The following is a 115,343-nucleotide window of genomic DNA, read 5'->3' as shown; positions in this document are numbered from 1 at the left end:
ATATCCGGATGCTCCTTTGGCCAGTGCCTCTATAATGAAATCCTCTTCGGTGAACGTCGTGAGGATCAGCACGATCGTATCCGGATTAGACTGCTTAATCTGGTGCGTTGCCGCAATTCCGTTCATAACCGGCATTTCGATGTCCATTAACACAAGCTGAGGACGCAGCTGCTCCACCAGCTCGCAAGCGGTCTGCCCATTGTCCGTCGTAGCAACGACCTCCATTTCGGGCTCCATATTGATAATGGTCTCTAGGCCTTCACGGACAATGGTTTGATCCTCTGCAATGAGTATGCTTATGCTTGACATTTCTGATCACTCCTTAAGCGCGGAACGGGGCATGGTGAGTAATAACACACAGCCTGCTCCATCCTTCGTGCTGACCTGGAAGGTGCCGCCCCTTCGCCGGGTCGTTTGTCGCATCATGGTCAATCCGAATCCAAGCCGTTCGGACGTAAAGGGCAGTCCGTTATTTTCGAGCGTAAACTGGATAGCGTCTTCTGTCTCGATCAACTCAAACCGGAAGAACGTGCATTGGCCGTGACGAATACCGTTCGTGATTCCCTCCTGCAAGGCATGGCGGATCAACTTCTCGGCCTCCGGCTCAAGACTTCCGTCGGAGACTTCAATCTTATGCTCCACGCTGACTTCCGCATATTGCTGGGAGTCGTTAATGATTTGCAGCAAGGAGTCCCGGAACGTTGCTGAAGCAGCCGCTTCCTCGGCAAGCATATGCACGGATTTCCGCATTTCATGAAGCCCTTTGCGGAGCAGGTCGGACGCATGCTTCAATTTCTCCGTCGATTCCGGTGCGTTCTGCGAAGACATTTTCAGACCGAGCTCTAACTGAACGACGCTGGCTGTTAGAATATGTCCTACGTGATCGTGAATATCGCCGGCAATTCGGTTCCGCTCGGCGAGCACGGATATCTCCGACAATGCTCTGGCCCGTTCTTCCAAAGAATGCTCAAGCTCAATGGTCCTCGCCTCCACTTCGCGTTCCAGCGTTGCATTCCAGCGTGCCAGTTGGAGATGCAGTTCAAGGCGTGCCAACAGCTCCTGCTTGTCGACGGGTTTCGCAAGATAATCATTACCGCCGTGTTCAAAACCGGCAACCAAATCCGTCATTTGACTTTTTGCGCTGAGGAAGATGACAGGCAATTCGCCAGAATTGTAATGCCTGCGTATTTCTTCACCTAATTGGAGTCCGGATACGTACGGCATCATGACATCGAGAAGCGCAATGTCCGGTTTGTATCCATTCTGGATCCATTCCAGGGCCTCTTGTCCGCTGCATGTCGACCTGAGTGAATATTTTCCCGCCAGGAACTGCAAGAGTACCTGGACGTTAATCGGATCGTCATCCACGATGAGCACCGAAGGCAGTTGTTTATTGGAGTGGGCTGCCTCCCGCTCAGGATCAACGATCTCCCAATGTGGGAATGACTCTGCCGGAATGTAATCTGCGACGGGCAGAGGAGGGCTCTTCGGCTTTCCTTCGCCAACCATGGGGAGCGTAAAGCTGAACGTTGAGCCTTCTCCAACACCGGAGGTTACTCCAATCCTTCCGCCATGCAGTTCGACTAGTTTCTTAGTAATCGAGAGCCCGATCCCCGTACCGCCTTGTTGAGATCGATCCAGAGGATTAATTTGCTCGAATGATTCAAAAATACGGTCCAGATCAGCTTCTGCGATGCCGATTCCGCTATCGGTTATCTGAACCGAAACTTGTCCTTGCAGCCTCTTTGCCGTGACGGTAACCGTCCCGGTTTCCGTGTAAGCGATCGCATTTCCTATTAAATTATGCAATATTTGCTGCAACCGATTCTCGTCGGCCATCACGTACATATCGTCCGGCAATTGATGGGATAGTCGAAGCCCTTTCTTCTCGGCTAATGGGTTGAGCACTTGAAGGGTCAGCTCGACGGCCAGACGCAAGTTAACCGTCACGAGGACCAAACCGATTTCCTGGTGCTTGAGCTTTGAGAAATCCAATATATCGTTGACCAAATGGGCAAGCCGCTGGCCGCTGACCTTCATGAGCCGCAAAAGATCGATGACAGGCGATGGCAGTTTGCCGGAACTTCCGTCAATCAATGCATCGGCCAGACCGATAATGCCATGGAGCGGAGTACGCAGCTCATGCGAAGTTTTCGCCAAAAATTCATCCTTCAGTTTATCTAATGTCAACAAACGCTCCGACAAACGCTCCACTTGGGAAAATGCCCGTGAGAATTTCATGGACAGCAATAATGCCTGCAATAATACAAACCCCAGCACACCGTACTGCAGCAACGCTGGCGTTGTAAAGACTCCATTACGGTTTAAGGTATCATTGACCGCCGTCAGGAAAATCAGGGTAAATCCGAGTATGAGGAGGATAGCTCCTTCTTGTCGTTGCCTTGCTACCCGAATGGATGCATAAACGGCATAGAGAACAAGCCCTATGGAATAGACCTGAAATGGGATCAGGGAATAATCGTACACCCGGATATCTGTTGTAAGCACCAGTAAGGTCAAGAATATCGTGAAAAACTGCGTCAACCGACATACCTTGCGGGATAGAAATTGAGGAAACAAGTGATATATATATGAGATCAAAAATAATTCGCCGACGTAAATCGTTAAATACGATACTTTTGCAAACCAAACCCATGAGAACGCTGGGAATATTTCCAGTATAAATCTCGAACCCACCAGCATCGTTCGAACTGCCATGCACATACAGAATAATCCGAAATACAGCGGAGTAACGTCGTTGCGCCTGAGCACGTACAAGATGACATGATACACAGCGATCACCAGCAATGAACCGATGACGAGACTGTCTCTTACAAGCTCTACCGACTTCTCCTGCTGCAGCTGCTTGGCGTCTCCAAGCTCAAAGGCGTTATTAATCCCGCCCTTGGGATACGTAAAATTGGCGACCTGAACCAGAAGCATCAATCGTCCGTCCGAGTCCGGCTTAACGGGTACGACTACAGACGGACCGTACTTCGGAATGGATGCCTCGTGCGTAGATTCTGGTTTACCGGCCGATGCCGCCAGAGTATCGTTGACCCATAGGGCGTATGACGAATAGATGTTACGCAGCTTGAGTGCAATCGGCTCTTCAGAATCAAGCCCGCTAATCGTCAAACGATACGTTGCATATCCGTCGGCTGGAAGCTTCCTGCCGTTCAACGAATAATTCGTCCAATACTCGGGCATATCGACGTATGCACTTACGGCAGGAAAGCTCCCTTGTTTCAGATCGTCCGGATCCAGCAGTTGGTTCCAATAAAATGCCCACTTTCCGTTCAACGCAATGGAGCCGTCTGTGCCGAAATCCCATCCTTCCAGCTGAAGCTCACCGTTCTGCACGCTCACGGACGACTTCGCAGTTGCAATATCCGAATGGCCGGCTAAAGATAGGATCAGGTAAAAAAAAACAGGGCAGCCGCGTGTTTACGCCATCTCATGCGAGAATGGACGCAACATCGATATAAATTTCATCGCCTAACCGGGCATTCCCCAGCAGGCGAAGATGTCGCTTGGATGTAAAATCTTTGGGTTCGTAACTGTTGGGTGCTTTAGCGGGGGACAACAGCTTTAGTTGGATATAGGTTTCCGCTACAAGTTTGCTGCAGAAGAAGTCGCGGAACGAAGTAGTGATGCCGAACTTGCCCTCGATGATCTCCCAATACATCTGTTTTTTATCCGGAAACACGGCATCATGCACCTGCTCGATAAAATGATCCAGCAGCTCGTACATTTCCGGTGTTCGATCGGCATGCAAATGACGAATCGCAAACATCGTATCGTAATGGTTGCTGACATCGGTTGACAATCGATCGCGTAACTTCACGAGCTGAGGACCTGATTTCTTGATATGTAACCACGTATCCTCCAGATTATCGAGCGACGTGGATTCCCATAACAGCACTTCATCGTTCGGAGCGCGTACGACCATCGCAACATGTGACCACGGACAATGTTCCAGCGCTTCAATTCGAAGACTTCCCTTGGCTACCCCATGAGCGAGTAGAAGATCTCCGGTCTGCAGCTTAGGTTCAATCTCGTTATAAGGAACGGTGGTTTGGTTCATATTATCCCCCTTGGCTGGTGAAATTCACCATGAATTTTGGTCCTTCAGTTTAATACTAAACGCAACCCATAAATTGTCAATCACTGAAATTGGGCTTTGGCATCGTCTTTGTCCCTTCCCGAATCCATTTTTAGTAGATATAGGTGATTATCGGTTCGTACAGAGCTGTTTTCGGTTATCGATTTGCGCAAACAGGCCTGCCCGGATTTGCTCCAAGGCAGGCCTGTGTATTTTAATGGTTTTCGTTTACATATTCTGGCGCTTCTCCTGTCACGCTTCCTCCCATAACCGCTTCAGATTGTCCAAACCCAATCGGGTTCCTTCCCTGCACTCCTCCATGCCCTCGAATTCCAGCGTAATATCCCCGTCATAACCGGATTCTTTAATGAGTCGAAGGATTCGCCGCACATCCAGATCCCCCTGCCCGAAGATGGAGCCTCGTAGGTAATTGCCATGGGAGGTTCTGAACCACTTCCCCCCGCCCGGATCCTGATCAAACGGACGATAATAGAAGTCTTTCACGTGGACGAGCGAGGCCAGCGGCAAATTGCGTTTCACGCCGACCAGCGGCTGCTCATCAACGCATAGAAAGTTGCCGATATCCAAGGTCGTCTTGAAGTTCGGACGGTCGACTGCCTGCAGCACGCGCTGTACCCGGTCGCTTGCCTGCACGCTCACGCCATGGTTCTCGATTGTGGTCGTGATGCCGTAGCGGGCTGCGTAATCCGCGATTTGACGGCAGCCTTCCACGATCATGTCCAAATGGGTTTCCACGTAATCGATGCCCATCTTCTCCGGCGGCAGCGTGAACGCCGTTACGTCATGCCGCATATGCTTCATTCCCAGCCGGTTGACCGTATCCACGTGGCGCTTGATCCGTTCGACCTCCGCATCGAAGTCGTCCCTGCTCTCCTGGACGAAATTAGCGGGCATGGAATAATTGGATAATGCGATGCCGGCTTCGGCCGCCCGCTCACGCACCGCGTCGGCAAGTCCGGGATTGTCCTCCAGCGTAAATCCATAGGGCACGATCTCCATGTGCTGTCCGCCGTTCTCCGCGATCCAATCCACCACATCCAGCACCGTCATCTCGCCTGCACGGATAGCCGGCAGCAAGCTGTAGGTGCTCACACCAACCCTCATTGCATGATTCCTCCTTTATTTGCTTCTTCCATCGTAAGCTTCCTGATAGATTTCCAGGTAGCGGGCTACATTCATGGCCTCCAGCTGCTTCACGTAGCCGTCCCAGTCTTTATCCAGATCGGCATCGCCAATCACGAAGCGTGCCATCATTTCATCCACGTAATCGTTGATCGTTTTGGACAGATCCGCTACCTCGGACGCCTGCTCGTTTGTTAAAAACAGCGGCGGAACGGTGCTGACATCGGTTGGTTTGTAAGGTTCGTATTTATTTTTCGTCTCGTTGTACAATACGACTTCCAGATCGTCGTCTCCTTTGGCAACGGCGCTCAGGCGGAAATCATTTGTCCGCAAACTCGGGCCGGTTTGTATCCAGGCAATATTTTGCACCGTACCGTATGATTTTAGCTCAGACCAGACCGCAGGCTCCCCGTTGATACCGACCTCTCCGTCCTTCGCTTCCCTCCATTCCTGGTCCGGACGGCCATAGACGCTGCGCAGCGTATGCTCCCGTTCGTACAGGCCATCTGCCCAGCGCAGGGCAAGCTCAGGATGCTTGGCCTTTTTCGTGATGACGAATGCACCCGGGTTCAATCCGGTGGAATCGAGAGCCGCATAGCGAACGCCGTTCGGTCCTTTGAGCGGCGGCACCGTCTTATATTCCAACCATCTGCCGCTTTCGCCGAGGAGTTGGGTAAATATACCCTGGTGGCCGCCGGTTGAAGCACCCAGAATGACCGTATCGGGATTCTCCCCGATCTGGATCAGCTGATTGTCATCCTGCGTGAATGACTCCGGAGCGAGCAGTCCCTCGGCATACAGCTTGTTCATATACCGCAACCCTTCCCTCCACTCCGGTTTGTTGAAGGCGACGTCGAGCTTGTCGTCTTTTATGAATATATGCTTGTAACTTGAGCCGTAAACCGGATTATAAATGAAAGAATTCAACAGGAACGCATCGATGGAGGAGCTCCAGGATTTCGGTGAGATCGACAGCGGAATCTCATCCTGGATTCCGTTTCCGTTCGGGTCCTGTTCTTTGAAGGCCTTCAGCACCTCGTACAGCTCATCGGTGGTTTCCGGCATCTTCAGATTGAGTTTCTTCAGCCAAGGCTCATAAATCCACATTTTCTGGCTCATGGAGCAGTGATAGCATTCATTCACTTCCGGAAGCGCATAGATATTGCCGTCCAGCGCGGTAATCGTGGATTGGATTTCCGGATTATCCTGGAACAATTTCTTGGTGTTCGGCCCCTGCTTTTCGATCAAATCATTCAACGGGAGAAAGGCGCCCTGCGAGCCGTAAATCATCTGCTGCGCCGGCGATATGTTCAATCCCAGGATGACATCGGGATAGTCCTCGCTGGCAAGAACGAGATTCAGCTTCTCCTGCATGCTCTGCTCCGGAACGACCTCCCACTCGATGTGCACATTCGTTTTCTCTTCGTACCATTTGGTGAAATCGTTCGTTTCGAAATTCTCGACCAGCGGATTTCCCCGCACCATCACCTTCAAAGTGGTTTTCTCTTGAACCAGCGGATAGGTTCCCGGTTCGGATAATGCGATTGCCTCGGTACCCGTATTTTGTGCTTCATCCGCGCCTTTCGGGCCCTGTGACCCGGTACAGCCTGCAAGAAGGATACTGAATGCGGTGATAGCACCCATGATAACCCGCGTTCTTTTTCTCATAACGTCCCGCCCTCCTGAAATAATGGATGTATTATCCTTTTAACGAACCGATCATGACCCCTTTAACAAAAAACTTCTGCAGGAACGGATAAACGATCAGCAGTGGAACCGATGTCACCACGATCAGCGAATATTTCAGCAGCTCCCGCAGCCCTTGCCGGGCCGCCGCGGTTTTGGCGTCTCCGAGCATTTCGATATTGACCTCGTTCTGCACCAGAATATCGCGGAGCACCAGCTGCAGCGGGTACAAATCCGCGCTTTTTAAATAGATCATGGCGTTGAAATATTGGTTCCAGTGGCCGACGGCATAGAATAAAGCGATGACGGCCAAGATGGGACCCGAAAGCGGCAGCACGATGCGCCATAGGAACCGGAAATCCGTACATCCGTCCAGCTGTGATGCCTCCAGCAATTCTGTAGGGATCGTCGTCTGGAAGTAGGTCCGCATGATGATGACGTTCCACACCGACAGCGCGCCGGGAATGAGCATCGACCATACCGTGTCAATCATGCCGAGATCCTTCACCAGCAGATAGGTCGGTATCAGTCCCCCATTAAACAGCATCGTGAACACAAACAGCAGCATGAACAGGCCGCGCCCCCGAAAATCTTTGCGTGATAGCGGGTAAGCCGCCATAATGGACAGAATGAGATTAATCGAGGTGCCTGCCAGCGTATAGAACAGCGTGTTCATGAAGCCTTTGGCAACCATCGTGTTTTTGAACACCGCACGGTACCCCTCGAGCGTCGGTTCGACGGGCCACAGCCATACCTTTCCCGATAAAACCGCGCTGCTGGAACTGAACGAAGCACTGACTACATAAATCAACGGATATAACACAACGATTAAGAAAACGGATAAAATGACGTAGTTCACCACCGTAAAAACGCGGTCCGAGCCGGATTCCTTCATGGCAGGTGATTGCATTACATATCCTCCTTTCCTTACCAAAGACTTTCCTGCTTCAGCTTTTTGGCCGTCTGATTCACGATCAGCAGCAGCACGAAGCCGATGATCGCTTTAAACAAGCCAATCGCCGTGGCATAAGAGAAATTCATCGCTTGGGATACCAGTCCAACCTTGTACACATACGTGTCGATGACCTCGGAAGATCGCAAATTCAGCGCATTCTGCATTAACAGGATTTTCTCGAAGCCGGTCTCCAGCATTTGACCCGTATTCAGAATGAGCAGAATGATGGCGATGGGCATAATGCCCGGCAGGTCAATATGGCGCATCCGCTGCATCTTCGAAGCGCCGTCGATGACGGCTGCTTCATGGAGTGCCGGATCAATGCCTGAAAGCGTTGCCAAAAAGATGATGCAGGAAAACCCGACGTTCTGCCAAATATGGGACCACACGTAGATCGACTGAAACCAGGAGGCCTCGGCCATGAAATGATAGGGACCTGCGCCAAACCAGCCGAGCATCGTGTTGATGAGCCCCGTTCTCGGGTCCATAAACTGCAGCATCAAGCCCACCAATACGACCAGTGAGATGAAATAAGGCGCGTATGTAACCATCTGGACGGTGTTCTTGAAACGCCGGTTTCTTACATAATTCAAACCGAGCGCGAGCAGAATGGGAAACGGAAAACTGGCTATCAGCGTGTACAAGCTGATGGAGAACGTATTCTTAAGCAAACGCCAAAATTCATGCGATTGGAAGAAACGTTCGAACTGGGCAAATCCGACCCATGGACTGCCACTGATTCCTTTTGTGACGTTGAACTCTTTAAACGCAATCTGCGCGCCGTACATCGGCACATACTTGAATATGATGATGTACAATAACGGGAGCAAAAAAAGCGCGTACAATTGCCAGCTGCGGATGATACTCTTCCAGCCACTCAGCAGTTACCACTCCAATCTTCAATGGGATTCGTCCCGATCCGGTCCGTGATTGGAGTATATACAGCCGGCTTGTTCCGCGTAAATCTTCATGTTCCTGTCGACTATTCAGAATTTTAGAATGGGCTGTTATTCATCAATCCGGCAGTACGCATCTCTTTAGATTAAGCATAATCTCCGGCCCGGTGAAGGCGTCTGTACTCGGTGGCGCTTATCCCGTTTACGCGTTTAAACGCCCGGCTGAAGGTGTTGAGTGACAAATAGCCGCAAGCTGCAGCGATGTCGCTGACCGGCTTGTCGCTCGTCGCCAACTCCCGCTTTGCCTCATCCATGCGGAGCTTCTCAAGATACTCCGAGAAATTCAAGCCCGTCTGCTCCTTGAAGAAGTACGATACATAAGCTTCGGAAGTGTGGGTTTCCCGGGCGAGCGCGGATAAACTCAGTTCGCTTTCCCCATGGTGCTTCTCGATATAGCTCAGCAGCCGGTTCGTTAAATGAGCATTATGGCTCTTCTTCCTCTCCTCGTTCTTCTGACAGAGGCCAACGAAAGCGGCATAAAGAATATTCATGCCTTCAGCAGGGGATAACTCGGGATTTAACGCTCGGATGACGGCATCCGTTTCCTCCGTTCGGTGGCTTCCATCATTCCCTGTCTGTTCGTTGCACTTCATCAGGGTACCGCTAAGCTCCTGGACAAGGAGCTTCTCGACGGCCATCGGCATTTGCCGATCCGACCTGTTCTTCTCCTTGATCTGCCGAAGAAGCTGCCTAGTCTCATCCAGATTGCCGGCCTTCACGAGCTGGATTAACCGCATCTCTTCGTCTGCCGGGTAATAATAGGAAAAGGCCGGCATTTCCATCTCGGCATGAAAGAAGACAGGAGACTTCTCGCTCCATCCCGCATGATGCAGGACAAACTTGGCCTCCCCGTAGGAACGATACAGCTCGGCAATATTGGACCGGAACTCGCCTACAGCCATGTACAGGCCCGTGCCGGAAATTCCAATCAAATGCTCATGGATCGACTGTAGATGTGCACGCATTTGTTTCGTGAATTCCTCTTTGTCCGCTGCCGTTCCCGACAAGACCAGAACCAATTGATTTTCTCCAAAGTCATGCAGCAGCGCCCCTTCTCCGCATAATGATTGAATCCGGTCGCGGATGTTGATTTTGACTATATCGAGCTCCATCAGCATTTCTTCCATGAATGGCTCGTGGTATCCTCGAATATGAAGAAGCGCCACCGCATGGTGAGATCCCCGGAGCTGAACCTGCGCGTGTTCCATGGCAGCCTCCAGCTCCTGCATCGACGTGAAGCTCCCTTTCAGAAGACGGTCAACCAGAACGTTTCGCAGCATCGGAATCTGCTCTTCCAACCGCTCCTTCAGCGAATCATGGCTTTCAACCAGCTCGGAAACGGAATGGCCGATATAATCAACGGCGTTACGCGAAGCAGTATGAGCTGCTTCCGATCGGGTTGAAGGCAGCAGCTGAAGGATTTTGAGGAGCGGCCTGCTGCTTCGATATGCCAAATAACCGGCTACGCCTAACCCCAGCAGCAGAGCTGTAATGAAGATGGTTAACGTCAACTGCTTGATATAATATACCTTTTGGAGCACCACGGATTTAGGCTGGGCGGATACATAGCTCCAGCCGTTGTATTCGGATGTGGATTGAGTCACAAGCATCTCCTGTTCATCCCATCGGATATGGGTATCGCCACTTTTTATGGGAAGCGCTTTCATAAAATCCTGTTCTTTCAATCCTATGTAGCTGATCAAGTTTCCGTTAGCATCCGCTATATAGGCAAAGCCCTCTTGTTCCGGATCGACTTTGCGGAGCATGTCCTGGATCTGCCTATTGTTAATCAGGACCGTAACGACCCCGCTGCTGCTTTTGTTCCCGAAGGATTGCATATAACTCACGACGGAGTATGGTTTGCCTTCATAAACAACCGAATGTCCCGGCGTATACGTTTTATAATGATACTGCCCGAACAATGCTTGCCTCCATTCGCTTAACGATTGGCCTTCATAACGCAGCAGCAAACGATAATACTGGTCAGACGTATACACCTTGCGGGGAGAGATGACCATGCTGCTGTTCTTGTACGCAATGTAATAATCCACGATGAAATGATTAAACAGTTTGTAGTTAAACAAGCTCTTTTCCAAATCCCACAAACGGTATGGGCCTGTGCCGGCAAATGGTTCTTTCTCGAATTGAAAAGATTGGATCTTGGATTCGCTCGACATCTGCCGTGCGATATTCTCGATTTCGGCAAATCGCTGATCCAGCGCTTCCTGAATTTGCTGCAGTGCCGCAGAGGTGCTCTTTACCGTCTCGTTTTCAATCAGCTCCGAGGTTTTCCCATAAGCAAACCATCCAACCAATAGGGAGCCTACCAGAATGACGGCATACGGTATAAAAAATCGAAACAACAGCCCCGCCTTCTCTCCCGAAACGGATTTCACCGGCATTTCCCCCCTTTCTTCCCTTTAGATATGATCCAATATATCAAAGATTGATGCACGTAGTCAGTAGACCAAAAGGCACTGATTTCCCCCCCATTAAGCGTCCGTAAACGCAAAAAGACCCGCACGTTCAGATCCGATTCCACCATTCGGTTTTACCCCGTACTTCCTAGCTTCGTCATATCCTATACCCGGCATAACCACATGGAAAGAGCATCCCGCTGCCGCAGGTATACATGATCTGTTCATGGGCAGCATGCACTGCTCCAGCGGACCGATAAATGGATTGAAGGAACTGGGGACTGTCGTCAATTCCTCCGTAAATTGGTTATCCATATTGCTATCCCTTATACTGGATATGAAAACTATCATTTTCGAGAGGAGACCATACCAATGAATGTGAACGAATCTCTGAAAAATGCGTTGTTTACCAAGGAATTTACCCATAACCCTTATCCTGTGTACGAGAAATTGAGGCAAAGCGATCCCATTATGAAGCTGCAATTTCCGGATGGTCGTCATGGGTGGCTGATCAGCAGTTATGCTGAAGCCGTCGAAGCGCTCAAGGATGGCCGGTTCAGCAAGGACGTCGCGAAGGCAATGGGCGCGGAACAGACCAGCGTGTTCAGCACGAATATGCTGTTCTCCGATCCGCCGGATCACAAACGGCTCCGCGGATTGGTCCAGAAGGGTTTCACGCCGCAGAGAATCGCGGATATGCGCAGCCATATTCAAGAGATCGCGGATAACCTGTTGGATGCCGTCTCCTCCCAAGACACCATGAATCTTATTGACGAATATGCCTTTAAGCTTCCCATTATAGTAATCAGCGAGATTCTCGGCGTACCCGCCGAGGATCAGGACAAGTTCCGGGTATGGTCCAATTCCATCATCGGCGCTTCCAATCAGGAAATGAACGAGCAGGTCGTCCAGCATATGAACGAATTCATCGCTTATTTGAGGGACTGGTTCGCCAAGGTTCGCGAACAGCCCGGCGACGATATGATCAGTCAGCTGGTCATTGCCGAGAACCAAGGTGACCGCTTATCCGAACAGGAGTTATACGGCGTCGTTACCCTGATGATCATAGCCGGTCATGAAACGACGGTGAACCTGATCGGCAATGGCGTGCTTGCATTATTGGAGCATCCGGAGCAGCGGAAGCTTCTGCAGGAACAGCCGGAACGGATTCATGGCGCCATTGAGGAAATGCTTCGCTACAACGGTCCCGTTGAATTCAGCACTTCACGATGGGCCGCGGAGGACTTGGAATTTCACGGTGTCCATATGAAAAAAGGCGACTTGGTTGTCATCGCCCTAAATTCCGCTAATCGCGATTCCACCCAATTCGAGGATCCCGATCTGTTCGATATCACCCGTGAGAAGAGCCACCACTTAGCCTTCGGCAAGGGAATACACCTCTGCCTCGGAGCACCGCTCGCCAGGCTGGAAGGTGAAATCGCGATTAACACGCTCCTTCGCCGCTTTCCCGATTTCGAGCTTCAGGGCAATATCGACGAGCTGGAATGGAGGCCGGGTATGATCGTGCGCGGCGTGAAGGAGATCCCCATTTCACTTCGTTCTTAATATCCAGCAGAATAATATATTTACACCTAGTAAAAAGGCGAGCCCTAAAAGTGGTTCGCCTTTTGTTTGTGGATATGTTCAATTCAGTTAACATATATAACATTATGTAAACTATTAATCTAATGAACAACGAGCTTTAGTCCTTTACCGAAGCGAATAATATATATCACTCGTTTTATCCACCCGGTGTTTAAGTTATTGATATGGTAATAATGGGTAAACTTAGAAAGTATCACTTTGTAAAACGATGGACTTCAGAATTTTATAACGGAAGAGGATGAGACGAATGAAGTCTTCTAAAACCCATGAAAATCAAACACAGCGCTCAAACTACGCCGAACGCAACCTATGGGCCGGCATCTTGTTCGGGTTAGGGCTGGTCGGATTTATCGATGAGGTAGTATTTCACCAATTGCTGCATTGGCATCATTTCTACGATAAGTCTACAAGCGATATCGGCCTTGTCTCTGATGGTCTGTTTCATGCGTTCAGCTGGTTTGCTACCATCGGCTCCTCGTTTCTGATTGCCGATCTGCACCGAAGGAACGCGTTTTGGGCTAAACGATGGATTGGAGGCATTCTGTTAGGCGGTGGCTCTTTCCAGCTGTACGACGGCATCATCCAGCACAAGTGGATGCGACTGCATCAGATTCGTTATTACGTCGATATAAGACCCTACGACTGGGTCTGGAATCTGATTGCTGCCGGCATGATCATCGCTGGCATCATACTCATTGCACGAACTCGAAACCGCGTCCCTTCCCGGAAGGCCGCATCCTAAGATGAGTAGCCATTCGTTTCATCATCATGGTGCCGGAATGTTCGAAGGCGCTGCTGTATGGCACCCTTGGGAATGGATTTTGAGTTTCTTCCTCGCTGGCCTAATTCTGCTCTATTGGACAGCTGCTGCGGTTTCCAACCGACGCCACCGCATATGGCCTGCCCATCGCTATGTTTGCTGGATTGCGGGATTGACCTGCATAGGTTTATCGCTGGCTGGCCCGTTGGCCCGGCTTGCCCCTGCGAATTTCCCGGTGCATATGCTTGGGCATCTGCTGCTCGGCATGCTCGGGCCGCTGCTGATTGCGTTTTCAGCTCCAATGACGCTTCTGCTTCGGTCAATCAACGTGCTGTTCGCTAGAAAGATAAGCCGATTGCTTAAGAGCAAGCTCGTCCACTGTATCTCACATCCATTGGTGGCCGCTTTGTTGAATATCGGCGGCTTATGGATCCTCTACACCACCGGGTTGTTCACGGCCATGCATTCTAGCCTAATTCTTCATATAGCCGTTCATTTTCATGTGTTTGCAGCCGGATATCTATTTACGGTTTCTTTGATCTACGTGGATGTGGTTCCCTACCGCCGAAGCTTTCGGCTTCGTGCGTTCATCCTGATCATTGCCATGGCGGGACACGGGATACTCTCCAAATACTTATATGCCCATCCGCCCGACGGCGTTCCTTTCGAGCAGGCAAAGCTTGGTGGAATGCTGATGTATTACGGCGGCGATGCCGTGGATCTCGTTCTCGTGTTGTGGATGTGCATGCAATGGTATAGGTCGTCCCGTCCGCGACCGGCATCGTTTCATCCAATCCCGGATTAATCGCCGCTTACCGGATTATGCTTGGTGTCGCTGGTCTCCTCCGGCAGGCTGTTGGATATGCTCGGTACATTGCGCGGCTTATATTCAATGAGTTCCGAAGAGTATATAGCTACGGTCATTCTTCCCCCGTTCCCGAATGCCCGAATGAGGATGGGTTGATTATAGGCGTTCTCAAAGACAAAATCCGGGCCTCCCCAGCTAACCGTAGCGTCTCGACCAGGCAGCACGTAAGGGACGTTCCGGCTGTGGGAGTAGCGCTTCACAATCTGCAAACCTGCACGGTCAATCGCATTATACAGCGTCGAAGAAACCTGACAGATTCCGCCCCCCACTCCTTCGGACAATTCGCCTCTTACGATCACGCCGGCACGTTTGTACCCCCTGTCCACCGTTCTCATGCCGACGACCTCATTGAACGAGAACGTTTCCCCGGGGAATACGACTGCGCTGTCAATCGCTTGAGCAGCCAACGCGATGTTATGGGAACGATTTTTGTTATTGGAATTAAAATAGGTTACATAGTAGCCGATCGGCTTGACGCGAATGGAAGCCAGAAGCTCGGTGTCCACTTTCGGATATATCGGATACCTCGGCGCTTCGATGGAAGAAGCCCCGGTGCCGTACCAATATGAGTAGTATTGTTCCAATAGCTTGCGTCGGTCCAGACGATGGCCGTTCTGACCCGGAACGATCTGGCCGCTGCTGCCTATCTTGGCATTTCGGGCTTCCATATAGGTCTTGCGATCAAGTTTATCCACCCATTGATCGTATTTGTCCATATCCAGCAGCGGGAACACATCAAGCGCATGTTCGCTTCGATTCACGCTTTCCATGACTTTGCCTTCCTGGGTAATCGTTAAATTGTCGTTCTCCGGTTCAGTCCCTTGCAGGAGCATGAACAGTAGGCTAATGACCGACATCCATTTCAAGTGGGTTCACCTGCTTTATCTTTGTGTTTTCCTCGTCTTCGTGCGTTTTTCCTGCTATGCCCGTTTACACATCTCTTTGGTATTATGATTGCATTCTAGGTAATTCATTCAGAATTGTTTCCTTAACCACAATAAGAAACCCGCACATTCATCGTGCGGGCTTCTTTGCAAAAGTACGATTTTATAAAGAGACTTGTGTCTCTTTCCTGCGGCTAATAGGCATGACGAGAAACAGAAACGAACTGACGGCCAGTAATTCCGCGATCCCGATGACGGTGCCCATAGGAGCTGCCGTCGTTCCGTCTCCAAGCCCGACAAGAGGGCTTGCGGCGGCGCCTAAGAGCAAAGGCAGCAAGCCTAGCAATGCAGATGCACTGCCTGAAGTATGGGCTTCCTGCTTCTGCATCGCCAGGGATGTAGTCGTTGCGCTAACCATCCCTACGGCAGAGACGATCAGGAACAGCATCGGCGCAATGAGAAACAGTCCGCCGCCAAGCCATGTAATGGCAAGCAGCGATGTGCCGCCAAAGGCTGCAATAACAAGTCCCGTCGTCAGAAGTTTGGTTTCTCCTGTGCGGGAAGCCAACCTCCCGGTAATTTGGGGGAGAATAGTACGATACCAACCCCGTTAACGGCAAAGAATAGGCTGTACGTTTGAGGAGACACCCCGAAGATATCCTGCAGCACGAAGGGCGATCCCGAGATATACGCGAACATCGCGGCCGATACGAACGCTTGGGAGAGCGCATATCCGATAAACACGCGATCCCGAACCAGCGTACCGAAGGTTTGAAAGGTTTGCCTGATCCCGCCGCTGGCTCTATACTCCTTGTTCAACGTTTCCGGAAGACCAAACCATACGGCAAGCAGCATCAGCAATCCAATCAAAAACAGGACGACGAATACGCCACGCCAAGATACAAAATTCAGAATAAAGGCACCGAATACAGGAGCGATAATTGGAGCCAATCCGTTGATCAGCATCAGTAAAGTGAAAAATTTGGTCAGCTCCGAGCCGGTGTATAAATCCCGCACGACCGCCCTGGATATGACGATGCCGGCTGCTCCGCTGGCTCCCTGCACGAAGCGGAGCGCAACCAGAACCCAAATCGTCGGTGCAAATGCGCACAGTAAGGAGGTGACCGAATAAATAATCAGGGATATGATCAGCGGTGCTTTTCTCCCCCGTATATCGCTGAGCGGCCCGGCTACGAGCTGTCCAAGCGCCAGGCCCAGCAAAAATGCCGTCAAGCTTAATTGGGCTAACGATGCCGGTGACCCTAAACTTTCCGAAAGTTTAGGCAGTGCAGGCAAATACATGTCAACGGAGAGCGGTCCAAATGCCGATAGGGATCCGAGAATCAAGGCAAACTGCAGCCTCTTTCCGCGAGTCAGGACCATGGCTGAACCGGTTTCTTTGATGGAAATCGACATACTGACAGATACTTCCTTTCTCTTGCAACACATTGATGCATGGGTGATATGCTGCTGGCAATCCATCTTGATTTGCTAAGCAACTATCCTATCATAGGTTATTTTTTTGGATATTACCAACCATTTTTACTAGGACAGGGGCATGCGCAAAGTAAACGTTGTGCCAATGCCCAGTTCGCTATGTACCGTAATTCTCCCGCCATGATCTTCTACAATTTTCTGACAAAGGGACAACCCGAGCCCCGTCCCTTCTTCCTTGGTCGTATAGAACGGATCGAAAATTTTGGCAAGATTTTCATCAGCGATCCCTTTGCCGGTATCCTCGATCTGAACAACGGCCATCCCCTCTTCTGCTTTAAGCGAGATTCGAACGGAACCGGTGTTTTCCATCGCCTGGAAGGAATTACGAATCAGATTGATCAGTACCTGGATGATCTTGTCCCGGTCCATCACGATTTGGATCGGCTCATCGCTTAAGTCGAGCAGAAACACATGTCCGTGCGAGGCCGCTTCGGATTCACATAAGGAGTAAACGCGCGTCATGCAATCCGATAGGGACTCAACCCTCATATTGCTGGCATGCGGCTTTGAAAAATGTAAAAATTCAGCCGTCAGCTCCCCTACCCGCGTGATTTCCCCCATGATAACCTCATACCAGGGCTGTATATTATAACTTTGATTTTTGGAAAGCTGTATAAAGCCTTTAATCGAAGTCAGCGGATTGCGTATCTCGTGGGCCATTCCGGCAGCGAGCTCCCCCACCATCTTCATTTTTTCCGTACGGATCATCTCCTCCTGGCTTCTCATCCAGGAATTGCGGCGCATTTGAAAAATCCGGTCCTCCGCCGTGCTGATGATCTCCTGATACGTTAATGCTTCGTGCGGGTAGCAAGTAATGCTATACGTCACCTGTACGCCGATATGCTCAAAATTGAACATGGTGCTGTCGATGTTGACATGCTCCGGTAGCAGTACGGCAAAGCGGTCTCCCGCATAGCGCGAGGCGGCCAGCATGTCGTTCAGGAACAATCTCCGCAGAGCACGCGAGAATCTGATCAGTATCTCATTTGCGGTGGAAATGTCCTTTGCATTTAACGATTTAAAGTTGTTGATATCGAGCAGCACCAGTTGAAACGGCTTGTTCACCTCAATGAGCTGCTGGACTTTATGCAAATACCCGTCATAATTCAGAAGACCGGTTAATGCATCATGGTACGTTAAGTAATCGTTCTGCTTATATAATTTCTTTTTCTCCGATTCCAGAAAGTTAACAAAATGAAATGAAATCACAATCACAAAGGAAGCCAAACAATCAAACACGGAGACCAGAACATTGTATTTCGTTAACGGCACGTAAGTCAGACGGATTAAGGAATACTGAAGAATGATCAGGAAGCACAGCGGCATCGTTTCCTTAAATCGTTCTTTGTTATGAATGGTATTAATGATCAGTATGTAATACAGGAGGATACACCAGTTTAATTGACTTACATAGTGAAACGCCCCAAGAAACAGAAAATGAACATAACGAAGCCATTCGTACTTTCGATCAAAAACAACGGATACGTACAACAAAGTTGCCGTGAGCAGCATCAAAGGAATGGACGTGTGATAACCGAGATAGACCGACGATACCATGATAAAAATCGATATCAAGGGAACAAATAGGAGCTTAAGGACTAAAAACGACAAAGCGAATCACTCCTAAATCGCTATTACTGGCGCATATTGTAGAAATCAACGAGGCAAGTTCCACCAAATATGGTACACCATATACATGCGTCTGAACAGCAGGAAAACACCACTTTCAACAAAGCCGCCCTTTATTTTTTCCTGAAAATGGCGTGATTCCTGCCGTCAATTGCTATTTTCAGCTAAATTTCCTCATAACGTATCGATAGAATCTGATCGGTTACCGGATGATACGAAACCGTGACATACACGCCGAATTCAACGTTCCCTTTCTTAAGCCACAGTTTGAACTTCTCCTCCGCCAAAACACTGGATATCTTGGTTCTGCCCATATACAAATAATCCACGACGTCCATATTATATTTCCGCTTGGTTTCGGTGACGGCTAAGGTTCCCCACTTGGCATAAGCAGGCTCTCTTCTGTTCACGGCATGAATCAAAGACTGCGCAATTTCGGTCAGTTCACGCTGTCCGATCTCTGTGGAAGCTCGATTTGCTGTAGTTATGAGATATTGCCAATCCGCCTTTTCAAATACCAACAGCTGCAGCGTATTGAGCGGACCCTTGTAGAATTTAGCGGTTGTCTGCTCCGTCAATTCTAATGCTTGAAACGATAGGTGTTCCAGCTGCTGTCTATTCTCAACGGGATATAACTCGATCCTGTAGTCGTTCTCGGGTTTAAATTCGTTTCGATAATGGATCTCCAAATGCTCGTCAAGTCCGGCATGCGTGCCATAACAACGGCCATATTGATGCGTAAAAGCTACGGCAGGCACTTGCGGCGGGAGCTGGATTTCTCTGCCGAAACGCTTCTCGCAAGCCCTTATCGCCTCCTCTGCCAGCCCGGCACCGCTTTCAAAAATAGCCTGCTGAAACGAAAACTCCGAAGATTCCATAGTCGCCTGATCATTAACGGGTGTGACCCCGAGCGACAAAATGCTAGCGAATAAAAGGGTCCCCAGCATGTTATTCCTCCTCCTAGAGATTGGCAGACTTTGCCTGATCCTAAGATTCCCGCGGACGCTCTTCTTATTCCTGACTTGGGATTCGTTGGATAATTCTTTTGAAAAATACACACACTGTGACGGACTATGTTTGAATCCGAGGTGAGTACGCGTGGGGATGAAACAGAGATTAAAATCTATTTTTTTGGTCACTCATGAGCATTCTGAATCCAGCACATCTCTATATAATCAACAGGATCCCAACCCCCAGGAAGAGGTTTCGCTGACGCTGAAGCATGTCGCGGATCAGTTTGACGATTCGGCCGACTTTGTCCATAAGATCTATCTTCACGGGCGCCTTCATGTTATGTATTTCAGCCATTTGGTCAATGAGGATCGGCTGGAGCGGGATCTGCTTCCTCCCATTTTGAATTCCGAAAACCCGCTCGATTTGTTGACGGAGCAATCACAATATGAGCATATAACGGATTCGAAAACCTATGTGGAAGGTATTCTAAGCGGTATGGCCGCGTTTTATTATGAAGATCAAGCTTTCATGATCGATGTTATTTTCCCGACATCCCGGACGGTGGCTGAATCCGAAACGGAATCCATCATTATCGGACCGCATGAAGCGTTTACCGAACAAGCCTATACGAATCTGTCTTTGATCCGCAAGAGAGTGCAAAGTTCTCATCTCAAGGTCATCAAACTTTCCGTCGGCGAAGTTACGAAATCGGATATCTATGTTCTGTATATCCAGGACATCGCGAATGAGAAATACGTCAAAGAAGTAATAAAGCGGGTCGAAGCTATAGAGATTGATGCCATTCACGATACAAACATGCTGATCCAGTGCATTGACGATGATCCGTACTCGATTTTTGCGCAATTTTTGACCTCAGAGCGGCCGGATACCATTGCCTCCAAGCTGGTTTCGGGACGAGTCGTTGGAATTATGGACGGAAGTCCCACTGCTTTTACCGCGCCCGCCAACTTTTTTGAATTTTTCTCGTCTTCCGACGATTATTACCATAGGTGGAGCATTGGTACGGCGACCTTGTTCCTAAGGTTTGCAGCCCTTTTGATAACGGTGACGTTGACGGCCCTATATGTCTCGGTTACCTCGTTTCACTATGAAATGATTCCCGAGAATCTGATCCTTACGCTGACGGAGTCCAGAAGCAAAGTGCCGTTTCCTCCCATTTTCGAAGCGCTGCTCATGGAAACGACGATCGAGCTGCTGCGGGAGGCCGGGGCCAGGCTGCCTACCAAGATTGGACAGACGATCGGTATCGTAGGCGGTATCGTCATCGGCCAGGCGGCAGTGCAAGCCGGATTAACCAGTAATATTCTGATCATCTCCGTCGCCTCTTCGGCCATCGCTTCCTTTGTCATCCCGAACTATGTGATGAGCGCATCTTTTCGCTTGTTCCGTTTCGGGCTTATCGTATTGGCCGGTTTGTGGGGGAATATGGGACTAGCGCTTGGCTTGGCCTATATGGTCATTCACTTAAGCGGCTTGACGAGTGTCGGCTCCTCCTATCTAACACCCATCGCACCATTCGAGCCGTATGACTGGAAAGACGTATTTCTAAGACTTCCCTTTTCCACATTGGCCAAGCGGCCTACCCAAGTCAAAGCCAAAAACAAGGTCAAATTAAAAATGAAAAGGTGAGGCAACTTGAAGGAAAAACTATCCCAATTTCACACTGCGATCCTCATCTACATGATTCAAACGGGGGTCTACGTATTCAGCATTACGCAGGTAGAGGCCCAATATTTTGGCACAAACGGATGGCTCATTACGATCCCGGCATCCATCCTGGTCTGTCTGAACATTTATCAGATGTACTGGGTGTATCGGCTGGGCGAAGGACAGTCGATATTCGTCATTCTGGAGAAAAGCATTCCCAAGTTCATACTGGCCCCCTTCTATCTGGCGATCAGTACGGTATGGGCTTTGATCGGCTGCCTCGTCGCCAAGCAGTACGTGCTGATCTTTCAGATGTTTGCGTTCCCGACAACCAACCCGATGGTATTCAAGATAGCAATCGATGTCCTCGCTTTCATGCTGCTGACCAAGGGATTGTACAATATCTCCAAAGCTTCCACGGTCTTTTTTTGGTGTACCATTTGGATGAGTTTGCTGCTGCTGTATTATGCAGGGGAATTTCGTATTGAAAGATTAACCCCCTATATATTTAAAGACAGTTCCAACATGTTGGAAGGAATGTTTCTAATCTATTTGGCATACTTGGGTTATGAGTTATGCTTACTGTTGTTTCCCTATACCGATAAGAAAACCAAATTGTTCAGGGCCGTCATCTACGGAAATTTGATACGTTCGGTATCCTATACCCTCCTCGGCTTTGTTTCGTTTGGCGTCGTTGGCAGCGATATGCTGAAGGTCATGCTGTTCCCGTTACTGGATTTGCTGGCGTATATCAAACTTCCGTTTATCGAGCGAATCGAGAATCTTTTTTACGGCTTCTTCCTGTTCACGACCCTCATTACGCTAGTGCTTTATTTCTGGGCAGCGGGCGAAAGCACCCAACGTGTCTTTCCAAAAATCAAGATGAATGTGCAGTATTTCTTTATCATTCTTGCAGCACTGCTGATATCCTACATACCCTCCGTATTGAACCGAATCCGGGAGTGGCTTCTGATTCTGGGTTACATCCAAATCGGGTTTGCTTACATCATGCCGTTGATACTAATTATGCTGTTGCTGTGGCAGCGCAGAAAAAGGCAGCGTGATGCGCAATGTTAAAAAAATATGCATGCTTGTTCCTACTCTTATGCATCCTTCCTCTAGCAGGCTGCGGCGATCAACGCATCCTGGAAGATCTGGGGTTCATCCAGACGACCAGTTATGACTTGCTGCCGGATGGCAATTTATCGATATCGGTCTCCATTCCGCAAGCGGACCCGGAAACTACCTCTAAGCGGGAAGTGCTGACGGCAACGGCCAAGAGCAGCAAAGAAGCGAAGATGATTATGTCCAGACAAACCGGCATGCTGCTGGTAAGCGGGCAATTGAGGAACGTCCTGTTCGGACTTTCGATGGCGGAACAGGGGCTGCACGGACATCTGGATACCTTGTACAGGGATCCTTCCATATCATCTCAAGTAAAAATAAGCGTGGTTGAAGGAAATGCCGGCGAACTGTTAATAGACGATTACAAGCAGCATCCGCGAACAGGGCGGTATATCGACATGCTGCTTGAAAAGGAGGCGCTCGGTCAGACCATTCCCAAGGTAACGCTGTTCAACTTTGCCAGGGATTATTTCGATCAGGGCGTAGATCCGGTTGCTCCAATAATTAAGAAGCATGACAAGAACTACATTACGACGAACGGAATTGCTTTATTTAAAGATGATCGCTATGTTGCTAAGATCGAGCCGCAGGATGCATTGATTTTCTCCTTTCTGAAGGGCAAGTTCAGAGAAGGTCAACTTAACATTGATCTATCGGAGGATCCTAAAGACAAGAAAGAAGTCGTCATGTTCAGTTCATTGATCAGCTCACGAAAAGTCAAGGTCGTGCACGGAGACCAGGGCATTGACAAAGTGATGTTTTACGTCAAGGTTTCCGGGTCCGTACTGGAATACATCGGCGATGCCAGGTTAAGCAATGACCGCGAACGGCATGAGCTGGAGCAGCGAATCAGCCAATATATCACGAAAAAAGGAAATGCCATGATCTCGATCATGAAACAACATCAGATAGACAGCCTCGGAATCGGCAGGTACGTCCGTAACCGGATTGGCTATGAGCAATGGAAAAAGATGGACTGGCGGCAAGAATTGCAAAAGCTGCAGGTCGAATGCGTGATTGACGTTCATATCAAAGATTACGGGAAATTTAGATAAAACTTGGAAAGACCCCAACCGGGGTCTTTTTTATTGCCTAAAGAAATCGATTCCATATGAGGTTTCGTTAAAACTCGTGAGCTATATGTTATGTATTATAACATTAATATTGACTATTTCTTTGTCTAATGCTACATTTATCCAAAATAAACACCTTTGCACAGCAGGTCAATCGATGTCAAACCTTATTTATGTTATGAATATTAACACATCTGAATGCAAAAGGAGTGGCTAAGATGCATTTAACTTACCAGGAGAGAGACAAATTAATGCTTTTTCTGGCAATGGAATTAGCGCAAAAACGACTAGCCCGCGGGTTGAAATTAAACTACCCGGAAGCGGCCGCACTCATTTCAGGTTTTGTTGTTGAAGGTGCTCGTGATGGTAAGTCCGTAGCCGAATTAATGGAGGAAGCCCGTCATGTGCTGTCAGCGGATCAAGTGATGGACGGCGTCGCCCATCTCCTCAGGGAAGTTCAAGTCGAAGCTACCTTTGTGGATGGCACCAAGCTGGTCAGCGTTCATGACCCGATTCAAGACGCTACGGCCCCGTCAGGCATTGTTGCAGGTGAATACGACCTGAGAGACGAGCCGATTCAGCTGGTGCCGGACCGGCCCCGCATTACGCGTGAGGTTACAAATAGCGGCGACCGTCCGATTCAAGTAGGATCGCACTTCCATTTTTACGAATGCAATCCCGCCTTGTTATTCGACCGGAACGGAACGCAAGGATACAGGCTCGATATCGCCTCCGGCTTGTCGGCAAGATTCGAACCCGGGGAAATCACGAAGGTGACGCTTGTTCAAATTGGCGGGAGCCAGGAAATTCATGGTTTTGCAGGTCTGACGAACGGAAAAACCAATGGGATGGTGAGCTTATGACAACAATCGACCGCGCGACCTATGCCAGCATGTATGGACCTACGACAGGGGATCGGGTAAGGCTTGCCGACACCTCCCTCTGGCTTGAGATAGAGAAGGATTATACCGTTTATGGGGATGAATGCGTCTTCGGCGGCGGTAAAGTGATACGTGACGGCATGGGACAACATCCGCTCGCGACCCGCGCGGAAGGGGCACTGGATCTGGTCATTACGAATGCCATCATTGTGGATACCTGGGGAATCGTGAAAGCGGACATCGGGATTAAGGACGGGTACATCAGCGGCATCGGAAAAGCAGGTAATCCGCTTATGATGGATGGTGTCACCGACGGCATGATCATCGGCGTGGGCACGGAAGTCATCTCCGGAGAGAACTTGATCGTAACGGCCGGCGGCGTGGATTCGCATGTGCATTTCATCAGTCCGCAGCAAGTCGAAATCGCGCTCCAGAGCGGAATCACTACATTCGTTGGCGGAGGAACCGGTCCCGCAACGGGCACATTGGCAACCAATTGTACGTCGGGGGTATGGAATCTACAGCGAATGCTGCAAGCGACCGATGCACTGCCGATCAATATGGTACTTCTGGGACGAGGAAACAGCAGTCGTCCGGAAGCGCTGGCCGAACAAGTCCATGCCGGGGCGGCTGGACTCAAAATCCACGAAGATTGGGGCAGCACGCCCTACGTCATCGACAAGTGCCTGAGCGTTGCCGAAGAACTGGATGTGCAGGTCAATATCCACACCGACACGTTGAACGAAGCCGGTTATGTTGAAGACAGCCTGCGCTCCTTTAACGACCGGGCGATTCATACCTACCATACCGAAGGTGCGGGAGGCGGTCATGCACCGGATCTGCTGCGGGTTGCCTCCATGCCGAATGTACTCCCCTCCTCGACCAGTCCAACCATGCCATATACAGTGAATACGGTTGACGAGCATCTGGATATGCTGATGATCTGCCATCATCTGGATCCGCGTATTCCCGAGGATGTTGCCTTCGCCGCGTCACGGATTCGTGCGGAAACGATCGGGGCGGAAGATATTTTGCATGACATCGGGGCGATCAGCATGACCAGTTCCGATTCGCAGGCAATGGGACGGGTTGGTGAGGTCGCTATCCGTACATGGCAAACGGCCGACAAAATGAAACAGCAGCGCGGTCCGCTCGGGCCGGATTCCAAATCGGACAATTTCCGCATCAAGCGATATATCGCCAAATATACCATTAACCCGGCCATGACGCATGGGATATCCGATTATGTCGGTTCCGTCGAGGTAGGAAAAATGGCCGATCTCGTACTTTGGAAACCCGCCTTCTTCGGAGCTAAACCGGAGATCGTGCTGAAGAGCGGCATGATTGTCCATGCCGTCATGGGAGATCCCAACGCTTCCATCGCTACACCGCAGCCGTATATGTATCGGCCGATGTTCGGCAGCTATGGCGGCGCTCAGGCAGCGCTAAGCGCCACCTTTGTTTCCCAAGCCTCCCTGCAATTAGGGACGCTGGATCCATTAAGATTGCGTAAGCAGCTCCTGCCTGTAAGGAACTGCCGAACCGTGAGAAAGGCGGATCTTGTCCACAATGGGGAGACACCGGAAATCATGGTCGATCCGGCGAACTACGCCGTAACCGTTAACGGCGAGAAGCTGACAAGCGCCCCATCGTCTCATCTGCCGTTATCCCAACGCTATTTCCTTGTATAATGGCCACAGATCCATGCAAGCGTAATTAAGTATACCTGCGATAATCCACATATAAACGAACAACCATGAGCAGCTCGGCTTGCCGCTCATGGTTGTTCGTTTTATTCATAGCTTCTCAGCAGTGCATGCGAGCATGCCGTCTGAAGATCCCTCCAGCAGCGATTGATTTCGGAATCTTCCATGGCAGCAGATAAACCGAACAGCGGAAACAGCTGCTGGCCGCAGCATAACGCTGCTTGGGCTGTTTCGATGCTTTGGGCCGTTACATGTGCCTCCGTGGCATCCGATATGGCACCGTTAGCCATCAACTCTGCCCATGACGCTTCTACCCACTTATAAAAATCAGCGATCGATAGATGCAGTGCCGCTTTATTCTCATTCAGCTTGCCGATCACATGGGAGGAACTCCCCCGCTTGACCGCAAGCGATTCCGCCGTTTCAAGGAAATGCTCCGCGATCCCGACTGCAACACCGGCAAAGGATACTTGAGCAAACGGAAGGAATGGATAGCGATATATCGGCTCGTCCCCATACCCTTTCGTTTCCGTAAGCGAGAACGTCATCTCATCCGGAACGAATGCCTCTACAGCGGATATGGTGTGGCTCCCTGTTGCCCGAAGGCCAAAGGCATTCCAATCCTGCTGGATTTCGATCTGGTCAGGATTCATGATAAAGGACCGGATCTCGGGTTCGCCCTGATCTGCAGTCGGCTCGCCAGGGGCATCTTGTAGCGTGGATCCCTTTTCAACAACTGCGTTGGCCGTAAAGGTCGTGGCATAAGTAGAACCGCTGCAATACTTCCAGCTGCCAGTCACGATATAACCGCCGTCCACCTGTCTGGCGGTACCTGTCGGCATGCCGCTGCCCGCAATCACCGCTTCACGGCGCGCAAATACCCGGCGGCTGATATCCGAGCTCATCAGCGCGGCAAAGAATCCTCCGCCTGCTCCTATCGTAACCAGCCATCCCAGGTTGCCGTCGATGCGGGCACTTTCTTGGAAGATACGCGTTGCATCCGGCAGAGGGGTCATCCTTCCTTCCAGCTCGTCGGGAACAAACAGGTGAAACAAACGATGATCATATATGGTTTTCAGCACGTCGGGAGTTACTTGTCTATGCTTGTCCATCCCAAGCGCTTGTTCTCTTATGGTTTGAATCTCTTGCTGCGTAAATACCATGTCTCCACCGCTTTCCGTGATCATTTCTCTTTCAGAATGATCGTCTGCTCTTTATGAAATCATAATCTATGAATTTATTAATCTATTCTTTAGGAGCCGTTTCCTCGATCTGGATTAACGCCTTTTCAAGGGAGCGCATCAAAGACACTCGTTGTATCCTATGATCCTCATAAGTGCTCAACAGTTGATCGATTTCAGTTTGCATGCTGCCCTTTACGGCATCCGAACCGGACAATTCAGATAATCCTAGGCTTTCTGCATCTAACTGCCGCAATTCCTCCATGAAGCCTGTCTCCGTAAGATTCATTTCCATCATTTCACTTAACAGCGACTTCAGCTTCGCAGCCTTAGCCAGTCGTTGTTCATGACTCCACTGCTCCTTTGGACTCGATGCATCCACAAGCGAGACGCTGTAGTGCCGCATGGCATCCAGCTCGCCGGAGTAAGCTAAAGCACCTGTCTGAATCAGATGACGTATGCGGTACTCGATGAAAAAGTCGGAAACGGTTAATTCCCCCTGTCCGATGACCTCGCCAATGACCCGAGCGGATTTCTTGAAGAATCCATGCCTGGCTTCAAGGCGGTATACGGTTTTCAGAATTTCTTCATCGTAGTACGACTCTGGAACGGTGCACAGCATATCACCTTGAAGCACCCGAAGGAACCCGCCTTCGCTCAAAAGGCGCTCCCAGTCTGTGCGATAACCAGCCTGCTCTTGCAGCGACAATGGGACCGGCTCGGCTTCGTCCAGAACATGCTGAAGCTGATTCGCGTTCATTTCAAATGTTCCTTTGAACCATTGATTTGGATTTTGCTGATGAAGCACGCTTGTCGCATTCACCAATCTCATCTCAGAATGGTCCGGCATTAAGGTCAACAATCTTCGCAGGCCCAGCTGTTCCGCCGCGGAATCGCCGGCCCAGATCAGGCATGGCATTTCTTTCATCTGCTGAGGCCAGGTCAGCCACGCGAACGCTGCCTGCAGCATCGTTAATTTCCTGTCTTCCGCATGCGCGGTGCTATAACGTTCCTCAAACCACTGCTTTCGGACGGAGAACGAACGGGCGAAAGCAAGATCGTTCGGAAGCGGTCCGGCCATGAGATTATCGCCTAATGTCACTACGATTTCACCGGGTTTCGACAGCAGCATGATCCTGAGCGATCCTGCCGTCGACTCATCAAAGGCAATATGGATTCGCGATACGTTCCCTCGATGAATCGGTGATTCCCGCAGGTAGGCTTCATTCCCCATCGCCCATTCTTTATCGAACGCCTCAAGGAAGAGCTCCAGACTTTGATGCTTACCATCTGCAAGCAGCTTGGCCGATTCGGTATTCATCCGGTCCTTCAGCTTCAAGAGCTTTTCAGAGAAATGGTTAATGGCCGTGCTCTTTCCCTTTCGATATTCCTTCAGGGTCATATGCTCGCGGAGTGGAACAGACGGATCGTACATACTCTGTCCTTTCCATCCGGAATATGCGAAAGTACGAGCGATTCCGATAACCCCCATCGCATCAAGCCGATCCGCATCTTGGACAATTTGGCCTTCCAACGTTTGCATAGCACTCCCTGTTCCGCCTGAGAATGACATCGTACCGATGATCCCCAGCACACGCTCCTGATCAGATGCTTCTACGCCGGCTTGCTCCAACCAATGGCGAACCCGCTCGTATCCTGCTTCTTTCGATTCGTTCAATTTCTCGTCGGCTACGTCGTGGAGGACTGCCGATAACTCACATATGTATACGTTGGCGTCTTCAAGATGAGCCAGTATCCGGGCGATGCGGGTGACACGCTGAACGTGCCACCAGTCGTGGCCGCTTGCATCCCCTTCGTGTACGGCGCGAGCAAAGTCTTGGGCTTGCCGAATGATATGACTCTGAGTCGATTTCATTTGATTCTATCTCTCCTATCAACGGGTTCCGGTCTATAAGCTCTATTATTCCCGATTTACCTAAACGCCGCAACATGGAGTAAGTTATCGGCATTTGTATCCCCCATGCCAATGGGGGCATATGATAAACAGAACTGTGTTGATGACCCATTACAACCGTATAGAGTCACCTTCGGTTAGGATACAGAAAGGAACATGACGGCCATGCTGGTGTTTATTCTACCTGGATTATATCCTCATTTAAGCGAGAACACCGTATCCACGGTTATGCGTGTTTTTTCAAATGCCCGTCCTATCGTGATTCAAAACGAACGGGAGTCCGCAGCAATAATGAACGAAGCGCTGTCCGATAACCTGAATACGCCATGGTTCATGACACTCTGTGCCGGAGATACTGTACAGCCTATGGCGAAGAAAGAAATCGAACGATGGCTGCAAACTTGCGCTGACGGCTCCGCTGGCTTTATACTGACTTCCGCAACCAAAACAGACCAGCCAATAGCATTACACAAAAGACCTGTTCCAAACTTCCATACTCCCCGCGGCCCCCTGTTATGGCGTACGAGCATCGTGATGAATGGACAGACACCGGGTTTTTCGAGCACTGATCAGCTGCCGTTCCAGAAATACGTGTTGATCGATAAGCAGGTCCAGCTAACCAGCCACTATGAATGGAAGGAAGTAGATTCGGACGGGATCTTATACCATCATCGCGCTGCCCCTCCCTGGATGAAGGAAGCAGAGGAATGGAACGCAATCTCTCCGCTTCTTCATGCTCCATCCCGCGTTCAGACTATCAATGAAAAACAAATCACTCCTATAGTTACCATTGCGCTGTGCACATGTAACGATGGTGAATACTTGCCGTGGGCTATTCGCTCCGTATTGTCACAGACGATCACAGATTGGGAGCTGATCATAGTTGATGATCATTCAAGTGATGATACTCCAAGCATCCTGGCGGGATTACCGATAGATAAGCGTATAAATAAAGTGAGACTACATCAAAATCTGGGTAAGGCTCATGCCCTGAACTTAGCGCTACACATGGCAAGGGGGGCCTGGTTTCTTGAGCTGGATGCCGATGATTGGCTGTCACCAGATATTCTGGAAGTTCTTCTACATGAAGCAAACAGGGAACCGAATGTTGGTGTATTGTATGCGAATCATTTTGAATGGGTCGAGCGTTTGAATAAACAGCTCCTTTACCAGGGGGTTCGAACTGGACCTTCCCGATTGTCCGCGGAGCAACTCCTCGTAGAAGCTATGGCAGTAGCCCCAAGAATGTTCAATATCTCTGTAATCAAGCAGCTAGGAGGATGGAACACCTCAGTCCCGTTCGAAGGGCGTCTATACGAAGATATCGAGATGTTATCCAAGGTTTCAAGCTTCCATCCGGTTTACATTCCTCAACCGCTGTATCATAGAAGAATTAGGAGCTCAAGCATGACGCATCGGCATCTTAAGCACTATGAGAAATGGAAGATCTCGATGAGCGATATTTTGAAATAGTTATTGCAAAGTTCCCCCTTCTCAAGTGAAGACTAAGGAAGTATGCGAACTAATGAAATATTATCATTGATGATGGTGACCTGCCTTGATGCTGGCAAATAGTTTGAGCTTACAACCTGAACTGTGATCAACCCGCCTGCTGCCGATAATAACTGTCCTTGAAGGAACTGATTGGCCTGGATAACCTCCACTGTCCTGCCAAGGAAAGTTGCCAGTATTTCCGAAAAATCCATCCACTCTTCCCTCCCTGTCCATCATTATTCAATAGATAAAACACTGCTCAACGGTATTATGGCAATACTTCCGTTAGGCTCCGAGATTTGAATATAATTGTCTCCAATAGACACCAATGAACCGAAAATCGAACCAGCCGGAGTTTCGATGGTTATTCGAGTATTCAGACGCGATCTTAAATAAGCAATGACATTATTCCAATCCGCATAGCCATAATCCTCCACTTGTTTCTGAAGAGCGTTTACCCGTATGGTAAGTCGTCTGAGCTGTAATTTGATTTGAGATATGCTATGAATCAATCTTCGACGCAACCGGTTTAGCTTGCTCAGAACCGTTATCGGCTTTTTAGCACGCTTATGTTTTCTCTTGCCAACAATGAATTTGCAATCTTTTTGATGGCTTCGGTTCCAATATCTCCTCACACTAGCTGCCTCCCTCCATATAGTCACTGGTACAATATGTATAAATCCAGCCAATGGAAACCTGAATAGCCAAAGATAAGAAAAGGGCCTACAACTATAGATCCGTATAAATTGTTGCAAGATTTTTCAATGCGGGAATCATACATACCCATTTTGATAAAACCAATGCCGGATGGTGTTCTACCCATACAGATACATGGGGTGATACATACTTTGTTAAAGAGACAATCACACACGAGAGAGGAGGCTACTCTTGAATAAAATCACAAACAACCGGCGCAGATCTTCCACGAATCGCACGAGTCCCCGTCAGATTAAGCTTCGTAAATCAAACTATAAATTGTACAAAAAGAAACGGTCAGTTCAGCCGGTACCTCCGATTTTCCTATCACATACAACTCATCAACAATCCGTCACCCCTTTTGAATACGAGGCTGCCCCTGTCCCTGCTGGGCCCCGGGTAACGGAGATTTTTGCACCCGGGATAGCGCCGTTATACGACATTATTCGTTTTCCCGTCATTGATTGGCAATTCAGATGGCAGCGGCCGCAGCAATTATCCGAACAGTTCGCTCAACAGGGACATCGTGTTTTCTATGTAACCACGGAGATCATCGGTTTGCGCAAGGAAGAGGCTTCCAAAGAAGAGGTAGGACGTTTTGTCTCGATTAAGAACATCGATCGAAACGTATGGCTCGTTACTTTGTGCGCGCATAAACCTCTAAATCTATATAAAGATGAGATGAGCAGCTGGGATATCCAGTACCTAAAATGGTCTATAGAGCATGTACGAGACAAATTCGGGATATCCCAAATGGTATCGATTGTCGATTTACCGTTCTGGACTCCTCTTGTCACGGCCATGGAGCAGCATCATATCGTGTATGATTGCATGGATCATCATGCGGGTTTCTCGACCAATGATCCTGCCATGCTCCATCAGGAGGAACGCCTGCTTCGGGTGGCCGGGCTTGTCGTAACGTCCTCACAGCATTTGTACGATTGGGCTATTGAACATAATCCATCCACGGTCCTTATCCGCAATGCCGCTGATATCTCTCATTTTTTAAAACCGCCTGAACCATCGTTGACGGAGCTGAAGTCCATAAAGCAGCCGATTATCGGTTATTACGGGGCGATATCCGACTGGTTCGATATACGCCTGATCGAAACAGTGGCCAGAAACAGACCCGAATGGACATTCGTTCTGATTGGACACACCTTTGGTTGTGATACCACTGACGTCGAGAAGCTGGACAACGTCGTACTTTTGGGCGAGAAGCCCTATCATGAGCTGCCAATCTATTTACATCGATTCCAAGTTGCATTAATTCCTTTCATGAAGAATATGCTCACCAAGGCTACTAATCCTGTCAAACTGTACGAATATCTTGCGGCTGGAAAACCAGTCGTATCTACTGACCTGCCAGAGGTTGAAGCCGTTGCTTCCGATATGGTCTCCATTGCAGATACGCCGGATAAATTCGAACAGGCGATTCATGAAGCACTTCAGGAATCCGGTACCGAGCAGATCAAACGAAGGCAAGAATTCGCCCGTCATAATAACTGGGTTCAAAGATACCAGGTTCTAAACGACTACATTACACAGCATCTGTTTCCTAAGGTTAGCGTCATTATTGTCGTTCACAATAAATGGTCTTACACCGAGCAATGTCTCCGCAGTTTGCTGCAAAAGGGACATTATCCAAATCTGGAAGTTGTTATCGTCGATAATGCCTCGACGGATCAAACTTCTTTTCACCTTAAAGCTCTTAACAACCCGCTGGTTAAAGTTATTTCGTCTCCGGAAAATCTTGGTTTTTCCGCAGGGAACACACTCGGATGCCTGGAATCAACAGGTGAGTATATGATTTTGCTTAACAACGATACGCTAGTACCTGATGGCAGCTGGATTACCCGATTGCTCCGGCCATTTCACGAAGACCCGCAAATCGGAATGACGGGCCCGATGTCCAATTATGTGGGTAATGATCAAGCGTTGGATCATTTCATCGGCGACGCGGTATACGGTGCCGATGTTCGTTGGTTGCATGATTTATATGAGCTGTACCATGAGAAAATCAGATATACCGATTTGCTTGGATTCTTCTGTGTTGCCATGAAGCGTAGTGTATGGGATAAGGTTGGTTCCCTTGATCCGGCCTATGGAATTGGCATGTTCGAGGATGATGATTACTGTGAACGGGTGCGCAATGCAGGTTACCGTCTGGCTATCGTCGAAGATGCTTTTGTATATCATTACGGCAGTGCCACCATTAAAGAGCTGAAGCCCCAAGCATACGATTCGTTGTGGGAAAAGAACAAGGCATACTACGAGCAGAAATGGAACAAAACCTGGAGATTGCCGAAAGGTCCTCACAGCCTGTTTCATTTGGCGGATCATCCGCAGGAAATCGCCAATCGGATTCATGTGACAGGGAAGAAGTTCGCTTTGGTTCTGGGTGATAAAGTATGGGATGCCCACTCCAAACGCTGGCAGAAAATCGTCATGGGATTGACGGAGGATGAGGACTTGTATGTCATCGTATATGCGCATGAATACCACGGCAAACCGATAATCGGAACTCGCAAGGTGGGTCCAAGACTGTATTTCACTAACCGGATCGATTTATTCTCTCAAGTCACATTTGATCATGTAATATACTGCGGTTCAACCGATGTTTACCCCTACCTGCGTTCCGACCATTTTGTAGCGGATTCGCTTTGTTATCATGATCATCGGCTCAAAGCTCTTCAATCCAACTTGCCCGATATCAAGGTGTTTGGGGATGCTCTTGTGACTCATACCGTACGTAATGTCATGTCTCTTACAAGGGATATATCGACCGTATAGCATAAAACGGAACTCCCTAAATAACTGGAGAATAAAAGCCCATCCATGCTTCTGAAGTTCGTTCAGAAGCATGGTCAGGGCGTTTAATTTGAATGAGGCTCTTCTTCTATTTTCTTTAAGTAACGCCGAATGACTTCTGGATGACGACCTTGAAAGGGAGTTGTGGTTATCTCGTATTCCGAATGCTTAAAACTCCAATCTGGCACGCCTTCGTTTTCCAGTAAATTAACGTCTTTTCTCCGGTTGTCATTAAATTTGATCTTACGTCCCAAAGCATAATGATAATGGTATATATTCACATCGCTTCGCCCTCTTGGAATACTCCATATGCTCTGCCCTTCTGCCGCCTCAAGCGTGCAATGATGCTTCTCATCACGATAACGAATCCCTTTATTCGCCCTCCACATTCTCGTTATATCATTGGACCATCGCTCATCCCCTGGGCTATTCACTCGAATGGTCAACGGATCTCCCCAAAAGTTGACGAACGGGAACTGGTATATATCCACGTCCGCGTTGGCCATAAGCTCCGGCAGTGCTTGTTGAAAACGATCATCCATCAATTCATCGATATCCAGATTCATAATCCAGTCTCCCTGAGCTTGATCGATCAGGAAATTACGTACTTGGGATTCATTCCAATCATCGGTGTAAGGCATTCCATTCTGCTGCAAACGAAACAACCGGATTGGATAACGATCCTGCAGGCGCTCAATATGCTTCAAAGTGCCATCTGTGCTTCCTCCATCGACCATAATGATTTCATGAGCAAAACGGCTCACGCTTTCTGATATATAAAGGGACGAACGTTTCTTCATTCAAAACCGGTACAATGACCGACAGCTTCATGGAATATCCTCTCCTTCCTGTTCTGGCCCTTAGGCTTAACCTCTGCCGATCAGTTTGCGCATAGACTGAACATCCCCCCTTGCCTCCTTGTATTGTTTGTACAAGGCATAGTTGGTTTCATAATGGGGATTGCCTTCAGGTCCAACAAACGGGTGCCAGAAGTGCACCATTTCTCCGTCCAATCGAACGTGGGTACCGATAAGGGTGTCCATTGCGTATACACCCATTCTCTTCATCGGCATCCTCCAGGGCAATCCAGGCTCCGATTAGTGTGTCGGGATGGGTCTTGATGTAATATGCATCCTGATGCCAACCTTGCCCCCCTTTTCCAGGCGGGTTAAAGAACATCATCGATTGCAGAGCATAGACATCGGGCCCGATAAGCGCCTCAAGCACATCCAAAATCCGGGGATGAAGCATCAACTGCTCTCCTTCCGGATGGACGCGGGAGATCATATGAACCCTCGTTTTCTCGGCAAACTCCGATTTGAGAGGATCCTTATCTTCCGTAGATGCCTCTTCACGTTTCCCCTCATGTTCAATCCGCAATCTCTCTGCCCAAGCTGCATAATGCTCTATTTCTTTCGGATCCAACAGTCCTTCAACAATAAGGAAACCATCTCTGTGATAGTGCTTGTATTGCTCTACCGTTACATAATAACGGCCTTCTCTTAGTTTGGCCTTAGGTATATAAGTCTGCCCCATGCTGATCCCTCCACATGAATTGGTTACCTTAAGTGTGAAGGATTCCGAAAGCGTTCTCAATGGAGAGGACACGGAAAACGGTGGACATATTTGATATCCGTTATCATGTCCGTTCCTGATTCAGAGCGACAAAATGCCGGTTCAAGGGATAAGCGGACTCCTCTTCTTCGGTCATGGCCAAATGACGAAATAACGGATCCGCAAAACGATCGCGGAATTCCACGGCAGTGATACCGCGTGTCCGTTTGAACATGCGGGAGAAATAGTGCTCATCGGCAAACCCGACATCGTAAGCGATTTGTTTGATCGTTCGCTCCGCTTGGATTAATAGCTGTTCTGCTCTCCGTAGACGGCGTTCCAGCAAAGCCTTCTGGGGAGGGATCCCAATCCAGCGGACAAACATTCGGGTAAAGTGCTCATGAGTCCAGCCGGAACTGCCCGCAATCTCTTCAATGGTAATTTGGTGATGAAGATGTTGTTCCATATAATCCAATGCCTTGATAATCGGGGCAGGCAGGTTCATGGAAGAGAGTGAATCGTCTTCATCGATCGCCTGCCATTCCTCCAGAACGCTCAGTAGCAAAATGGCTCCTCTTCTCTGCCAGCCGCGGTGTTTTACATGCACAATTTTGAGCATTTGTTTCAACAGGGAGGGAACAAGACTTCCCCCGGCAATCACCGACCAGTCCTGGCATTCCCCTCGGCTATCGTCTTGTCTGCAGAAGGTTTCCCGGAATGCTGCATGTTCGAAATGGACATATAGATGCCTGGTGGGAACGAGCGGATCAAACCGGTACCTATGCGGCTCTCCGGGACAGGTGAATACAATGCCGGGCCGATCCAGCAGAAATTCGCCCCGGTCGTTTTCGTAAACGGTTTGGGACCCCGTCGGAAAGAATACCAATTCGAAATCATCAATCGTTCGCACCCCCAGAACGGATCCCTTGTTAACGGTGATATCCCCCATGACATGAAGTGCGGGCAGCGTTAGCGACAACGTATAACCTCCCATTCCTTCCGTTTGTTCTAAATAATATGACGCAGGGCACAAGTTATAAGTTCCATTTAAAACGGTTTCAATTATATGCTACACCACTTAACTCGTATGAGTAAGGAAATAACTGCCGAAAATCATATGGACGATCTTTTTGCCAGTATGACGACGGGAATCAAGAAGGGACAAAAAGCGAAAGGAACTAGCATAGGCCAGCTCCCTTATATACGTCTAACAAATAAAGCCGACTATCGTTCGAATTTCAAAGTCATCATATTCCTGTCCTCTGATTTACTCTTCGCCAAAACTGTTTATAGTTCCGCATCCCGGGATGGCTATTTGTGCATGAAACTTCAATTACTGTTTCCATCCCGATATCCCACTTTTACTTTGTTTTATCCGTAATCTTTTTTATGGCCTTGCTTTGGTCAAATGATTCTTGATAGATATCAGCGTAAGTTTTTGAATCTTTGATAAGATCGTCGCAGAAAGCCGCTACGTCACTGCCCGTTACTTCGAGTACGCCTTTTCCCACGGCCGCGCCCTCTTCAAAAAGATCGATAATCCCCGAGAGCAAACCCGTCCCGTCGGTTAGTTCAACAGGGCCGACCTTAAAGAGATATTTTTGAATCTCTTTATAAACAATCTGATAATCTTTCGGGAGTGCTTTGACACGCGCCACATGCGCTCGCCACTCTTTTTTGCCTTCGATGATATCTTGTATTCTCATGTTATCCTCCTATTTACCTAATTTTTTAGCGATATTATTGTTGAGCTGCTCGCGCCACTTGTCACGAAAAGACTTTGCTCCTTCTTCGCCGGCCAGCGCTGAACAGAAACCTTTGATATCGTTACCCAAAACCTCTTGGACATTCTGACCTTCCGTCGCCGATTCTTCGAGCAAGCCAAGCACGCCGTCAAGAATTGGCATGAGGTTGCGACCGGTGAAATCGGAGTGAGGCCAAAGATTGGCATTAATTTCATTCCATGCAGCTTGATAATCAGCCGGCAGCTTCTTGGCTCGTGATTCAAAAGTTTTAAATTCTTTAGTCATGTCGCTGCCGGTGATTTTTTCCCAAAAATTCATGATTAATTCTCCTTTAACTCGTTTATTGTTGATGATACGAACTCCCATTTTTCCCAGAACCTTTTCAGCTCCGCCCTCCACGTACACCCTTCCCTCCACAACACGGAAGTTCAGTCGCTGCGTGATTTCGTAGCCGTAGGTTTCAATGCGGCATATAATTCCAAGGGCACACCTTCAAGCATCCCTTTGCAATTCCGTTAGGTTTTCCAGCACAATTACCCCTGGCTATTCTGTAGCACTGGTATGAAGTATTACTTACTACTCCTATAAAGTAACACGTAGTAGTTGGTTTGTCAATTGCATTTCCTCTGACACAGATATGATATGTTCAACAATCCTGGCCGTTGGTAGAACAAAGGCAGCCGATTTTATGAACGGCTGCCTTTTTGTCTTCGATTGAACTAGTTCTGCTAAAGGCATGGCGATAGTTCCTATATACTAACGTTCCTCCGGCTAATTTCAATGAGATAAGAAAGTCCCTCCACTTTCTCTGTTCTGCGAACACGGCTATGAATCCATTTCGCTTGCTCGGTTGCATGCTGCCATCACTCAACTGATCTCAGGACCAGCCGGATCGGTTTATAAGGTAAGTTACAAGTTCATCGTCGAAGACGATGCCGAAACCCGGCGTGGCCGGAACATGAATTTCTCCGTTTTCGATTCGATAGCCTGATACATCCATTCCTTCAATCGTGATGTCGTCATATTCCACAAATTCGAAGTTTCGCACCGCGGCAGACAAATGTCCCGACACGTAAATGCCATAAGCATTGCCGTAACAATGAGGTGCAGACCGCAAACCATGGGCATCCAACTTCTCGCCTAATTCCATCCAATGCGTGAAACCAGGCCAAATGATATCGTACTGCAGTATATCAACACGGCCGCGAGTCGCCCACTCAATAAGATGAGGGGAGGCAAGCCCTTCCCCATCCGCGATAAGCACATTCTGCCCACGTTGCCCGAGCCATTCCTTTAGGTCCTCGTACAAGGCTTCATCCTCATGAAACGCTTCTTCCAGCCAATACAGATTCACATCCGATAAAGCCGCCAAGACCTCTTTGGTTAAGTTTAAATTATAGGCATTATTCGCATCGATCATGATTTTGCCTGCGGGACCTGCCACTTCCGAGATCCCGCGCACGATTGCAATATCTCGTTTCGTCCCTTCCCAGAGCGGCATATGGCGTCCGCCTCGGCCAACCTTAATTTTAAAATGACGTTGGCCTTTCGCATAACCTTGCATCGCTTCTTCCTGCATCAGCGCGACAGCTGCCCTCTCATCGACCAAATGCAAATCGTCGAAGTATAGAGAGGTATCATAGCAGGGGACAACCAATGGGGCTCCCTTTTCGAGGTGGGCACCGGACACTAAGTCATACACTGGTTTGCCTTGTCTCTGTCCTAACCAATCGAGCACAGGATATTCCAATTGCAATCGATACGCTTCGCGCAGTCTGCCCCGGTGATCGAATAAATCAAGCAAACGGCGGCCTATGATGTCTTCGGCCCATTCCGGTGTCATTTGAATCGAGCTGCCGTAACCTGTTTGTCCATCGATCGTAATTCTGGCGATATCCACTGTGCAGCCTTTGCCATGAACGCCGATTCTGCCATTGGCTCCCGCGCTTCTGGCTCGTTCACCCGTTAACTTGGCGAATTCGATTTTTTCCACTCTCCAGTCAGATTGTATACCGGTAATGTTCATACGATCCTCCTTAACCGACTCGAACGGTTTCTTGTCCGGATTTGATTCGTAAGTAGAATACCATATCATAGAATTATACTGTGAGTTGAACTATGTTATTCGCACGAATAAGCCGCCACGAATCGTATCGTGACGGCTTATCCTTTTAGCTATTTGCGGTCCAATCAGGCCGATAACCCCCACGGCTCCGACCAGAGCGACCGATGATCCGGCAAGTCCCACGGCAATGAGAAGCAGCCATAGGCGTTGTCGCTGCACAGCCGCGCCGATGCCGGTTGCGATCCCTTCCCCAAGCGTGTGAATGTTCAAATGGCGAGCATTCAACCAGGCGATTCCGCCGCAGAGCAACGTCCAAGGCATCAGTGTTAGCACCTGGTTCCAAGTAGTTTCATATACGCTGCCGGTTAGGCGGAATTTCATTCATTTCTAGAGGGAAGAACCCTCTGGCTGTCCGGCAGGCGATCGATGCACCACTCCACCGGAGATCGATTGCGGATATTTCAACAGGTTGTAAATCGGACATACGCGTTCAACCGCTTTATGAAGATCGGCGATGGTTTCAGCGGATTCTTCGGATACGATGTAAATGTTATATTCGATATTATGCGGATAGATAGGAATATCCTCGTATCCCGGTTTGCCGGCAAGCGGGTGCAATTGACCCGTGACTTCGACTTCAAGGGATTCTAGCGATACGCCTCGTTCCGCTGCCTGAATCAACGTAATATGAGTCAGGCAGCTGCCTAGTACGCCAAGCTGAATTTCGGGTGATGAAGGACCGAGGCTATATCCGGCATAATTCTCGGGACTGTCGCTGATGATTTGGAAGTCGCGTATGCGTATTTCACGAACGCCGCTGCGGCCTTTCGCTTGTACCTTGGCCGAATAAGTATTCGGCTTAGGGTCTTGCTCCGCTTGAGAACGCAGGGCCTCCGCCGCCGCTTTCTTTTGCGCTAAATATTCATTTAATGTAGTCATCGTATCTCGCTCCTTTAAAATATTGATGATTTTAACGAAAAAAGACACAGCTAAGCAGTTCATCTCTGCTTTAAGCTGTGTCTCCGACGATTCGGTCAACACTCGTTGCTCGGTTATACCATTTCATCAACGGGATTGGATAATAGGCTAGGGTTCATTCCCAAATAATCGAAGAGCCCCTGTTCGATTTGTTGAATTCGTTCCACTCTTAAACTATAGGTCGATACCGTCTCCCCGACGACATGAACGTTGAGCAGCCCCGCGCAGCGCAAATTGAATATATGGTCATGCGTTATGCCTTTGGATATGCCGAGGTGACGAACCACTTCGATAAAAGTGCGCGGTTCGCTGCGCAAAAAGTGCAGGATTCGCAAACGACTCTTCTCGCTCAGGCTGCGGAGCAACCGGTATAAATGAAGCGACGGCTCATCTTCTTCCTCGGAATGCGGCTCGATCCTGGAGGCATAATGGCAGAGGGTTAGGCTTCCGTACGAGTAAAAGATATTGCCGGGCTGAAAATGGTAGTGCGGAATCAGAACCAGCTTCTCCAGCCCGTTCACCGGCTCGAAACAAAACCCGTTCGTCAAGGCTGCCGCCTTCTCGTAAGCTTCAAATCCACCCCATCCCGTCTTCTCTTCCGCTTCGGCACGCAAAGCCGTGACGATCCCCGGGTCGATATGTTTAAAATAGACTTCGTTCCATTCAGACAGCATCCGATGCTGCCGGTCTCGTACCGCGCCGAAATCTTCGGGAAACGTCTGGACATACGGCGACAGCACGGCATAAAGTTCGCCCAACGTGAGTTTATGCAGCCAGGATAGAAAATCTTCGACGCTATTCTTGTTCGGGGACACATAGGCCAGAAGATGAAGCAGCTTCCATTCCAAATCGATTCCGGTCTGTTCCAGTTGATCGGCGAATTCTGAAGACAAGGATGCATGTACATTCTGAGTCCAGTCAGGACCAAGATCAATCCGTTTGTGCCAGCTTTTGCAAAGATACGTATGGAGGCTGTTGATCAGTTCGTTGACGGGACTGAACGATAATTCCAATTGATAGGACAACAAGTTGCACTCCTTCTTTGACCTGTTATGACGGACTGAATGCCGTTAATTCAGCAACTGTCTCGTTCATATTGTACAACATTTGGCATCGGACGACACAGCCCAAGGCATATCCTCAATGTGTTATAAAATGATCTTAAAATGGCGTGCCGCTTCAAACGAGATGACAAGCCACGTAATGATCGTCCCCGACGTTTCGGAGCTCGGGAACGACCTCCCTGCACTGCGCCAAGGCATATGGGCAGCGTGTATGGAACTTGCAGCCGGAAGGCGGATGGGCCGGACTTGGAATATCCCCTTTAAGCACGATTCTCTCCCGCTTCAGCCTCGGAACCGGGACAGGGATCGCCGATAGCAATGCTTGCGTATAAGGATGCAGCGGACGGCTGAACAGTTCGTCACGCGAAGCCATTTCCATCATGGAACCAAGATACATCACCCCGATGCGATTGCACAAATGCTCTACGACGCTTAGATCATGCGAAATGAACAAATAGGTTAATCCGCGGTTATGTTGAAGCCTTTGAAACAAATTGATGATCTGTGCCTGGATGGATACATCAAGCGCAGACACCGGCTCATCGGCGATAATAAAATCGGGATTCAGCACCAGAGCGCGGGCAATGCCGATCCGCTGCCGCTGGCCGCCCGAAAACTCGTGCGGAAACCGATTGTAGTGATAGGCAGATAAGCCGCAAGCCTCCAGCACATCCAATACCTGATTGCGAACCTCATCTTTTTCGGCCAAACCGTGCTCAAGCAGCGCTTCGCCGATGGCGTCTCCGATGCGGATTCGCGGATTCAGCGAGCTGTAGGGGTCCTGAAAGATAAGCTGCATTTTAGGTCTAAGTTTGCGCATCTCCGATTTGGGAAGCTCGTGAAACGGGATTCCTTTATAAAGGATGTCCCCGCTGGTTTTCTCATGAAGCCGGAGAATCGTGCGCCCGACCGTGCTTTTGCCGCTGCCGGATTCGCCGACCAGGCCGAATGTTTCTCCGGCCCGTATACTCAAGCTGATGTCATCAACCGCTTTGACATGACCGACGGTACGGTTAAGCAGCCCTGCGGTGATGGGAAAATATTTTTTTAAATGTCGTACTTCCAGCAATGCTTCACTCATGCCGCGCCTCCTCTTCATACAACCAACAGGCCGACCTGTGACCGGGCTCCACTTCTCTTAATGACGGCTGCCGGGTTCGGCAGACGGGCATGCAGCTCTCACAGCGATCATGAAAATAGCAGGATTCCGTCAATTCAAGCGGATTGGGAACCTGACCAGGGATGGAGTATAACTGCTCCGAGCGCTGGCCGATGATCGGCTTCGATTTCAACAATCCCTTCGTGTACGGGTGTTTCGGATGGTCGAAGATCTCCTCGACGTCTCCTTCCTCGACGATTTTCCCCGCGTACATGACGATGACATAATCCGCCATCTCGGCCACTACGCCAAGATCATGCGTGATCAGCAGCATTGACATATTGGATTGCTCCTTGCTTTCCCTAAGCGTTTCCAGCACCTGCGCTTGGATGGTAACGTCCAGTGCGGTCGTCGGTTCGTCGGCGATTAACAGCTTGGGGCCGCACGAGATCGCGATTGCAATCATAATCCGCTGCAGCATGCCTCCCGACAATTGATGGGGATAGGAAGCCGCGATTTGTTCCCCTCGGGAAATGCCGACCAGCTCGATCAATTCGAGCGCTCGGGCATAAGCTTGTTTTCTGTTCATTCGCCGATGTAGCATGAGCGGCTCCATGATTTGCTTGCCGATGGTAATGACCGGGTTCAGGGAGGACATCGGTTCTTGGAAAATGATCGAGATGTCGTTGCCCCGGATTCGGCGCATCTCTTCTTTGCTGATCTTCAGAAGATCTTTGTCCCCAAATTGGATCCTGCCGTTCACCACCTTCCCGTGCGGCCCTTCTACCAGTCCCATGATCGACATGGCCGTAATACTCTTGCCGCAGCCGGATTCGCCCACGACGCATACCGTTTCGCCTTCGCGGATACGGAAGCTGATATCATCCACCGCTTTGACCGTTCCGGCTCCGGATTCGAAATAAGTGCTTAAGTGATTGATCTCGATTAATGAATTCATCATCCGTTCACCTGCTTGTATTCTGTTTAGGGTCGAGTACGTCACGCAAACCGTCGCCGAAAATGTTAATGGCAATGACCGTCAAAAAAATGGCCAAGCCTGGTGGAATCCACAGCCAGGGTCGTTTCTCAAAATCGATGACATTGTTGGCCGCATCGATCATATTTCCCCAAGTTGGCGTTGGAGGCATGACCCCCAGCCCGAAGAAGCTAAGGACCGATTCCGACAGTATAGCTCCACCGATGCTAAGCGTGGCGATGACAATCAGAAGCGGGAAGACATTAGGCAGCAAATGGCGAAACAGCTTCCGTTTATCGCTGAGACCAAGCACGTCGGCAGCCAGCATATACTCTCGTTCCCGCAAAGTCAGCATTTGGCTGCGGACGAGCCGAGCTACGCCGGGCCATCCGATGATGCTGAGCATGAGCATGACCAGATACAGCCGATAGTCGGTCGGAACCTTCCAATCCGACATCAGCGCACCCATGATAAAGAGAATTGGAAGACCCGGAATCGTGAAGAGCAAATCGGCGGTTCGCATGATCAACTGGTCGACTACTCCACGATAATAACCCGAGATGACGCCGAGAACCGTCCCGATCGTCATAGACAGCGCCATGGACGCAAGACCGACCGTGAGCGATATTCGGCCTGCTTGCAAGAGTCGGGTCAGCACGTCGCGGCCGAGCAGGTCCGTTCCGAGCCAATGCTTGCCGCTTGGGGGCTTGTGCATCATGGCAGGATTGATTTTGCCATCCGCATACGGCGAGAACAACGGACCGATAAAGCATGCGACAAACATCAACACGATAAAGGCGAAGCCGGCTACGGCCAGCTTATTTTTCCTAAGTTGCCGAGTGGATTGCTTCCACAGTGGGTCTGGAACATCCATACTTCGGGCGGCTTTTCCGGCTTGACTTGCCGTCGTTGGGATCAACAAGGTAGTCCCTCCTTTCTTTAAAGCCTGACCCGGGGATCGGAAGTGTGGTAGAGGATGTCGGATATGAGCGTCCCGACGACCGTCAAGATAGCCAAAAACATCGTAAAGCCCATAAGGAGCGGATAATCCCGCACCGTGAAGGATTGCATGTACAACTGGCCGATGCCTGGCCAATTGAAAATCTTCTCAATGATGATGGAGCCGCCGAAAAGGCCCGGCAATTCGAAACCGATCAACGTAATCGCGGGCAGCATCGCATTTTTCAATGCATGGCGGTACAGCACCGTTCTCTCTTTCAATCCTTTCGCACGGGCGGTGCGGACATAATCCTGCCGGATCACCTCCAGCATGTTGCTGCGGAAATAACGGGTGAGCGACCCGACGCCGAGCAATATCATAACGGCGGCCGGAAGCAGCATATGGTGCAGCACCTCGACAACGTAGTCCCACCCCTCGGCCCGGCTCCCCGTCGTAATCATTCCCCCTGGCGGGAGAATCTTTAAATCGACGGCGAATACTTTGATCAGGAATAATCCGATGAAGAACGAAGGAATCGACATCGCGGCGAAGATGCCGATCATAACCAGGGTATCGAGCAGCGAATATTGCTTATAGGCCGTAATAACGCCCACGACTACCGCGATGAACCAGGTGAAGAACGTGGATACCACCGCCAGCACAAAGGAGTTCCATATGTAATCCTGAAACAGGTCGAGGACGGAGCGCTGCTGAGCCAGAGAATAGCCGAAATCGCCTGTGAAAATGTTGGCCATCCAATTAACGTATCGTTCGATGACAGGTTTGTTCAACCCGTGGATTTCCCTTAGTTCCGCCTTGCGCTCCTCGCTCAAACTCAAGTTGTTATCGACATAATCGCCTGGCGTTAGGGAGTACAGGAAGAAGATTAACAGGGATGCGCCAATTAATATCAAGAGCATGTACAAGCATCTTCGGAGCAAATAGGTTCTCATGTTCTCTCCTTCATTAGTCATCTCCTTGCCTGATGGGTTCAGGCAGGAGATGTCTTCTTTGATAGAGCAGTCTAATCTTCCCTCCAGCTGCCAGCTGGCTTATTGCAGATTCCATCCCGGCAAGCTGTATGCGATTCCCGCCAGCGGGTTCAATTCGAAACCGTCGATGCGCCCGTTGATCGCGATGACCGATTTGGTATAGTTGGTAAACATGATCGGTAATTCGTCATTCAATATTTTGAACATTTCGTGGTAAATCGCTTTGCGTTCTTCGACGTCGCCCGTTGCAAGACCCTGGGCGTAGAGCTCTTCGATGCGCGGATTGTCGTAGCCCTTCGTTTCGCCTTTGATGAACCGCTCCACCCCTTGCGAAGGATCGCTGATAATCGTCGTCGAGAACGAAGCCATGTCATAATCACCGCTGTTGACCTTGGATACGAGTGTGTTAAAGTCCGGGAATTGCTCAGGCACGAAATCAACCCCGAGTTCTTGATAGTTCTCTTTGGCGACGGCAATGATAATATCGGTATTCGGGCTCTTTGATCCCAGATAGTTGATACGAAGTTTGACCCCTTCCTTCTCCCGAATGCCGTCTGCGCCGACCGTCCAGCCCGCTTCATCCAGCAGTTGTTTTGCTTTTTCCGGATCATACGGATACGGGTTGATATCCTCCTCGGTATAGGACCACAGAATCGGAGATGATGGGATGTTGGCGATCGACGCTGCCCCTTGCCTGGAATCCACGTAGATCAGCTGACGATTCAGGCCGTACGTCAAGGCTTGGCGAACCCGCTTGTCTTTCAATGGATCCCTCTCCAGATTGAATTGATTATAGCCGTAGTTGCTGGCCGTGGACGGAATCAGGTTCAGGAAACCAAGGGCTTTCAGTTTCTCGATGTTATCCGTCGTAGCCGAGAAGCTGCCATAGTCGACTTCTCCGGTTTCGATAAACTGCCAAGTGTCGCCTTCCGTCGTCTTGTAGATGAAGTATTCGGTCTCCGGTTTGCCTAACGCGTAGTGTTCATTGGCAACAAAACGCACTTCTTGGCCCGGAATGAACTTCTCCAGCTTGTAAGGGCCGTTCGTGATCGGATTGGCGTGCAGGTTCTTAATATAGTCCAGGTTGCCGAACTGATAATCCTTTCCGTAGTAGGCTTTAGACAATATCGGTCCTCCGAGCACCGTCAACGCCGTTGCGTTGGTCTCTTCCAGCGTCACGGAAATCGTTCGCTCGTCGATAATTTGAATGCCTTCAATGGAATCCGCTTTGCCGTCCTTGTAGGCTTGACCTCCCTTGATCTTCGCCTCTACCACGCTGTTGAGACCGTCATACGACGGATCATGAAGCAAGGTCCATGTAAATTCCACGTCCTCGGTTGTCATGGGGGAACCATCGCTGTATTTCAGCCCTTCCCGAAGATGATACGTATACGTCAGCTTATCCTCGGAAATTTCCCATTTCTCCGCGAGACCAGGAACCGGTAAACCATCGGTATCGACGCGGACAAGCGGAGTGTACAGAACAGAGTTTACATTACCGTCATAACCCACTTGGGTGAAATATGGTGTGAATGCCCCGCTCGGATTCACCAGAGTGACGATAATTGCATCATTGCGCTGCTTCGCTCTGTCCGGCAGCTTGTTTAAATCGGTTGCAGCAAAGGGTTCTTCGAGCAAATGGGCCTCCGTACCTTGCTCAGCCGGCTCACTGGATGCGTTCGCTTCTGGAGTTGTCGGCGGCGATGCCGCCGTATCCTTGTTAGCAGATCCCGAGGAGCAAGCAGACAATATCAAAAATAGCGACAATAACCCTAACCATAACAAACCGGAATATCGTTGTTTTCTCATAGAAACCACCTTTGCCATTTTTTAAAGTTTAACTCCTAAGTAAAATTATAATTCAAATAGGTTAAGTAGGATTTATTGCCAAACTGATGCATCAGTAAGCTCATTTTAGCCAGCGTTATTGATTCTGTAAATAGCTAACTTCCGCGTGTTTCTGTCTAGACAGAAACATTCTGGCTACTTTTGGGCATTACAATGTTGGCCGTAACTTCGCCGGCATTTGTTCAAATGTTGGATATCAAATCATCTTTGATTCTCCAAGGTTTGCGATGGCTTCCTTCTATCGATTCTTGTCCTTCCATCTCCGTTCTATGGAATGATGCCTCCTAATAGGTAGAAATCGAATCTTCAAGCTGCATCTGTTCTTGCATCGCTATGACCTATTGGGCCCTGGGAGATTCCGGTCCGTTATTTATCTTGATGTTGAGTTGTCCATATCGACCGAATTTAGTAATTCCATTCCGGTTTTCACATAAATTTTTTTCAAAAAAAAGTTTTTTCTTCCCCCTCTTTTCCGATTTTTCCGGTTCCGTCTACCGACGGCATATCCACTTCCATCAAGGTACTTTTTTATTTGAAACTGACACACCAATATTACTTTGATAAATTGGCCTAAATGAGTGTTTTGAAATTGGATCTTTAATAGAGTCCGGTTGATTCTTATAATTTGTGTTATTTATGAAAGTTAACTTTTGGAGGAGTGTAGCTTCATGTTCCATGGATTATCCGCATTTCCACTGACCCCAATGAATGAAACAGGAATTAACGAAAATGAATTTGTTAAGCTAATTGAACGATTGGCAGCAGCAGGCGTAGACTCCATCGGGGCACTGGGTTCGACAGGTAACTATGCCTATCTGAGCCGAGAGGAACGCTACCGGGTTTTGCAACTTGCGGTCGGTTACGCTGAGGGCATTCCCGTGATGACAAGCATAAGTGCAATGCGCACGGCTGATGTGCTTCGTTTGGCAGAAGACGCACAAAGAGCAGGAGCAAGTGCGGTGCTGTTAGCTCCTGTTTCTTACCAAGCATTAACGGATGAAGAAGTATACTCCTTATATAAACAGGTGACATGCTCACTCTCTATCCCGCTTTGCGTTTATGATAATCCGGGGACTACGCATTTTCATTTTAGCGATGAACTGCATGGCCGAATTGCTGAGCTCCCCAATGTACGTTCAATCAAGATCCCTGGAGTGCCGTCTGAACCTGAAGCAGCCAAGACACGAGTAAGCCATCTTCGCGAGCTCATTCCTTCCAGCGTAACCATCGGAGTAAGCAATGATCCGTTTGCAGCCATCGGCTTGAATGCAGGTTGTGAAGCTTGGTACTCGGTGCTGGGAGGCTTATTTCCTAAGACATGCATGAGGATGACTCGATTGGCTTTGGAGGGCTTTGCAGACGAAGCCAATCGCCTTTCTAAACAGCTCGAACCGATTTGGACGTTATTTCGCCAATTTGGTAGTCTTCGCGTAGTATCTGCAGCAGCAGAAATGGATAACTTGATTTCAAGTCCCAGCCTCCCTCTTCCGTTACAACCACTGAATCCTTCAGCCAGAGAGCATTTGAAGTCCATACTTGTAGACATTCAACTTATGGAATCATCTTGATTGACATCTATATTGGGGCTGTTGCGCAGCCCTAATATTTTTATACATAGTAATTGACATGGATCAAAGTATGCTTTTATACTGTTAAATGAAACTTAATATCTTACCTAAAACCTATTTGGGATGATGTGGACTTTTCTGGAGAGTTATCTCTCCATTTTCGCCACGCAAAGGCCGTACGGTCGTTTGTGTGGCTTTTTTGCGTTTAACTAAGGAGGATAATGATTAGATGAAATTATGGCACTATGCATTGATCGTTTTTTTAGGAGGCTGCAGTTATGGGGTTTTGTCCACCTTCGTTAAATTGGCCTATGCAGCAGGTTTCACCGTGTCCGCAGTAACCGGAGGACAGTATCTCTTCGGCGTTGTCCTCTGTTGGCTTGCCGTGTTATTTACCAAAAAGAAAAAACTGACTCGGATCCAAGCTTTAAAGCTTATCCTTTCTGGAATTCCCTTCGGGTTAACGGGCATATTTTATTATCAAGCCCTACAAACTTTAAGCGCCTCTCTAGCAATCGTTATTTTGTTCCAATTTGTTTGGATCGGAGCCTTGTTGGAGTGGGTATTCCACAAGAAAAAGCCAACCAAGACGAAACTCATTTCCATCGCCTTGCTTTTGGCTGGTTCCGTGTTGGCAGCCAATATCCTATTCCAAGAACCCATAGTGTTATCATGGCAGGGATGCCTCTGGGGAATGCTTGCGGCATCGTCCTTTTCCGCATTCGTATTTTTGAGTGGGTCGGTTGAAAAGGAAACCCCTCCCATTTTAAAAAGCGCCCTACTTTCCACGGGAGGCGTATTGACCGTATTTATCGTTTTTCCGCCAACGTTTTTATTCGACTTGGATGTATTCGTGGGGATCATTCCTTACGGATTGGCACTGGGCATATTCGGCGGCGTCCTCCCCCCTCTTCTGTATTCGATTGGAATGCCGCATGTCGGTTCGGGATTGGGGACCATTCTTACGTCATCCGAATTGCCGGTTGTCATTGCCATGTCCTCTTTAGTCCTGGGAGAAACCATAAGCTGGTCTCAGTGGATTGGCGTGATCATCATTCTGGGCGGAATTTTTTACAGTAATATTCGATTTCGTACTCGGAACGGAGAAGCTTTGACAACCACTGTGTAAGCTAAAAGCATGTGACAAAAAAACCGCTAAACCCAATAGGATATGGCTCGATATCAAGTAGATGGAGTAAGAACAAAAAATGAATCCTTCGGTTCCATACTAGAACTGAAGGATTTTTGCTCTTTACGCCATTCGTTGGGGATAAGCAGTTCGGCATCTTTGCCGATTGCATAGCTGTGACCTCGTCCATATGCTGACCCTGGCATGTTAATCGTTCAATAGAATGCATCAGCATTTAATATCGAATAACCCTCTATGAATCAAGTTTGCAGTAACCGGCTGCTTTCCGATTTCTCGCGACCAGATAGACAATTGACCGATATGATGAATTTCATGGGCGATCACGTGACGCATCACTTCGCCGAATGTAAATCTTTCCTGTTCCCCGTCCTGGTTCGTGTCAACCATGATGCGATCTTCCAAGCTATCATTCCAGTCGTAGACGAAGGGTGCAATTTCCGCATGGGCTCGGGCCGAATAATCTCTTAATCCTTTGACGCTGGCACAATCCTCGAACGAAGGAATATCCAGCTCTTTCCCTTGCAAATCCCCGCACAACCAGGCATATTCAACGGTCACGATATGATACAGCGTGAAGAGAATGCTTCCTATGCCACCGGTGCGTTGTTTCAACAACTCTTCCTCGCTCACGGTATCGCACCAGTCAAACCAATCTTGGCGCACTTGCCAGTTATACTCGAATAGCTTCAACATGTCACAGCCTCCTGTAATCATAAACTTTGTTGCGTATACTCATGATTCGCGATCTAATTCCATTATCCTCCCTCTATGAAGATTCCGGATCCGAGGTTTACCTCTAGCATGTCATGTATTGTTGGATGAAGCGTCTCTATTCAAAGCTAAGAAAAGAACCATAGCCATGATGCAGGACATCCCAATCCATTGGAGCCATCCGAACGAATCCTTTAACCAGAATACGGTTGTGAATACGGCTGCCACCGGTTCTAAGCTCCCCAAAAGACTTGACTCTTTGGGCGATAAGTGGTTTAAGCTTTCGATATAAAACCAAAAGGCCAGCATCGTTCCAAAAATAATGACGAATATCAAATATAAGCAGGCTTCGAACGGCAAGCTTTTAATATTCATCTGCCAAGGCGGGTGGATAAAACTCAATGCACCCCCCCCGATCAACATCGCCCAGCCAACAATGACTAATGAGTCGTATTTCGCGAGAAAGCGAACAGCATACAAGGTGTAAAACGCAAGGGCAGCCCCGGATAATATTCCCCAAAGCACAGCGTCTGAGGGTACGGATAATTGAGACAGCGAACCATTGGTCAGCAAGAAAAAACTACCCAGTAATGCGAGCGAAACGGTATACATATCTTTTCTCGTTGGGGCAGATTGCTTACGGACAAACAAGTATATAATAATCATTACAGGAGCTAAATATTGCAATAAAGTAGCTACTGCAGCGTTTCCCTTTTCTATTGAAGCCATATACGTATATTGAACCCCTAGCATACCAACTAATCCAAAAATAACGAGCTGTAACGAGAACCTTTTATTCTTCCAGATCCCAAAAATGTCGGCAGGTCCTTTTTTAAAAATGTGAACGCATAGGAGCAGTAATCCTGCGATAAGTAGTCGGATCGTAACGAACCAACCCATATCGATGCCGTATTGCTGGAATAGCTTTTTTGCAACCGTCCCTCCGATTCCCCAAAATATTGCCCCTGTCATGATGAAAAATAATCCTTTTCCTTTATCCATATGTCAACTCTCCATCAAAGTTATAAAATAGTATCGTTTACAGACTATAATAAAGAGAAAATGTATAATAAGATACGAGAATCAGATCATAAAATATAAGTATATTGAGATTGATGTCATATGGATGCAAACAAAAAACTTCAAAGTCGACCAAAATTTTAAAGAGCTGACCGAACATCGAACCACAGTCTTGCCAATGGCATGTTATCGCACAATCATTCGTCAAAACATCAATGGATATATCCCCTTGCACTGGCATGAAGAATTTCAATTTGTTCGGATCATGAAGGGACAAGCCATCTTTCAGATCCAAGAAGAAAAAGTGACGATGCGCGAAGGTGACGGAATTTTTATTAATAGCGGCTCCCTGCACCTGGCAGAAGATGATAACGACTCAGGTTGTCACTATATTTGTTTAAATGTTTTGCCTAGTTTTGTTCTCTCACAAGAGCTCTTTCGAACGTATGTATATCCTTATATCGAAGCGACGAACTTATCTTATATCATCCTGCCCCCAAGGGAACATTGGGCAAAAAACATCCTGGATGCGATATTGGAAATGGACCGACTGATCCATCAACGTCCAGCTTTATATGAAATAGACCTTACGATACAGTTAACTCACATATGGAGAAATTTGGTTGTTAACGGTTTTCCATTGGAATACAAAGAAGCAGATATGCTGAAGAACCATAGAATGAAGCAAATGCTGAATTGGATTCATCACCATTATGCTGAAAAAATCATATTAGAGGATATCGCAAAGGCGGGGCAATTGAGTCGGTCCGAATGCTGCCGATACTTCAAACGACTTCTAAAGAAATCGCCTTTGAATTATGTGATGGAATACCGTATTCAAAAAAGCCTGATTTTATTGCAGCAGCCCGAAAATAACGTCACGGACGTTGCCTATCAGGTAGGATTTAACAGCACCAGCTATTTCATCAATCAATTCAGAAAATCAATGAACATGACACCTTTAACCTATAAAAAGCTGAAAAAAATAACGTAACATGCCGTAATGGAGTTTAGGAACTTTAAATGCTTCAAACAAAAAAGCCGCATACCATGCGGCTTTTCAGTGTATTCATGCCTCTTGTCGTTTGACAAAAACCAGCGGTACGGGTAATTTACCAGACTCGCCGTCGATCGTGCAGCACAAGAAGAATGATCATTACCATGATGATCCCCAAAATAATCCCCGCTTCCGTGGTCAACACCCGCAGCAACGCGTACTCCGGCGAAAATTGGGAGTCCGTGCGTATGGCGGAAAAGAGATTGTACGAGAATAACATTCCCGACGAAATCCACACCGTTGCCATCGGGGGGAGAAACCTTCGCGATCCGTTATCCGAAGTTAGAACCCGAGCTCCCCACGCTCCAACGATAGACCATGCTCCGGTACTAAACGTCAGCAGATGCCACCACACATCGCGTTCATCCACTCTTGCCGGGTCAATGCCGAAGGTCCCTCCCGCAGCCCAAAACACCTTAATGGTGCCGAGTAGAATACAGCCAACTCCAACAAACTTGGCCAATGTTTGCTGCAGCTTCAAAGTGTTCCCGGGTAAATCACGATAATCAATGAATGTGCCGAAGGCCTCCGGCCAGCGTGTTCTGGCGTAACCTGCTAGGGCGAGAGGCAGACAAATGCCGACACCGACCAGCGATATCATGACGAACAACTGTTCATAAACCCAAACATCGGCCGCGCCTGCCTCCTTATCCCGAGTCATGGCTGCCGGTCCTAGTACCGGTGCCAAGAGCAGCATAGGAACCAGCAGACCCGTACCCATCCAAATGGGGATGGCAACCAGCCAAGCAGGAAGACGTTCGCCCCATGGCATGCTGAACGCCAGCGCCAGCAGGATTCCGATCATTGCGAGCACTACGGTAGCTGCGTTGATCGCACGCCAGCTAACATCGCCCATTTGTTCGGTCGGAATGAAGAAACCTAAAGTCCAAACGATTTTGATCAACAGATACGGCAACACCGATATGGCTGCTCCATAGCCGCATATACGACGCATTTTCATCCATAACGGCGCCTGCAGCTCTTTCGACATTGCCATGTTATCATACCTCATGTTGGATTACTTACCTCCTTAAATAACGCTGCTTGCATATCCCATTCTATCTTCTGATTCGAAAAGTAAAGCGACCTTAAGTTTAAAAATGGGTTAAATTTCTGCATAAGTAGCCTTACGCGAGGTAATTGATCAAAAAAAGAAACTGCATGCAATCGTAATCTAAATGTTGCCGCCGCTATCCTTCCAAAGATAAAACGAGCTTCCGTTTGCTTCGGACTTCAACTCCCATTGCAAACCCATCTCCCTGGTCATCATGGATACAATGGACAATCCAATTCCAGCTCCTTTTTCAGGAGACTCGTTACAAGTGCCGGGACCCTTGTCTTGTACGATAATAGCCTGATTGGGATAATCCGTGATTTGAATGCCGATGTATCGGCCAACTCCAGCATGACGCACCACGTTCTGGAACACATTGTCAATGATCCGATGAAGCCACATGGGGTCTACATTCCATAGGATCGGGCAATCAGGCAGCTCGACAACAACATCAAAGTCCTTTGCCTCGAAGATCGGATACCATTCGGCCACGCGGTTACGAACTTCTTCAGTGATATCGATCGATTGGATGTTAATGGGATACTTACCCGCCGATAGCAGTGAGTATGACAGCAGGTTATCCATCAACTTGTCGACTTCATCCAGCTTGTGATCAATGATAGAAAGCGACGTCTGTTCCTGGGAAGCAGCAGGATTACTTCGAACGGAATGAACATGCTGCCGAATGACAGTTAACGGAGTCCGGAGATCGTGGGAAATATTCGAAATGAATTGCTTACGCAGTTCCTCCTCCTCCCGCTCCCGCTGCTGACTTTCTTTAAGCTCGCAGACCATCCGGTTAAAGGCGCCTTCCAGCTCTCCAATCTCGTCTTCCTTGCTAATAACGACTTCATTCGGGAAGCCGGTCTTCCCGCTTAAGTTCATCGCTGATCGAAGTTTAATCAATCTTTTTCGAAGATTCACGAAGAACAGAAATGACAGTACCAAGAAGCATAGACAGACGGTGAAGAACATAATGGCTAACGGCATGTTTTCTGGAAACGACATTTCCGCAGATATAATATAAGATTCGGGAAGACTCATCACCATAAAGCCTTGTTTTGGATCGTTTCCGATGAGAGCCGTCAAGGTAAACGCTTCCTGGCTGCTATCCAGGGTTTGAAGCGAGAGCATATCCTCATAATTCCATTGCGCCGGGATATCGTTCGAGGTGACCTTGATCGCATTCGTTCTACCCGACGAGTCGACCCAGAACATCTCCGCCTCCGGATATTCCTTGCTCAACGCGCCTAGTTTGGCATAAATCGCGGCACTTCCTGCACCATTCAGCTTGATGGCCTCCTCTTGCCACCTACGAGTGATCTCTTCCGGACGATACATCGAATGCTCGCTGAATAGGTAACCCGGTAAATAAAACATCGCTGGAATAACCGGCCATAACAGCAATGCGGTCATCATCAGAGCCAGGTATTTGCTCATTAACGAGGTGCGCATCCTCATGTTCTCACTCGGTATCCGGCGCCGCGAATCGTCTCAATCGTGAATGTCTTCATCTTCACACAGACTCCTAACAAATGGTATAAGGTTAGTCTAACACACGAAGGAAATACGGTGAGAGTTATTACGAGAACTTCTATGCTTCAAGCAAAAAAGCCGCAGCTTATGCGGCTTTCCTAATAGTCAATTTCGATCTGCCTATATATTCTCCTGCTTTAACGCATCAATAATGTTTTCCTTTTTTAATTTCCTGCTGGAAAAAATAATCGCAGAAACGACAATAACAAATACCGCGACGACAACTGACAGCACACTCAGCCAGGGAACGGTGAATCCGTAGCTGAATCTGTTCGCAAATGACCTATAAATCAGAATCATTACGGCGACACTGACGGGAAGCCCGAACAGCAGCGACTTGACTCCATAAAAAATACTTTCATAGTTCATCATTTTCGCAAAGCCCTTTGGCGTCATGCCAACGGATTTTAACATCGCAATTTCTCGCTTACGAAGGGATAAGCCCGTTGAGATGGTATTAAAAATATTCGCAATGGAAATCGCGGAGATTAATACGATAAAACCGTAAGAAAAGACGGCCGTCAATAGAATCTGTTGTTCTTCGCTTTTTCTGGATTGATGTACATTGTAGACATTCAGATTGGTCTCAAACATCTCTTCGATTTCCTGCTGTGTTCTCATCGGCTCCGTACTTTTCAAATAGAGGTATGTCTGAAGGTTAGCCGGCTCCTCGTCGTCTGCCAATTGATCCATGATGCGTTCCGACACGATCATATTTAACCCGCCCACGCCTGCCCCGCTCATCCCCATCGGCGCTTGATCCGTCAGCGCGGCAACGGTCACCCGGCTTACCTTCGTTTCTTCCGCATTATCTTTATAGCTATTCGTTAGTTCGAAATTTTGACCGACATTCGTATACACGGCCTTCGTCTGGACATATTTCCCCGCATCCATATCTTGGTAGCGGATCGTATCCATCACGATCGCGGCAGGATGATCCGGATCCCTAAGCTGTTCGTAATTTGCACCGACGGCATTGGCATAGGCTTGCAGACTCGAATCGTCTAATGCATGGATCTTAATCTCGTAAGGGTATTTTCCGTCCTGCAGTAAACCCTTATCCTTCTTAACCATCTCTTGCAATTCATCGGCGATGTACGCTTCATCGACCCAAGCCTGCTTATAGAACTCTTGAATCAGGTTGTATTCCGTTATACCATCTAAGGATACAATCGATTGCAGCAACCGGTCGTCTATTCTTTTTCCAGTGCTGTACGACACTTCAATATCATAATTGACGCCTTCCTGCGACAGTTCCAGGGATTGTTTCATGCCGGCGGTAAAAAACGATACCGTCAAAAACAAAACGATGCTGATGACAAGCGAAAATACAATGGCATGATATCTCCGTTTGTTTCTTTTTAAGTTTTTCAATCCGATTTCCGCTTCGATGCCGAAGAGCTTGCGAATGAACCTCGACGTTTTCACGGCTTTCGCCGTAAGCTTAACGTCGGTCGTTTGGCGAATCGCGTCCAAAGCGGAAACCTTGGATGCTTTGATCGCCGGAAGATACGTCGAGATGAAAATCGTCAGCATCGAAACAACACAGGCAATCAAGAGTGATAACGGCGTGACGATGACCGTCAGCTTTTCACTGCTCCATAATGCCCCTTCAATCATCGGGTTCATGAACCAAAAGGTGATTCCGATCCCGGCAAGACCGCATAGAATGCCAATCGGAATGCTGATCAAGCCAATAATGACACCTTCAAAAAGCACGGAATTTCGCTTCTGCCTTTTCGTAGCCCCGACGCTCGCGAGCATCCCTAAATGACCGGAACGTTCCGAGACGGATATCGCAAACGCATTATAGATGAGCGAAACCGAGCCGATCATAATGACCGCCATCAGGATCGCCGATAAAGAGTACATCGTGCTGTACGATTCTTCGTTTTTGGATAAGCCGTAATAATGCAGCAAGTCGTTATTGTATTGGACCGATTCGATGTCGTTTCTCTTTGCCACATTTTCCGCATGCGCGAACAAGGACGGTTTGATTTTCTGCAAGACCACCGCCGCATTCACGTGATCGTTTGACCCGATCATATTATCATCGACATAGCTGATAATCGTATAACCCGGCGCCCAAGCCGTTTCCCATTCGGGACGCTTGATGTAGCCGACCACCGTATAATCCCTTGTCTCGATATGCTGCAACGATTCCGTCAATGTGCCGTCTTCCCTACGCAGCGGTTCGGTCTGGTCCAAAGGATGATCGCCCCCTTGTTCGAACCGTTCGCCGATGCGAAGGGTTAGACGATCGCCGATTTCGTACTTCACTTTGGCGTTCGTTGCAACGGGCTCGGAGATAACGACTTCCTTGTCCGTACGGGGTAGACGCCCCTTGCTTAGTTCAACCTGAAATTGCGTGAAACCTTGCGCATCATACTCCTTAATGAACAAGTATGGTTTGTTGGGATTTTGTCCCCCTTCTAAAGGAGCGAAGCCAAGATCCCTTGTAATCGCAACGGTTTTAGTTGCCTCATCGGCTTGTATCGCCGCAAGCTGTTCTTTGGTAACATCTTGATATTGGACATGCCACTCCCCGCTATCCGCGATGGTTTGCCTGATCATTAAATCCGAGAAGGAGAACACAAGCGTAGCGACAGCGGTCACCATGGCAACCGAAATGATGACGCCGATGATGGTTACGAGTGTTCGTCTCTTGTTTTGCTTTATATTCCGGATGGCAAGTTTGTAGACAATATTCATCGACGGATCACCTCGTCTTTGGCAATCTTCCCGTCTACAATTGAAATGATCCTGTCGGCCTGCAAAGCGATTCGTTCGTCGTGAGTGATGACAATCAGCGTCTGATGATAGGTTTTATTCAACATTTTCAACAAATCGACGATCTCGCTGCTATTTTTGCTGTCCAAATTCCCGGTAGGCTCGTCTGCCAGCATGATGGCAGGGTTACTGATGATCGCTCTGCCGATCGAAACCCGCTGCTGCTGTCCGCCGGATAACTGATTCGGCAGGTGGTTTAAACGATGCTCCAAATTTAGGGTCTTTACGAGTCCATCGAACTGCTTCTTATCTTCCTGCTGGTTGTCAAGCAAGAGCGGAAGCGTCATGTTCTCTTTCACCGTTAAGGTGGGAATCAGATTGAAAAACTGGTAGATCAGTCCGATTTGTCGCCGACGGAAGATGGCCAGTCGCGTTTCGTCCAATGCATAGATGTTCGAATTTTCAACGAAAACCTTGCCGCTTGTCGGTCGATCGACGCCTCCCAGCAGATGAAGAAGGGTCGATTTCCCCGATCCGGACGGACCGATAATCGCGACGAATTCGCCTTTTTGAACCGAAAACGAAATATCGTCAAGCGCCTTTACCGCCGATTCGCCTGTGCCGTATATTTTAGACAGATGCTCGATTTTTAAAATTTCCATTGCCATATCTCCTAAAAGTTTTGTGGGCGTTACTTCTTGAATCGACTTCGTACAAAACTCACTTCGGAAGCATGAGCGCTCCTTCATGCTCAATTCCAGCTATAGACCATCTCTTTATACCCAACATCCCACAGGGTTACATTTCCCTCAATGGTTATCGTAAGCTCATTGGCCTGAGGGAGATAAATGGAACTCATATCCGGCTCATGACGACCGGCTTCTACAGATACAGTCAGGAACTCATGTCCATCGGCGGTAATCCTAATGATGCCCCGGGAATCCTCCTGATCGGGAATTCCATAATTCAAGAAGAGGTACACCTCCTTCTTATTGCCTAGCGTGTACCTGTACGTTTCCTTGTTCTTGCCTTCGAGGCTGTACACATTATATTGGGGTTCCACTTCTTGACCGCCAATCTCAAAACTGGCCGTTTTGGGTCCTGTTGTTGGATTCCCCGTACGATCCCTTAAATCGTTTATCGCCACAAAGGGTCCCAAATCTTTGGTGAACGCTTGGTCAACCATTCCGAAGATCCCCCATACCCCGAGCATCAAGACAATGCCGGAAAAACCCGCAGCAGCAATATTTCTCCAGTAGTTTTTTGTACGAAAGCCAAGTTTGTACGCCCCGAATCCGATGGCTGCGCCCGTTGAATTCTGTATGACGTCGTTCATGTCGAAGCTGCCGAGGAAAGTAAGCGCCTGAATCGTCTCCAGCATAAGAATGGACAGGACGAACAAAGTCATGAAGCGAACAAAGTTGGTTCGATATAACAACGGAATCAAAATGCCAAAAGGAATGAAAGCGACGACGTTCCCGAAACCCACAAAATCCATCAACGTCGGATGTAGAAGGTCGGATAGACCTGGCAGCCTAAAAAAATCGTCCGGTAAAAAAATAAAGGTGTACCCCATGATTGGATCTGCCTTACCTACTCTGCCGAAAGCGAAAAACAAAAAATAAAGAATAAACAGGGTGTAAAATATCGTGATAGCAAAAATAATCTTACGCTGTTGCTTCGATTGCATTGTCTTACCTCCATCGTTCTTCTGATGAAAATCATTTTATCTGTCTAAAATGACTTTTCAGTGACGATGGAGGTGACAATTCAGTCACTTAGAGGAGTGCTGCTAAATCACCTGCTTATAAAATTTAATCCGAAACTGCGTACCCTTCTCGCTGTCGCTCGTCACATCGATCACGCCGTTCTGGCTGGCAATGATGCTCTGGGCCATCGCAAGGCCTATGCCGATGCTCCCTTCGCTAGCATTCTTTCCTTTGTAGAAACGTTTGAAAATATACGGCAACTCTTCTTTCGGAATGCCTTTTCCGTTGTCGGCAATGACGATTTCCGTGTATAACGCGTTTTCGGAAAATGAGATGGCGATCGCACCGCCTTCAGGCGTATGCTCCACTCCGTTTTTCAAAATATTGATAACCGCTTCGGCAGTCCAATTGAAATCGCCGACAAAAGAGACATCGTCATCCCCCGCAATGGAAACCGTCTGTCCCTTAATATCCATCGGAATCATTACCGGCTCTAATGCCTTTTGGATAAGGTTTTTCATGGGTATTCGATCTTTTTTGAATGGGATGGTCTTCGCGTCCATTTTCGATAGCTTTAATAAAGAAGAAACAAGCCAGTCGATCCGTTCAAGCTGGATGCGAATATGGTGGGTGAACTCCGTTCTTTTGGCCGGAGGCAGGTCAGGGGCGCTAAGCAGATCCGCCATGACGGTCATGGAGGTGAGCGGCGTTTTGAGCTGATGCGAAATATCGGAGATGGCATCCGTCAATTGAAGTTTGTCCCGCTGCAATAGCGACCGGTGCTCCGACAGCATGCGCGTCACTTTGTAAATATCATTCTTTAGGATGCTAAGCTCGCCTTCTGTATTATCCCGTACGTCAAGGGTATCATTGCCGCTGCTAATCTCCCGCAAATAGACGGACAGCTTTTCAATTTCCCGGTATCTCCATTTCGTAAATAACAAGCTGCCGCCAATGAGCAAAATCGATAGGAAGAAAACGAGCACCGCGGCGGCAGGAGAGATCATAAGAGCTGCAACAATCGCCGCAAGGCTGATTGAACCCATAACGAACAATAACATCTTAATTTCTCGATTGCGCAGCATCTAATCACCAACCTTATATCCCAGTCCGCGCACGGTTTTGATCAATGTCGGATGTCCAGGATCATCTTCCAGCTTTTCCCGCAGTCTTTTGATATAAACGGTTAACGTATTGTCGTTCACGAAATCGCCGGCCACATCCCAAATTTGCTCTAATAGCTGATTTCTTGAGAGAACCTGCCCGATATGGTTGCCAAAGATGAGCAATAAGCGATATTCCAAAGCGGTCAACGCTATCTCGGCACCGTTCTTGAACACTTTCCCTTCCAGCGTATTGATGCGGATATCATCGATATCCATGATGCTGTTAACTTGGGACGGCTTTTGGTATCTCCGCAAGACGGACTTGATCCGCGAAAGAAGTTCGCGAACCCGAAAAGGCTTGGTAATATAATCATCGGCTCCCATATCAAGCCCCATCACGACATTAACCTCATCATCGATCACGGTTAAGAAGATGACCGGAATGTCACGCCGCTCCTTCACCATCTTGCACAATTCATAGCCGCTTCCGTCCGGAAGCTGTAAATCGAACAGACATAAAGCGAACTGATCGATGTCTTCGGCGAGCACCTGTTTTGCAGATGCGACATCATGGCAAATAACGGTGGAATAGCGCTCTTGCTGCAGCGAATATTCCAGGCCGGACGCAATCGTTTTATCATCTTCCACTAACAAGAATTTCATATCCAAAAAGATCATCCTAACGTTATGATTAAATTTATGACCCCATCTTCATTCTGATAGTTTACCAACGCATTAGGAAAAATAAAAGCCGTTGCCACAATGAAAACGGCAGCCGATCATTTGACCAGCTGCCTCAATATGAAGCTTCAACATCAACTACGGATAGGCAAATCTCGAATCTCAAGTTTTCGTTGCTGTTGTCCATACAATACAGCCAACGCAGCGGCAATCGCCATAAAGATGGCGCTGGATGCCACGCCGAATGGCAAGCCGTATTGTTCGACGATCAAACCTCCAACGATGGGACCGATGATCTGTCCAGAGGCAAAAAAAGCAGTGGCTATGCTGAGGCTTGGCGCATACGCGTGGTGAGGGACATGACGACGAAGAAGCGCGGTTGTCATCAGCGGAGGGGTAATAAAGGAAACCAACCCAATCGTGGTGGCTCCAAGTACAGTAAAGAACATATTATTAGTGATTACCCCACACGCACCGATCGTACCTAAGGTTAGTCCCGACGCCAGCGTATACCCGCTCGGCCATCGGTCAATGGCTTTGCCTCCGATCCATCCGTTAAACAAACCCGCGAATCCGATACCGGACCATATCAGCCCGGCATAGAGGGATGGAATGCCTTGGTTCACCAGATAGGGAATCAAATACGTGAAATAGATGATGTATCCCCAGCCGAAGAAGAAATAAGAAGCGATTAGGAACAAGAGCTTATTGGGGTTCAACAATAGACGATACACATGATTGCTTTCTTGGTCCCATGGCTTCGATTCGGTCGGCGCCGGTATTTTTACGACTCCCCTCTCTCTGGTAACAACGAACTCGAAGCCGAGCGCGGCAATTACACCGAATACGCCCATGATTACCCAAGCATAACGCCATCCCTGCAGGTGTGAAGGATCAATGATAAAGGGGGCGAACAAACCCGTCACTAGAATGCCGGCAGAACCGCCCAGCCATATAAGACCCGATGCAACGCCTCGTTCCGCCGGTCGAACGGCATCCATGGCAATGGACAGAACTAACACGGTCGCGAAGGCAGATAACAATCCGATGGCGAACCGCCAAAGCCCAAGCTGGGTAAAATGGTCACTAAATGCCGAGCCGATCAAAGTTAATCCAAGCAATAAGCACGTCATCCGATTCATGATATGCTTGTGGTCTGGAAACCGCGAGATCAATGGGGAAAGACACAACGTCCCGATTAAATAACCGATAAAGTTGACGGTGCCGAGTATACCCAACTGTCCATAGCTCCCCCCGATGACCCTCTGGATCCCGGGCAAAAACATGCCGTAGGAGAGCCGGGAAAAACCGAGTATCACGACAAATAATAACGATGCCCATAGCGTAATCCAATTCCATGCCGATTTAGTACCCATATCCCCCATCTTCCCCCAAAATAATAAGACGAACCATGAACCGCTACCCTTCCTGCATTACAATCTCGGCTTCGATGCCCATCTGTTCGCACAGCTTGTGAATCCGGCGCATGTCCTGTGTGCTGGTGATCCATTCGCAGCCCAAGGCTGATGCCTCGTGAGCCGCCCATTGCAGGATATAGACTATAGCATCCGCATGGGCTTCCTTCGTAGCGAAGTCCTCCAGTATCAGCGTGCCGCCCCGGATCGAAGCACGCACGTATGCCCAGTGCTGTCCGGCAAAGCTGCGTGCGACAAAACGCGTTTCACCATCCGACGGAGAATGTATGGAGAGCGCTTGCAGCCATTTGCCGAAAGCTCCTGACCCCGTCGGAGCTTTCGGGTTCCCCCATTCAAGTGAATCGGCAGCCAGCTTCCGCAATTCATCCTCGTCAGCGACGCTCTTCCACTGCTCACTTTGGTAAGAGTTCGGGAGAGTCGGTTTGAAGCGGACTTGCCAGCTGCGTTCGCCTGCCCTGATGCCATTGGCACGAAGGAGATCGGATACGGTGATCATATCAAGACCTTTGGCATGAGCATGGTGTACAAGCGATTTTACGGCCTGCGGCGTTTCTTTGGCGATTTCATTGGCATGAAACATCAAAATCGTCCCATTATCCAGCTTAGGTATCACCCGCTCCACAAGCTGCGCGCTTGGCGGTCCCGACCAGTCGACGGTATCCTCCCCCTCGATGACCAGATAGTTCCACTCCCGAAGCCATTCCAAATTTTCTTCCCGATAAGAGGCGTAAGGAAACCGCATGAAAGTCGGAACCGGCCTTCCCGTTGCTTCTTGATAAGCAAGCTCAGCCCATTTCAACTCTTCCAAGAATACGGCTTTGGTCACATCTGCCATTCTGCGGTGATGGTAGGTATGCGTGGTAAGCTCATGGCCCCTGGCTATCATTTCTCTTGCTTTCGCCGGATACCGATCAAACCACTCGCCCGTTAAAAAAAACGTCCCGCACGCGCCTCCCTGCTCCAAAGCATCCAGCCATGCGTCAACAGGAACCCGCATCGGTCCGTCATCAAACGTAAAGGCACAGTGAGAAAGCGCCGGATTGCCGCGAGTAATGACCAAATTAGACATCGTAAATCCCCCTTCTGTAATATCTTTTCACCAGAATACCGGTGAACCTATTGTAAAATTCCAGCAATGTTTTGTAAAATTGAATAATATGAACAATTGTTTCAGATATCTTAAACAAAGGTGATGGAAATGATGGATCTTCGAGCTTTAAAGACCTTTGAGGCTTGCGTGCGTCTTGGACATTTTTTGAAAGCCGCCGAGGAACTCCAATATGCTCCTTCTACGGTAACCCTTCAGATTCAGCGTCTCGAAGCTGATCTTGGCGTTTCTTTGTTCGTGCGCGACGGAAAACGCGTGATTGTGACCGAAGCCGGTCGATGGCTCTATCATGAGGCCTCGGCTTTACTGAAATCGATCGGAGCCATGAGGCAGACCGTCTCGGATATTGCAACGGGAGATAACGGCTCAGTGCGTTTTTCCTCTATCGAGCCTGTCGCAAGCCAGCAGCTAGCGGCCGTGATAGCCCGCTTTTGCAAGATTAGACCGAAAGTGCAGTTAACCATGGAAGTAAGCGGCAGCAGATCCATTGCGGAGAGGGTTCGGGCCGGCGAACTCGATTTTGGTGTTTGCTCGGCTCCACCCTCGAAGCTCATGCTGGAGTTTGAGCCGCTGTTTGAAGAAAGATTAGGCGTCATGTTAAACATGAGTCACCCGTTAGCCGATCGAGATAGCATCACGGCAAGCGACCTCGCGGGGCATACCATTCTAGTCAAAGAACCGACTTGTATCTATCGGGAGCTTTGGGAAACGGCGATTTATGGGGCTGGGGAAAACCTGTTTTCTTGTATGGAGGTTGGAAGCTTTTTTGTCATTCAACAAATGGTCAAGGCCGAGCTCGGTATCGGGATTGTTCCGATATACAGCGGTCTGGAACAGGAAGGCTCCTTGGTTATACGACCTATAGCCGATTTGAATCCTGTCATTGCGATAGGCATCGCTTATAAAGACAAAAACGTCCTTGGCAAGGCAGCTTTATTGTTAATGGAGGCCATTCGGAGCATCCGCGAACCCAAGCCTGCTCTCTAAAATTCGACAGGACCTGTATGGAAAGTTCGAAATCGTCCTCATTTGCGTAAAATAAAAAAAGCCGCAACTGTGCGACTTTTAAGCATATATGTTGTATCGGTCCACGGCCATACCCCAGGACTACCCGTTCTGGCCGGATACCTTCGCCCAGAGTTCCAGCTCGTTCGTGCAGATAAGCAAGGAAGGATATTGAGCTGCCAATTTCATGTCGCTTTCTTGATTAACTGTCCATGAGATGAGCTGAATGCCTTCTTCTGCACAGCGATGGATGAAAGGCTCCGTAATATGTTGATGTTCGATCGACATGTAGCCGCAATGGATCTCTTTGGCAAATGGAAAAAATGCCGGCGAAGCCCCAATGTTGATCAGGCCAAGGCCGATTGTATCGTCAAGCTGTCTTACTCTTTCGAGGGAATAGTGGTCGAAAGATGTGATGAAGACCTGCCCCTGCATTCCTTTTTTCTTGACCATATCGAGCACAAGCTGTTCCATCCCCGGGTATAGATCGCCCATCTGCTTCAATTCAATATCAATGATGATCCGGTCCTTTAATAAATCGAGCGCTTCTTCGAAGGTTGGAATGCGCTCCGTCCCGTCAATCGTTAGCTGCTTCAGTTCGGCCAGCGTCAAGTCCTTCACTTGCCCCGCTCCGTTGTCAGTCATACGGTCGACAGAAGTATCATGGATGACCACCGGAACGCCATCCTTGCTTAATTGAACATCTAACTCCAGGTGAGTGAAATTCAAATCGCAAGCTGCTTGAAAAGAGATTAACGTATTTTCAGGGTATTTACTTGGATACCCCCGGTGCGCCATGCCTTTAATATGTTTTTTCATGCCATCCTCTCCTTTGCCCCTTTGCTTCGGGGAAGCAAATCCAGCGCTTCCAGCACTTCGATCATACCGTCGCTCATCGCCATTTTCGCGGCCGCAAATGAAAAAGCCTCAGGCCAGCAGCAACGGATGGATGTTGACAATCGCGGCTAACGGGCCCTTAACGATCTTATCACCTGTATATTACAGTGAGCGGCGCTATTGCACAATGCGTTTCTTCCAACTCTTGCATTCAGATCGTCAATAACACACTTCGCTTGTTCCCTGCGCTCAAAATACTCAGTAGCTGATTGTCGGACATCACATGCAAGAAGCATGCGCACTTGCTGAATCCGACAAACTGTGATATTTTAATTTCCAAGTAAACAATATGGAGTGTGAGACCGGAACTATGGATTACCCTGATCGCATCAAGTCAATCATTTATGAACAGCTGCTTCACTTCTCTCATTTGCATGAACAGCGAATGGAACTGGAACTTAAAGAAATCCAAGAGATGGTCCAGCTTCATCAACTGAAAGGCGTACCTGGAAATTTATCGACCATCCATGTCCTGGATTGCATCGGCCAACATGAACCGATCAATCATTCCGCGATTGCCGAAAAATTAAATTTGTCGAAGGCGAGCATTACCAAAATCAGCAAGAAACTGCTTGCGCTTGACCTTATTCATCGAACCCAGCTTAACGACAATCGCAAAGAAGTCTATTTTCGTCTAACGCCCCAAGGTAAGCAGCTGTTCGAATTGCATCGGACTATGCACGAAGCAGAGGAGCAGCGCTTTATGCGATTTTTGGACGATTACTCCGAAAGCGAGCTGCAGACGCTGTTGAAGTTTTTTCAAGGAATGGCCCGGTATATCAGCGAGAGATAAGTAAATTTTTTTATTATTTTTGTTTACCAGTAAACTATATTATATAAGGAGGAATCAAATTGAATATTCCCCAAACGATAAGAGAACGCAGAACCATCCGGAGATTCAACACAACGCCGGTACCTCCCGAACTGGTCGTATCCTTGTTGAACGATGCGGTCAACCTGTACGAAGACAAAGGTACGCCCCGCTGGCGCTGTCTTATCGCTGGCACGCCGGAGTCCCGTCAAAGATTGGTGGAGAGCATGATGACCAAGATGAAGGAAAACCGATTCGTTAAGCTCATGCCCCCAAAAATGATTGATTTTTTCATTAAACGAGTAACGGAAATTCCCGCTCACCTGATTTTCATCGCGGAATCGGCCTCCGATCGGCGGCAGAGCGACGAAAACTTCGCTGCAGTTTGCAGTGTGATGCAAAATTTTCAGCTGCTTGGCTGGGAACGTGGATTGGGCGCGCTGTGGGACACGGACCCCATGTTTCAAAGCGAGTCATTTCTTGCGGAAATCGGTTTGCAGGAAGGTGAAAGGTTTGCCGGGATTTTGCACATTGGATATTTCGATAAAGCGCCGAGAGCCCGAAGAAGAACGCAGGCCGAGCAGAAATGGACCGCCGTCGGCGAAGGCCGAGAAGCGGATGGACTTCGGTCGGAACGCGGCCGAATTTCAGCGCAAAGCATTCTGGAAGTGCTGAATGACGCTGTCTGGGCCCCGAATGACGGACTAAGAGAACCGTGGCGCTTCATCTATGTGACGGGCAGCGAAGCGGCCGCAAAGCTCTCGAATTCGGAAGGATATACATCATCGGCTTTTCTCTTGATTATAGCAGAGCATGAAGAGGATCCCCACAAGCAGGAGGAGGATTATGCGGCGATTTGCTGTTTGATCCAGAACGTACAACTATTGGTAAAATCCAGGCCGTGGAACGCACGCCGATCGATACCGGAATGGATTTATGACCAGGATCAGTGCAAAGCGTTCGGCATTCAGCCGGAGGAGCGGGTTGTAGCGGTGCTGGAGCTCGGAGAAAACAATCGATCGTTGCAATCGGTATCGTCTCCTCCCCCGCTCCTTAACCTGACGCATCTATGATGATATAAGCGGGGTGGACCTCCCCAGATCGCTTGATGTGAAGTCCACCCCGTCGTATTTGTGCAATAACCCCGTTCAGATAGCCGTGATTTCGCCCTGTTCTTAAGATAAGCGGTTCTTCGGTGGCCGTAGCGCCCACGAGACGATATTAAGTGCCGCATAAGAAAGCGGTAGGATAAGATTAAACCCGTAATCCCCATAGTCGTTAGCAAATGCATGAGATAATGCCGCACCCGTCATTAAAAAGAAGATGCCGGCGTGAACCCATTCTTTAAGTCGAGGTAAACCTGGCACGAGGAGAGCGATGGCACCAAGCACTTTCCAAATTCCGAGAATGGTCAATACATATAGTGGATAGCCCAGATTCGTCACCAATTCAAGGTTTCCCCCAAATTGCATCAACTGTCCGATGCCGCTTAACATAATAGCTGCTGCAAGCAGTCCTGTGACTGACCAATAAGCAACCGTTTTCCCTAGAGGGCGGGTATTTATTTTCATGCTTGTTTCTACACCGATCACCTTATTCATTGGTTTCCACCTCTTCATAATAATCTCTCTTGATCACAAAAAACGAGCCTCGAATCGTTCCTGCAAGTTTCGACTTCTGCCTAGCGAACTTGAACTTCCCTTCTAACTCTTCGGGCACCTCCATCCCCTCCGAAAGCTTAAAACCAACGGCTCGCTTCTTAGGGTCATCCACGGTATACATTACGTTTAACCCGAGACCATTCTCGTAAAAAACATAGGCAAATTGAATGTTTTCCACTTGAAAACGTGACGTTTCCAATGGTTTGGCCGCAAACTCAAGATCACGCTCTTCTTTCAATATTCGGTTCACATAATCCAGGGTCTCCTGGCTCTCGCTAGCCGGTACAACCGTAAATGCATGCTTATACTTGTTCATAAAGTAACGGGCTTCATTCGCTCGTAAACCAGCAAGCGCTTCTGCTATGGGCGAAGACTCTAAACCAGTTGAAGATACATGTTTAAAATCAACGATATTGGACACGATCATCCCTCCTAATAGTTTTGCGAGCTTTCCTTCTACTATGGGCAAAGCTCGCTCGAAAGCATTCGCGGCTCTTTATTTCCGAACAACAGGAATCCACATTTCGCCTAATATTTGGCCGTTTCGCTGTCCCATATCCACCATGGCATTCGGCCCGCCGACATAAGCGAAATTCTTGGCTTCCGGCAATACTTGACCAAAGGCGATACCAGCAAGCAATTGACTCAACTCATCAGCCGACTGCCCCTCCCCTTTTACAACGAGGTAATCCCCTTTAGGAAATTGGATAACGCGGGTTGCTTCGGGCACCGATTCCTCTGTCATGACGCCGGCGTAGAACATCATCTTGTTGTTAACCGCTTCGTTTACGGCAAAAATGTAGTCATTTGCGGCGATGCCCTTTAATGTGTCCAACCTTCCGTCTTGCTTCACGGCTTCCCAAAAGTCGGCCTTCTCCTTGTTAATGCCCGCATAGTCGGTGTAGTCGCTCTGAAGCTCAGTTCCAATTCCTAAAACGATAAAGCTGTCTTTTTCCTCGAGGATGTAATTTGTCATTTTCAATCCCTTCCTTTTCTTTGAATATTCATTTCGTTCGATGGGTTAATCATAACTTTTAATCATGTCAAAAAATGATACTGTTTAGAGGGCTTATGAAAAAAGTTAAAACGGATGAATTCCATCACTTGGTTTCTTATCCTCAACTCGGGTCAAGAGCTTGCAGCAATAAGACAAAATAGCGTCGATTCTCGCGATCTCTTATGCATGTATGTTCTTGTAATCATGTGATTACACGAATACGCGCAACAAAAAAAGAACGGGAAGTTTCTCCCGTTCTTGCTTTGTGAGCACATCTAATTCATGTCTGTTTGCCTGATCCTCATGTTTTCTTTTGTTTATGAGGCTTCCCGGCTTTTGACCAGGTAATTGTACATCAGCTCGGCTGCCATTGCCCGATTGGTAACGGCCTTTGGAGACAGCTTGCCTCCGCCGGTGCCTTGAATCAATGTGGCTTCAAGCATGAAGTCCATCGCTTCCCGCGCATAACCGGATACGTCCTTCGCATCGGAATAACGATCCATGCCGTCTCCTCCGCCCGGCAACTCGCTTCCGGCCGCTTCCATCATCGCATGAAGCATGACGACCATATCCTGACGCGTGATCGAGTCCTCCGGTCTAAACCGGTTATCTCCCGTTCCATGAACCAGTCCCAGCTGCTTCGCAGTGGACAAATACGGCGTATAGTACCTGCTCCCCGCATCTGCAAAATTCATGGCGTCATCCGTTTTCCCTGGTTTGAAGCCGAAGGCATTCATGGCCATGACCAGGAAATCGGCCCGGCTGATCTCCTCCTGCGGGAGATAAAGCCCTCCGCCTGCACCTTTTACAACGTCTCTGGCAGAGAGGTAATGAACGGCGTCTGCATACCAGCTGCGGTGGTCCAGGTCCCGGTAAGATACTTGCTTATATGCGATCGCATACGTGCCAAGCTTGCCTGTATCGAAATTCAGGGTGCGAAGCTCTGCATTGTAATAAGCGTTTAGGACAGTTGATACGGATCCCAATGCATCCAGTTCCCACGCGACCAGCTGATCCAATCGCTCGTCAGCCTTGGCCTCATAATGGAGCGATACCTTTACAAGTGTGCTGCTTCCCGGCCACTCCACCGTCTTGCCATCGATCTGCAGCAGCAGCTCGACGATCGGTCTGTTCCCAATCCAGGCAAGTCGGTCCCCGGAAAACCCGCCTTGATTGCCCGGGCGAATCACGAGGCCCGTGAACTGCCCTGCTTCCTTCAGATTGTTCAGCATATTGGAAGGCACCTTCACGGTTGCCAGTGGGGTAACGATTTCGATCCGTTCCCGTGCGTGGTTCCGGTTCAGGTACGCTGACGGTACCTGGATGACGATTTCGCCGTTGAAGTTTCGTGCGCTTTCGTCCAGTTGAATCGTGACGGTCTTAATTCCCCGCCCATCTGCAGTTACGTTTTCGAAGGCTTCGCTGAGCTCCAATTCGCTGATGGCTGCCTGAGCCTTCCGACCGTTTATCGCGACTTCCGCCGTAATCGTTCCCGGTCTGGAAGCTCCAGTGGTCGGCGGTGTGGCACCTGGCTTGCTTGGGCCTGGTTGATTGCTGCCGCCTCCATTATTGCCGTTGTTTCCGTTGTTTCCATTGTTTCCGTTATTGCCGTTATTGCCGCCACCCCCATTGTTTCCGCCGCCGTCATTGCCGCCATCTGGAGGTGAGGATTTCTTTGAGGTCGTAAAACGATAGATTGGACTAAGCTGCCTGGCGCCGAATTCATCGGTAATATCCATATACCAATAATACGTCTCATCGGCTTCTCGTCCATTCCATACGGCAGAAGCAATTTCACCGGACTTCACGTCTTTTTGCTCGCCAATCAGCGTATCTTTGTACACATTGACCGCAAAATAATCGGTTGCCACCCGTTTTTGAATATCCCTGAACGCAAACGGCTCCGTAAAATCCTCAATGGCGTCGTCAAAGAAATTATAATCGTCCAAGTAAGGCGAATACGTATCCACGTCCAGCGTGCCGGAGGTTGGATCGAATTTCAGCAGACGCAGATAACCGCTTCCTCCGTTCGGCCCTCCCTGATAATCCGCCAGCATTTCAATGACCTGTCTTGACGATCCGTCCGGATGCGTCACCGTTTTCACGACCCGGTTGGCAGCATGATAATGGCCGCTTAGCACCAGCTGCACGTTTTTGTTCGGCGCAATGACCTGGTCAAAAACGCGCTGCGCCATACTGGACAAGGTTCCGTTGCTCTCCAGATAAGCGTGCATGCCCACGATCGCGATACGGTCCGCATGCTTCTTCAGCACCTCGTTGGCCCAAGCGATCGTCTCCGGTGTATCCTCCAGCCCAAAGCCGATATAGAGGAAAATAAAGTCGTGGCCTCCGAACGACACGAGGTCGTAATGGTTGCGGTTGTTATCCATTTCGCCGCCATACCATGGATTGTTCTTGTACCGGTCGGCCCCGACATATTTCCCGTAGTAGGAGTAGTCCACGCCGTCAATGATGACGTCGTGATTGCCCGCCAGCACGCCATACGGTACACCCGCTTCGTCCAGCTTCTTCAAATTCCGGTCGGCTACGGCCCACTGCTTCTCGTCGTCGGCCACGTTCACGATGTCGCCGGTATGGATCACATAACTGAACAAGCCCTTCTCATATTCTTCCGTGATCCAATCGCCCAGCTTATCGAAAATGTCCGGGTACGATTCCGCGTAATACTGGGTATCCGTAAACCATAAAATGTTGAACGGCGCATTCGCGCTCTTCACTTCATCTTGGACCATGGCCTGGATTTTGCCGTTTCGCACGTAACGGCTAGGATCCACTTCCGCTGTCAAGACGATGTCGGATTCGGCTTCGTCACCGGTGGCCGACTTCAGTGCCGTCCACTTTCCGCTCTCATAATCCCAAGCATACAGCGTCACGATACGGCCCGGAAGCGTGCGCCCTTGCCAGTGCAGCTCTACGGTATCCTGTTCCGACCATGCTTCGTCCAGCTCGATTTCGAATCGATGATAAGGGAACCCGGAATCCGTATCCGTGATAAGATACTCACCGTCCGGATAAGCCATTTTCTCGGCTTCCTCCTTGCCGATCCCTTTCTCTCCGTCCGGCGCCAGCACGAGCGGCGGCTCCCGGTCTGCTACGTTGGTATGGCCTTCGATCCCGTCTTCGCGGGCAAAGTCGTATTTATCCCCCTCCAAGAAGCGAACGTCCATCGAATCTCCGCTTGGATCGCTGAGTCGTGCTCTTAGGCTCGAATTCAAACCCACGTTCTCCGCGAAATCGGCTGGGGAAACTTCGCCCGGAAGAAGAGGTTTCTCCTCTTCGATCATGAAGGTGCGAGAGGTCTCCGCCGAATTGCCGGCCCCGTCGAGTACGGTCACATTCAGAATATGCTCGCCCGGCTCAAGCAGCGTGGAAGATGTTTCATAAGGTAGCGTGATTGGCTCGCCATCAAGCTCCGCCGTAATGCCCTTTACGCCTGTTAAATTATCTGAAGCGACCACATCCAGCATGAACGGCCCTTTGAGCTGCATGGCGTCGGTCAATAATTGCCCTTCCCCATACGATATCCCTTCAATTTCGGGTGCGGTGTTGTCCACAGTCACGTCGATGGACTGGAAGACTTGACCGTTCACCGACATGCTCAGCGGATATACCCCGTCCTTTACCGAAGCGGTGTCGAGCTCGGCATATCTTGCAGTGAACTTGTCCTGCGGAATCGGAAAATGGAAGTCGCTGATCATCGGCTTGTTCGGGTTGCTGCCGTAATCCGCATCGCCGAATCCGTAGTACGTATCCTCCCGGTAATCCACGGTCGACTGCCCAAGGTTGCCCAGGTAATTCAGTACCTTATCCGGTTTGACCACCGAACCGTCCGGCAGCACAAGCTGTAGATTCATCACTTCGAAATCATCATGGTTGTTCTTGCCGAATACCTTGTCATGGTCTTTGACTTGATATGGCGCATTCTCATTTCCGGTATGCACGGAAACCGTTGTCCCGGTGACGAACAGGTCAGGAGCCATATCGAACATCGACCAGGCGCCGTCGATGTATTTGGGCAGGATGCGGCTGAAAAATACCGTCTCCCCGCTTGCATCCAGCGCGCTTGCCGACGCTTGGTAAATCTGATCGATCCCCCGGGTCTGCATGCCCAGCTGTACCTTACCCGGCAGTGCCTTGCGAAGCGGCAGCGGATTGGCCTCAAAGCGAACTTCGATGTCGTCTTCAGCCCGGGAGCCGTAAGCATAGAAGGATGACTTTCCGCTGATCATGCTGCCGTTTGATAAGGACAACCCCGGCTCCGGCAGCTCCGTTCCCGTATTCTCTTCGTTAACCGTTAGCAAGCCGCCTCGGGAGTTATATGGAACCCGCGTGCGGATGCCGCTGCCGTCGGCAGCTTCAATGATATACCGATAGACGCCGATCTCATTTAGCGTGATCGAGCCATGGTAGACGTAAAGGCCATTTTCCTGGGATGCCAGCGTCAGCGTATGCTTGTCCGTAAACGCTGTCGGCTCCTCGGTAGCCGCTCCAATCAGCACTTCTATGGAAGCAAGGGGCTCATCGCTGATCACGGAAACCGGATACGCCTGTCCCTGGCCCAAGTTATAGGCGGTCTGCTCATGCTGCAGCGTCGGGGCAATCATGTCGACACCTGCAACAGGCGGCACCTGGACGGGATCAATGCTGCCAGGATTGGCGTACATCCGATTATCCAGACGTTTCATGGTCGTTCCTGTATCCGGATAGGCATATCGAACGACCGCATTGCGGACGTCGTTGACCAGCCTGTCCGGGCTGTCCGGAGCGCTGGGATCGTACCAGGCCTGTACGATGTACGAATTGGCTTGTCCCGGCGCGGACAAGGCAATCCCGCGATGCAGCGAATTCGGAAGATTAAAATCCGAAGCTTTCGAATTATCGTAGAAAATAATATCGTTGTCGTTCAGCGTGCTGTTAAAATGCAGATTGAAGTCGGCCGTCGTAGTATATCCCTTGCCGTTTGCCACGGCTTCCTTCGCGAACCAGATAACGGCTGCGCTGTAAGGATCGATCGAGGTATGATCCGGTACCTTCCAGCTCTTAGGCGCCGTTGTGCCCGGATACAGATACCAGAGGGTGTAATCCTTGAGGTCCAAAACCTGATCCGAGTTATTGTAGATTTCAACGTATTCGTACTGGTTGCCGCTTCCCCACCGGTAATCCCCGGCCGGGTTCGGAAGAATTTCGGTGATCAGAATACGCGGTACGTCCCCGCCTGCAGCGGCTCCGGTTAAAGCCGTTTCATAATCGACAGATCTTGACTGCTGGAGCCCATCCGCTGCCTCGATATAATACTGCAGCTTATCCCCGGTCAACTGATCGGCCGGAATGACCGCATCGAATTGATCACCGCCCCGATCGATCATGTCGATCTGGCTGTACGGACTATTGACTGCCGTTTTGTAGAACAGCTTAACTACCAGCGCATCTCCGTCCGCGTCATAGACGCTTGCGCTGACGGTCAGCGGCTGTGTGCTCTCGGCCAAGCCGACCGGTATGTGATTGATTTCCGGCGCGCGATTGTCGAGCGGTGATAGCTGACCCGAGTCGACGATTCCGGCGGATGGCGCAGCTTCCCTGGCGTAAGGAATCATCGCCGAACCGCCGGGTGGCAGCTGAAGATGCACGCTCTTGCCGTCCCCGACATCGTCGGCAGTATAATAGAAGCCGCTGATCACGGAGGCGTCATCGCCTTTACGGGTTATGTATAAGCCGCGGTCCGTATTGTTGAGGCCATCCTGTCCCCGAAGCTTGAATACCGGTACCTGGTCGGGAATCGAGTGATACCGGCGGAAATCGGATTCCGTCAAGGCAGCGGCTGCTCCGGTAATGGATGAGCTCGTCCGTTCCACCCAGAGCACGGCCGGGCTGTCCGCCGGGATGACCACCCCATCCGGATTGCCGTATACGGTGTCCGTTACCGTCAACGTCTTTACGCCCGTATTGTAGTCGTAACGCATGTTGAATTCGTCATTAAACGAGATCGGCGCTCCCGAATGATTGTAAACCTCCACATATTCGAACAGGTCGGCCCCGCCCGCGCCTTCGATCGTCTGCTGATTCGACCGGTCATCGGGATAAATTTCCGAGATCAACACCGGCATTGCTCCCGAAGGGGCCGCATAGGCCGAGTTGCTTGCAAGCGCAAGCTCAAACAAGCTGCTGCCAATCAGTATGCCGGATAATAATCCGGCGATCCATTTTCGCTTCATGTGCTCCTCCTATTTGCTTTATTTCTCTAAAATCCTAAAGCATAAGGGTCAAGCGAATATAAAATGTAATTGCGTGTTTCGTAAACGAATTCTGAATATAAAAAAAGCCATCGCTAAGAACGCGATAGCTTTAAACTTCATTTCATTATTTATTGAAAGTGACCTTCTCCGAACCGCCCTCAAGAATGATCGACGTGTCCCGCGGCTTCGTTTCGGCGATTTTGCGGCCGCCTCTGAACGAGTAGAGCACTCCGGCCTGTTTGCGTATAGCCTCATATTCGTTCTCGGCTTCAAGAACGATGAAGTTCGCAGGCTTGCCTTCTTCAATACCGTACACGTCCTCGATATGCAGCGTTCTTGCACTGTTTTTCGTAATGAGATCGATCGAATTCACGATTTGATCGTAACCGAGCAACTGCGAAGCATGGATGCCCATGTGCAGCACCTGAAGCATGTTGCCCGTGCCTAGCGGATACCATGGATCAAAGATATCATCGTGACCGAAGCATACATTAAGACCGGCTTCCTGAAGCTCTTTGACGCGAGTCAGCCCTCTTCTTTTCGGATATGTGTCAAAGCGTCCCTGCAGGTGGATGTTGACCAGAGGATTGGAGACGAAATTGAGGTCCGCCATCTTCAGCAATCTGAACAATTTGTAGGTATATGCATCATTGTACGACCCCATCGCCGTCGTGTGGCTTGCCGTGGTGCGGGAGCCCAGCCCGCGTTCGTAGGCTTCTTTGGCGACGACTTCCACGAAACGGGATTGCTCGTCATCAATCTCGTCGCAATGGATGTCGATGAGACGGTCGTATTTTTCGGCGAGGTCAAACGCAACCTTCATCGATTCAACGCCATATTCCCTCGTGAATTCGAAGTGCGGAATGCCCCCAACCACGTCAACGCCCATTTTCAGCGACTCCTCCAGCAATTCCGCGCCGTTCGGGTAGGAGTGAATGCCTTCCTGCGGAAAAGCGACAAGCTGAATATCGATGTATGGTGCCATTTCTTCTTTCACTTCAAGCATCGCTTTTACCGCGGTCAAGCTTGGATCGGTGACGTCCACATGCGTTCGTACATGCTGGATGCCCTGTGCCATCTGCCACTTCAGTGCCGTTTTGGAGCGCGTCTTGACGTCTTCATGCGTCAGGAATGCCTTGCGTTCAGACCAACGCTGAATGCCTTCGAACAGCGTTCCGCTTAAATTCCATTCCGGCTCGCCTGCCGTTAACGTTGTATCCAGATGAATGTGAGGCTCAATGAACGGCGGCAGCACAAGCGAGCCGCCCACGTCAATGACTTCCTCATTCGCCGTTGCTTCCAGCGACTGCGTGATTAGCTCAAACCTTCCGTCTTTCACGACGATATTCCACAAACCTTCTTTACCCCGCAATTTTGCGTTCTGTATAATCATTGTTTTTCCCCTTTTCTTTGGATTCTTTTGCAGGAGCGATCAGCATCAACACAATGTAGGCCACCGCCGTACCGATTAGTGCGTTCAATGGCGTTATGCCTGGAGCAAGCTGGGCGAACGCCACGCCGATAGCCCAAGCCAGCATCGCTATCCAGTTTACCTTCTTGAAAGTCATGTCGGCAAATGGCTTATAGTTTCTGCGCTTCACAAAAAAGTAGTCCGCGATGATGATGGCCCCGATGGACGGTACCGCCGCGCCCAGCACATTGAGGAACCCGACGAAATTGTTGTACATCCACATGGCAAATAGGGTACCCACGATGCCGTTTACGATGACGAAGAATTTTTTCGATATTTTTGTGATGTTGGCAAATCCCAGTCCGGAAGCGTAAAGAGCGTTATCATTGGTCGTCCAAATATTCAACCCCAGTACGATGATCGCGGGAATGATCAGCCCTTGCAGGAACATGACCTCCGAGATATCTGCCAGGTTATAAGCCATGGCGCCAACCGCACCGAACAGGAACATGAGCGAATTCCCCAGGAAGAACGCTATGACCGTGGCGGTAACCGCCTGCCTCGACGTCCGGGAGAACCGTGCAAAATCGGGCGTCAAGGTTCCACCGCTAATGAATGAGCCGATACAAATGGTCAGGGCCGCTGCCGCGGTCAGTGTCTGTTCAGGCGTGTAATCGAGCAAGCCTTGCAGACCGCCCAGCATATCTGCGCCTTTGAACATGGAGTAACTGCCGAGAATGGTAATGGCCGGAACCGCGATATAACCCAGAATGACCAGCGACTTCATGCCGAAGATGGCCGATGCCGTCATCGCGAGACCAAACAGGAAGATCAAAAGGTACACGTTCCAATCCATCGCTTTGGCAACCGGAATCGCGAACATGGCCACGCCGACGCCGAACCATCCGACCTGCGTGAAGCCAAGCAGGAATGATGGCAGGTACGAGCCTTTCTCACCGAACGCGTATTTTGCCAGCAAATGCGTGGAAAGGCCCGTTTTTGCAGCGATATGTGCCAGCGCTCCTGTGTAGATACCGAGTGCCAAATTACCCGCAAGCACGATTCCAATAAACTCCATGAACGTCAAGCCGACTCCGAGCGTCCCTCCCGCTAGCATGCTTGCCGAAAAGAATGTGAACCCTAACATAACGGATAACGTCTTCCAAAAATGGTTTCTCTGCGTTTTCGGTACCGCTTGCCACGAAAACTCTTGATCTTGTTTGCTCATCAGAATACCTCCAGGTTAAAGTGTTCTGATACCAAAGAAGCAGAAAAAAGAGGCTACTCGTCAAGTCTTCACTGACAAGTAGCCTCTTTCATTACATCATAACCCGCGCGAAGACGCAGAGCATCCCTGACGGAATACGCTCTGAATCACGCGTGATTATAAAAATCCGCTGCCCTTGCCAGCCTCTCTGGACTGAATTAAAGGTACCAGTATTCAATTACATTCTATTATTTTGGAAAAGCCTGCAGTTGTCAATGTTATAATTATCCAATGGTTAAAATCCTCTTAAGTATCTTTAATGCGGAAGGATATCGTAAAACTCAAGAGCACGAAGATAAATTGGAGAGACAAAGCCAATAAGATCGTTGTTCTGCGACTCTAGTAGTTCATATGGTTTTGTACTTTTCTTCATCACTCCACGTGTACTTATTAGGTATAGATTTCTGTAACTATTCTAATTGCATCCTTAGCTATGATGAACGAATCACAATTAAGAACATCATATACATTCAGCGATTTGGCATCAGTTGTCTGCACATCCGGAATGTTATTTGCACTTTTATACACGATTTGATCCGCCTCAGGTGTTACAATAAGCACTTTCTTATTGGCATAAAGAGCTGTAAGCATGGCAATGATCGATTTTGTCCTGTAAGTTTCAAGTTTAATACGGTCAACTACGATGAGTTCGTTATCTTGCACCTTGGCGGATAAAGCTGATTTAATCGCAAGACGTTTAACCTTTTTATTAAGGCTATAACCATAGTCACGAGGTTTGGGACCAAACGCAATCCCTCCGTGACGCCAGTGCGGCATCCGAATGGAACCCGCCCTCGATCTGTCAATTTTATTTTGCTTATAGGGTTTTCTACCTCCACCTCTAACTTCGCCACGGGTTAAAGTCGAATGTGTCCCACGTCGCTTGTTCGCTAGATGGTTAACAACAGCTTCATGCAGTACCGATTTGTTGGGAATCACCCCGAAGATGGATTCTTCAAGCTCCATCTCACCCGTAATTTTACCTTCGATATTATAAATAGAAACGTTTAACAATCTTAGCTACCTCCTGATTATCATCATAAATATGTGGATTTTTTATGGGAACGTATAGCTCAATAGTGAGCAGAAATAATGATAATCAGTTGTTTTGTTAGATTTAGAATATCAACTTTTTCTTCCTGCTCACTTATACTGCAATCGAAGTATTTACGATAACATCCATCACTTCGACCCCCTCCTGATACATTTTTTAAATGGGTTATCCCCATGTTTCTCTTACATCTTCACGATAACAGATCGAAAATGTATGCTCTATATACAAAACGATGCTGTAGTATTTTTTATTCGTTAACGTAAGCTGCATCACATATAAGTGGCTGCTCTGATGTCCCGTTTTTTTGCATTAAAAAATCCCTTCAAGTAACAGTGCTGGATTTTAGCACGCTTGAAGGGATTCGTAGGTAATTATTTCTGATAAATTATTTTTCTGATAGCGTAGGTTGATAAAAAGAATGATTCTGAGAGTTCCTCGACTGAAGCGCCAGATAAATACGCACCCACGATAGCATCATTTCTTTGGTTAATTTCTTTTCGTGCGCCAGACAGCTCTCCCCAGACTTTAAATTCATTTTTTCTAGCTGGTATATAGAGGTATTCGCCTTGGACATATTCCTGTAATTGTTCTACTAGTTCCTCCGGCAAGACGACAGAAGCATTAATATATCTCACGAACGACTCACTCCTTGAAATTATTGTTCAAGCAGCAAAGCCAGTTTCTATTTTGTTGGCTGCTCCATGCAAATACTCAAAACCGGCTCTGCATGGAGAATCACATGTGTTATAGATGTATTTTTTAAGAACATTGTATTCCTCCTGGTTAGTTGATCGACTTATTAAATGTTACCGTTTGATCCATATAGTTGACCGCATGCTGCGTTGATGTCTGATCCGAATTGGGTCCTCACGGTGACATGGATTCCCTTTGACTTCAAGATTCTAAGGAACATATTGATGCTGTTCTGATCCGACTCTACAAAACTTTGTGATGTGGCATCAGTGGAATTGTATGGAATTAGATTGACGTGATATAAATGTTCCCACGACCCTCTTCCACGCAACAAATCAGCAACGGCTTCAGCATGTTTAGTTGAATCGTTGATACCCCTTAGCAGGATATAAGCAATGTAAACCTTTCGCTTTGTTTGCTGAATATGCTCGTCCAACACGGTCATAACTTCTTCTAATGGAAAATGATTGTTAATGGGCATTAACTCGCTTCGCTGATCATGAAATGGTGAATGAAGCGAGAACGTTAAATTAATCTGTGGAAATTCCTTCGTCAACTTTTTTACTCCAGGTAATAAACCTATGGTAGAAACCGTAATCCTTCGATGTCCTAAACCGAAAAGTTTAGGATCCGTCAGCACATGCAAAGCATCAAATACATAGGGATTTGCAAGTGCCTCTCCCATTCCCATAAAAGACACACTGTCCAAGGGATGGTTATTCAAAGTAAAATAAAGCAGTTGATCCGTTATTTCATCCGTTGTAAGATTCCTCTTCAAACCGAGTGTTCCCGTAGCGCAAAATGTACAACCAAATCCGCAGCCGCACTGCGAAGAGATACAATAGGATTCCCAGCCCGTTTGATAACTTAACCTTACGGATTCAATGTATTCATCGCCTGGGATAGCAAACAAAATTTTGCTAACTTGGTTGGATTTCTGCTCCATTTTTGGTGTGATGCTTAACACATTGTTTCCAAGCTCTTTGATTAATTCATTTCTTACAGGCTTAGGCAAATTGTTCATTGCTTCGAAATTTCCGATCTTGTTCTTGAAGATTGCCTCTGCTATTTGCGAATATCTATAATTCGGTTGATTTAGAGCCGATAAGATCTTACGTATTTTTTCATACTTAGATAAATGCTTCATTTCTATCTCCCTTTAAACGGAGAAAACGCAAAAAAGCACCAGCTCACCGGTGCTTTTTTGCGTACATTAACCTAACTATACCTATACAAAAATAAGAGACTAACTATAAATAAGTCGCTAACTGTATATATGCATAGAAGGATAAAGTTCCGGTATCTGATTTGTAATTATGTGAACCTTGTCAAACATCGCTTTACATGACAGGTTCACGTTTACATCTACAATCTCAGAAGCAGTCATCACTTTATCCCTCCCATTGTTCATCATCGTTATTACATGAAAAAAATTTAACACAAGATATATGTTTCGGTCAAGGCGAGTTAGATAGCAGGCATATTTCCTCCCCGCTTCGGACTTTTTATTGATCCTTCCTCATCTTCTATTGTTCAGTCGCGAACTTACGAGTCATGTTCCTATACTTTGTAGGTGAAATACCTTTTTTAGCTTGAAATTGCTTAATAAAGTAAGTGTCATACTCGAATCCGGTATCGCGTGCAATTTCATCAAGCTTCATACCTGTATGTGTCAGAAGATCGCACGCAACGTTTAAACGATAGGAAAGCAAGTAACCGATAGCTGTATTTCCGCATCTCTCTTGAAACAGCTTATTTAGCGTCACACGGTTCAAATGAGCGCAATTCGTCAAATCTTCCAACGAAATCTTTTTGGGATAGTTGGTGTGTATATATTCCAATACCAAATCAACCGGGGATTGTTCACTATTATGATTTAGATCCTCCAGTAAACCTAAAATTTGAATGAGGTATTTTTTTATTCTGCATACCCAGCGTTCATCACTTTGCGCTTGCACTTCCGTACCGAGTATGAAGAACCACTCGAATATACGCGGGTATGCTTTTTCCGTTACACGAGGTACACCAGAGTTTCGATCATCTCTTTGAAAAAGCGAAAGACCCCTTTGTATACTCGGACCCGTAGGAATGTAACTCTGCGTTTCGGAAAGTGTTACAGTGTTAAGGAATGCAGGGTGAAAACGAAAGGATTGTGCAGCCACGTTCTGTCTCTCAACGACTTTCATCTCATCTTCTTCAGCAAGACAAAGGACGCCCGGTGCGGAAATTTTAATTGGTCGTTCGTTTAATATCCCGCTTAAACTTCCTGACGTAATGAGAACCAGGGTAAGACGTTCAGGATAAGGAAGCACACTAAAATCCTCTGTTGCGGCATATTCAATGTACACGGTGCGGTTTTTGTGACGGTCTACTTGCGGCATAGCAATCACCTATCAAATCGTATAGTCAGATGCTTCATTTAAGCCAGTGTACCACACATAGGTGCGGGATATAATAGCGATGTAACAACTAAAGGAGGAGATCCATATGTCGATGGAACGTTATCATATTCACGTCTCCGATGAGATCCTTGCCGATCTCAAATACAGACTTCATCACATCCGTTGGCCTGATCAGCTAGAACACTCGGGTTGGGAACGAGGCACGGAATTAAGCTATTTAAAGTCGCTGGTTTCGTACTGGCGGGACCACTACGATTGGCGGGCACAAGAAGCTGAGTTGAACCGTTATTCCCAGTATAGCTGCAATATCGATGACATGGATGTGCACTTCGTGCACGAGCGTGGAAAAGGACCTAACCCCATGCCTATTATTCTTACTCACGGATGGCCCGACAGCTACCTTCGTTACCAAAAAATCATCCCCCTCCTTACGGATCCGGCCAGCCATGGTGGTCATTCCGAGGACTCTTTTGATGTGGTTGTCCCTTCATTACCTGGATTCGGGTTCTCAAGCAGCCCCAAACAACCTGGATTCAACAATAATCGCGTCTCCGAAATGTGGGCTAAACTGATGACAAAAGAATTAGGCTATAAAAAATTTGCTGCCGCAGGCGGAGATATTGGCTCCGGTGTTACAAGATATCTGGCAGCAAACCATCCCGAGTTATTATTTGGAATTCACCTGACCGATATCGGCATTGTCAGAAATCTCATGAATGCATCTGGTCAGGCTAATCTCTCGCAAGAAGAACTGCGATACAAGACAAGCGCTTCGGAATGGATTGCTCTGGAAGGTGGCTATATGTCGATTCAATCGACACGCCCCCAAACCCTTGCATATGGACTTTCCGACTCGCCGGCAGGTTTGGCAGGCTGGATGATCGAAAAATTCCGATCATGGAGTGATTGTAAGGGTAACCTCCAGCAAAGATTCAGCAAGGATGAACTCCTCACCCACATTATGATTTATTGGGTTACGAATACGATGGGATCGTCAACACGCATGTATTATGAGAATTCACATTCATTACCGCCATTGGGCTATATCGAGGTACCGACAGGCATCGCATTGTTTCCGGAAGACATCTTGCTGCCGCCTAAGGAATGGGCCTCACGTAACTTAAACGTTACTCGCTGGACTTCGATGCCATCCGGCGGACATTTTACCGCCATGGAAGAACCTGAGCTTCTAGCTCGTGACATTCGTGCTTTCTATAAGCCATACAGATTGGGAAATAGAAATTAATCTAAATCAAAACTATTTCATCATGCAAGCTATAGATGAGCGCTCATTAGGATTCAACGGCCTTTACTGTTTCGTCTTTAGTGCTGTTGAAGCCTGCACCTCTGATCGTTCTGGTGGGTAGAGGGTAAATCGTTATGAGTTTCTCATATATTTCCTTTACCTCTGATCGATTATCTTTTTTTATATGGACTACCAAAGATTCGAACTCCTGAATGTCCTTCTTTCGATACAAGTCATATCCAAGCTCTATCGTTTCGGCAAGTTGATTGCGAAATGCTTGAGAAACTTCCGGTCTTTCGAGATACATCTTAATGGAGTACATAATATTGGACCCATACCGTTCTCCGGCTTGGCTTAATTCGTCGGTTCCTGAATCAGCATGGGGATTCATATTCATGGACTCAACAGCTTCTATCGTTGCTATCTCTTCTCGGATGCGTGGATTGCTTTGTTCACTAGCGCTGCAACCGACACTACATGCAATGAACAACATCATAGTGATGCGGCCAGAATTTTTCACAAAACTCTTCAAGCCTGGTTCCTCCTCAAACTTTATATTGGTAGTTTACCAGGCCGAGGTTTATTTTTCTATAAAACCCATTATCTTCATTAGATTATGGTTTAGCATGCTGCCCATTCCATTCATTCGTCTTATTTTTGGCCTGTAAAGTCTTCTTGGATCTTTTTCAATCGTTCAAGATGTGGTTTCAACTGCCGCAGCATTTCCGCTTTATATGACTCTATTTGATCCTCGAAAAACATGTGATGTGCGGCATCCTTGAACGACATAATCGTTTGGTTTAACTCACGGAGTTCAGTCGCAAGCGAGCGCAAGGTTTCTCTGGTCTTGGCGTCAATTGTTTTTGGATTAGACTTCCAATACGAATAGCTTATTTGGTATAACGGTCGCCATGTCCTTGCCTGAAAAGCGAGAATAAACATGTCCTCCTGGTTATCCGTTGTCATTGCCGTATTATTAACTGAAAGCTTGGGAACCGCGTTGTTGGGGAAGGTATCGCTAAATTCAATGATCGTTAATAGCTGCTCATCGATTTCCTCCGCTTGGATCTTCGCCTTATCGATCCATTTCCGTATCTTGGCAGGATCTTCATTTTCCTTCGACTCGCTGATCGCCATCAGCGTATCAGCAAGCGGAATCGTTTCAGAAGCGTGCTTCACTAAATAGGCAAATGCCGAGTCGTTCTTCAGCTGATACAGGGAATGAAGCCCGTTGTATCTAACAGATGCCTGGTTTTCCAAATGCCTGTACACCGCAACGTTTATAATGATGATAATAATAAGTATTGGTGCGTAGATCTTTATGTGCTTAGGCAAAGCTGTACTTCCTTTCTGATATATTCATCTTGTAAGTAGGATGATTTAATTGCTGCTATATGAATTTGCTAGTTTATTTTCGCGAATGTTAGTTCATATTGCAGTCGAAAAAATAGTTTAACATACCAATTCATCAACCCTAAATGGATAATATATTCCATAAAAGTGCCTATTAGCTTAATAAGCAGTAAATGCACCTGACTTAAGTAACAACAAGAATTTATATACTTCAAACCAAAAAAGCCGCATAGGATGCGGCTTTAAGGTCTTCAAGTTCTTTTCGTCCAATCAAAAGAAAGTCCAAAAATGATCCGCCATGATTCCAATTGGTTATCCCGAATTTAATAGAAACTCCTCACTCCGCGTTTCGATGTACAGCCCGTAACGCAAAGTCATGAAGATTGCGGAAACGCCGGCCCAGCAGCTCATACCCCTCGGCTCCAGGGTGTAGGCCATCCGTCAGAAAGGCTTCATCCTCCGGACCGAACCACTTCAAGCCGTCCTGATAGTATAACTGGCGATCGCCCCGAGCCCTTAGCAACTCCACGGTCTCGCGGATGAATTCCCGCATTATGGGCAGGGTGAAGCCCAGCGAATTGAGCTGCGTTTCGCGGACGGTGCCATAAATCGGAGAAATGACAAGCAGCGGGGTATCCCTGTGTTTGTCGCGTATCGTCTCCAGCAGGCCAATCAGCAGCGGCTTGAACATGCGAGGGCTTAAGGTGCCCCCGCCATAGATGTTCACGCCTGCACATATCGAGATGAAATCGGCCGGCAAGTCGCGAATCAGACGCCCGATCATCGGTTCCATGTGGCAGTTGCCGGAGAAGCCGAGATTGGTCAAGCTGAAGCCGCAGGCTTCGGCGGCAATGGCTGGCCAAGCGCGGGAGGGGCTGGAAGCCCCGACGCACTGGGTAATGGAGCTCCCGTACGTAATCCAGCGGGGCCGGGTGTCCGGCAGCGGGACTCCGACGGCATGGGCATCAGTCCGTAGGCCGGTGACGGTTATTCCTATATTTTGAGGGAGCCAAATCTCCACATCCTTGATTCCGTCCTTAAGTCCGCTGAACAAGGCTTCTGTTGCTCCGCCGGACAGGCTGAGCGTCTGGCATAGTCTACCTTCTACAACGCAATCCATGGCGGCGGCGTCCGCAAGCGGTGCAAAAGATACTGCCACCTCGGTAGAGTCCGTCCGCAGCCGCAGGCGAACACCGGCACATATCTCGGCTTTGCCATCGATTCCCCCAGGCGGATACAGCTCGTAATCCATGTAAGGAATACGCCACGGCTTGATACCATCCTCCCCGTGTTCGAGCGACACGGCACCGTGAAACCACTCATCCGTTAATGGAAGCTGCTTCACGGCGCATTCCCTCCCTTCTGCTTATCAGCCGGAATGAAATCTTCTCCCAGCCATACATCCTGCTCCAGCAGCCGCTGCTGAAGCTCGGCTACGGAAATGCCGCGCGAGCCGGTGCCGTCCCGCAGCGCCAATGCAGCCGCCGTTCCCGAGGCCTGGCCCATGGAGAAGCAGTTCGGCATCACCCGAAGGGAGCCTTGCACTGCTCGGTCCGAGGATACGCAGCGTCCGGCAACCCAAAGGTTGTCGATGCCAATCGGCAGCATGATCCGGTACGGTACGCCGTGTGAAACCCCGGGCGGTAGGTGGTTAAAGGTCATCTCGCTTTTGCTGTTGGCGAGATGAATATCGATGTAGTATGCGTTGCGGGCAATGTCGTCCGGGAAAGAACGCGCAGCAAGGAAGTCATCGACCGTCAGGATATAGTCCCCTTCAATCCGCCGCGTCTCCCGGATGCCGAGCTGCTCACCGCTCGCTACCATATGGGCGCGCTCAAAGCCCGGCACGTAGCGGCGGAAGAACTGCAGCTGGCGTTCCGCCGTGCGGCGCCCTTCGATCGCCCCCCGTGTCAAATCCTCGGCAAGGGTGCCGTCCACGCCGAATACATGGCCGAAGTTGACGCCTACCAAATAGTCGCTGACCCAAGCAAGGCCGGAGATCGACTTGCGGCCCTCCGGCAGTGCACCGTCCTCGATCGCCACCTCCACCGTCTTGTGCAGTTGGCCCGTATCCCCGCTCTCCTCCAAGTACCGTCTGAACCTTGGACGGTCCACATTCGCAAGCAGATAGCACATGCTGCCGGGCTGAAGCTCGCCCGCTTCCCCGCCCTTCTGAAAAGGAGCTCCCGCCAATGCGGCAACATCCCCATCTCCCGAGCAATCGATAATATACCTGCAGGGGATGAAAGAACGTCCTGTTTTGTTAACGACAACGACACCTTCAACCTTCCGGCGGTCCTCAGACAAGACAACATCATAAACAAAGGTGTGATACAGCGGCGTCACACCGCTTTCCAGAATGGCATCATCATAAACCCGTTTCAGCACTTCGGGATCGATCGGCACCCAATCCAGCATCTCTTGATATTCCTCACGGTACTGAGGATCGCATGCCTGCTTCATCCGTTCCATCAATTGAAGGCCGAGACCGCGGATAATCGGCTTCCGCTTATCCGTAAAGGGACAGAAAGCCGGAACGAGCGCAACCGTGCCCATGCCGCCAAGGAATCCTCGCTGCTCCACCAGCATTGTTTTCGCCCCCCCTTTCGCAGCGGCAATGGCCGCGGCGATGCCTGAGGCGCCTCCGCCGATGACAAGCACATCCACCTCGCGGCTGACCGGAATGCTGGCGGATGGCAACGTAATATGTCCTTTCATAGAACCCCTCCCCATTCTGTATCAATATGTCATCATTACTTATGGACTGTGCCTTTCAGACAAAGATGCAGCAAATCATCTACATGCGCAGTCGCCAGGCATTCTACGGTATCGGCCGCGCCGTAGTAGATTTTGACTTCTCCGGTATCCTCCAGAATCATGCCCCCCGGAAAAATAACATGATTGCGGAAGCCCCCATCGGTCTCATAATCGGCTTCCGGGGCAAGCAGCGGCGTCTCCGCCATGCCGATGATCCGGCTGGGATCGGCAAGATCCAGCAGTAAAATGCCGGACGTATAGCGCTTCTTCCAGCTGTCCTCCCATCCGTTCTTCCCCCGGCTGCGATCGATGTCCACGGCATGGAACAGGGTCAGCCAACCTTTGTCCGTTTTGACGGGCGGAGCGCCTGGTCCTACCTTGTCATTGGCATAAGCAACATCTTCAACCGCCAGCAGCAGCTTGGAGTTGCCCCAGTATTTCAGGTCAGGCGAGTCGCTCATCCACATGTCGAAGCGGTCTATCCCGCCCCGGCTGTATACAGGCATCGGGCGCTCCAGCCGGACGTACTTGCCCCCGATCCGCTCCGGGAACAATACCATGTTGCGGTTATCCGGCAGCGATAGGCTCAGCACCTCGAAGGATCTGAAATCTTCGGTGACGGCGATGCCGCCGCGCAGCCCGTGCTTGGTATCGACCGCAAAGCACATATAACATTGTTCGCCGATTACCGTTAGACGCGGATCATACACGCGGATGACCTCTTCATCATGCCAAGACCAGCACGGTTCCGGCTGCACATCCCACTCAATGCCGTCATCGCTGAAGGCCAGCCCCAGATTCGTTGTATGATGAGGGGCGACAATCCCTTTAAGTTCATCACCGTAGTCATTGCGAAAAACCATCACATATTTGCCTTTAAATTTGGTAACTCCGGCATTAAAGACCAACGCCGGACCGTAGGGCACATCACCCGGAGTCAGAATCGGATTCGCGGAATGCCGGGTCATGATCGGACTGGAAAACAAAGGTCCCACTTTAATATCGCTCATATGCATCAAACTCCTTGTAGAGGTTGTTCAAAAAGTCCAATTTTGATCACGAAGTGAATCAGGAAGTAATTCGGCATCGAATCTTGCATTCATTCGTGCCTTCCGGTGCTCACGTACCCAAAACGTACGCTCCACTCCTCAGCCCCTGGCTTCATCCAACCTTCTCGGTGCTGAAAACCGGCCTTTTTGAACACGCACTTGTATAATGGAATTATGAAATTAACCTTTCACTGAACCCGCCGTCACTTGAATAAAGGATTTGTTCGCCACAATATAAGCGAGAAGCATCGGCAGAATCGACAGGCATGCTCCCGCCATCATCAAATGGATCTGCATGGCCGCGGAAGAACCGTAACGAAGATTCGCCAGCCCGACGGTGAGCGTCTGCAGCTGAGGATTCGTCATCGTGAAGACCAGCGGCAGAATGTATTCGTTCCAGGCATGGCGGAAAGCAAACAGCCCGGCAACGCCAAGCCCCGGCGTCAGGAGCGGGAGAATAATCCGAAAGAAGGTTCGGACAAAGCCGGAGCCGTCCACCATGGCCGCTTCGTCAAGCTCGCGGGGAATCGCTTTGAAGAAACCCAGCAGCATAAAAAATGTGCTGGAATGGGCACTGATCAGAATCAGGATCACGCCCCACAGCGTGGTATTCAGGTTCAGCGCGACCATCAAATCGAATTGCGGGCGCAGCACGATCGCACCGACGGATATAAACATCATCGACGCCTGCGTCGTCACATACAGGGATTTGCCGGGAAAATGGCGACGGTCCACCACATAAGCCGCCATGGCAGCTACCAGCAGGGTGCCGGCGGTAACCATAATGCTGACAAAAGCGCTGTTCCAGGTATAGCGGGCAAAATTAGCCTGCTTCCAGGCTTCGGCATAGTTGACGAACTGCAGCTTGGCCGGCAGCAGGCTCCCGCCGGTCATCATTTCGGCGCCGGTCTTGAGCGATCCGGACAAAGTCATCAACAGGGGAAATAATGTCAGTATCGCCGTTATCAATAAGAACAACCACATCACCGTACGGCCCGCAATTCTGCCTATATGGCCGGAAGGCGGGCGGGCGGCGATTTGGCCGCGCGCATCCGGCTGTTGGGGTAATTCCTGTTCGTTCATCTGCTGATCCTCCTGCACGCCTGCAGCCGTTCATGATCAATCGGTCTGCGGCGTTGTTGTCAAATCGTAAGGGCCTTCGCTAAGTTGGCGTCCATTGTTGCATATAGTGCTTGTTCAAAAATCATGTTAATTGGGTTTTAAAAAGAAACTCTAATAAAGCTTGTTCATTTTACGGCTTAATAAGAAATACAAACCCGTGATCGCACCCACAATAACAGCGGTTGCGAAGCCAACGGCGCTGCCGTATCCAAGCTGCTGCTCCACAGGCGAACCCGTGGAAACCGGAAACAACAGTTTATACAGATAGAGATACATGACCTCGGTTTTGCCGATCGGTCCGCCTTCCGTGATCAGCATAATGCTCTCATAGCCTTTCAGGGATGCGATAATCGCAAGCATAATGACCAACTGGGCAACCGGAGCCAGCATCGGAAGCGTAATGCTCCAGAACCGTCTTCCTGCATTCGCGCCGTCCATGGCCGCACTTTCGTACAAATCCTGCGGAATGCTCTGCAAGCCAGCCAGAAACAGCAGCATATAGTTACCGACCGCGCCCCATACCGCCACAAGAATGACCGTAAGCATCGCATGCTTTGGGCCGAGCCAGTCGATGGGCTGCGAGACAAGATGCAGCTTCATCAATACGGTGTTTACCATCCCGTTATAGGAATTGAAGATCGTATAGAACACCACGGAGATAACCGCGGTGCTGATGATCGTCGGCATAAAATAGATCCCGCGCAGCAGGTTTCCGCCCCGCAGCTTGCCGTTGAGGATGACCGCGAGCAGCAGGGACAACGGCAGCGTCAGCAGCAGCTTGCCCCCGGCATAGATAAAGGTATTGCCAACCGATTCCCAGAACAGCGCATCGCGCATCAGCCGACGGAAATTGTCCAGCCCAACGAACAGCGCATCGCCATACCCGGCATAGTCATAAAACATATAACGCAGCATCCATAACAAGGGATAGATGCCCAGAGCCACCGTCAAAATGATGCTGGGGGACAGAAACAGAGCATTCTCCCCCAGCCGTCTCCATTTCATACTCACGATTCGTTCCTCCTTCGGGGAAAGAAAAGGGGCATCCGCCAAAAAAGTGTGCGGCAGCCCCATCCTTGCCTGTTATTCTCCCTGCGGTTTCGTTGGATCAAAGGCAGGGATCGGCGTTACAGTGACCTCGCCTTTCTCCACCGCCTTGGACAATGCGGCGTTGTATCTTGTGTTTAAATCCTCCGTAATCGCTTTCAGGTCTTCATCGGTAAGGATATATTTGAAGAAAGCGTCAGCATAGGTGGAACCCTCCGGAGTAACGTTTGGCGAAGCAGGCCAGAGCGAGTCGTGTTCCCCGACCAGGAAGCCTTCCATGCCATTGATCTCCGGATCTTTAGCCTGTTCTACAATGCTTGGCACAATGGCAATACCGAAGCCTTTTTCATGATAGGTCTTCAGAACCTCATCGCCGTACATATACTGCATGAATTTCCAAGCCGCTTCCTTATTGGCCGATTGGGCGCTGATGCCGAGCCACGTTCCGGCGGACACGATTTCGGAAGTTCCCTTGATCTCACCGTCCAGCGTTGGAGCCAACGCGCCCCCCCAGTTGATTTCGGTCGGGAATTGATCCATGTACACCCCCGGCTCCGTCGAGAAGGAAAGATACATCCCGATTTTGCCTGCGGCGAACTGGGCGCGCAGCGGGTCGATATCCAGCGCTTCCGCTCCAGGCAGAATGCTTCCGTCTTTATGCATTTGCTTGAAAAATTCAATGACCTGCGAGTAAGGCTCGAAATCGAATTGGCCTGTTTTCAGATCAAAGCCAAGTCCCTGATAACCGCTCAAGGAAAGAATCTCCCGGACGGAACGGTCAAATGCTTGCTTCGGATTTTTGAAGTTCAGCGCAAAACCATAGATGCCCTCGGCTTTGCCGACTTCGGTAATTTTCTTGGCATCCTCCACCATTTCCTGCAGCGACTTCGGAGGATTCTCGATGCCCGCTTTGGCAAAAAGATCCTTGTTGTAGACTAGGCGCATGGTGAGGCCGGTATTGGCGAGCGAGTACACCTTGCCGTCAAAACGGTTGACATCGTCGATCAGCAGGCTGCCGAACTTCGCTTTCAAGTCATCGGTAAAATACTCGTCAATCGGCGCGAGATACCCTTTTTTGACGAATCCGGATGTATTGGCGCTCTTGAGACGCAGCACATCCGGCGCTTGGTTGCTGGAAAATGCAATGTCGACGCTTTGCGCGTAATTCTCGGACATGACCGTCAATTCCACCTGGATGTTATCGCCGTTAGTTTCGTTGAACTTGTTGATTAATTCCTTGATATACTCCTGGTCATGACGGTCGTCAGTCCAGTATTTAAGCTGTAAGGGTTGGCCCGTCTCGGTTGATGGTGCTGCCGTTCCGCCGTCAGGCTTGCCATTCGTCGTACCGCCATTGCCATTGTTGTTGTCGCTCCCGCCGCAGCCTGCGATCCCGGCGGCCAGAATGAGGCTCAAGCCGAGGCTTAACCATTTTTTTCGCATACATTCTACCCCTTTGATTAACGTTTGTATTGTGAGCTCGTTTTTTATTATAGAATCCCGTTCTCGGAAAAGGAGTGAGGCAAATTCACTCTCAAGGGATAGAATTCTATGGTCTCCTGCAGCACTCGCCTCACGCCTCCGGCCGGTCCATGTGATAGCCCGCCCTGAATTCCGACGGTGTCTGGCCGGTGATCTTCTTGAACATCTCGCTGAAATATCTGCGCTCCTCATACCCTACCGCCGCAGCCACCTCCTGCACCTGCGCTCCCTCTACCAGCAGCTGTCTCGCTTTGTGAATGCGTTCCGAGGTGATAAACTGCGTGACCGTCATCCCGGTCACTTGCTTGAATAAGCTGGAAAAATAGCTGGCGCTTAGATGGACATGCGCTGCACATTCGCCAACGGTAATATCCTCGGACAAGCGGCCCTTGATATAGCCTATGGCATGATAAATAACCTTCTGCCCTTCGGATACGCTGTTTCGGCGAACCAGCTCGGCTCCCTCCGTGCACAAGGCATGCAGTTGACGCTGCAAAGAGGCCAGCGGCAGCCCCGCCGTCCCTTGTACCGTTCTGAATTTCTGAATCATCGGCTGTATCTCCGAATATGAAACCATTTCGTAAAGCGTGCGGATCGCTGAAGCGGCCAGCTCATCGTACAGGCTGAGGAGATAATCCGGACTTTGCCGGGAGATCCGTTTCTGCAGCGCTTCCGAAATCGCGGACAGAATCGCGTCCGTCCGGACAGCATTCCCGGAACGAAGGGCCAGCAGGAGCTCGTCCTTGTACTCCAGTGCCAGCGGCTCCTGGCTTCCGCTCTGATGGATATCGTCATACATAATGGCGGCATTGCCTTCAGTGAATAAGTGATGGGAGAGCGCCCGATGAGCCTGGCGATAAGTATCCGGGAGCCCGCTGATCTCCTCCGCTCTGCCGCCGACCCCGACCGAGATCGTAAACTTGGTGTATCGTTCAATATTCCGGCAGCACTGCTCGGCAATTTCGATCGGACTGGACGGTCCTGAATCGTTCAGTACGGCCAGGTACTGATCATGACGGGCACGGAAAAGAACGCTGTGCGCATAATGGGCAAGCGTCTCCTGCATAATATTCAACAGCGAGAACCGGATCAGCTCCATCTCCTTCACGGACAGCTCGGCAACTTGCTCCCGGAAACGATCAATTTCAATCAGCATCACGACGAAGCCGTGCGGCTCCAATTCAATATTCAGAAAATCCCACCGTTCCGATGCCTCTTCCCATGATGTGCGGTGACTTACGAGCAGCCCAAAGTATTCCTGCCGCAGCGCCGGCATGCTCTCGCGAAGCTTATTCTCCATTTCCCACAAACTTATCCGTTTGGACCTCTCTTCCATAACCTCTGCTTTGGCTCGCAGCACAGCCGACATCATATCTTCTTCTGTGAAGGGCTTCACCACAAAATCAAATGCCCCCAGCTGCACCGCCTGCTGCGCATATTCAAAGTCGGCATAGCCGCTGATCAGAATGACCTTGCAGCCGGGATTCTCTTCCAGAACCAAACGCAGCATGCTCAACCCGTCCATGATCGGCATCCGGATATCGGTTATAACCAGATCCGGACACAACCCGCTGATCAGCTTCAGCCCCTCTTCTCCATTGCTCGATACACCTGCGACCCGAATCCCTTGCTCTTCCCAGTTCATGGCGGTCAACCCGTCCACCACGCTCTTAATATCGTCGATAATGCAAAGACTGATCGCTTCAGGATTGCTCATCCAAATGCTCCCCTTTCTTGGGTAAAGAAATCCGTATTTCGGTTCCGCGTTCCGGCGCACTGTCTACGTGAAATTCAGCACCGTCCCCATAATAGAGCCGGAGCCGGCGGATCAAATTAGACACCGCATATCCCTTTTTCGATTCCAGCCAAAAGAGTGCGCGCACTTGGGCCTCATCCATGCCCCTGCCGTTATCGCGTACGGCAATCGTCCAGCGTTTCTCATCCCCGCTAATTTCGATTTCGATTAGGCCGCCGTTCTTCAGGTCGCGAAAACCGTGCAAAATGCTGTTTTCGACCAGCGGCTGCAAAATGATGCGTGGAATCGAAATCGATGACACCTCCGGTTCGCGTACATGGATCTCATAAGAGAATAAGTCTTCATAGCAGCTTAACTGCAGTTCCAAATACTGGCGCACATGCTCCAGCTCTTTCGACATTGTCGTAATTTCCTGACCATTGTTCAGCCCGAGTTGGAACAGGCGGGAGAGCGACATGACCATTTGCTGCGACGGCTCGATCTGCTTCAATTTCAATTTCCAGTAGATGGTATTGAGCGTGTTGTACAGAAAATGCGGGTCCATCTGCGCCGACAGCGCCTTGATCTCTGCAGTTCGCTTATGCGTCTGCGCTTCCGTAACCTCATCAATCAACACCACAATCTGTTCCAGCATCCGGTTAAACCGAAATCCCACTTGAGCCAGTTCATCTCCGCTGCCGCTCTCAAAACGGGCGGTCAGATCGTTGTTCTCGACCCGCTTCATCACCTTCAGAAGCCCTTGCAGCGGCTTTAGCAAATAGCGTGAAAATGCGCCCGAAATCAACGTGGTGACGGTAAAAGCTGCCAGCGTAACCCCGGCGATCAGCCATTTGACGTATACCATGTCATGGAGCACGTCGGCCCGGGAACGAATGGTGGTCATCGTCCAATCCGCTATGCCGAGACGGGCATAATTAAGCAGATAGGTTTGGCCGTCCAGATCAAAAGGCTGACTTCCCTCCGAGCGGTTCATCATGCCGCTCAAATCTCCCGTCTCCACCGCTTGCCTGACCAGCGGTTCCTTCACGGGGTAAACCGTATCTCCATCAGCGTTCAGCAAGAAGCTGGACGCTCCTTCCGCGGTGTTTCCCTGCACCAGCTTGCGGAAGCCGTCCTCACGGATATTCACGACAATATAGACACCGCTGACCGGCGTGTCAAAGATAGGCTCCAGAATAAGCGAAATGACGCGTTCCTTGCCGGAGAATAGCATGTCCTCATGCCCCTCCACCCACAGATTCTTTTTCTCCTGTTCGATACGCGAATACAGCACGGTGTCCTCGAATGCGGTGAGCCGATTGCGGTTCATGGACGAAGGATAAAATTCGCCGATCGGCGTAAATACGTAGATCGATTGGATAAGCGGCTCGGCAATCCGCGCCTGCGAGAAAACGTTATCAAGATCGTTCAGATGCGTGTAATATCTGCTGGCATCCCCGGAGGCGGCATCCTTCAGCATGTCGTAGAAAGGCTGGCTGATCATAAACGTCATCATAATCAGCATCAGTTTATTCAGCTTCTCATCCACGATCTGTGCTGACCTGACCACCGTGTCCTGCGTGAGCTTCAGCGCATTCTTTTCCAGCGTGGCAGCTGAGATATAATAAGACAATCCTCCGGTCATCAGGACAGAAAGCACGATGACAGCCAGAAAAGCGACCTTGAGTTTGTTGCGGAACGATTGCCTGCGGAGATACTCCAAGCTTTTCACGCCTTCCGTTAAATTCTATTCTTTGATTATGTCACTGCATCCCCTGTACGACAATGCCAAAAAACGAAGCTGTCCGAAAGCAGCCATTCACGGCTTTAGGGGCAGCTCCTTCGTATGATCCCATTAACGATGTTCGACCTGTGGATCGGCTCTTATTGACATGGTACGGGATGCCGTACTAGTTAGATCGGACCAGATGCCAGTACCACGGCATCATCAAAAGCGACGCCTGCCGAAGTGGTCCGAAATCCTATTTTTCCTGCAGTCAATTCCGTCTCGGGGTTGGTCCATTCCACTTTTAATTCTCCATCCACATAACCTTTTATTGTGTTCCCATCAATGAAAGCCTTCATCGTATACCACTGGTTCGCCTGAGCTGTAAACGGGGTACTGGATACAAGAGTCATGACGTTGTCCACGGATTTGTACAACTCCAGCTTTTGGGCTGCGGAATGGATTCGGAACATATAGAAATTACCCGCATCCTGTACCCTAAAGAGAATGCCTGCGTTGGCATTGGTGATGGGCATTTTCGCTTTGGCTTCATACGTATAATCCGTCCACGAATCGCCGGCAGCAATGACTGCAGCAGCAGCTTGATTCTGAATCAAGGCTTTTGTGCCGTCAGTTGTTACATCCCAGGAACCTGAAACAGACGTCCATCCTCCGGCATTTCCATCTTCGAAATCGTCGCTGAATCGGATGACCGTAGGATCCGGATTCACGGGAGGTTCATTCACGTCCATGACATGGATCGTAAAGGTCTTCTCAACATACAGTCCGCCTGAGTCTGTACTCCTCACCCGGATGCTGTAGCTATCCTTGGTTTCGTAATCAGGCGTTACGGCTAGAAACAACTTATTGTCCGAAATGGTGAAGCTGTCGTTGTCCACATCCCCTGCCCCTGCTATCAGCATATAAGCAAATGTTTCTTCCGCATCAGGGTCGCTGGTGGAAAAGCTTCCGACCATGCCTCCCGCCGTCGTGTTTTCAATAACACTGTTGTGTGAAAGGGCAATCTCCTCAGGCGCTTTATTGAGGAGACTAACCACGACATCGTCAAAATGGACGCCCGCCGAGGTGGTCCGGAATCCGATCCCCCCAGCCGTCAATTCGGTTACAGGATTGGTCCATTCCATCTTTAATTCTCCATCCACGTAACAGGAAATCGTGTTCCCTTGCATAACCGCCTTAACCTTATACCACTGTTTCTCAATGGCCGTGAACGGCGTACTGTTTACTAGCGTCAGCTGTCCATTTACGGATTTGAACAACTCCAGCTGTTGATTCGATGAATGAATGCGATACATATAATAATTGTTTGCATCCTGCACCCTGAAGACCATGCCCGCGTTGGCATTGGTGATGGGCATTCTTAATCTGGCTTCATAAACGTAATCCGTCCATGAACCCCCGCTATTAGCGGTAATTAGGGAGGTGGTTGTCTGATTCCCGCTGGACAGCACGTGATTCGTGCCGACTGTCGGGACGGTCCAGCCGCCGGACATCGACGTCCACCCCGCCGTATTTCCGTCTTCGAAATTGTCGCTGAATAGCGGCGGCTTGGAATTGGCAAAAACGATACCATATACATTGTTATTAACGGTAACATTCAAGTCGTCCAGGTTTGTTGCAAGCTTGCCTCCAACATAAACATCCGTGAACGTGACGCCGTTAACCCTTCCGCCTTTCGTGGCATTCCCGGAAATTCTGGATTTCTGGGTGCCGGTCTCGCGAACATGGATGTTCTTGACTACAACATTGCTTACATCGCCGGAAGTGCTGGTGGACACTCCAAGCCAATAGTTCCCGAATTGATTGATGCCGACGCGTTCGATGTCGATATTTTCAAACGTAATATTTTGGGCGTAACCTTCCTCCGGGAGGGTATTCAGTTGGTATCCATGATCAATAAGCAATGCTCGGGCGCTTTGATACACATACGAATTTCGGACGGTTACGCCGATTTGCGGCTGGGCTACACCCATGCCAATCTTGAAAACCGCGCATCTTGTCCATGCAAAAGCGTCATCAAAGACCACATTCTCCAAATGTTCAAGCTCGCCCGGCCAGTCTTTGGACATCCCCGTCTGCAGCCAGGTTTTAGTGGAATACGTGTCATCATCCGAGATGGCAATCGAATGTTGAACAAGCACGTTCTGACTCTCATTGATATCGATAACGTCATTCTCGATTTTGTATAAATCCTGGAATCCCTTAAGATTGTTTATGGTCACATTGTCGGAACGTACCACCATAAACGACCAAAAACCGCCATCCCGCAATATTAGACCGTCAAAAGTAAAATTGGATGTTGCGATCGGAACGAGCAGGTTATTGAGGAACCCTTCATTCTTATTCGGCGCCGGCATCTTTCGCTCTCGCATCGCAATGCCTTTTCCATCAATGGTTCCCCGTCCCCGTATCGTAATATTGGTGGAATCTACGGCAGTACGAATAAAATACGTTCCATCCGCGTTTCGTGAATCCTTGCGAAAATCAATCACGTAGTCTTCCCCCTTGCCCGTGCCGACAATGACGGCGCCGCCGGCCAGGTAAAAGGTTACGTTGCTTTTTAATGTCAGGTTCCCGCTCTTATAAACACCGGCCGGAATGAATACAACGCCGCCGCCGGCTTGATGGGCGTCATCGATCGCCTGCTGAATCGCACCCGATGCCAGCGTTGTACCCGTGTTATCCGCGTGGTATGGCGACTGCGTCACATTATAAATCCCGGCACCTGTGGACGGGGGAATATCCGTCTCCAAGGGATCTGCTGCGATAACAATCTTCTTCCTCTGGTCATTGATTTTCACGATGACATAGGTAGAGGATGAAAGATAGAACGTTAGCTTGTTCCCGTTGACCGTGCCTTCGATATTTTTAGCCTGAGGACTGATGGAGTATGATGTAATCGGCACATTGTTGGTAACTTCGATACGGACCGTGCCGGAAAAGGAAAATTGAGCATAATCATAATCAGCCAGATAACTGATTACAGGAATCGCTTCGTTATTCGCTTTCAACGAAAACACGCTGGATGCGGTATAGATGGATGGCATCGGGTAATTTTGTATCGTGGCCGGAGCAGCGGCGGTCTGTGCCAAAGATGCCGGATCAGCGGCATCCGTCATATCCATTGAAGAAATTGAATAGCTATCGATTTCTACAGCGTCCGCAGTTCGGGGTGAGAATCCTGTGATCATTACGACAAGCACGACCAACAAACTAACTGCTTTTCTTGTAATGGTAAGCATAAATACCTCCTCAAGATTATTCATCTGCCACACGATAATAAGGCACCGCAGCTTCTGTTCTCCCGGTTGTATTCTTGCTTGGTTTTTTGTGAAGGCGCCAACATTTTATCGGAAGCAAGCAGCCCGCTTTCTGACGTTCACTCCCCCCTCCATCCAAACTTTTCACTGTCACGATGGATTATAATCCCTGCCCATAAAAAAAGGAGTGGGGCAAGCCCACTCTCCAGGGATACATTTTAACTGTTCTCCATCGCTACCGATTCACCGGCAGCCAAAGCGTTGCGGGAATGAAGATCTACGCAGGCGCTATGATTGCTACCAAGGCTACTTTTCCGATAAATCGTCGTAAGAAAGGACTCTCGAAGTCATGTGCTCAAAAGTTCTCTCCTCCAAAATTTCATGGCCCATGCGATGCAGAAGCGATATTGCGGCGCGAAAAGGTCCTGAGCCGGTGCTGATACGCTGAATCCCTAGCGCTTCAAGTTCATTTGCAGAAGGCATTCCCGGCCCGGCCAATACATTTATCGGACAGCTTACTTCATGGCGCAGTGTTTGGATGTCGGAGATTTCCTGGATTCCGGGGACAAAAATACAATCTGCGCCGGCTTCCTGGTAGGCATAGGCCCGCTTGATCGTCTCTTCAAGCCTCCCTGCAGACGGCATAGACTTGATCCAGTAAGCATCGATCCGGGCATTGATAAAGAGAGGATACCCCATGGCATTCCCCAGCCCTCGGATCACGGCTAATTTGTTTTGCTGGAGCAAAATATCATGCAGCGGCGCTTGTCGATCCATGCTGCTGTCTTCAATGTTAATCCCCGTCGCGCCTGCCTTGATCACCTGCTTAACCGATTCTGCGACTTCATCAGGCGTCTGTCCATACCCGTCTTCCATATCCACGGTAACCGGAATATCCACCGTTTGCACGATCCTGCGGACCGTATTCAGCATCCTGTCGAAGGGCATATTCCGATCCGCGTACCCATGGGAGACCGCTATGCCGGCACTTGTCGTGCCAATGGCCTTGAAGCCGCACTTCTCGAAAGTTTTCGCGCTTGCAGCATCCCATGCATTGGGCAAAATAAAGAAATTAGAGTGAAGCTTTTTAAAGGCGGTAAGCTTTTCAAGCTGTTTTGTCATCTCCATACCATACCTCTCCCCATCTATTATCGACTGGCGTACTTTTGTATATAGTATAAACCGAGTTCTATTCGATACTCATCGAAATATGGAATGCACTTTGAGTTCCAGAAGGATATGGAAAAGTCTGACTAGAATATTAATCAGAACCTATAAGAAATTGGAGTGAATACGTTGGGAGAAGGTGGACCATGAATGACAAAATAAATGAATTTATGATTTGGGCTGAAGACAACGGTTGGACGATAACCACAAATCAGGATCATCAGTTACATTTAGCTGGCAGCTTGTTATCAAGATATAAGGAAATCCCTAATGATTATTTGGAATTTTTAAGTGTTGTAAAACGATGCATCACACCTGATGAGAAGACCTGGTTTCTTTGCGAGGATGAATACAATAATCGCTCCGATACTGATTTTAAATGGAATGAATTTGAAATGCTCAGTTTGGAAGAAAATATTAATAATCTAGCAGACGGCCATGATCGTTCCATTGACCGTACATTTTGTTTTCTCTTGTGTTGGATATGAATTTGTCTAATCTGCTCTTGAATAATTCCGGCTGATTCTTATAGCTTTGTATTGTATCAATCCGAACTCTTTTATAAAGATCCGGAAATGCCACGAAATTCTCAAATACTAGTTTTTCCTCCTTTAGCCTTTGTTCTATGACCCCCTCTATTCTGAAAGAACCGGGATCCATGTCAGGAAGAACTCTTCTGCCTTCGTCACTCATGAAGCCCAACTTTTCGAGGCGGCGGACACGTTCTTTATTCAATTCGGTCCAGGAGCTTTTTTTGCTTCTAGGAGACAGTCTCTGGGCCAGCTCGGTTTCGGACATTTTCTTTTTAATGCCGTCAATCCATCCAAAGCATAAAGCTTCCTCAACGACGTCCAAATATAACAACATATCAGGGGTTGGCGTCATACTAACCAATACCCAGCAAGACTTCTCGGTCTTGCCATGGTTCTGCAGCCAAATCCTTAAATCCTCTCTCGATTCTGCTGGAATGACATGCTCAATTTTCATAGCTAAAACCCATCCTCCTCCTTCCTAATGAGAATATCAAAACATGGCCTTTCATTGGAAGGCCATGTTTTAAAATGCGTTACTGTTTGTTTGAAATGACTTTATCAAGGAAGCGATCTGCGTCACGATTAAATTTCCAGGCAACTCCGAATTTATCAACCAGCATTCCAAAGCACGAAGACCAAGGAGTATTGGATAATGGCATCACAATATGGCCGCCAACAGACAATTGGTTAAAGTATTCTTCCAATGCTTGTTGATCCTCCATGACTAGACTAATAAGTATGTTGTTTCCTTTCACCAACTCACCCGTTACCTGCTTCATGGAAGGCAAAATATCCGACATCATGATTTTTCCGCCTGCAAATTCAACCGAGGACTCCATGATCATATTAAGCTCATTGTCTGGCAATGGATAGTTTGGATCCTGCGGAAAATCCTTGAATTTCACTTTTTTTACCTCATTCGCCTGTAATGCCTCCGAATAAAATTCAATCGCTTCTTCGGCGATTCCATCAAAGTTCAAATATGCAATAGCTGACATAAAGTTGTACCTCCTTCTTTTGATAAATGAAGTATAATTTATCAGTGGTGACAAACGCATGTCACCATTTAAAATTTTATACCAAACGAGGGACGGCTATGGAGAAGGTTGAGAGATTAATATCTATAATCATGATTTTGCTGAAAAAAGATATTGTTTCAACAAAAGAATTCGCACAATTATTTAACGTTTCCAAAAGAACGATTCTTCGCGATATGGAAACACTGAGCTTATCCAACATTCCCATCTATTCTGTTCATGGAATTCATGGCGGATACGGTATTATGGACGAATACAAGGTGGATAAGCGACTTTTAAACAGCTCCGACTTAGAAAATATATTGACTGCGCTCGGCGGATTGGAACAAATTCTAATTAGCGAGGAAGTTGAAATCACGATTAAAAAAATGGAGGCCATGGTTCACCCCATGTCACTGAAAGGTTCGGTCCGTCTATCATTTTATGATTGGGAGGGTCGGTCCGAAATTCTTCAAACCTTGAAGACATGCCAAGAATCGATCATAGGGAAAAAGTTGATTTCATTTGATTATATAGATAAAAATGGCATGATAACGAATCGAATCGTCGAGCCGTATCAGCTTCACTTTAGCGAAACGAGTTGGTATTTGAAGGGATTCTGTTTACATCGCCAGAGCTATAGAACATTTAAATTATCCAGGATCGATAATCTCAATATGAATGAAGAAGCCTTTAACCCGAGAGATTATGCATTAGAACAAGACGCTGCCAGTTATCAGCCGCAACTAGTCGCCATTAAAGCATTGATTGCGCCCGGCATAAAAGATCAGTTTATTGAAAGGTACGGTCGAAAGAGTATTGAAAGCCACAGTTCTGAGTATTACCTGGCTACCATCCAAATTCCTCAGAACCCTATTGGATTTCAATTTTTAGCAAGTTTCGGTACAAATCTAGAAATCGTAGAACCGAAATCATACGTGGAGGAGTTTCGCAATTATTTGCTTAAAATGGTCGATAAATATTCTTGAAAAGGTCCTTTCAAATGAACATGTCGGCAATTTCTAACGGATAGATGCATCTTGCTGCCAACATAAAAACACCTTCAAGACCGTCTCCATCTCTTACGACATGGCTTCGTTCTCCTGAAGGTGCTCTTCTTTACCGATTCGTCATTTCTCCATCCCGGTACCGGCGCCCTTCAAGCCCAGCCGGGAGTTGAAGAGTTGCTCGATCCGAGTGCACGTATCCGCGGGGGTTTCCATGCCGGCCCACAGCAGATTCAGTTCATCCAGCAGCGTCAATATCTCAGATTGGTTCATGTTGAGGATATGCAGCGGGTAAGCATGCGGCAGCACCTCGAGATAACGGTTATAGTGCTGCGGATGAATGTCCGGATTCAGCAGGCTGTCATCCTCGGCTACAGACCGCAACACCGGAATGGTGCATCCGTACTGTTTTAGCAGTTTCTGTGCTTCCTCGCCCGTCATAAAATCCACGAGTTTTTCGGCGATGTTCCGATGACTGCTCGCTGCGTTGATCGACAGACCCCCGCCTAGCAGTATAGTGGCGGGCTTGGTCCCTTTCGGCAAGGTCATCACATCCCAGTCGATGGAATGGTCGCGGAATTCATTCATGAAATAATAAGTGGACATGATCATCGCAACCCGTTCCTTCATAAACAGGCTTTCGGCTAAATGGCTGCTGCCATGGGAAAAGATCGGCGACACATGTTCCTTGTACATTAGCGATACGCAAAACTCCAGCGCTTCGATGTTCCGTTCGTCCGCCATCGTGCTCCGGCTGCGGTCCGCAGCCATGATGCTGCCGTCATTTTGAAGCAGAAAGACCGGCCAGCGGTTGGGGGACGAAGAGAAGCAGAAGCCGTAATGATCGGTCATTCCGTCTTCGTTCGGGGCCGAAGTGCTGGCTTTGGCCGCCTCCAGCAACTGCTGCCAGTCGCCAAGACTGACGGGGTGAGACAGGCCGTGCTGACGGAAGATCGATCGGTTATAACAGATGACTACCGGCGAGAACACAAACGGCGCCGCGAGCATGCCGCCTTCATGATTGAACAGCTCGAAGACCCGCGGATAGCTGACCCCTTCCTCCATCAGACGGGGAGGAACATACCCTGTCAGCAGATTCGTGCGCCCGCTTTCGGTCCATTCCCGGAAATGCTGATCCGACATAATAAACAGATCAGGCCCTTGACCGTCCTCAATGGACCGGATGATGGTTTCGGTGTAGAAATCCTCGGAATACAGCACCATCTCCACCTGAACGAACGGGTGCTTCCGCTCGAACGCCTCGATCATTTTTTCGATAATCGGAATCTCATAGGAAGAAGAGAACCAGGCGAGTCTCAGCACGACAGGCGTTCTGTCCTCATCCGGCACCTTCACCCGGTTGCCCTTGCCCGCGATTTTCTCGATCAATCCTTCGTTCACCAGCTCATCCAGCGCCTTGCGGATTGATACCCGGCTCATTTCATATTTCTGGCTAAGCGTGTTTTCCGGCAAAATAAATTCACCCGGCTGAAGAACACCGGCAACGATTTCATTCCTCAATTCCTGGACAAAGCGTTCATAACGCTCATGAAATTCATTTCTTCTACGCAACAATATATACCGCTCCTATACATGTCTATAAAAATCAGTATATCATGAGGGACATCAGGATTCCATGCACTCCGGATAAAGAACGCGTATATATTTTACTCGGCAAGCTGTTTTTCAAGAAAAGCATAGGCACGCTGCCGGATATCCGGCGGAAAATCGTGCCCTTCATGACCGGTCCAGCACTCGAAAGAAGATGAAGCGCCCAGAAAATCATACAAACCATCCAGCTCCCCCAGTCCCGTGACAATCTCTCTCCAGTTCGGAAAAATCGGGTCTCGCGTTCCGGACCACATCAACATCGGCACCGGAGCTGCAAGCGCCGCGATTTCATGCCACTCAAACGGAAGGGAGCCGCTCCTCAGGGTGTCCGTAATGGATGGGATATGGGAAAACCATTCCCGAAGGCCCCAGCGGTTCGGCTCCGGATCGCCGAGGAACATCGTAAATCCGCAGCTCGAGACGACGGCCTTGATGCGTTTATCCATTCCCGCCAGAAACCAGCCGTTATAGCCGCCAAGCGAGTGGCCGATGACGCCGATCCGGCGTGGATTTACCTGTGGCAGCGAGGACAGCACGTCGACCCCCGCCATATGATCGGAGAGCATTTTACCGACTGCGGTCCAGGCCGGGTGCCGTTGATAGAATGGAGCCGTTTGAAACGGCGCTTCCCCTTCATAGATTCGGTCACCGAACGTGATGGAATCCGGAGCCAGCACGGCAAAGCCGCGCTGTACCAGCTCTAGACCATACTGCCGGTTCGCCCGTCCGGAAGCCAGACATACATCGTCTTTTCCACTCTCGGTTGTCGGGTGAAGGGCAAGTACAGCGGGGAATCCTCCTGCAGCAGGCGTTCCTGAAGGGAGCAACAGATAAGCCGGGATCGAATCCCCGTCCGGTGATTCGTACATAATCGACTGTCTAGTGTGATCTTCTTCCTCATGCACGGAAAGCACCCGGAAGCCCCCGCTGTCTGCGACGGCTCTCGGCTTATAATCAACCGGCTCCGGGGGCTCCCCCAGCAGCTGCAGCCAGCGTGCTTTCAGCCTGGACTCCTTCTCCATCCAGGCCTCAAGAGTATGGATTCCCTCTAACAGCGGCACAATTTCCCCATTAAAGCGAGTCATATGAGCAATCACCCTCCTCTTCCATCCGATACCGCCACAGCTCAGCACCGGAACCGAAATACACGTCTCCATTCAGGCAGGCGATTCCGCTGGTCGCTTCGACCGGAAGCACTTCCAGCAGCTCCGGCTGCATACTTACTGTATTTACGGTGAACAACGCCCCGCTCAGCAGACCCAGAAGGAATGGATGCCCCTTGCGCTCGATCATGAGCAGTCCCTGCCGGACAATACCGCCCCAGGACGAAAGATCGCGGCAATTAATGATCTTTTGCAGTCCTGCATCGTAAACGAAAAACACCGATTCCGAGGTCATGCCATAGAGAAGACCGTTTCCGCCAGAAATCAGCTGAGCGATTTCCGTGGCTCCCGGAACCGGCACCCAGCGCCGAATCACTTGTCGGGCAGGCCAATTCAACTCATACATCGCCGCTTCCTCGGCCGTGCTGATCCCGCCGCCGGGCGTCTCGATGCTGGTGCCGCCGAATACCCTGCCATCCGGCAGCACGGCAAGCGAAATCGTACTCTGCCCGCTGACGATTTCCCGGTTCTCCAGCATCTCCACCTGACCAGCCAGCACATCCACGATGCCGAGCCCTCCGCCGGCCGCACCATAACCGGGAAAGCCGCCGTACAACACATGGCGGCCGTCCGGATGCGCGACTGCGCATCTCGGCCTGTGGATGGCGGCATTTTCATAGATCAGCCGGGGATTCCGATGAGGTCCTTGTTCCGTACACCATTCTTTCGTCGTATCCATTAGGTGGACCAGGCCGCCGGCATAAGCCGCACCCACGATGATGCTGCCTTGAGCCGCATAAGCGGCAATATTGCCGCCGCCTCCCCGCTCCACGATATCGCCGCCCCAATCGGTCAGACGCTCGGCTGCGGTATCGTACGTGAACAGATGAAGCGGGTGATTGGAAGTGCCGTATAGAATGCCGTCCGGACCTTCGAACAGCGGAGAGAGTGATGTTCCTCCTCCCTTATAGGCAAGCGGAAGCTTGCTCAGGCTTCCGTCCGCTTCCCTGATTTCGATCTGCCTGTCGGACAGCTGCCATTTCAGCAGCACTCGACCGGCGTCAAGGTCCCGGTGCAGCTTGTTGTATCCTGCCCCCTTATACAGGGACGGGTTAACCTCCTCTGCCGCCACCTGCTCTGCCCCCTGCTCGCCCAGCAGGTACCATATGCCGGCTCCGTTCTCCCCGGATGGCAGCCAGCCGTAAACGGCGCCGTCGCAGCCTTGGTGAACGGCACCGCTGCCCGTCGTATCCGGCGGCCCCTCCAGTACGGTCTCCAACACTCCGGATTCCTTATGAAAGCAGGCGATGGCCGGCGACGTCGTTCCCAGTCCGGCATAGACCTTCCCCCCGCTTCCGCAGGCGAGCGTCATGGCATACTTCCTCTCGGCATCCAGCCTGCATAAGGTACGCGAGGAATTTGACGAAGCATCGAACTCAATCAGATAGCTTCCCGGATAAGTTGTTGCGTAGACCCGACCATCTCCATTCACGGCAAATGCAAAGCCGGCTCCCTCTTCCCCTTCAGGTACCCGGTGCTGCCCCACAAAAGCCGGGGTGAACGGATCGATAACGTAAAAATAACGGCCTGCTCCTGTATAGAACCATCCTTGGGAATCACTGATCGACGCAAACGGGTACTGGCCCTCGCCCCCTGGAAAATAAAGCTGGGTGCTGTTTCCTGTTCCGAGATCCGCGATCAGCACATATCCCCGGGCTGCGATTACGATGCGCTCGGTCCCGTCGGCTCTCCGGCACACCGCCGCGGATCTGCTCTCGTCGACATCAACGGGTACGCCGATCCGCTCAAAAGCCCCCATCGTCCCCGTTGCCTTGCTGACGTTCACTTCTTCCGTATTATTCATGGCTTTTCGCATAATAGGCGCCCACCTTGGCAACCGCCTGAATGATATGCTCAATATCCTCGGGCGAGTAGAATTCGTTCATCGGAATCTGCACCGCCGTGTCTAATATCGCCTCCGCGACAGGACAACGGCCTTGCTCATAAGAGACGCTGCTGCCGTCAAACGGAAAATGGCTCCCCGGATAAGCCTGCCGGTTCTGGAACAGCGGCTGCAAATAGCATACCTGCGGGATATAGCCGGCACGGTTGGGGATCCCCTCAGCCTCCAGCGCCCTGCAAAACTCTTCGCGGCTGCACGTCAGCCTGCCCAGATCAAGGCGCAGCATGTAGAACCAGTATGTACAGTCATGCTCCGGGTCGACCTGCGGCGGAATGACGCCCTGGATTCCCTGCAATCCTTCATTGAGCCGGTCGCCGTATTGCTGACGCCGCCCGCAAATCCAGGGCAGCTTCTTGAGCTGGGCGATACCGACGGCTCCCTGCAGCTCGGTCATCCGGTAATTCGGCGCAATATAGCTGGTTCCCCGGTCAACCGTGGTGCCGAGTCGGCGGTAGTTTTTGTCCGCGAAGGCGTGAGCGGTTTCGTAATCCTCGCGCACTCCCGAATTGATCAGCACCATGCCCCCGTCCCCGGTGGAGATATGCTTGAAATCGTTCGTGCTGAAACAGCCATAATCGCCAATGGTGCCGGCCAGCCTCCCCTTATACCGGGTCAGAAAAGCCTGTGCGCAATCCTCAATGACCTTGATGCCATGCTTTTTCGCGATCTCCATGATCGGGTCCATATCGCACGGATATCCCGCCAGATGGACGACAAGGATCGCTTTCGTTCTTGGCGTAATGCAGGCTTCGATCGAGGCCGGATCCAGATTGTAAGTGTAAGGCTCCAAATCGGCAAACACGGGAATCGCATTCTGGTACAGAATGCCAATCAGCGTTCCCTGGTCCGTAATCGGGCTTGTAATGACCTCGTCCCCTACGGAAACCCCAGCCGCACCCAGCGCCACATGAATCGCCGCGGTGCCGGAGGATGTCGCTACACTGTATTCCCGGCCGTACATCGCATTGAAATCGGTCAAAAACTGTTTAACCTTGGTGCCGAAATGATAAAACAACGTGTTCTGCTCCAGCGCTTCGAGCAGATGCGCGGCCTCCTCTTCCCCGAATCTTTTGCCTGTGCCAAAAGGACCGGTCTTGACCGGCTCTCCCCCATGAATCGCTAACGCTTCCACTGTCTGATTCCTCCTCATTGCCGTTATTCGGCTGCTGCTTTCATCATGCTCGCAACTTCAGCACACGGCCGCCCAAAGCGAATGTCCGTCTGCGAAGCTGACGGGTCCGCCTCCGCAGCCAACGGCTGGCGCACGACCGCTCCCTGCGGAAGATTCTTGGTGATGAGGGTGCCGTCTGCGCCTACCCGGAGCACCGCAGCTCGTCTGGCCTGCTCCCAGCGGGTGATCTCCTCGCTCGTCCAGAACGCATAACCGAGCCGCTTCGCGGTTTCGACCGCTAGCGAAAACGCATGCCGGACGTTCCCTAGATGATGGATGTGCTGCTGGTGAAACAGAAAATGGGCGACGCCGCGGACTTCCGCCACCTTTTCGAGAAACGGGGCAATCACCGACGCATCCGAAAGCGTGGGATGCTCCAGGTCCTGGGTCAGAAAGCCGATCTGCAGCACCCGGTATAGCCGGTTGCGGTCATCCGAACGAGCGATCGGGTAATACGGATGGCTGGTACCGAACGGAAAGCCGACATTTCCTTTTTTGCTCGGCCCTCTAGTTTGATCCGCTTCGATGCCGTTCTGCTCGCACCATTCATAGAGCTCTCCCCAGCCCTCAAAGCGGGTATAGTGGTTCTTGTTCGAAATGATCGGCGCGCCGCTGGTGCTCCGGATTACGTTCAGTTGACGGGCAAATTCCTCGGCGCTCCATATCCCCTTCTCCTGCTCCAAAGCATTGTAGTGAAATGCCAGCTCATGCCCGGCAGCCTGAATTTCTTTGTAGAGCGACGGGGAATAACCCGGTTCGATCATGCACCAGGTCGAGCGGACGCCGTTATCCTGAAGCACGCTCAGGGTCGTTTGGGCCGCCTCCTCTATGTTGAAGTCGCTGTCGTGCGAGATCATGGCCACCTGATTGACGCCTTCCGGCCAATAGTCCAGAAACGGAAGCGTCATTCCCAGCGCATCTGCTTCCTCCATCAGCTGACGGACAATCACCTCGCGCCACCAGTCTGCATGCGGCGTATCAAAGTATGGCATCCCGGTCTCCGTCACCGAGCGGTCCTCATCCCAGTCCATCTCACACCGGTCATCGGCCTTCAAAATGCCTTCGTCCACCCCTCCCGTACCGTCCGGTGCGGGGATGCCGTCCTGGACGACAGGCCCGCCGCCCTGCTGAAGCATAACGATATTCGCGGGGATGTCCACATTCCAGCGGATCAGCCGGCCTGCACCTAGCGGAAACTCCAGAACGGCTGCGGCTGCCTCGGCACCAGCTTTACGGAGCCGGCGCAGAACGCCATCCGCTTGAACCGGGATGTCGGATTTCTCTGACACCATCCACGGATCGCTGCTTACCGCCCTTAAAACCGGTATGCCTTGCGCATAGCTTAGCCCTGACAGGTCCCCATACACCGCATCCCGGATGGCAAACCGGGTACAGCCCAGCCGGCCGGCCATGCGGTTCAATCCGCCGTAACTGATGAGCGTCGCTCCTCGGCGGGCCCACTGCTCCAGACAATTCAGGTCCTCTTCCTTCTCTCCCGGATGCAGTACGACGATGATATCGGGTTCATATGACTCAAGGGTTTCGGCGTCATCAAACCTTGCATAAGGAATGCCAGCATGACCAAGCACCTCCTCCACATATAGCTGAAACAGGTCCTGACCGTGCCCCCAGAAGTATTCCGCCGACTGCCTGTTAAACCACAGACCGATTTTTGCTGTCTTTTTCATGATACAGGTCTCCCTCCTCCACAGCTCGCATTCCCATAGGCGCTAGTTACTCCAAAGCAGAACAGGGGCAAAAGATTTGCCCCGCTGTCCTAAGGATCATGTTTAAAGCGTCATTTCCAAAGTCTCACTTAAACAGTGCCTTCGGATCCTTCTCTTTGATATTCGCGTTGTATTCCTGGATGATCTGGGCACCGCCTTTGTCCAGATACTCCTGTACCAGTTTATCCCAATCCGAAACCGGACGGGTGCCCGCAATCATTTTTACCTGCTCATCCATGACATACTTTCTCAGCTCGGCGCCCTTCGAGTTGTCGGTCGGCGACTCCAGTCCATTGATCGGGTTTGCATATAGCTTGATTTCCTTATACATGGATTCGATCTCCTCAACCAGATCGGCCAGCTGCTTGGTCTGATACGTAATGGAGTAATCATTATCGAAATCCTGCGGCGCCCACGAAGTGTTATCAACAAAATAAGTGGAAGGCGCAAGTCCGTCGGATGCGAAATTCTCCTTGTTGACCTGCACGCCGTCCTGCATGTCATAACCCACACCGACTTTGCCCGACCACCAATCAAAATCGGCGTTTGTATCATTCCGCTGATCCTGAGGATAGAACTGGCGGCCGAAATCAATCATTTCGAAAATCTTCTTCAGCTTTTCCGGCTCATCGGCAAGTTTGGCGCTCAGCACGGTAATTCCGTTGTAGCCCGCCCCGGACGTAAGCCCTTTGTTGCCGTAATTGTCCTCGAAAGGACCAAGACTGATAAACTGGGCATCCGGATGTATACTGAGCAGGCCGTTCATGTAATCCTGCGACATGCCGCGCGGCGTTCCAATAAAGATGCCTGCTTTGCCGGAATAGAACTCCTTGTTGGTGTCTCCCCAGTTCAGGATGGCGTAGTCCTTCGTCATCGCTCCCTGCTTATAAAGCTCAGACAGCATCGTAATGAACTCCCGGCGGCCTTCACCGATAATGCCCGGGATGTAGTTGCCCTGCGCATCTTGGTGGTACCAGGCATCCGGGTCCCAATACGGTCCCTGGTTGAAGTTCGGGTTAATGTCCTGACCAATGGCGATTCCGTAGGTGTCCTTCTTGCTGTTGCCGTCCGGATCTCCGTTCGTGAATGCCAGCGCTACCTCTTTCAGCTCCTCGTAATTTGTCGGCGGTTTCAGGCCAAGCTTATCGAGCCAGTCCTTGCGGAGCACCGTGACGACCTGATATTTCGGAGAATACTGCGGGATGGCATAAATCTTGCCGTTCACCCGCATGGCATCCCAGATAAAATCAGGCACCACTTTAAGCGACGGATACTCCTGGATATAAGGCTCGATGTCCAGGAAAGCCCCTTGCTTCGCAAATTTATTGTAACGGTTCTTGATGTCAGCCGACATAAGTCCGATCATATCGGGAATTTTACCTGAGGCGAACACGGCGTTGATCTTCTCATCAAAGGCGGTATTCGGCACAAAAACCGGCTTGTAGTCGACTTTAAATTTCTCGTTGATCATATCAAGTCCCGGACTTGAAGTCGGTGGCGGATCACCATAGCGAAAATCAATCGTAGAGATTTCATACGTCTGCTCTGTCTGTGCCGGTTTTTCCTCCCCCCGAGTGGTCGTTCCAGGTTTCTCCTCCGCCTTCGGCTGGCCGCCGCATGCTGCCACGCTGATGGAGAGCAAGGCCGCCATCACTGCGGTAAGTCTGCGTTTCTTTAACATGAGCTTTCCCCCATTCTTATCAATGTTGGAGTGTGACCTCCGTTTATGATTCATTCGAACAGCTCCGTTATTCGGCCGTTCGAAGTCATCAACCTTTGACGGCGCCCAGCATGACGCCTTTCGCGAAGTGCTTTTGCAAGAACGGATACACGATCAGAATCGGCAGCGTCGCCATGAGAATCGCGGCCATCTGGATCGTTTCCGGGGGCGGAGGATTATCCATGAACATGTTATCTCCTCCGAGCGTGCCCGTCGTTTCCCCCACCACCACAATCTGTCTCAGCACGACCTGTATCGTCCATTTGGCCGGATCATTGATGTACAGAATCGGCGCAAAATAGTTGTTCCAGTGCGTGACCGCATAAAACAGGCTGAATGCCGCCAGCGCAGGCTTCGAGAGCGGCAGGATGATGCGCCCGAAAATCTGCAGGTCATTCGCGCCGTCCACGATGCCCGCCTCGATCATATCGCTTGGGATGTTCATGAAGAATTGGCGGATGACAATCAGGTTGAAAGGCGCGATGGCCACCGGCAAAATAAGCGACCAGATAGAATCAAGCAGCCCCGTTTCCTGGACGACCAGATAGGTCGGAATCATGCCGGCCGAGAACAATAGCGCAAATACGACCATAAACATGACGGTACGCTGGCCGACGATCGGTCTTGACAAGGCGTATGCCATCGTCGCCGTAAAAAACAGATTGACGATGGTACCGAGCACGGTAACCAGCGACGTGTTCAGCAGCGCCTGCCGGAACGTCCTGGAGGCCCAGATATATTCATAGGCGTCGGTCGTCCATTTGGACGGCCAGAGCAGCAGTTTGCTGCCCAGAAAATCCTCGAACGAGGAAAATGAAACCGAGAACAAATATAAAAACGGAAACAGCATGACTGCGGATATGACAAGCAGCAGACTGATATTCACGCCGCTGAACAAGCGTTCCGCGATGGATTTTTGCTTCATATGTCGTTCTCCTCCCAGAAAGAATCGAAGCCCTAATATACGCCCTGTTCGCCGAATCGCTTGGACAGCTTGTTGGCGGCCATAACCAGCACGAGACCTACCAGACCCTTGAATACGCCGACCGCGGTCGAGAAGCTGTAGTCCGACTGCTGGATCCCCTTGTAATACACGAAGGTATCGAGCGTATTGCCGATGTGCATGTTAAAGGCGTTCAGTTGAAGGAACACCTGCTCGAAGCCGACCTCCAGCACGTCGCCCAGACGTATGATCAGCATGATTATGATCGTGCTGCGGATAGCAGGCAGCGTAATATGCCAGATTTGACGGAAGCGCCCTGCGCCGTCCATGACGGCCGCTTCGTAAAGAGCCGGGTTGACGCCTGCCAGCGCCGCCAGGAAAATAATCGTTCCCCAGCCGGCTTCCTTCCAGATGACCTCCAACACCAGAAAAGCTCGGAAATAATCGGGCTCGGTGAGAAAAGGGATCGTCTGCTGCAAGCCGAACCATTCGCGCAGCACGTCGTTGATCAAGCCCTCGTTGCGGAAAAAGATCGTCACGATGCCGACCACCACGACCCAAGACAGAAAATGCGGCATGTAAACGATGGACTGCAGCCCTCTTTTCAAGAGCGGATTTGCCACCTCGTTCAGCATGATGGCCAGAATGATCGGCGCCGGAAATGCGAACGCGATCTGCAGAAATGAAATGATAAGCGTATTCCAGATAACCTGGATAACCTCCGGGCTTTCGAAAATCCGGGCAAAGTTCGCAAAACCGACCCAAGGACTCTCCGCGAACCCCCGGAACGGGCTGTATTCTTTAAAGGCTAGGGATATGCCCAGCATGGGCAGATACCGGTACACGATAAAGTAAAGCAGGCCCGGCAGCAGCAGCAGGTATAGATAACGATCCCTCCACATTCGGGTCCGGATTCGCTTCCAAGCGCTCTTCTTGACGGGAGCGGATGGATTGACCTCCGAAATCACGGTTTCCACACAGCTTCTCTCCCTTCCGCCTGACCACCTCTGCCGGTATTCATAAGATTCCATTCATAATAGCCGGGTGGTGCGGTTTGTTTGACTTCCACGCCAGCAGTTTTCTGCCTCAGCTTGAAGGAGACTTCCACAGGGTGGGGGTTATGCACAATGCAGGTTAAGCGGCGGTCATCGCTGTATAAACTCAGAGGCAGCTCCGCCTCAAAAGCGATGTCTCCGCCGGACAACCGTTCAGCCTTCCATAAATTAAGCATGCCGTTACCCGATAAACGGGCGGCTTCTCCCAGGAAAGTTATGCCCCGGTAGCGGGCTTCCACAGCGTCAGCGCAAAACAGCCAGATATCCTCCGCCCCGCCGGGCCTTTCCACCGTTAAACCGGAAGCCAGGCTTCCGGTATCCTGCTCCTCCTGATGGATGGCCAATCTCTCACCGTAATGGACCCGCGGATTGATCAGCGTGATGAACCGCCGTCTTTTGCCTTTCGTGCCACCGACAGCTACATAAGGACCGTAGGTTTCAGCCCCAGGGTGCTCGCGGAGGGTGAGCACCTTCTCCTTGGGAAAAGGAAACATGAGCTGCAGTGCGGCGCTTTCTCCCTGGAATACAACGGATTCACTTCCCAGCTTCTCGCCCGGAGCCTTGGGCTCTTCTCCATCCAGAACCGCCGAGGTCGTATGAAACAGCAGCTCGGCCTCATCCGATTCCTGATGAAGCACCACGTCATCCACGATGAAGTAATATGCCGAATCGATATGTAGGACAGATCGCCGGTAGCGTTTCAGCAGCCCGCCATAGCTTTCGGCAGCGTCCCCGACAACCGCCTCAAATGCCGGGAGTAGCAACTCCTCCCGGAGACCCCCGCCACCCAGGCGGATTTGCCCCTGACCATTGACGAGCAGCGAATTATGGCCCACCGTGCCGGTAGTGTAATCCGCCTTCGGACCGGGTACATAATCCTGGTAGCCGGGATTGGTCAACAGCCACTCTCCGCCGACATTGATCACCAAATTGTTCTGGTC

Annotated in this window: 92 protein-coding genes and 1 pseudogene (2 of these 93 cut by a window edge); 19 read left to right on the top strand and 74 right to left on the bottom strand. The window is 49.6% G+C overall.

Annotated features, from left to right (window positions below; translation table 11 throughout):
• The 8 genes from AC3RCL_RS14645 to AC3RCL_RS14610 all read right to left on the bottom strand — a co-directional run.
• On the bottom strand, positions 1 to 309 hold the 5' end (the start) of the coding sequence (locus AC3RCL_RS14645; protein WP_192571948.1) for a response regulator transcription factor. 342 nt of this gene lie to the left of the window's left edge; only the first 309 of its 651 coding nucleotides appear in the window; the start codon lies at positions 307 to 309; its stop codon lies off the left edge, out of view.
• Positions 310 to 315: 6 nt separating this feature from the next.
• Positions 316 to 3,369, bottom strand: a complete 3,054-nt coding sequence (locus tag AC3RCL_RS14640) for an ATP-binding protein (protein ID WP_492536007.1) — start codon at positions 3,367 to 3,369, stop codon at positions 316 to 318.
• Positions 3,370 to 3,457: 88 nt separating this feature from the next.
• A complete protein-coding gene (locus AC3RCL_RS14635; RefSeq protein WP_192571950.1) occupies positions 3,458 to 4,087 on the bottom strand; it encodes a hypothetical protein in 630 nt (209 codons plus the stop codon).
• Between the two features lie 270 nt (positions 4,088 to 4,357).
• Positions 4,358 to 5,230, bottom strand: a complete 873-nt coding sequence (locus tag AC3RCL_RS14630; protein WP_192571951.1) for a sugar phosphate isomerase/epimerase family protein — start codon at positions 5,228 to 5,230, stop codon at positions 4,358 to 4,360.
• Positions 5,231 to 5,245: 15 nt separating this feature from the next.
• Positions 5,246 to 6,916 carry an ABC transporter substrate-binding protein gene (locus tag AC3RCL_RS14625; RefSeq protein ID WP_452520669.1) on the bottom strand — a complete coding sequence of 557 codons (1,671 nt, stop codon included), beginning with the start codon at positions 6,914 to 6,916 and terminating at the stop codon, positions 5,246 to 5,248.
• 31 nt (positions 6,917 to 6,947) lie between these two features.
• Entirely contained in the window at positions 6,948 to 7,844 is an 897-nt protein-coding gene (locus tag AC3RCL_RS14620; RefSeq protein WP_492536004.1) for a carbohydrate ABC transporter permease, read from the bottom strand.
• 17 nt (positions 7,845 to 7,861) lie between these two features.
• Positions 7,862 to 8,734 (bottom strand): ABC transporter permease, encoded by an 873-nt coding sequence (locus AC3RCL_RS14615; RefSeq protein WP_192571953.1) that lies wholly within the window; start codon positions 8,732 to 8,734, stop codon positions 7,862 to 7,864.
• 197 nt (positions 8,735 to 8,931) lie between these two features.
• Complete coding sequence (locus tag AC3RCL_RS14610) at positions 8,932 to 11,247, bottom strand: helix-turn-helix domain-containing protein (protein ID WP_492536001.1); 2,316 nt, start codon at positions 11,245 to 11,247, stop codon at positions 8,932 to 8,934.
• Positions 11,248 to 11,634: 387 nt separating this feature from the next.
• Between AC3RCL_RS14610 and AC3RCL_RS14605 the strand changes: the two genes are divergently transcribed.
• From AC3RCL_RS14605 to AC3RCL_RS14595, 3 genes are all read left to right on the top strand, one after another.
• A complete protein-coding gene (locus AC3RCL_RS14605) occupies positions 11,635 to 12,828 on the top strand; it encodes a cytochrome P450 family protein (protein WP_492535999.1) in 1,194 nt (397 codons plus the stop codon).
• Positions 12,829 to 13,114: 286 nt separating this feature from the next.
• Positions 13,115 to 13,609 (top strand): DUF2243 domain-containing protein, encoded by a 495-nt coding sequence (locus tag AC3RCL_RS14600; protein ID WP_492535997.1) that lies wholly within the window; start codon positions 13,115 to 13,117, stop codon positions 13,607 to 13,609.
• Position 13,610: 1 nt separating this feature from the next.
• Entirely contained in the window at positions 13,611 to 14,432 is an 822-nt protein-coding gene (locus AC3RCL_RS14595; protein WP_492535995.1) for a cytochrome c oxidase assembly protein, read from the top strand.
• On the opposite strand, the gene AC3RCL_RS14590 is transcribed toward AC3RCL_RS14595, so the two are convergent.
• The 4 genes and pseudogenes from AC3RCL_RS14590 to AC3RCL_RS14575 form a co-directional block, all read right to left on the bottom strand.
• Entirely contained in the window at positions 14,429 to 15,352 is a 924-nt protein-coding gene (locus AC3RCL_RS14590; protein WP_228468992.1) for a VanW family protein, read from the bottom strand. The genes AC3RCL_RS14595 and AC3RCL_RS14590 overlap by 4 nt on opposite strands.
• 190 nt (positions 15,353 to 15,542) lie before the next feature.
• Positions 15,543 to 16,795: pseudogene (locus AC3RCL_RS14585) on the bottom strand (multidrug effflux MFS transporter).
• 129 nt (positions 16,796 to 16,924) lie between these two features.
• On the bottom strand, positions 16,925 to 18,487 hold the full coding sequence (locus tag AC3RCL_RS14580) for an ATP-binding protein (RefSeq protein ID WP_145036283.1): 1,563 nt from the start codon (positions 18,485 to 18,487) through the stop codon (positions 16,925 to 16,927).
• A gap of 182 nt (positions 18,488 to 18,669) precedes the next feature.
• Positions 18,670 to 19,452, bottom strand: a complete 783-nt coding sequence (locus AC3RCL_RS14575) for a YqzG/YhdC family protein (protein WP_192571962.1) — start codon at positions 19,450 to 19,452, stop codon at positions 18,670 to 18,672.
• A 157-nt stretch (positions 19,453 to 19,609) separates the two neighbouring features.
• Between AC3RCL_RS14575 and AC3RCL_RS14570 the strand changes: the two genes are divergently transcribed.
• The 5 genes from AC3RCL_RS14570 to ureC all read left to right on the top strand — a co-directional run bounded on the left by AC3RCL_RS14570 (position 19,610) and on the right by ureC (position 25,897).
• On the top strand, positions 19,610 to 21,109 hold the full coding sequence (locus AC3RCL_RS14570) for a spore germination protein (protein ID WP_492535993.1): 1,500 nt from the start codon (positions 19,610 to 19,612) through the stop codon (positions 21,107 to 21,109).
• Between the two features lie 6 nt (positions 21,110 to 21,115).
• Complete coding sequence (locus AC3RCL_RS14565) at positions 21,116 to 22,204, top strand: GerAB/ArcD/ProY family transporter (RefSeq protein ID WP_492535991.1); 1,089 nt, start codon at positions 21,116 to 21,118, stop codon at positions 22,202 to 22,204.
• Complete coding sequence (locus AC3RCL_RS14560; protein WP_192571965.1) at positions 22,198 to 23,307, top strand: Ger(x)C family spore germination protein; 1,110 nt, start codon at positions 22,198 to 22,200, stop codon at positions 23,305 to 23,307. Before AC3RCL_RS14565 ends, AC3RCL_RS14560 begins: the two co-directional genes overlap by 7 nt.
• Positions 23,308 to 23,543: 236 nt before the next feature.
• Positions 23,544 to 24,188: an urease subunit gamma gene (gene ureA / locus AC3RCL_RS14555; RefSeq protein WP_492535988.1), complete on the top strand. Its 645-nt coding sequence runs from the start codon at positions 23,544 to 23,546 to the stop codon at positions 24,186 to 24,188.
• On the top strand, positions 24,185 to 25,897 hold the full coding sequence (gene ureC / locus AC3RCL_RS14550; RefSeq protein WP_492535987.1) for an urease subunit alpha: 1,713 nt from the start codon (positions 24,185 to 24,187) through the stop codon (positions 25,895 to 25,897). Before ureA ends, ureC begins: the two co-directional genes overlap by 4 nt.
• A 101-nt stretch (positions 25,898 to 25,998) precedes the next feature.
• Here ureC and AC3RCL_RS14545 read toward each other — a convergent pair whose 3' ends face one another.
• Together AC3RCL_RS14545 and AC3RCL_RS14540 are read right to left on the bottom strand one after the other, a co-directional pair.
• A complete protein-coding gene (locus AC3RCL_RS14545; protein ID WP_492535985.1) occupies positions 25,999 to 27,075 on the bottom strand; it encodes an acyl-CoA dehydrogenase family protein in 1,077 nt (358 codons plus the stop codon).
• 82 nt (positions 27,076 to 27,157) lie between these two features.
• Entirely contained in the window at positions 27,158 to 28,969 is a 1,812-nt protein-coding gene (locus AC3RCL_RS14540) for a DUF3658 domain-containing protein (protein WP_492535983.1), read from the bottom strand.
• Positions 28,970 to 29,164: 195 nt separating this feature from the next.
• Between AC3RCL_RS14540 and AC3RCL_RS14535 the strand changes: the two genes are divergently transcribed.
• Positions 29,165 to 30,481: a glycosyltransferase family 2 protein gene (locus AC3RCL_RS14535; RefSeq protein ID WP_492535981.1), complete on the top strand. Its 1,317-nt coding sequence runs from the start codon at positions 29,165 to 29,167 to the stop codon at positions 30,479 to 30,481.
• 32 nt (positions 30,482 to 30,513) lie between these two features.
• Here AC3RCL_RS14535 and AC3RCL_RS14530 read toward each other — a convergent pair whose 3' ends face one another.
• Positions 30,514 to 30,714 (bottom strand): hypothetical protein, encoded by a 201-nt coding sequence (locus AC3RCL_RS14530; protein WP_096773646.1) that lies wholly within the window; start codon positions 30,712 to 30,714, stop codon positions 30,514 to 30,516.
• A gap of 676 nt (positions 30,715 to 31,390) precedes the next feature.
• On the opposite strand from AC3RCL_RS14530, the gene AC3RCL_RS14525 reads away from it, so the two are divergent.
• Positions 31,391 to 33,991: a glycosyltransferase gene (locus AC3RCL_RS14525; RefSeq protein WP_492535979.1), complete on the top strand. Its 2,601-nt coding sequence runs from the start codon at positions 31,391 to 31,393 to the stop codon at positions 33,989 to 33,991.
• 83 nt (positions 33,992 to 34,074) lie between these two features.
• Here the strand turns inward: AC3RCL_RS14525 and AC3RCL_RS14520 are convergent, their stop codons facing one another.
• From AC3RCL_RS14520 to AC3RCL_RS14455, 14 genes are all read right to left on the bottom strand, one after another.
• Complete coding sequence (locus tag AC3RCL_RS14520) at positions 34,075 to 34,809, bottom strand: glycosyltransferase (RefSeq protein WP_492535977.1); 735 nt, start codon at positions 34,807 to 34,809, stop codon at positions 34,075 to 34,077.
• 166 nt (positions 34,810 to 34,975) lie between these two features.
• Positions 34,976 to 35,545, bottom strand: coding sequence for a phytanoyl-CoA dioxygenase family protein (locus tag AC3RCL_RS14515; protein WP_492535976.1), 570 nt, complete (start codon positions 35,543 to 35,545; stop codon positions 34,976 to 34,978).
• A 103-nt stretch (positions 35,546 to 35,648) separates the two neighbouring features.
• Positions 35,649 to 36,542: a helix-turn-helix domain-containing protein gene (locus AC3RCL_RS14510; RefSeq protein WP_492535974.1), complete on the bottom strand. Its 894-nt coding sequence runs from the start codon at positions 36,540 to 36,542 to the stop codon at positions 35,649 to 35,651.
• Between the two features lie 382 nt (positions 36,543 to 36,924).
• Positions 36,925 to 37,269 carry a DUF1048 domain-containing protein gene (locus tag AC3RCL_RS14505; protein ID WP_015735592.1) on the bottom strand — a complete coding sequence of 115 codons (345 nt, stop codon included), beginning with the start codon at positions 37,267 to 37,269 and terminating at the stop codon, positions 36,925 to 36,927.
• 9 nt (positions 37,270 to 37,278) lie between these two features.
• Complete coding sequence (locus tag AC3RCL_RS14500; RefSeq protein ID WP_492536361.1) at positions 37,279 to 37,626, bottom strand: DUF1048 domain-containing protein; 348 nt, start codon at positions 37,624 to 37,626, stop codon at positions 37,279 to 37,281.
• Positions 37,627 to 38,185: 559 nt separating this feature from the next.
• The gene (locus AC3RCL_RS14495; RefSeq protein WP_492535971.1) at positions 38,186 to 39,334 is read right to left on the bottom strand and encodes an enolase C-terminal domain-like protein; all 1,149 of its coding nucleotides are present in this window, start codon (positions 39,332 to 39,334) and stop codon (positions 38,186 to 38,188) included.
• Positions 39,335 to 39,424: 90 nt separating this feature from the next.
• The gene (locus tag AC3RCL_RS14490; RefSeq protein WP_492535969.1) at positions 39,425 to 39,754 is read right to left on the bottom strand and encodes an iron chelate uptake ABC transporter family permease subunit; all 330 of its coding nucleotides are present in this window, start codon (positions 39,752 to 39,754) and stop codon (positions 39,425 to 39,427) included.
• Between the two features lie 6 nt (positions 39,755 to 39,760).
• Entirely contained in the window at positions 39,761 to 40,312 is a 552-nt protein-coding gene (locus tag AC3RCL_RS14485; RefSeq protein WP_096773914.1) for an OsmC family protein, read from the bottom strand.
• Positions 40,313 to 40,425: 113 nt separating this feature from the next.
• Positions 40,426 to 41,376: an ArsR/SmtB family transcription factor gene (locus AC3RCL_RS14480; RefSeq protein ID WP_492535967.1), complete on the bottom strand. Its 951-nt coding sequence runs from the start codon at positions 41,374 to 41,376 to the stop codon at positions 40,426 to 40,428.
• Positions 41,377 to 41,530: 154 nt separating this feature from the next.
• Positions 41,531 to 42,496 carry an ABC transporter ATP-binding protein gene (locus AC3RCL_RS14475; protein WP_036660645.1) on the bottom strand — a complete coding sequence of 322 codons (966 nt, stop codon included), beginning with the start codon at positions 42,494 to 42,496 and terminating at the stop codon, positions 41,531 to 41,533.
• Entirely contained in the window at positions 42,489 to 43,472 is a 984-nt protein-coding gene (locus AC3RCL_RS14470; protein WP_492536359.1) for an ABC transporter ATP-binding protein, read from the bottom strand. The genes AC3RCL_RS14475 and AC3RCL_RS14470 overlap by 8 nt, the downstream gene beginning before the upstream one ends.
• A gap of 7 nt (positions 43,473 to 43,479) precedes the next feature.
• Complete coding sequence (gene opp4C / locus AC3RCL_RS14465; protein ID WP_492536357.1) at positions 43,480 to 44,364, bottom strand: oligopeptide ABC transporter permease; 885 nt, start codon at positions 44,362 to 44,364, stop codon at positions 43,480 to 43,482.
• A gap of 65 nt (positions 44,365 to 44,429) precedes the next feature.
• Positions 44,430 to 45,383 carry an ABC transporter permease gene (locus AC3RCL_RS14460; protein WP_492535964.1) on the bottom strand — a complete coding sequence of 318 codons (954 nt, stop codon included), beginning with the start codon at positions 45,381 to 45,383 and terminating at the stop codon, positions 44,430 to 44,432.
• A gap of 99 nt (positions 45,384 to 45,482) precedes the next feature.
• Positions 45,483 to 47,231: an ABC transporter substrate-binding protein gene (locus AC3RCL_RS14455; RefSeq protein ID WP_492535962.1), complete on the bottom strand. Its 1,749-nt coding sequence runs from the start codon at positions 47,229 to 47,231 to the stop codon at positions 45,483 to 45,485.
• A gap of 707 nt (positions 47,232 to 47,938) precedes the next feature.
• On the opposite strand from AC3RCL_RS14455, the gene AC3RCL_RS14450 reads away from it, so the two are divergent.
• Positions 47,939 to 48,838, top strand: a complete 900-nt coding sequence (locus AC3RCL_RS14450) for a dihydrodipicolinate synthase family protein (RefSeq protein WP_492535960.1) — start codon at positions 47,939 to 47,941, stop codon at positions 48,836 to 48,838.
• A gap of 229 nt (positions 48,839 to 49,067) precedes the next feature.
• On the top strand, positions 49,068 to 49,967 hold the full coding sequence (locus AC3RCL_RS14445) for an EamA family transporter (RefSeq protein ID WP_192571727.1): 900 nt from the start codon (positions 49,068 to 49,070) through the stop codon (positions 49,965 to 49,967).
• Between the two features lie 228 nt (positions 49,968 to 50,195).
• On the opposite strand, the gene AC3RCL_RS14440 is transcribed toward AC3RCL_RS14445, so the two are convergent.
• A complete protein-coding gene (locus tag AC3RCL_RS14440) occupies positions 50,196 to 50,681 on the bottom strand; it encodes a DinB family protein (protein ID WP_036660653.1) in 486 nt (161 codons plus the stop codon).
• 111 nt (positions 50,682 to 50,792) lie between these two features.
• A complete protein-coding gene (locus tag AC3RCL_RS14435; RefSeq protein ID WP_492535958.1) occupies positions 50,793 to 51,701 on the bottom strand; it encodes a DMT family transporter in 909 nt (302 codons plus the stop codon).
• A gap of 124 nt (positions 51,702 to 51,825) precedes the next feature.
• Between AC3RCL_RS14435 and AC3RCL_RS14430 the strand changes: the two genes are divergently transcribed.
• Complete coding sequence (locus AC3RCL_RS14430; protein WP_492535956.1) at positions 51,826 to 52,713, top strand: helix-turn-helix transcriptional regulator; 888 nt, start codon at positions 51,826 to 51,828, stop codon at positions 52,711 to 52,713.
• 118 nt (positions 52,714 to 52,831) lie between these two features.
• Here AC3RCL_RS14430 and AC3RCL_RS14425 read toward each other — a convergent pair whose 3' ends face one another.
• From AC3RCL_RS14425 to AC3RCL_RS14385, 9 genes are all read right to left on the bottom strand, one after another.
• The gene (locus tag AC3RCL_RS14425) at positions 52,832 to 53,773 is read right to left on the bottom strand and encodes a hypothetical protein (RefSeq protein WP_192571723.1); all 942 of its coding nucleotides are present in this window, start codon (positions 53,771 to 53,773) and stop codon (positions 52,832 to 52,834) included.
• A 177-nt stretch (positions 53,774 to 53,950) separates the two neighbouring features.
• Entirely contained in the window at positions 53,951 to 55,270 is a 1,320-nt protein-coding gene (locus tag AC3RCL_RS14420; protein WP_492535954.1) for a sensor histidine kinase, read from the bottom strand.
• Positions 55,271 to 55,486: 216 nt separating this feature from the next.
• The gene (locus AC3RCL_RS14415; RefSeq protein ID WP_492535952.1) at positions 55,487 to 58,078 is read right to left on the bottom strand and encodes an FtsX-like permease family protein; all 2,592 of its coding nucleotides are present in this window, start codon (positions 58,076 to 58,078) and stop codon (positions 55,487 to 55,489) included.
• Positions 58,075 to 58,758, bottom strand: coding sequence for an ABC transporter ATP-binding protein (locus AC3RCL_RS14410; protein ID WP_492535950.1), 684 nt, complete (start codon positions 58,756 to 58,758; stop codon positions 58,075 to 58,077). The genes AC3RCL_RS14415 and AC3RCL_RS14410 overlap by 4 nt, the downstream gene beginning before the upstream one ends.
• Positions 58,759 to 58,847: 89 nt before the next feature.
• Positions 58,848 to 59,786: a VanZ family protein gene (locus AC3RCL_RS14405; RefSeq protein ID WP_492535948.1), complete on the bottom strand. Its 939-nt coding sequence runs from the start codon at positions 59,784 to 59,786 to the stop codon at positions 58,848 to 58,850.
• A gap of 102 nt (positions 59,787 to 59,888) precedes the next feature.
• Entirely contained in the window at positions 59,889 to 60,890 is a 1,002-nt protein-coding gene (locus tag AC3RCL_RS14400; protein ID WP_213578792.1) for a sensor histidine kinase, read from the bottom strand.
• Positions 60,891 to 61,574 carry a response regulator transcription factor gene (locus AC3RCL_RS14395; protein ID WP_015735612.1) on the bottom strand — a complete coding sequence of 228 codons (684 nt, stop codon included), beginning with the start codon at positions 61,572 to 61,574 and terminating at the stop codon, positions 60,891 to 60,893.
• Between the two features lie 152 nt (positions 61,575 to 61,726).
• The gene (locus tag AC3RCL_RS14390; protein WP_404564406.1) at positions 61,727 to 62,968 is read right to left on the bottom strand and encodes a YbfB/YjiJ family MFS transporter; all 1,242 of its coding nucleotides are present in this window, start codon (positions 62,966 to 62,968) and stop codon (positions 61,727 to 61,729) included.
• A gap of 43 nt (positions 62,969 to 63,011) precedes the next feature.
• Positions 63,012 to 64,097 (bottom strand): polysaccharide deacetylase family protein, encoded by a 1,086-nt coding sequence (locus tag AC3RCL_RS14385; protein WP_404564407.1) that lies wholly within the window; start codon positions 64,095 to 64,097, stop codon positions 63,012 to 63,014.
• A 129-nt stretch (positions 64,098 to 64,226) separates the two neighbouring features.
• Between AC3RCL_RS14385 and AC3RCL_RS14380 the strand changes: the two genes are divergently transcribed.
• Positions 64,227 to 65,123: a LysR family transcriptional regulator gene (locus tag AC3RCL_RS14380; protein WP_492535944.1), complete on the top strand. Its 897-nt coding sequence runs from the start codon at positions 64,227 to 64,229 to the stop codon at positions 65,121 to 65,123.
• A gap of 120 nt (positions 65,124 to 65,243) precedes the next feature.
• Here AC3RCL_RS14380 and AC3RCL_RS14375 read toward each other — a convergent pair whose 3' ends face one another.
• Positions 65,244 to 65,960 carry a glycerophosphodiester phosphodiesterase gene (locus AC3RCL_RS14375; RefSeq protein WP_492535942.1) on the bottom strand — a complete coding sequence of 239 codons (717 nt, stop codon included), beginning with the start codon at positions 65,958 to 65,960 and terminating at the stop codon, positions 65,244 to 65,246.
• A 388-nt stretch (positions 65,961 to 66,348) separates the two neighbouring features.
• Here AC3RCL_RS14375 and AC3RCL_RS14370 point away from each other — a divergent pair, with 388 nt between their 5' ends.
• The gene (locus tag AC3RCL_RS14370) at positions 66,349 to 66,831 is read left to right on the top strand and encodes a MarR family transcriptional regulator (RefSeq protein ID WP_192571715.1); all 483 of its coding nucleotides are present in this window, start codon (positions 66,349 to 66,351) and stop codon (positions 66,829 to 66,831) included.
• A 59-nt stretch (positions 66,832 to 66,890) separates the two neighbouring features.
• Positions 66,891 to 67,922: a nitroreductase family protein gene (locus tag AC3RCL_RS14365; protein WP_492535939.1), complete on the top strand. Its 1,032-nt coding sequence runs from the start codon at positions 66,891 to 66,893 to the stop codon at positions 67,920 to 67,922.
• 102 nt (positions 67,923 to 68,024) lie between these two features.
• Here AC3RCL_RS14365 and AC3RCL_RS14360 read toward each other — a convergent pair whose 3' ends face one another.
• The 10 genes from AC3RCL_RS14360 to AC3RCL_RS14315 form a co-directional block, all read right to left on the bottom strand.
• The gene (locus tag AC3RCL_RS14360; RefSeq protein WP_036673976.1) at positions 68,025 to 68,450 is read right to left on the bottom strand and encodes a DoxX family protein; all 426 of its coding nucleotides are present in this window, start codon (positions 68,448 to 68,450) and stop codon (positions 68,025 to 68,027) included.
• Positions 68,443 to 68,931: a DUF8821 family protein gene (locus AC3RCL_RS14355; RefSeq protein ID WP_492535936.1), complete on the bottom strand. Its 489-nt coding sequence runs from the start codon at positions 68,929 to 68,931 to the stop codon at positions 68,443 to 68,445. The genes AC3RCL_RS14360 and AC3RCL_RS14355 overlap by 8 nt, the downstream gene beginning before the upstream one ends.
• 75 nt (positions 68,932 to 69,006) lie before the next feature.
• Positions 69,007 to 69,486 carry a GyrI-like domain-containing protein gene (locus AC3RCL_RS14350; RefSeq protein WP_096773935.1) on the bottom strand — a complete coding sequence of 160 codons (480 nt, stop codon included), beginning with the start codon at positions 69,484 to 69,486 and terminating at the stop codon, positions 69,007 to 69,009.
• 338 nt (positions 69,487 to 69,824) lie between these two features.
• Positions 69,825 to 75,740, bottom strand: a complete 5,916-nt coding sequence (locus tag AC3RCL_RS14345) for an S-layer homology domain-containing protein (RefSeq protein WP_492535934.1) — start codon at positions 75,738 to 75,740, stop codon at positions 69,825 to 69,827.
• Positions 75,741 to 75,885: 145 nt separating this feature from the next.
• Positions 75,886 to 77,154, bottom strand: coding sequence for a cytosine deaminase (locus AC3RCL_RS14340; RefSeq protein ID WP_015735622.1), 1,269 nt, complete (start codon positions 77,152 to 77,154; stop codon positions 75,886 to 75,888).
• Entirely contained in the window at positions 77,123 to 78,400 is a 1,278-nt protein-coding gene (codB, locus tag AC3RCL_RS14335; RefSeq protein ID WP_096773937.1) for a cytosine permease, read from the bottom strand. Before codB ends, AC3RCL_RS14340 begins: the two co-directional genes overlap by 32 nt.
• A gap of 429 nt (positions 78,401 to 78,829) precedes the next feature.
• Positions 78,830 to 79,453, bottom strand: coding sequence for a 50S ribosomal protein L4 (rplD, locus tag AC3RCL_RS14330; RefSeq protein WP_492535932.1), 624 nt, complete (start codon positions 79,451 to 79,453; stop codon positions 78,830 to 78,832).
• 411 nt (positions 79,454 to 79,864) lie between these two features.
• Positions 79,865 to 80,128 (bottom strand): CD3324 family protein, encoded by a 264-nt coding sequence (locus AC3RCL_RS14325; RefSeq protein WP_096773939.1) that lies wholly within the window; start codon positions 80,126 to 80,128, stop codon positions 79,865 to 79,867.
• Between the two features lie 164 nt (positions 80,129 to 80,292).
• Positions 80,293 to 81,333, bottom strand: a complete 1,041-nt coding sequence (locus AC3RCL_RS14320) for a Cfr family 23S rRNA (adenine(2503)-C(8))-methyltransferase (RefSeq protein ID WP_096773940.1) — start codon at positions 81,331 to 81,333, stop codon at positions 80,293 to 80,295.
• Positions 81,334 to 81,712: 379 nt separating this feature from the next.
• Positions 81,713 to 82,567: a helix-turn-helix domain-containing protein gene (locus AC3RCL_RS14315; protein WP_492535929.1), complete on the bottom strand. Its 855-nt coding sequence runs from the start codon at positions 82,565 to 82,567 to the stop codon at positions 81,713 to 81,715.
• A 106-nt stretch (positions 82,568 to 82,673) separates the two neighbouring features.
• On the opposite strand from AC3RCL_RS14315, the gene AC3RCL_RS14310 reads away from it, so the two are divergent.
• Positions 82,674 to 83,834, top strand: a complete 1,161-nt coding sequence (locus AC3RCL_RS14310) for an epoxide hydrolase family protein (RefSeq protein ID WP_492535927.1) — start codon at positions 82,674 to 82,676, stop codon at positions 83,832 to 83,834.
• A gap of 46 nt (positions 83,835 to 83,880) precedes the next feature.
• Here the strand turns inward: AC3RCL_RS14310 and AC3RCL_RS14305 are convergent, their stop codons facing one another.
• The 12 genes from AC3RCL_RS14305 to AC3RCL_RS14250 form a co-directional block, all read right to left on the bottom strand.
• The gene (locus AC3RCL_RS14305) at positions 83,881 to 84,366 is read right to left on the bottom strand and encodes a hypothetical protein (protein WP_492535925.1); all 486 of its coding nucleotides are present in this window, start codon (positions 84,364 to 84,366) and stop codon (positions 83,881 to 83,883) included.
• A 119-nt stretch (positions 84,367 to 84,485) separates the two neighbouring features.
• A complete protein-coding gene (locus AC3RCL_RS14300; protein ID WP_452515261.1) occupies positions 84,486 to 85,169 on the bottom strand; it encodes a hypothetical protein in 684 nt (227 codons plus the stop codon).
• A 355-nt stretch (positions 85,170 to 85,524) separates the two neighbouring features.
• Complete coding sequence (locus tag AC3RCL_RS14295; RefSeq protein WP_492535923.1) at positions 85,525 to 86,532, bottom strand: SGNH/GDSL hydrolase family protein; 1,008 nt, start codon at positions 86,530 to 86,532, stop codon at positions 85,525 to 85,527.
• Positions 86,529 to 87,905 (bottom strand): FAD-dependent oxidoreductase, encoded by a 1,377-nt coding sequence (locus AC3RCL_RS14290; protein WP_492535921.1) that lies wholly within the window; start codon positions 87,903 to 87,905, stop codon positions 86,529 to 86,531. The genes AC3RCL_RS14295 and AC3RCL_RS14290 overlap by 4 nt, the downstream gene beginning before the upstream one ends.
• Positions 87,906 to 87,940: 35 nt before the next feature.
• On the bottom strand, positions 87,941 to 88,954 hold the full coding sequence (locus AC3RCL_RS14285) for a glycoside hydrolase family 130 protein (RefSeq protein ID WP_492535919.1): 1,014 nt from the start codon (positions 88,952 to 88,954) through the stop codon (positions 87,941 to 87,943).
• A 219-nt stretch (positions 88,955 to 89,173) separates the two neighbouring features.
• Entirely contained in the window at positions 89,174 to 90,076 is a 903-nt protein-coding gene (locus AC3RCL_RS14280; protein ID WP_096773948.1) for a carbohydrate ABC transporter permease, read from the bottom strand.
• Positions 90,077 to 90,226: 150 nt separating this feature from the next.
• Positions 90,227 to 91,126, bottom strand: coding sequence for a carbohydrate ABC transporter permease (locus tag AC3RCL_RS14275; protein ID WP_192571703.1), 900 nt, complete (start codon positions 91,124 to 91,126; stop codon positions 90,227 to 90,229).
• 72 nt (positions 91,127 to 91,198) lie between these two features.
• On the bottom strand, positions 91,199 to 92,605 hold the full coding sequence (locus tag AC3RCL_RS14270; protein ID WP_492535916.1) for an ABC transporter substrate-binding protein: 1,407 nt from the start codon (positions 92,603 to 92,605) through the stop codon (positions 91,199 to 91,201).
• Between the two features lie 130 nt (positions 92,606 to 92,735).
• A complete protein-coding gene (locus AC3RCL_RS14265) occupies positions 92,736 to 94,361 on the bottom strand; it encodes a helix-turn-helix domain-containing protein (protein ID WP_492535914.1) in 1,626 nt (541 codons plus the stop codon).
• Positions 94,348 to 96,111, bottom strand: coding sequence for a cache domain-containing sensor histidine kinase (locus AC3RCL_RS14260; protein WP_492535912.1), 1,764 nt, complete (start codon positions 96,109 to 96,111; stop codon positions 94,348 to 94,350). Before AC3RCL_RS14260 ends, AC3RCL_RS14265 begins: the two co-directional genes overlap by 14 nt.
• A gap of 182 nt (positions 96,112 to 96,293) precedes the next feature.
• Positions 96,294 to 99,368: a 3-keto-alpha-glucoside-1,2-lyase-like domain-containing protein gene (locus tag AC3RCL_RS14255; RefSeq protein ID WP_492535910.1), complete on the bottom strand. Its 3,075-nt coding sequence runs from the start codon at positions 99,366 to 99,368 to the stop codon at positions 96,294 to 96,296.
• A gap of 324 nt (positions 99,369 to 99,692) precedes the next feature.
• Positions 99,693 to 100,514 (bottom strand): isocitrate lyase/PEP mutase family protein, encoded by an 822-nt coding sequence (locus tag AC3RCL_RS14250; RefSeq protein WP_492535908.1) that lies wholly within the window; start codon positions 100,512 to 100,514, stop codon positions 99,693 to 99,695.
• Between the two features lie 185 nt (positions 100,515 to 100,699).
• On the opposite strand from AC3RCL_RS14250, the gene AC3RCL_RS14245 reads away from it, so the two are divergent.
• Positions 100,700 to 101,041 carry a hypothetical protein gene (locus AC3RCL_RS14245; RefSeq protein WP_486047429.1) on the top strand — a complete coding sequence of 114 codons (342 nt, stop codon included), beginning with the start codon at positions 100,700 to 100,702 and terminating at the stop codon, positions 101,039 to 101,041.
• Here AC3RCL_RS14245 and AC3RCL_RS14240 read toward each other — a convergent pair.
• Positions 100,971 to 101,540: a YdeI/OmpD-associated family protein gene (locus AC3RCL_RS14240; protein WP_277746027.1), complete on the bottom strand. Its 570-nt coding sequence runs from the start codon at positions 101,538 to 101,540 to the stop codon at positions 100,971 to 100,973. The two genes, AC3RCL_RS14245 and AC3RCL_RS14240, sit on opposite strands and share 71 nt — an antisense overlap.
• Positions 101,541 to 101,619: 79 nt before the next feature.
• Complete coding sequence (locus AC3RCL_RS14235) at positions 101,620 to 102,084, bottom strand: VOC family protein (RefSeq protein ID WP_492535905.1); 465 nt, start codon at positions 102,082 to 102,084, stop codon at positions 101,620 to 101,622.
• Between the two features lie 98 nt (positions 102,085 to 102,182).
• Between AC3RCL_RS14235 and AC3RCL_RS14230 the strand changes: the two genes are divergently transcribed.
• The gene (locus AC3RCL_RS14230) at positions 102,183 to 103,091 is read left to right on the top strand and encodes a helix-turn-helix transcriptional regulator (protein ID WP_192571697.1); all 909 of its coding nucleotides are present in this window, start codon (positions 102,183 to 102,185) and stop codon (positions 103,089 to 103,091) included.
• 141 nt (positions 103,092 to 103,232) lie between these two features.
• Here AC3RCL_RS14230 and AC3RCL_RS14225 read toward each other — a convergent pair whose 3' ends face one another.
• The 9 genes from AC3RCL_RS14225 to AC3RCL_RS14185 all read right to left on the bottom strand — a co-directional run.
• Positions 103,233 to 104,684 (bottom strand): extracellular solute-binding protein, encoded by a 1,452-nt coding sequence (locus AC3RCL_RS14225; protein WP_192571696.1) that lies wholly within the window; start codon positions 104,682 to 104,684, stop codon positions 103,233 to 103,235.
• Between the two features lie 92 nt (positions 104,685 to 104,776).
• Positions 104,777 to 105,805 (bottom strand): alpha/beta hydrolase family protein, encoded by a 1,029-nt coding sequence (locus tag AC3RCL_RS14220; RefSeq protein WP_492535903.1) that lies wholly within the window; start codon positions 105,803 to 105,805, stop codon positions 104,777 to 104,779.
• On the bottom strand, positions 105,792 to 107,699 hold the full coding sequence (locus AC3RCL_RS14215) for an NHL repeat-containing protein (RefSeq protein ID WP_492535901.1): 1,908 nt from the start codon (positions 107,697 to 107,699) through the stop codon (positions 105,792 to 105,794). Before AC3RCL_RS14215 ends, AC3RCL_RS14220 begins: the two co-directional genes overlap by 14 nt.
• Complete coding sequence (locus tag AC3RCL_RS14210; protein WP_492535899.1) at positions 107,680 to 108,918, bottom strand: DegT/DnrJ/EryC1/StrS family aminotransferase; 1,239 nt, start codon at positions 108,916 to 108,918, stop codon at positions 107,680 to 107,682. Before AC3RCL_RS14210 ends, AC3RCL_RS14215 begins: the two co-directional genes overlap by 20 nt.
• Before the next feature lie 23 nt (positions 108,919 to 108,941).
• Entirely contained in the window at positions 108,942 to 110,645 is a 1,704-nt protein-coding gene (locus AC3RCL_RS14205) for a polysaccharide deacetylase family protein (protein ID WP_492535897.1), read from the bottom strand.
• Between the two features lie 124 nt (positions 110,646 to 110,769).
• Positions 110,770 to 112,365 carry an extracellular solute-binding protein gene (locus AC3RCL_RS14200; protein WP_213578817.1) on the bottom strand — a complete coding sequence of 532 codons (1,596 nt, stop codon included), beginning with the start codon at positions 112,363 to 112,365 and terminating at the stop codon, positions 110,770 to 110,772.
• Between the two features lie 88 nt (positions 112,366 to 112,453).
• Positions 112,454 to 113,329: a carbohydrate ABC transporter permease gene (locus AC3RCL_RS14195; RefSeq protein WP_015735651.1), complete on the bottom strand. Its 876-nt coding sequence runs from the start codon at positions 113,327 to 113,329 to the stop codon at positions 112,454 to 112,456.
• A gap of 32 nt (positions 113,330 to 113,361) precedes the next feature.
• Positions 113,362 to 114,324 carry an ABC transporter permease gene (locus tag AC3RCL_RS14190; protein ID WP_277746036.1) on the bottom strand — a complete coding sequence of 321 codons (963 nt, stop codon included), beginning with the start codon at positions 114,322 to 114,324 and terminating at the stop codon, positions 113,362 to 113,364.
• Positions 114,312 to 115,343: the end of a heparinase II/III domain-containing protein gene (locus tag AC3RCL_RS14185; RefSeq protein ID WP_492535894.1), read on the bottom strand. The gene runs 1,476 nt beyond the window's last position; the window shows 1,032 of its 2,508 coding nt (coding positions 1,477-2,508); the start codon falls outside the window, past its right edge; it ends in the stop codon at positions 114,312 to 114,314. Before AC3RCL_RS14185 ends, AC3RCL_RS14190 begins: the two co-directional genes overlap by 13 nt.

It is taken from the genome of Paenibacillus sp. MT86 (assembly GCF_058792535.1).
Note: the sequence above shows the minus strand (reverse complement) of the source record. Positions and strands in the feature narration are given on the sequence as shown.

Bases quoted from the DNA above. Each gene is read 5' to 3' on its own strand.
- AC3RCL_RS14635 (WP_192571950.1), bottom strand. From the start codon at position 4,087: ATGAACCAAACCACCGTTCCTTATAACGAGATTGAACCTAAGCTGCAG.
- AC3RCL_RS14630 (WP_192571951.1), bottom strand. From the start codon at position 5,230: ATGAGGGTTGGTGTGAGCACCTACAGCTTGCTGCCGGCTATCCGTGCA.
- AC3RCL_RS14625 (WP_452520669.1), bottom strand. From the start codon at position 6,916: ATGAGAAAAAGAACGCGGGTTATCATGGGTGCTATCACCGCATTCAGT.
- AC3RCL_RS14620 (WP_492536004.1), bottom strand. From the start codon at position 7,844: ATGCAATCACCTGCCATGAAGGAATCCGGCTCGGACCGCGTTTTTACG.
- AC3RCL_RS14610 (WP_492536001.1), bottom strand. From the start codon at position 11,247: ATGCCGGTGAAATCCGTTTCGGGAGAGAAGGCGGGGCTGTTGTTTCGA.
- AC3RCL_RS14605 (WP_492535999.1), top strand. From the start codon at position 11,635: ATGAATGTGAACGAATCTCTGAAAAATGCGTTGTTTACCAAGGAATTT.
- AC3RCL_RS14600 (WP_492535997.1), top strand. From the start codon at position 13,115: ATGAAGTCTTCTAAAACCCATGAAAATCAAACACAGCGCTCAAACTAC.
- AC3RCL_RS14595 (WP_492535995.1), top strand. From the start codon at position 13,611: ATGAGTAGCCATTCGTTTCATCATCATGGTGCCGGAATGTTCGAAGGC.
- AC3RCL_RS14590 (WP_228468992.1), bottom strand. From the start codon at position 15,352: ATGTCGGTCATTAGCCTACTGTTCATGCTCCTGCAAGGGACTGAACCG.
- AC3RCL_RS14575 (WP_192571962.1), bottom strand. From the start codon at position 19,452: ATGCTGGGGACCCTTTTATTCGCTAGCATTTTGTCGCTCGGGGTCACA.
- AC3RCL_RS14570 (WP_492535993.1), top strand. From the start codon at position 19,610: ATGAAACAGAGATTAAAATCTATTTTTTTGGTCACTCATGAGCATTCT.
- AC3RCL_RS14560 (WP_192571965.1), top strand. From the start codon at position 22,198: ATGTTAAAAAAATATGCATGCTTGTTCCTACTCTTATGCATCCTTCCT.
- ureA (WP_492535988.1), top strand. From the start codon at position 23,544: ATGCATTTAACTTACCAGGAGAGAGACAAATTAATGCTTTTTCTGGCA.
- ureC (WP_492535987.1), top strand. From the start codon at position 24,185: ATGACAACAATCGACCGCGCGACCTATGCCAGCATGTATGGACCTACG.
- AC3RCL_RS14545 (WP_492535985.1), bottom strand. From the start codon at position 27,075: ATGGTATTTACGCAGCAAGAGATTCAAACCATAAGAGAACAAGCGCTT.
- AC3RCL_RS14540 (WP_492535983.1), bottom strand. From the start codon at position 28,969: ATGAAATCGACTCAGAGTCATATCATTCGGCAAGCCCAAGACTTTGCT.
- AC3RCL_RS14535 (WP_492535981.1), top strand. From the start codon at position 29,165: ATGACGGCCATGCTGGTGTTTATTCTACCTGGATTATATCCTCATTTA.
- AC3RCL_RS14530 (WP_096773646.1), bottom strand. From the start codon at position 30,714: ATGGATTTTTCGGAAATACTGGCAACTTTCCTTGGCAGGACAGTGGAG.
- AC3RCL_RS14520 (WP_492535977.1), bottom strand. From the start codon at position 34,809: ATGAAGAAACGTTCGTCCCTTTATATATCAGAAAGCGTGAGCCGTTTT.
- AC3RCL_RS14515 (WP_492535976.1), bottom strand. From the start codon at position 35,545: ATGGGGCAGACTTATATACCTAAGGCCAAACTAAGAGAAGGCCGTTAT.
- AC3RCL_RS14505 (WP_015735592.1), bottom strand. From the start codon at position 37,269: ATGAGAATACAAGATATCATCGAAGGCAAAAAAGAGTGGCGAGCGCAT.
- AC3RCL_RS14500 (WP_492536361.1), bottom strand. From the start codon at position 37,626: ATGAATTTTTGGGAAAAAATCACCGGCAGCGACATGACTAAAGAATTT.
- AC3RCL_RS14495 (WP_492535971.1), bottom strand. From the start codon at position 39,334: ATGAACATTACCGGTATACAATCTGACTGGAGAGTGGAAAAAATCGAA.
- AC3RCL_RS14490 (WP_492535969.1), bottom strand. From the start codon at position 39,754: ATGAAATTCCGCCTAACCGGCAGCGTATATGAAACTACTTGGAACCAG.
- AC3RCL_RS14485 (WP_096773914.1), bottom strand. From the start codon at position 40,312: ATGACTACATTAAATGAATATTTAGCGCAAAAGAAAGCGGCGGCGGAG.
- AC3RCL_RS14475 (WP_036660645.1), bottom strand. From the start codon at position 42,496: ATGAGTGAAGCATTGCTGGAAGTACGACATTTAAAAAAATATTTTCCC.
- AC3RCL_RS14470 (WP_492536359.1), bottom strand. From the start codon at position 43,472: ATGAATTCATTAATCGAGATCAATCACTTAAGCACTTATTTCGAATCC.
- opp4C (WP_492536357.1), bottom strand. From the start codon at position 44,364: ATGGATGTTCCAGACCCACTGTGGAAGCAATCCACTCGGCAACTTAGG.
- AC3RCL_RS14460 (WP_492535964.1), bottom strand. From the start codon at position 45,383: ATGAGAACCTATTTGCTCCGAAGATGCTTGTACATGCTCTTGATATTA.
- AC3RCL_RS14455 (WP_492535962.1), bottom strand. From the start codon at position 47,231: ATGAGAAAACAACGATATTCCGGTTTGTTATGGTTAGGGTTATTGTCG.
- AC3RCL_RS14450 (WP_492535960.1), top strand. From the start codon at position 47,939: ATGTTCCATGGATTATCCGCATTTCCACTGACCCCAATGAATGAAACA.
- AC3RCL_RS14445 (WP_192571727.1), top strand. From the start codon at position 49,068: ATGAAATTATGGCACTATGCATTGATCGTTTTTTTAGGAGGCTGCAGT.
- AC3RCL_RS14440 (WP_036660653.1), bottom strand. From the start codon at position 50,681: ATGTTGAAGCTATTCGAGTATAACTGGCAAGTGCGCCAAGATTGGTTT.
- AC3RCL_RS14435 (WP_492535958.1), bottom strand. From the start codon at position 51,701: ATGGATAAAGGAAAAGGATTATTTTTCATCATGACAGGGGCAATATTT.
- AC3RCL_RS14430 (WP_492535956.1), top strand. From the start codon at position 51,826: ATGCAAACAAAAAACTTCAAAGTCGACCAAAATTTTAAAGAGCTGACC.
- AC3RCL_RS14425 (WP_192571723.1), bottom strand. From the start codon at position 53,773: ATGGCAATGTCGAAAGAGCTGCAGGCGCCGTTATGGATGAAAATGCGT.
- AC3RCL_RS14420 (WP_492535954.1), bottom strand. From the start codon at position 55,270: ATGAGCAAATACCTGGCTCTGATGATGACCGCATTGCTGTTATGGCCG.
- AC3RCL_RS14415 (WP_492535952.1), bottom strand. From the start codon at position 58,078: ATGAATATTGTCTACAAACTTGCCATCCGGAATATAAAGCAAAACAAG.
- AC3RCL_RS14410 (WP_492535950.1), bottom strand. From the start codon at position 58,758: ATGGAAATTTTAAAAATCGAGCATCTGTCTAAAATATACGGCACAGGC.
- AC3RCL_RS14405 (WP_492535948.1), bottom strand. From the start codon at position 59,786: ATGCAATCGAAGCAACAGCGTAAGATTATTTTTGCTATCACGATATTT.
- AC3RCL_RS14400 (WP_213578792.1), bottom strand. From the start codon at position 60,890: ATGCTGCGCAATCGAGAAATTAAGATGTTATTGTTCGTTATGGGTTCA.
- AC3RCL_RS14395 (WP_015735612.1), bottom strand. From the start codon at position 61,574: ATGAAATTCTTGTTAGTGGAAGATGATAAAACGATTGCGTCCGGCCTG.
- AC3RCL_RS14390 (WP_404564406.1), bottom strand. From the start codon at position 62,968: ATGGGTACTAAATCGGCATGGAATTGGATTACGCTATGGGCATCGTTA.
- AC3RCL_RS14385 (WP_404564407.1), bottom strand. From the start codon at position 64,097: ATGTCTAATTTGGTCATTACTCGCGGCAATCCGGCGCTTTCTCACTGT.
- AC3RCL_RS14380 (WP_492535944.1), top strand. From the start codon at position 64,227: ATGATGGATCTTCGAGCTTTAAAGACCTTTGAGGCTTGCGTGCGTCTT.
- AC3RCL_RS14375 (WP_492535942.1), bottom strand. From the start codon at position 65,960: ATGAAAAAACATATTAAAGGCATGGCGCACCGGGGGTATCCAAGTAAA.
- AC3RCL_RS14370 (WP_192571715.1), top strand. From the start codon at position 66,349: ATGGATTACCCTGATCGCATCAAGTCAATCATTTATGAACAGCTGCTT.
- AC3RCL_RS14360 (WP_036673976.1), bottom strand. From the start codon at position 68,450: ATGAATAAGGTGATCGGTGTAGAAACAAGCATGAAAATAAATACCCGC.
- AC3RCL_RS14350 (WP_096773935.1), bottom strand. From the start codon at position 69,486: ATGACAAATTACATCCTCGAGGAAAAAGACAGCTTTATCGTTTTAGGA.
- AC3RCL_RS14345 (WP_492535934.1), bottom strand. From the start codon at position 75,740: ATGAAGCGAAAATGGATCGCCGGATTATTATCCGGCATACTGATTGGC.
- AC3RCL_RS14340 (WP_015735622.1), bottom strand. From the start codon at position 77,154: ATGATTATACAGAACGCAAAATTGCGGGGTAAAGAAGGTTTGTGGAAT.
- codB (WP_096773937.1), bottom strand. From the start codon at position 78,400: ATGAGCAAACAAGATCAAGAGTTTTCGTGGCAAGCGGTACCGAAAACG.
- AC3RCL_RS14320 (WP_096773940.1), bottom strand. From the start codon at position 81,333: ATGAAGCATTTATCTAAGTATGAAAAAATACGTAAGATCTTATCGGCT.
- AC3RCL_RS14315 (WP_492535929.1), bottom strand. From the start codon at position 82,567: ATGCCGCAAGTAGACCGTCACAAAAACCGCACCGTGTACATTGAATAT.
- AC3RCL_RS14310 (WP_492535927.1), top strand. From the start codon at position 82,674: ATGTCGATGGAACGTTATCATATTCACGTCTCCGATGAGATCCTTGCC.
- AC3RCL_RS14290 (WP_492535921.1), bottom strand. From the start codon at position 87,905: ATGAAAGGACATATTACGTTGCCATCCGCCAGCATTCCGGTCAGCCGC.
- AC3RCL_RS14285 (WP_492535919.1), bottom strand. From the start codon at position 88,954: ATGAGCGATATTAAAGTGGGACCTTTGTTTTCCAGTCCGATCATGACC.
- AC3RCL_RS14280 (WP_096773948.1), bottom strand. From the start codon at position 90,076: ATGAACGAACAGGAATTACCCCAACAGCCGGATGCGCGCGGCCAAATC.
- AC3RCL_RS14270 (WP_492535916.1), bottom strand. From the start codon at position 92,605: ATGCGAAAAAAATGGTTAAGCCTCGGCTTGAGCCTCATTCTGGCCGCC.
- AC3RCL_RS14265 (WP_492535914.1), bottom strand. From the start codon at position 94,361: ATGAGCAATCCTGAAGCGATCAGTCTTTGCATTATCGACGATATTAAG.
- AC3RCL_RS14255 (WP_492535910.1), bottom strand. From the start codon at position 99,368: ATGCTTACCATTACAAGAAAAGCAGTTAGTTTGTTGGTCGTGCTTGTC.
- AC3RCL_RS14250 (WP_492535908.1), bottom strand. From the start codon at position 100,514: ATGGAGATGACAAAACAGCTTGAAAAGCTTACCGCCTTTAAAAAGCTT.
- AC3RCL_RS14245 (WP_486047429.1), top strand. From the start codon at position 100,700: ATGAATGACAAAATAAATGAATTTATGATTTGGGCTGAAGACAACGGT.
- AC3RCL_RS14240 (WP_277746027.1), bottom strand. From the start codon at position 101,540: ATGAAAATTGAGCATGTCATTCCAGCAGAATCGAGAGAGGATTTAAGG.
- AC3RCL_RS14235 (WP_492535905.1), bottom strand. From the start codon at position 102,084: ATGTCAGCTATTGCATATTTGAACTTTGATGGAATCGCCGAAGAAGCG.
- AC3RCL_RS14230 (WP_192571697.1), top strand. From the start codon at position 102,183: ATGGAGAAGGTTGAGAGATTAATATCTATAATCATGATTTTGCTGAAA.
- AC3RCL_RS14220 (WP_492535903.1), bottom strand. From the start codon at position 105,805: ATGACTCGCTTTAATGGGGAAATTGTGCCGCTGTTAGAGGGAATCCAT.
- AC3RCL_RS14215 (WP_492535901.1), bottom strand. From the start codon at position 107,699: ATGCGAAAAGCCATGAATAATACGGAAGAAGTGAACGTCAGCAAGGCA.
- AC3RCL_RS14205 (WP_492535897.1), bottom strand. From the start codon at position 110,645: ATGAAAAAGACAGCAAAAATCGGTCTGTGGTTTAACAGGCAGTCGGCG.
- AC3RCL_RS14200 (WP_213578817.1), bottom strand. From the start codon at position 112,365: ATGTTAAAGAAACGCAGACTTACCGCAGTGATGGCGGCCTTGCTCTCC.
- AC3RCL_RS14195 (WP_015735651.1), bottom strand. From the start codon at position 113,329: ATGAAGCAAAAATCCATCGCGGAACGCTTGTTCAGCGGCGTGAATATC.